Origin of the sequence: Kocuria sp. KSNUG, from assembly GCF_049532735.1 — a bacterium.
In the GTDB taxonomy this organism is placed as follows: Bacteria; Actinomycetota; Actinomycetes; order Actinomycetales; family Micrococcaceae; genus Kocuria; species Kocuria rhizophila.
Genome location: NZ_CP150981.1, coordinates 1,497,610 through 1,612,952, shown reverse-complemented (window position 1 = coordinate 1,612,952; position 115,343 = coordinate 1,497,610). Strand labels below are relative to the sequence as shown.

The 115,343-nt window shown below is 70.6% G+C and carries 94 protein-coding genes, 2 tRNA genes, 3 rRNA genes and 1 other RNA gene (2 of these 100 only partly in view); 24 read left to right on the top strand and 76 right to left on the bottom strand.

Translation table 11 applies throughout. The annotated features are described in order from the left end of the window. The 5 genes in view from AABM36_RS06985 to AABM36_RS06965 are tightly spaced (at most 21 nt apart) and all read right to left on the bottom strand, a layout consistent with a single transcriptional unit that may run on beyond the window. Positions 1-408, bottom strand: the 5' portion of a protein-coding gene (locus tag AABM36_RS06985) for a DNA-binding response regulator (RefSeq protein WP_423445462.1). The gene continues 246 nt to the left of window position 1, outside the view; the window shows 408 of its 654 coding nt (coding positions 1-408); its start codon is at positions 406-408; its stop codon lies off the left edge, out of view. Between the two features lie 21 nt (positions 409-429). Beyond that, complete coding sequence (locus AABM36_RS06980) at positions 430-1,275, bottom strand: glycosyltransferase family 2 protein (RefSeq protein ID WP_423445461.1); 846 nt, start codon at positions 1,273-1,275, stop codon at positions 430-432. Next, positions 1,272-2,324 (bottom strand): glycosyltransferase, encoded by a 1,053-nt coding sequence (locus AABM36_RS06975; RefSeq protein WP_423445459.1) that lies wholly within the window; start codon positions 2,322-2,324, stop codon positions 1,272-1,274. Before AABM36_RS06975 ends, AABM36_RS06980 begins: the two co-directional genes overlap by 4 nt. Then, positions 2,321-3,382 carry a glycosyltransferase gene (locus tag AABM36_RS06970; RefSeq protein WP_423445457.1) on the bottom strand — a complete coding sequence of 354 codons (1,062 nt, stop codon included), beginning with the start codon at positions 3,380-3,382 and terminating at the stop codon, positions 2,321-2,323. The genes AABM36_RS06975 and AABM36_RS06970 overlap by 4 nt, the downstream gene beginning before the upstream one ends. Next, positions 3,379-4,458, bottom strand: a complete 1,080-nt coding sequence (locus AABM36_RS06965; RefSeq protein ID WP_124109610.1) for a glycosyltransferase — start codon at positions 4,456-4,458, stop codon at positions 3,379-3,381. The genes AABM36_RS06970 and AABM36_RS06965 overlap by 4 nt, the downstream gene beginning before the upstream one ends. Before the next feature lie 264 nt (positions 4,459-4,722). Between AABM36_RS06965 and def the strand changes: the two genes are divergently transcribed. Continuing rightward, entirely contained in the window at positions 4,723-5,292 is a 570-nt protein-coding gene (gene def, locus AABM36_RS06960; RefSeq protein WP_019310715.1) for a peptide deformylase, read from the top strand. 54 nt (positions 5,293-5,346) lie between these two features. Here def and AABM36_RS06955 read toward each other — a convergent pair whose 3' ends face one another. The 4 genes from AABM36_RS06955 to AABM36_RS06940 all read right to left on the bottom strand — a co-directional run bounded on the left by AABM36_RS06955 (position 5,347) and on the right by AABM36_RS06940 (position 8,404). Continuing rightward, positions 5,347-6,120 (bottom strand): YaaA family protein, encoded by a 774-nt coding sequence (locus AABM36_RS06955; protein WP_423445454.1) that lies wholly within the window; start codon positions 6,118-6,120, stop codon positions 5,347-5,349. Positions 6,121-6,134: 14 nt separating this feature from the next. Next, an RNA gene (gene rnpB, locus AABM36_RS06950) (RNase P RNA component class A) lies at positions 6,135-6,513 on the bottom strand. Between the two features lie 118 nt (positions 6,514-6,631). Beyond that, the gene (locus AABM36_RS06945; RefSeq protein ID WP_124109606.1) at positions 6,632-7,357 is read right to left on the bottom strand and encodes a zinc ribbon domain-containing protein; all 726 of its coding nucleotides are present in this window, start codon (positions 7,355-7,357) and stop codon (positions 6,632-6,634) included. Between the two features lie 162 nt (positions 7,358-7,519). Then, complete coding sequence (locus AABM36_RS06940) at positions 7,520-8,404, bottom strand: Nif3-like dinuclear metal center hexameric protein (RefSeq protein WP_019310718.1); 885 nt, start codon at positions 8,402-8,404, stop codon at positions 7,520-7,522. A gap of 71 nt (positions 8,405-8,475) precedes the next feature. Between AABM36_RS06940 and msrA the strand changes: the two genes are divergently transcribed. The 3 genes from msrA (at position 8,476) to epsC (ending at position 10,762) form a co-directional block, all read left to right on the top strand. Then, on the top strand, positions 8,476-9,015 hold the full coding sequence (msrA, locus tag AABM36_RS06935; RefSeq protein WP_035885325.1) for a peptide-methionine (S)-S-oxide reductase MsrA: 540 nt from the start codon (positions 8,476-8,478) through the stop codon (positions 9,013-9,015). 115 nt (positions 9,016-9,130) lie between these two features. After that, a complete protein-coding gene (gene cysK / locus AABM36_RS06930) occupies positions 9,131-10,066 on the top strand; it encodes a cysteine synthase A (protein WP_019310719.1) in 936 nt (311 codons plus the stop codon). A 111-nt stretch (positions 10,067-10,177) separates the two neighbouring features. Beyond that, complete coding sequence (epsC, locus tag AABM36_RS06925) at positions 10,178-10,762, top strand: serine O-acetyltransferase EpsC (RefSeq protein WP_019310720.1); 585 nt, start codon at positions 10,178-10,180, stop codon at positions 10,760-10,762. Between the two features lie 109 nt (positions 10,763-10,871). Here the strand turns inward: epsC and gndA are convergent, their stop codons facing one another. Then, a complete protein-coding gene (gndA, locus tag AABM36_RS06920) occupies positions 10,872-12,329 on the bottom strand; it encodes an NADP-dependent phosphogluconate dehydrogenase (protein WP_019310721.1) in 1,458 nt (485 codons plus the stop codon). A 381-nt stretch (positions 12,330-12,710) separates the two neighbouring features. Between gndA and AABM36_RS06915 the strand changes: the two genes are divergently transcribed. Then, positions 12,711-12,786 (top strand) — tRNA-Val (locus tag AABM36_RS06915). Positions 12,787-13,210: 424 nt separating this feature from the next. Further along, positions 13,211-13,675 (top strand): hypothetical protein, encoded by a 465-nt coding sequence (locus AABM36_RS06910; protein ID WP_423445450.1) that lies wholly within the window; start codon positions 13,211-13,213, stop codon positions 13,673-13,675. A gap of 69 nt (positions 13,676-13,744) precedes the next feature. Here AABM36_RS06910 and AABM36_RS06905 read toward each other — a convergent pair whose 3' ends face one another. From AABM36_RS06905 to dinB, 26 genes are all read right to left on the bottom strand, one after another. Then, positions 13,745-14,386 carry a GNAT family N-acetyltransferase gene (locus tag AABM36_RS06905; protein ID WP_423445448.1) on the bottom strand — a complete coding sequence of 214 codons (642 nt, stop codon included), beginning with the start codon at positions 14,384-14,386 and terminating at the stop codon, positions 13,745-13,747. A gap of 112 nt (positions 14,387-14,498) precedes the next feature. After that, the gene (nrdR, locus tag AABM36_RS06900; RefSeq protein ID WP_423445446.1) at positions 14,499-15,164 is read right to left on the bottom strand and encodes a transcriptional regulator NrdR; all 666 of its coding nucleotides are present in this window, start codon (positions 15,162-15,164) and stop codon (positions 14,499-14,501) included. 3 nt (positions 15,165-15,167) lie between these two features. Beyond that, entirely contained in the window at positions 15,168-16,697 is a 1,530-nt protein-coding gene (gene hisD, locus AABM36_RS06895) for a histidinol dehydrogenase (RefSeq protein ID WP_423445444.1), read from the bottom strand. A 111-nt stretch (positions 16,698-16,808) separates the two neighbouring features. Continuing rightward, positions 16,809-20,303, bottom strand: a complete 3,495-nt coding sequence (gene dnaE / locus AABM36_RS06890; protein WP_423447922.1) for a DNA polymerase III subunit alpha — start codon at positions 20,301-20,303, stop codon at positions 16,809-16,811. Positions 20,304-20,419: 116 nt separating this feature from the next. Next, entirely contained in the window at positions 20,420-21,397 is a 978-nt protein-coding gene (locus AABM36_RS06885; protein ID WP_423445442.1) for an RluA family pseudouridine synthase, read from the bottom strand. After that, complete coding sequence (lspA, locus tag AABM36_RS06880; RefSeq protein WP_423445440.1) at positions 21,387-21,908, bottom strand: signal peptidase II; 522 nt, start codon at positions 21,906-21,908, stop codon at positions 21,387-21,389. Before lspA ends, AABM36_RS06885 begins: the two co-directional genes overlap by 11 nt. Positions 21,909-21,926: 18 nt before the next feature. Further along, on the bottom strand, positions 21,927-22,691 hold the full coding sequence (locus AABM36_RS06875; RefSeq protein ID WP_423445438.1) for a DivIVA domain-containing protein: 765 nt from the start codon (positions 22,689-22,691) through the stop codon (positions 21,927-21,929). A gap of 115 nt (positions 22,692-22,806) precedes the next feature. Beyond that, positions 22,807-23,103 carry a YggT family protein gene (locus AABM36_RS06870; RefSeq protein WP_423445436.1) on the bottom strand — a complete coding sequence of 99 codons (297 nt, stop codon included), beginning with the start codon at positions 23,101-23,103 and terminating at the stop codon, positions 22,807-22,809. 2 nt (positions 23,104-23,105) lie between these two features. Beyond that, a complete protein-coding gene (locus AABM36_RS06865) occupies positions 23,106-23,627 on the bottom strand; it encodes a cell division protein SepF (protein ID WP_423445435.1) in 522 nt (173 codons plus the stop codon). A gap of 65 nt (positions 23,628-23,692) precedes the next feature. Beyond that, positions 23,693-24,547, bottom strand: coding sequence for a YggS family pyridoxal phosphate enzyme (locus tag AABM36_RS06860; protein WP_423445433.1), 855 nt, complete (start codon positions 24,545-24,547; stop codon positions 23,693-23,695). Beyond that, positions 24,544-25,278: a polyphenol oxidase family protein gene (locus AABM36_RS06855; RefSeq protein WP_423445432.1), complete on the bottom strand. Its 735-nt coding sequence runs from the start codon at positions 25,276-25,278 to the stop codon at positions 24,544-24,546. The genes AABM36_RS06860 and AABM36_RS06855 overlap by 4 nt, the downstream gene beginning before the upstream one ends. Before the next feature lie 172 nt (positions 25,279-25,450). Then, positions 25,451-26,695, bottom strand: coding sequence for a cell division protein FtsZ (gene ftsZ / locus AABM36_RS06850; protein WP_423445430.1), 1,245 nt, complete (start codon positions 26,693-26,695; stop codon positions 25,451-25,453). Between the two features lie 243 nt (positions 26,696-26,938). Continuing rightward, positions 26,939-28,078: a cell division protein FtsQ/DivIB gene (locus AABM36_RS06845; RefSeq protein WP_423445428.1), complete on the bottom strand. Its 1,140-nt coding sequence runs from the start codon at positions 28,076-28,078 to the stop codon at positions 26,939-26,941. Then, on the bottom strand, positions 28,075-29,484 hold the full coding sequence (gene murC / locus AABM36_RS06840; RefSeq protein ID WP_423445426.1) for a UDP-N-acetylmuramate--L-alanine ligase: 1,410 nt from the start codon (positions 29,482-29,484) through the stop codon (positions 28,075-28,077). The genes AABM36_RS06845 and murC overlap by 4 nt, the downstream gene beginning before the upstream one ends. Positions 29,485-29,520: 36 nt before the next feature. Continuing rightward, on the bottom strand, positions 29,521-30,654 hold the full coding sequence (murG, locus tag AABM36_RS06835; protein WP_423445425.1) for an undecaprenyldiphospho-muramoylpentapeptide beta-N-acetylglucosaminyltransferase: 1,134 nt from the start codon (positions 30,652-30,654) through the stop codon (positions 29,521-29,523). After that, on the bottom strand, positions 30,651-31,991 hold the full coding sequence (gene ftsW, locus AABM36_RS06830; RefSeq protein WP_423445423.1) for a putative lipid II flippase FtsW: 1,341 nt from the start codon (positions 31,989-31,991) through the stop codon (positions 30,651-30,653). Before ftsW ends, murG begins: the two co-directional genes overlap by 4 nt. Continuing rightward, positions 31,991-33,574: a UDP-N-acetylmuramoyl-L-alanine--D-glutamate ligase gene (murD, locus tag AABM36_RS06825; RefSeq protein ID WP_423445421.1), complete on the bottom strand. Its 1,584-nt coding sequence runs from the start codon at positions 33,572-33,574 to the stop codon at positions 31,991-31,993. The genes ftsW and murD overlap by 1 nt, the downstream gene beginning before the upstream one ends. 79 nt (positions 33,575-33,653) lie before the next feature. Next, entirely contained in the window at positions 33,654-34,787 is a 1,134-nt protein-coding gene (gene mraY / locus AABM36_RS06820) for a phospho-N-acetylmuramoyl-pentapeptide-transferase (protein ID WP_423445420.1), read from the bottom strand. A 5-nt stretch (positions 34,788-34,792) separates the two neighbouring features. Beyond that, the gene (locus AABM36_RS06815) at positions 34,793-36,271 is read right to left on the bottom strand and encodes a UDP-N-acetylmuramoyl-tripeptide--D-alanyl-D-alanine ligase (protein ID WP_423445418.1); all 1,479 of its coding nucleotides are present in this window, start codon (positions 36,269-36,271) and stop codon (positions 34,793-34,795) included. Further along, entirely contained in the window at positions 36,268-37,908 is a 1,641-nt protein-coding gene (locus AABM36_RS06810; RefSeq protein WP_423445416.1) for a UDP-N-acetylmuramoyl-L-alanyl-D-glutamate--2,6-diaminopimelate ligase, read from the bottom strand. The genes AABM36_RS06815 and AABM36_RS06810 overlap by 4 nt, the downstream gene beginning before the upstream one ends. A gap of 97 nt (positions 37,909-38,005) precedes the next feature. Continuing rightward, a complete protein-coding gene (locus tag AABM36_RS06805; protein WP_423445414.1) occupies positions 38,006-39,859 on the bottom strand; it encodes a peptidoglycan D,D-transpeptidase FtsI family protein in 1,854 nt (617 codons plus the stop codon). Between the two features lie 83 nt (positions 39,860-39,942). Beyond that, the gene (locus AABM36_RS06800) at positions 39,943-40,554 is read right to left on the bottom strand and encodes a hypothetical protein (RefSeq protein ID WP_423445412.1); all 612 of its coding nucleotides are present in this window, start codon (positions 40,552-40,554) and stop codon (positions 39,943-39,945) included. Further along, on the bottom strand, positions 40,551-41,534 hold the full coding sequence (gene rsmH, locus AABM36_RS06795) for a 16S rRNA (cytosine(1402)-N(4))-methyltransferase RsmH (protein ID WP_423445410.1): 984 nt from the start codon (positions 41,532-41,534) through the stop codon (positions 40,551-40,553). The genes AABM36_RS06800 and rsmH overlap by 4 nt, the downstream gene beginning before the upstream one ends. A gap of 344 nt (positions 41,535-41,878) precedes the next feature. After that, on the bottom strand, positions 41,879-42,310 hold the full coding sequence (gene mraZ / locus AABM36_RS06790) for a division/cell wall cluster transcriptional repressor MraZ (protein WP_423445408.1): 432 nt from the start codon (positions 42,308-42,310) through the stop codon (positions 41,879-41,881). Between the two features lie 273 nt (positions 42,311-42,583). Continuing rightward, positions 42,584-42,976 (bottom strand): DUF3040 domain-containing protein, encoded by a 393-nt coding sequence (locus AABM36_RS06785; protein ID WP_423445406.1) that lies wholly within the window; start codon positions 42,974-42,976, stop codon positions 42,584-42,586. Positions 42,977-43,026: 50 nt separating this feature from the next. Next, positions 43,027-44,265 carry a DNA polymerase IV gene (dinB, locus tag AABM36_RS06780; protein ID WP_423445404.1) on the bottom strand — a complete coding sequence of 413 codons (1,239 nt, stop codon included), beginning with the start codon at positions 44,263-44,265 and terminating at the stop codon, positions 43,027-43,029. A 217-nt stretch (positions 44,266-44,482) separates the two neighbouring features. Here dinB and AABM36_RS06775 point away from each other — a divergent pair, with 217 nt between their 5' ends. Beyond that, entirely contained in the window at positions 44,483-45,595 is a 1,113-nt protein-coding gene (locus AABM36_RS06775; RefSeq protein ID WP_423445402.1) for a polyprenyl synthetase family protein, read from the top strand. Positions 45,596-45,689: 94 nt separating this feature from the next. Here the strand turns inward: AABM36_RS06775 and AABM36_RS06770 are convergent, their stop codons facing one another. After that, entirely contained in the window at positions 45,690-46,082 is a 393-nt protein-coding gene (locus AABM36_RS06770; RefSeq protein WP_423445401.1) for an Rv2175c family DNA-binding protein, read from the bottom strand. A gap of 136 nt (positions 46,083-46,218) precedes the next feature. Here AABM36_RS06770 and AABM36_RS06765 point away from each other — a divergent pair, with 136 nt between their 5' ends. Together AABM36_RS06765 and AABM36_RS06760 are read left to right on the top strand one after the other, a co-directional pair. Beyond that, positions 46,219-47,355 (top strand): LysM peptidoglycan-binding domain-containing protein, encoded by a 1,137-nt coding sequence (locus AABM36_RS06765; protein WP_423445399.1) that lies wholly within the window; start codon positions 46,219-46,221, stop codon positions 47,353-47,355. Positions 47,356-47,359: 4 nt separating this feature from the next. Further along, a complete protein-coding gene (locus tag AABM36_RS06760; protein ID WP_423445397.1) occupies positions 47,360-49,279 on the top strand; it encodes a protein kinase domain-containing protein in 1,920 nt (639 codons plus the stop codon). Positions 49,280-49,367: 88 nt separating this feature from the next. Here the strand turns inward: AABM36_RS06760 and AABM36_RS06755 are convergent, their stop codons facing one another. Next, positions 49,368-50,762 (bottom strand): class II 3-deoxy-7-phosphoheptulonate synthase, encoded by a 1,395-nt coding sequence (locus tag AABM36_RS06755; protein ID WP_423445395.1) that lies wholly within the window; start codon positions 50,760-50,762, stop codon positions 49,368-49,370. A 9-nt stretch (positions 50,763-50,771) separates the two neighbouring features. Next, positions 50,772-51,638, bottom strand: coding sequence for a lysophospholipid acyltransferase family protein (locus tag AABM36_RS06750; RefSeq protein ID WP_423445392.1), 867 nt, complete (start codon positions 51,636-51,638; stop codon positions 50,772-50,774). 131 nt (positions 51,639-51,769) lie between these two features. On the opposite strand from AABM36_RS06750, the gene AABM36_RS06745 reads away from it, so the two are divergent. From AABM36_RS06745 to AABM36_RS06735, 3 genes are all read left to right on the top strand, one after another. Then, a complete protein-coding gene (locus AABM36_RS06745; protein WP_423445390.1) occupies positions 51,770-52,558 on the top strand; it encodes an alpha/beta hydrolase in 789 nt (262 codons plus the stop codon). Next, positions 52,555-52,968: a hypothetical protein gene (locus tag AABM36_RS06740; protein ID WP_423445388.1), complete on the top strand. Its 414-nt coding sequence runs from the start codon at positions 52,555-52,557 to the stop codon at positions 52,966-52,968. Before AABM36_RS06745 ends, AABM36_RS06740 begins: the two co-directional genes overlap by 4 nt. 128 nt (positions 52,969-53,096) lie before the next feature. Next, entirely contained in the window at positions 53,097-54,905 is a 1,809-nt protein-coding gene (locus tag AABM36_RS06735) for an AMP-dependent synthetase/ligase (protein WP_423445387.1), read from the top strand. A 60-nt stretch (positions 54,906-54,965) separates the two neighbouring features. On the opposite strand, the gene AABM36_RS06730 is transcribed toward AABM36_RS06735, so the two are convergent. Then, positions 54,966-56,390 carry a mycothione reductase gene (locus AABM36_RS06730; protein ID WP_423445385.1) on the bottom strand — a complete coding sequence of 475 codons (1,425 nt, stop codon included), beginning with the start codon at positions 56,388-56,390 and terminating at the stop codon, positions 54,966-54,968. Positions 56,391-56,480: 90 nt separating this feature from the next. Next, positions 56,481-59,930 (bottom strand): pyruvate carboxylase, encoded by a 3,450-nt coding sequence (locus tag AABM36_RS06725; protein WP_423445383.1) that lies wholly within the window; start codon positions 59,928-59,930, stop codon positions 56,481-56,483. Positions 59,931-60,134: 204 nt separating this feature from the next. Here AABM36_RS06725 and AABM36_RS06720 point away from each other — a divergent pair, with 204 nt between their 5' ends. Further along, positions 60,135-60,971: a ParA family protein gene (locus tag AABM36_RS06720; RefSeq protein ID WP_423445381.1), complete on the top strand. Its 837-nt coding sequence runs from the start codon at positions 60,135-60,137 to the stop codon at positions 60,969-60,971. Between the two features lie 16 nt (positions 60,972-60,987). Here the strand turns inward: AABM36_RS06720 and AABM36_RS06715 are convergent, their stop codons facing one another. The 5 genes from AABM36_RS06715 to gcvH form a co-directional block, all read right to left on the bottom strand. Further along, complete coding sequence (locus tag AABM36_RS06715; RefSeq protein WP_423447920.1) at positions 60,988-61,533, bottom strand: MerR family transcriptional regulator; 546 nt, start codon at positions 61,531-61,533, stop codon at positions 60,988-60,990. A 216-nt stretch (positions 61,534-61,749) separates the two neighbouring features. Further along, complete coding sequence (locus tag AABM36_RS06710) at positions 61,750-62,262, bottom strand: bifunctional nuclease family protein (protein WP_423445380.1); 513 nt, start codon at positions 62,260-62,262, stop codon at positions 61,750-61,752. After that, on the bottom strand, positions 62,259-63,017 hold the full coding sequence (locus tag AABM36_RS06705; protein WP_423445378.1) for a MerR family transcriptional regulator: 759 nt from the start codon (positions 63,015-63,017) through the stop codon (positions 62,259-62,261). Before AABM36_RS06705 ends, AABM36_RS06710 begins: the two co-directional genes overlap by 4 nt. Positions 63,018-63,025: 8 nt before the next feature. Then, positions 63,026-63,469: an FHA domain-containing protein gene (locus tag AABM36_RS06700; RefSeq protein WP_423445376.1), complete on the bottom strand. Its 444-nt coding sequence runs from the start codon at positions 63,467-63,469 to the stop codon at positions 63,026-63,028. A gap of 32 nt (positions 63,470-63,501) precedes the next feature. Continuing rightward, the gene (gcvH, locus tag AABM36_RS06695; protein WP_423445373.1) at positions 63,502-63,888 is read right to left on the bottom strand and encodes a glycine cleavage system protein GcvH; all 387 of its coding nucleotides are present in this window, start codon (positions 63,886-63,888) and stop codon (positions 63,502-63,504) included. 146 nt (positions 63,889-64,034) lie between these two features. On the opposite strand from gcvH, the gene AABM36_RS06690 reads away from it, so the two are divergent. Both AABM36_RS06690 and AABM36_RS06685 read left to right on the top strand, forming a co-directional pair. After that, entirely contained in the window at positions 64,035-65,474 is a 1,440-nt protein-coding gene (locus AABM36_RS06690) for a TrkH family potassium uptake protein (RefSeq protein WP_423445371.1), read from the top strand. Between the two features lie 92 nt (positions 65,475-65,566). Beyond that, entirely contained in the window at positions 65,567-66,256 is a 690-nt protein-coding gene (locus AABM36_RS06685; protein ID WP_406921452.1) for a potassium channel family protein, read from the top strand. Between the two features lie 117 nt (positions 66,257-66,373). On the opposite strand, the gene AABM36_RS06680 is transcribed toward AABM36_RS06685, so the two are convergent. From AABM36_RS06680 to AABM36_RS06670, 3 genes are all read right to left on the bottom strand, one after another. Then, positions 66,374-67,372, bottom strand: a complete 999-nt coding sequence (locus AABM36_RS06680) for a CobW family GTP-binding protein (protein WP_423445368.1) — start codon at positions 67,370-67,372, stop codon at positions 66,374-66,376. Between the two features lie 127 nt (positions 67,373-67,499). Further along, positions 67,500-68,648 (bottom strand): MalY/PatB family protein, encoded by a 1,149-nt coding sequence (locus AABM36_RS06675; RefSeq protein WP_423445366.1) that lies wholly within the window; start codon positions 68,646-68,648, stop codon positions 67,500-67,502. Between the two features lie 30 nt (positions 68,649-68,678). Further along, the gene (locus tag AABM36_RS06670) at positions 68,679-69,152 is read right to left on the bottom strand and encodes a hypothetical protein (protein WP_423445364.1); all 474 of its coding nucleotides are present in this window, start codon (positions 69,150-69,152) and stop codon (positions 68,679-68,681) included. A gap of 232 nt (positions 69,153-69,384) precedes the next feature. Here AABM36_RS06670 and AABM36_RS06665 point away from each other — a divergent pair, with 232 nt between their 5' ends. Together AABM36_RS06665 and AABM36_RS06660 are read left to right on the top strand one after the other, a co-directional pair. Next, positions 69,385-70,152: a hypothetical protein gene (locus AABM36_RS06665; RefSeq protein WP_423445362.1), complete on the top strand. Its 768-nt coding sequence runs from the start codon at positions 69,385-69,387 to the stop codon at positions 70,150-70,152. Then, a complete protein-coding gene (locus AABM36_RS06660; protein WP_423445360.1) occupies positions 70,153-71,175 on the top strand; it encodes a hypothetical protein in 1,023 nt (340 codons plus the stop codon). Positions 71,176-71,457: 282 nt separating this feature from the next. Here the strand turns inward: AABM36_RS06660 and AABM36_RS06655 are convergent. The 9 genes from AABM36_RS06655 to AABM36_RS06615 form a co-directional block, all read right to left on the bottom strand. Beyond that, positions 71,458-71,534, bottom strand: a tRNA-Pro gene (locus AABM36_RS06655). Positions 71,535-71,683: 149 nt separating this feature from the next. Then, the gene (der, locus tag AABM36_RS06650) at positions 71,684-73,228 is read right to left on the bottom strand and encodes a ribosome biogenesis GTPase Der (RefSeq protein ID WP_423445358.1); all 1,545 of its coding nucleotides are present in this window, start codon (positions 73,226-73,228) and stop codon (positions 71,684-71,686) included. After that, positions 73,225-73,977: a (d)CMP kinase gene (cmk, locus tag AABM36_RS06645; protein ID WP_423445357.1), complete on the bottom strand. Its 753-nt coding sequence runs from the start codon at positions 73,975-73,977 to the stop codon at positions 73,225-73,227. Before cmk ends, der begins: the two co-directional genes overlap by 4 nt. Further along, a complete protein-coding gene (locus AABM36_RS06640; protein ID WP_423445355.1) occupies positions 73,977-75,095 on the bottom strand; it encodes a prephenate dehydrogenase in 1,119 nt (372 codons plus the stop codon). Before AABM36_RS06640 ends, cmk begins: the two co-directional genes overlap by 1 nt. Continuing rightward, positions 75,092-76,198 carry a pseudouridine synthase gene (locus AABM36_RS06635; RefSeq protein WP_423445353.1) on the bottom strand — a complete coding sequence of 369 codons (1,107 nt, stop codon included), beginning with the start codon at positions 76,196-76,198 and terminating at the stop codon, positions 75,092-75,094. Before AABM36_RS06635 ends, AABM36_RS06640 begins: the two co-directional genes overlap by 4 nt. Before the next feature lie 7 nt (positions 76,199-76,205). Continuing rightward, a complete protein-coding gene (gene scpB, locus AABM36_RS06630; RefSeq protein WP_423445351.1) occupies positions 76,206-76,883 on the bottom strand; it encodes an SMC-Scp complex subunit ScpB in 678 nt (225 codons plus the stop codon). Positions 76,884-77,075: 192 nt separating this feature from the next. Next, positions 77,076-77,960 carry a segregation and condensation protein A gene (locus AABM36_RS06625; RefSeq protein WP_423445349.1) on the bottom strand — a complete coding sequence of 295 codons (885 nt, stop codon included), beginning with the start codon at positions 77,958-77,960 and terminating at the stop codon, positions 77,076-77,078. 25 nt (positions 77,961-77,985) lie between these two features. After that, positions 77,986-78,879, bottom strand: a complete 894-nt coding sequence (locus AABM36_RS06620) for a ParA family protein (protein ID WP_423445347.1) — start codon at positions 78,877-78,879, stop codon at positions 77,986-77,988. A 170-nt stretch (positions 78,880-79,049) separates the two neighbouring features. Continuing rightward, complete coding sequence (locus tag AABM36_RS06615) at positions 79,050-80,504, bottom strand: cation:dicarboxylate symporter family transporter (protein ID WP_423445345.1); 1,455 nt, start codon at positions 80,502-80,504, stop codon at positions 79,050-79,052. Between the two features lie 156 nt (positions 80,505-80,660). Between AABM36_RS06615 and AABM36_RS06610 the strand changes: the two genes are divergently transcribed. Together AABM36_RS06610 and AABM36_RS06605 are read left to right on the top strand one after the other, a co-directional pair. After that, the gene (locus tag AABM36_RS06610) at positions 80,661-82,427 is read left to right on the top strand and encodes a sensor histidine kinase (RefSeq protein ID WP_423445344.1); all 1,767 of its coding nucleotides are present in this window, start codon (positions 80,661-80,663) and stop codon (positions 82,425-82,427) included. Beyond that, positions 82,424-83,122, top strand: a complete 699-nt coding sequence (locus tag AABM36_RS06605) for a response regulator (protein ID WP_423445342.1) — start codon at positions 82,424-82,426, stop codon at positions 83,120-83,122. Before AABM36_RS06610 ends, AABM36_RS06605 begins: the two co-directional genes overlap by 4 nt. Before the next feature lie 89 nt (positions 83,123-83,211). Here AABM36_RS06605 and AABM36_RS06600 read toward each other — a convergent pair whose 3' ends face one another. Further along, a complete protein-coding gene (locus AABM36_RS06600) occupies positions 83,212-85,131 on the bottom strand; it encodes a propionyl-CoA synthetase (protein ID WP_423445340.1) in 1,920 nt (639 codons plus the stop codon). 180 nt (positions 85,132-85,311) lie between these two features. On the opposite strand from AABM36_RS06600, the gene AABM36_RS06595 reads away from it, so the two are divergent. The 4 genes from AABM36_RS06595 to AABM36_RS06580 all read left to right on the top strand — a co-directional run bounded on the left by AABM36_RS06595 (position 85,312) and on the right by AABM36_RS06580 (position 89,701). Then, positions 85,312-85,968, top strand: a complete 657-nt coding sequence (locus tag AABM36_RS06595) for a GntR family transcriptional regulator (RefSeq protein WP_423445338.1) — start codon at positions 85,312-85,314, stop codon at positions 85,966-85,968. Positions 85,969-86,032: 64 nt separating this feature from the next. Continuing rightward, positions 86,033-87,565, top strand: a complete 1,533-nt coding sequence (locus AABM36_RS06590) for an MmgE/PrpD family protein (protein ID WP_423445337.1) — start codon at positions 86,033-86,035, stop codon at positions 87,563-87,565. 2 nt (positions 87,566-87,567) lie between these two features. After that, the gene (prpB, locus tag AABM36_RS06585) at positions 87,568-88,479 is read left to right on the top strand and encodes a methylisocitrate lyase (protein ID WP_423445335.1); all 912 of its coding nucleotides are present in this window, start codon (positions 87,568-87,570) and stop codon (positions 88,477-88,479) included. Between the two features lie 82 nt (positions 88,480-88,561). Next, a complete protein-coding gene (locus AABM36_RS06580) occupies positions 88,562-89,701 on the top strand; it encodes a bifunctional 2-methylcitrate synthase/citrate synthase (protein ID WP_423445334.1) in 1,140 nt (379 codons plus the stop codon). A gap of 262 nt (positions 89,702-89,963) precedes the next feature. On the opposite strand, the gene AABM36_RS06575 is transcribed toward AABM36_RS06580, so the two are convergent. The 9 genes from AABM36_RS06575 to AABM36_RS06535 all read right to left on the bottom strand — a co-directional run bounded on the left by AABM36_RS06575 (position 89,964) and on the right by AABM36_RS06535 (position 102,175). Then, positions 89,964-90,947 carry a D-alanyl-D-alanine carboxypeptidase family protein gene (locus tag AABM36_RS06575; protein WP_423445332.1) on the bottom strand — a complete coding sequence of 328 codons (984 nt, stop codon included), beginning with the start codon at positions 90,945-90,947 and terminating at the stop codon, positions 89,964-89,966. Positions 90,948-91,037: 90 nt separating this feature from the next. After that, positions 91,038-92,033, bottom strand: coding sequence for a site-specific tyrosine recombinase XerD (locus tag AABM36_RS06570; protein ID WP_423445330.1), 996 nt, complete (start codon positions 92,031-92,033; stop codon positions 91,038-91,040). Positions 92,034-92,203: 170 nt separating this feature from the next. Next, the gene (locus tag AABM36_RS06565; protein WP_423445328.1) at positions 92,204-92,860 is read right to left on the bottom strand and encodes an NUDIX domain-containing protein; all 657 of its coding nucleotides are present in this window, start codon (positions 92,858-92,860) and stop codon (positions 92,204-92,206) included. Positions 92,861-92,966: 106 nt separating this feature from the next. Beyond that, positions 92,967-94,682: a CTP synthase gene (locus AABM36_RS06560; protein WP_423445327.1), complete on the bottom strand. Its 1,716-nt coding sequence runs from the start codon at positions 94,680-94,682 to the stop codon at positions 92,967-92,969. A gap of 32 nt (positions 94,683-94,714) precedes the next feature. After that, positions 94,715-96,427, bottom strand: a complete 1,713-nt coding sequence (gene recN, locus AABM36_RS06555; RefSeq protein ID WP_423445325.1) for a DNA repair protein RecN — start codon at positions 96,425-96,427, stop codon at positions 94,715-94,717. Further along, positions 96,424-97,506: an NAD kinase gene (locus AABM36_RS06550; RefSeq protein WP_423445323.1), complete on the bottom strand. Its 1,083-nt coding sequence runs from the start codon at positions 97,504-97,506 to the stop codon at positions 96,424-96,426. The genes recN and AABM36_RS06550 overlap by 4 nt, the downstream gene beginning before the upstream one ends. A gap of 56 nt (positions 97,507-97,562) precedes the next feature. Further along, positions 97,563-98,330 (bottom strand): TlyA family RNA methyltransferase, encoded by a 768-nt coding sequence (locus AABM36_RS06545; RefSeq protein ID WP_423445321.1) that lies wholly within the window; start codon positions 98,328-98,330, stop codon positions 97,563-97,565. Positions 98,331-98,994: 664 nt separating this feature from the next. After that, a complete protein-coding gene (locus AABM36_RS06540) occupies positions 98,995-100,032 on the bottom strand; it encodes an HAD-IIA family hydrolase (RefSeq protein ID WP_423445320.1) in 1,038 nt (345 codons plus the stop codon). Beyond that, positions 100,022-102,175: a hypothetical protein gene (locus AABM36_RS06535; RefSeq protein ID WP_423445318.1), complete on the bottom strand. Its 2,154-nt coding sequence runs from the start codon at positions 102,173-102,175 to the stop codon at positions 100,022-100,024. The genes AABM36_RS06540 and AABM36_RS06535 overlap by 11 nt, the downstream gene beginning before the upstream one ends. 194 nt (positions 102,176-102,369) lie before the next feature. Between AABM36_RS06535 and AABM36_RS06530 the strand changes: the two genes are divergently transcribed. Continuing rightward, a complete protein-coding gene (locus AABM36_RS06530; protein ID WP_423445317.1) occupies positions 102,370-103,581 on the top strand; it encodes a dicarboxylate/amino acid:cation symporter in 1,212 nt (403 codons plus the stop codon). Positions 103,582-104,211: 630 nt separating this feature from the next. On the opposite strand, the gene rrf is transcribed toward AABM36_RS06530, so the two are convergent. From rrf to argH, 8 genes are all read right to left on the bottom strand, one after another. After that, positions 104,212-104,328, bottom strand: a 5S ribosomal RNA gene (gene rrf, locus AABM36_RS06525). Between the two features lie 203 nt (positions 104,329-104,531). Continuing rightward, positions 104,532-107,652, bottom strand: a 23S ribosomal RNA gene (locus AABM36_RS06520). Between the two features lie 375 nt (positions 107,653-108,027). Then, positions 108,028-109,558, bottom strand: a 16S ribosomal RNA gene (locus AABM36_RS06515). Together the 16S, 23S and 5S rRNA genes form the textbook arrangement of a ribosomal RNA operon. A gap of 650 nt (positions 109,559-110,208) precedes the next feature. Beyond that, on the bottom strand, positions 110,209-111,519 hold the full coding sequence (gene tyrS, locus AABM36_RS06510; RefSeq protein WP_423445315.1) for a tyrosine--tRNA ligase: 1,311 nt from the start codon (positions 111,517-111,519) through the stop codon (positions 110,209-110,211). Positions 111,520-111,532: 13 nt separating this feature from the next. Then, a complete protein-coding gene (locus AABM36_RS06505) occupies positions 111,533-113,836 on the bottom strand; it encodes a HelD family protein (RefSeq protein ID WP_423445313.1) in 2,304 nt (767 codons plus the stop codon). Positions 113,837-113,906: 70 nt separating this feature from the next. Further along, positions 113,907-114,434 (bottom strand): adenine phosphoribosyltransferase, encoded by a 528-nt coding sequence (locus AABM36_RS06500; protein WP_019310942.1) that lies wholly within the window; start codon positions 114,432-114,434, stop codon positions 113,907-113,909. 42 nt (positions 114,435-114,476) lie between these two features. Continuing rightward, on the bottom strand, positions 114,477-115,187 hold the full coding sequence (locus AABM36_RS06495) for a DNA-3-methyladenine glycosylase (protein ID WP_019310941.1): 711 nt from the start codon (positions 115,185-115,187) through the stop codon (positions 114,477-114,479). Continuing rightward, positions 115,184-115,343, bottom strand: the final stretch of a protein-coding gene (gene argH / locus AABM36_RS06490) for an argininosuccinate lyase (protein ID WP_019310940.1). Its footprint extends 1,286 nt past the window's final position; the window shows 160 of its 1,446 coding nt (coding positions 1,287-1,446); the start codon falls outside the window, past its right edge; it ends in the stop codon at positions 115,184-115,186. The genes AABM36_RS06495 and argH overlap by 4 nt, the downstream gene beginning before the upstream one ends.

Sequence of the window (115,343 nt, the reverse complement as noted above, 5' to 3'; positions counted from 1 at the left end):
CAGGGCGATGTCCTCCCGAACGGGTTCCGGGGACACCACGCGCTGACCCTCGTGCACCCGCACCAGGGCCTCGGCCAGGTCCGCGGCGCTGAGCTCCTTGGAGAGGAATCCGTCGATACCCATGTCCATGGCCTCGGACACCCGGTCGGCACTCACGTTCCACGTGTACATGACCACCTTGCGGAAGCGCGGTTCCGCGATCAAACGGGGCACCTCTGCGGTGCCGCGTTCCGTGGCGGCGAACGCGTCGTAGAGCACGAGGTCCGCACCGCCGTCGGGCAGTCCCTCCGAATTGCGTTCCACGACCCTCAGGCGGGGGTGGTCCTGCAGCATGCGCCCGAGTCCTTCGACGATCACGGGGTAGTCGTTGATGAGGGCGAGCGAGATCTCCGAGCGTGCGTCTGTCACCCGACGAGCATAATAGTAAGCTCACGCATCATCGGTCGAACAATGTTCGACCGCAGACCATTCATTCCCCTCACGGCGCAGGTGTCCCAGCCGCTCCAGCTCGTGAAGCCACCCTTCCATGGGGTCGAAGCCCCACGTCCCGCGGAAGATGTTCGCGTTGCGCGCGATCGCCCGCGCGTGCTGCACCGGAGGCGACTGCGATGGGTGGTGCTGGTGGTAGGCCGCCGCGCCACCCAGCCACCACAGTCCTCCGCCGACCGCGGCGATCCGCTGGCCGAAGTCCGTGTCCTCGCCGCCGTAGCCCACGTAGCGCTCGTCGAATCCCCCGGCGGCGTTCCACGTGGCCACGGTACAGGCCATGGACAGCGACCACAGCATACGGGGGTCGGCGGCCACGAGCTCCCCGGGCGGGGGCAGCACGCGTGCGGCGTGGTCGCGCCCGAGCCGGGCCGCGACCTCGGGCGTGTGCTCCGCGTCGGTCATCCCCTCCGGCAGGTACTGCACCCGCCCGCTCACCACCGCGTGCTTCCCGCGCAGCTCGCGCAGCGCGCGCGAGTAGTCGCGCACGAGGTCCCGGTGCGGCAGACAGTCCACGTCCAGCAGCACCACGGAGTCCGCGCCGAGCTGCGCGGCCCGCTGCACACCGGCGTTGCGGGCCGCGGCCAGGGGCAGCTCGTCGCACGGCTCCAGCTCCACGACGTCGCTCGGAAGGTCCGCGCGCAGCCGCACCACCCCGCCGATCTGCGGGTCCCCCATGCTCACCACCACGTGCACCAGCGGGGCCTCGCTCTGCACCGCGAGCCACTCCCTCTGCCGCCGCAGGTGGGTGTGCCGCCCACTGGCGATCGTCACCACGGCCGTGCTCATGGCCTCTCCCCTCGCAGCAGGGCCTCCAGGGCCGCCGCGACCCGGTGGGCGCCGTCGCCGTGGCGCCACACGTCCCACCGCTGCCCACCCAGGGTGAGGGCGCGTTCCAGGAGCACGGGCCAGTCGGCGGGTGACGGCCAGTGCTCGAGGCCCACGCAGATCCCGGCGCGCTCCAGGGCTGCGGCCGTGGCCAGCTGCTCGTCGTGCGGTCTCGGCTGGGCCACCACCACGGCGGGGACACGCGCGGCGGAGAGCTCGGCCACGGCATTGTTGCCACCGTGCGTCACCACCACGGCGGCCTCGTGGAGCTCACGCCACAGGTCAGGGGAGGGCGCGTCCGGGGTGCGGACGGTCCAGCGCCAGCCGGGCGTCGCGGCCCGGGCCGCGGCGATCTCCGCGTCCCCCACCACGGTCCCGCCACGGCCCCACACAACCAGCACGCTCCCACGGTGCACGACGCCGCTCGGCGGCTCGGCGGCGTCGGCTCCTGTGGCCGGCGTGGCGGGTTGCAGCGGGTGCCTCCCCACCCCGGCGGCATCCCGCACGGGAGCGTCGAAGCGGGAGATGGCTCCGGTGAACGTGGTCTTGCGGTTCCACTCCTCGGGCCAGTACGGCTCGGCAGTCTCGGCGGACCACGGCGCGACGAGGGCCGTGGCGGCGTCGTAGGCCGCACGGTGCGTGCGGTCGGTGCGGTCGCCGCGCATGGCCATGACGACCGTGGGAACGCCCATGAGCCGGGCCAGCAGGGTGACCTCGGCGGAGGTGTCCGTGACCATGAGGTCCACGTCGGCGCGGAGACGATCGGCCAGCAGCCCCATCCGCTCGCGGTGCCCGGGGTGGCCCAGGGGCGCCCAGTGCAGCACCCCGTTGGCCGTGGGGTCCTCCGGCTGGTCGGTGGTGTCCGGCGGCAGCTGGACCCACTCCCCCGGCCAGTCCGGCGGGCACTCGAGCGTGCTGAAGCCCAGCACGGGAACGCTCAGCTCACGCGCGATCTGGGTGGCCCGGTTGCGGTGCCCCAGGCCGTGGTGGTGCACGTAGTAGCCGATCACGCGCGCACCAGCTCCCGGTAGAGCTGCGCATAGGCGTCCACCGTGGCGTCCAGGGAACAGTTCTCGAGCGCGTAGCGCCGCACGCGCGCCCGGTCCATGCCCACCACGAGCGGCAGCATCGCGGCCGCTGCGGCCACCGTCTCCGCCTCGCTCGCACCGGGCTGGGACGTGAGACCGCCGGGGAAACGCACGATCTCGCTGAGACCACCGCGGGCCACGGCGAGGACGGGGGTGCCGCAGGCCATGGCCTCGGCGGCCACCAGCCCGTAGGGCTCCTCCCACGCCGGGGTCACGAGGCTCGCCGCACTGCGGCCCGCGAGCTCGCGGAGCTGGTCCGTGTCCAGGTGACCGACGTAGGTCACGTTCTCGTCCAGTAGGGGCTTCAACCGCGTCTCGAAGTACTGCCGGTCCGCCACGGGCCCCGCGATGCGCAGCCGCCACCCCGCCTTGATCGCGATCAGGGCGGCCACGTGGGGGGCCTTCTCGGGCACGATCCGTCCGGACCACACGAGCGCGTCCCCGCCCGGACCCGGGCGCCACTCGTGAGGGTCCACGCCGTTGCGGATCACGCGCGCGGGCGTGACCGTGCTCCACAGCTGCGCCACGGAATCGCTGACGGCCACCGTGTGGGCGGCCGGTGTGAGGCGCAGCGCGGGTTCGAGCCACGGCGTGGCGGGGGTGTGCAGCGTGGTCAGCAAGGGCTGCGGGATGGCTGCGGACATCACGATGGGCAGGAAGTGCAGGGAGTTGTTGTGCACCACGTCGATGTCCGGCCGGGACGCGAACGCCCGCATGACCTGCAGGTAGGAGAACGTCTCCCGCACCTGGGCCTCCGGGGGCATGGAGACGTCGTTGCGGGCCTCGTCACTGAGCACGAGCGGTTCCACGTCCAGCTCCTCGATGCCCAGCTGGGGGTCGGAACCGGGTGCGGCGAAGACCACCACGTCGATGCCCCTCGCGCGCAGCCCGCGGGCCAGGTGCCACGTGAAGGACTCCAGACCGCCGGAGAACGGCGGGATGATGGGGAAGCGGTCGTGCGCCAGGAGGGCGACCTTCATGCGGGATCCCCTCCCGTCCGGCCGAGCGCGGCCGACGCGCGCCGGTAGACCTCCGTGTGGGAGGCGGCAATCCGGCGTCGTTGCTCCGCGCGCTCCTCGGCGGACGCCTGCCACGGCGGGCTGCCGGGAAGGGAGGCGAGGGCGGCGTCGATCTGACCCTCGTCCGGTCGACCGCTGTGGTCCCAGTCGAAGCCGAGCACCCCGGGGTGCTGCTCGTGGTAGAAACCCGTGTGCGGCGCGAGCACCCTGGTGCCGAGGTCGTGGCACAGCTCCAGCCATCCGGAGTGGGAGCCGAAGCGGTAGGCGAGGACCGAGAGGTCCAGACCACGAAGGTGCTCCCACAGCTGCTCGTCCGTGTAGACCCCGTGGACGTCCACCCGGGTGTGCGGGGTGGAGCGGGCCGTGTCCAGCAGCTGCGCCACCCGGGGGTCGTGGTGGCGCTCACCGGGTGTGACCACGTCCGTGTGCGCGTCGAGCACCAGCCGGATCTGACCCCGGGCCGCGCGCTCCAGCAGCAGCCGGGCCACAGGAAGAGGGTTCATGTTCGCGCGCATGCTCTTGAAGCTCAGCCCCACGGTGGGGGCCGGTCCCACGGGCCCACGGGGCTGCCACCGGTCCAGCGGCAGGACGTGCGGGTGCGGGATGACCGTGGCCTCACGCCCCCAACGCTGCTCGACGGTCCGTGCGGCGCCGGGGGTCAGCGTGATCAGACCGTCCGCGGCGGGGACCAGGACGTCCAGGGCGGCGTCCTGGGCGGCGGGATCCACCTGGTGCGGGTTGCGGAGGTCGTGGACCGTGTAGACGAACGGCTTGCCGAGCCCGTGGAGGGTGTCAACGATGCGTTGCAGAGTCCCGGGCGGGGTCTGGTCGAAGCCGAAGTGCAGGTGGTAGAGGTCGAAGTCCTCGCAGTGGGCACGGATCCAGGACTCGTCGAGCATGACCAGCGGCCACCACGCGGCTCCCGGCACGGCTCGTGCGGGAGCGGGATCCGGCAGGCGGGTGACACCGTGGTCCCCGGCGGGATCGCTGAGGTGCTGCACGTACGCGTGGCCGTGGGGTAGTGACGCGACCCTCACTCGGTGGCACCTCCTGCGGTTCATGGGCCCGGGCCCACGGATGGGCACCGGCGGGACGCCGGGTCGGGAGCGGACGGGACCGGAACGGGCAGAACGCCCGGTGCAGGTTCCCGTGCTGCACTCCGGCGAGGATACACATCTTACTGACGGTTCCGACACGATATATTGTGCTTCGGCTGGGCGCCGCCGCATGCGGCTCCGCCGAGCACCGGGCCCCGGCCCGGGCGCCGCACCGTAGACCCGTGAATCCCGAGGTACCCCCGCATGAGCATCCGTCCGATTGTGATCTCCGGCAACCCCGTGCTGCACCGGCCCGCCGCCCGGGTCACGGAGTTCGACGACGCCCTGCGCACCCTGGTCGCGGACATGCACGAGACGATGGACGCGTCCCACGGCGTGGGTCTTGCCGCCCCGCAGATCGGGGTGGGGCTGCGGATCTTCACCTACCTCTTCGAGAACGAGGACGGGGTGGCCCCGCGCGGGACCCTGGTCAACCCGGTGCTCACCACGGGGAAGATCTCCGAGGTGGCCCCGGACCCGGACGAGGAGGCCGAGGGCTGCCTGTCGGTGCCCGGCCAGGCGTGGCCGCTCAAGCGCGCGGAGTGGGTGCGCATCGCGGGCCAGGACGAGAACGGGGATCCCGTGGCGTTCGAGGCCAACGGCTGGTTCGCCCGGGTGATGCAGCACGAGTACGACCACCTGGACGGCAAGCTGTATGTGGACCGGCTCAACCCCAAGTGGTCGCGCAGGGCCCGCAAGGCCGTGGCCCGTGAGAAGTGGGGCTCGGACTCCACGTGGCTGCCCGGCGTGGACGAGGATCCCTTCGGCCACTGACGCCGCGCGCACCGCCGCCCCGCCGACCGTCCCGCACCGGCACGGCACGGGCGGTCAGGGTGCCAGCACCACCGTCAGCACCCCCGCCGAGCGACTCGTCGGATCCTTCAGCTCCACGTGCCAGCGCTCGGCCAGCGCGTCACGGACCTCGTGCACCGTGTCCAGCGCACCCCCGGCGCGGCGAACCTCGCACAGGGCCCGCGCCACGAGCCCCCGCGTGTGCTTGGCCTGGTGCGAGACGACCGAGCGGGTGCCGTCCGCCTTCTCCTGCTCCACGCGCACCGTGACGGTGCGGGGCGCGGGTGCCTTCCATGCCGCGGCGTAGGCGGCAGAGCGGCAGTCCACAACTACCTGGTCCGAGGCGAGCTCGTCCAGCACCGGTGCGAGGCGCGGTTTCCACCAGCTGCTGAGTTTTCCCGTGCCCGGCAGCGCGGTTCCCATGGACAGCCGGTAGGCCGGAATCCGGTCCGTGGGGCGCACCGCACCCCACAGCGCGGAGATCACCAGCAGTGAGGAGTCCGCCACCTCGCGGGCCCTGGGCGACAGGGTCGCGGCGTCCAGTGCGTCGTAGAGCACCCCGGTGTAGACCTCCAGGGCCGGCGCGGCGGGTGCGGTGCGCAGCTGCCGGTTGCGGGCGACGTCGGCGGCCAGCGACGGGCCGACGCCCAGCACCTGCAGCGCGTCCTCTCCCCCGCTGACCTCGGCGAGGCGCCGCACCAGCCACTCGCGGTGCGGTGTCAGCGCGGGCAGGTGGAGGGCGGCCAGGTCCAGGGGGGCGCCCTCGGCGGGCGCGGTCTTCGACTCGGAGGGCGGCAGCAGAATCAGCACCCCACGAGTGTAGGTGGACAGGTGGGCCTGTGAGCCGGGTTCTGTGCCGCGGCCAGTTGCCCGCACCGCGGTGACGACCATCCATCTAGGCCGTGCGTTGCCGCACGGCTCGAGCAGCCTACCCGGACGCTCGGGCGAGCAGCCCTCGAACGCGCCCTGCATGGCCTTGCTCCGGACGGGGTTTACCGAGCCGCACCGGTCACCCGGCGCGCTGGTGGTCTCTTACACCACCTTTTCACCCTGACCCGCTCGTGGCGGGCGGTCTGTTTTCTGTGGCACTGTCCTGCGGGTTTCCCCGAGTGGGTGTTACCCACCGTCCTGCTCTGCGGAGCCCGGACTTTCCTCGAGGCGCCGTCGCGAACGACGACGCCGCGCGGTCGCCCGGCCCACCTGTCCGCCCCGATCCTACCGCGCGAGAAGGCCGCCCCGCCGTTCCCCGACCGGCGGACGCGGCCGGAGCATGCGATCCGCTCACGCCGCCCCGGGGCCCGGGCGTGGGCCGACCCACGCGTCAGAGCACGAGCATGGCCGAGCACTCGGGGCACTGCGGAATCATGGACTCCGGCGTGGCCTCCAGCGCGGCGGCGTCCGCGGGGCTCAAGCGGGTGCCGCATGCACCGCACGTCCCGTGCTCCCAGCGGGCGACGGCGATCCGGCCGCCCCCGCGCGCGGTCCGCAGCGCGTCGTAACGGGCGAGCAGGCCCGCGTCCGTGGCCGCGGCCAGCCGGGAACGCTGCTCCCCCAGCGCGGCGTGCTGCTCCTTCAGGGCGGCGAGCTCCGCGTCCCGCTCCGCCACCGCCGCGCGGGCCTCGGAATCCGCCGCGCGCAGCAGGGGCAGCTTGCGCTCGCGGTCCGCCGCGACCTCCTCCGCGTGGTCCATCGCGGCGAGCTGCGCCTCCTCCGCGGCTGCGCGCTGGGCCGTGAGCGTGTCGATCTGGTGCTGGATGCCCATGAGGTCCTTGGAGGTGCCTCCCGCGTTGAGGCGCTGCGTGTCCCGGTCGATCTTGGCCTGGATCGCGGACACCGCGGCCTCGGCGCTCTCCACCGCGTCCTGGGCCCGGCGCTGGGTGGCGTCCAGCTCCTGGGCCGCCGCGATGGCCTGCGACCGGCGCCGCATGAGCCCGGCCACGGTCTCCGAGCTCTGCAGGGCCTTGGCCCGGTTCAGCGTGGTCAGGATCTGGGAGTCCACCGACTGGAGGTCGAGCAGAGCGGGCAGTGCGGAGCGGGACGAGGTCATGAGCTTCTCCTGGGGTCCGGGTGCGGCTGCCGGGACGGTCGTGCCGCGGGGCGGGTGGTGGGCGGGGCGGGGGCTCCGGGCGGTGCCACCGCGCGGTTCACGGGTGGCTGGTGCGCGGCGGGAGCCCGGATGCCTCCGGTGGGCCACCCCGCCCGTGGCGTCTCACTGCGGCGGGGTGGCCACCGTGAGATCCCACGGGTCGGTGCGCAGCGTGCTCACGTGGATCTCCACCGCGAAGCCGCGGGCAGTCAGCGCGCGCTGCAGGTCCTCGGCGGCCCACGGGAGCCACAGGGCCTCGCTCGCGGAGTGCGCGGCGTCCACCAGCGCGGGGGTGCCGTGCTCCCCCGGCCCGAGGGCGCGCTCCCTGGCCTCCGACGCCGGGTGGTGGCGCAGGTCCGCGGTCACGTAGACGTCCGCGCCGTGGCTGCGCACGACGTCGAAGAGGGAGTCCCCCGAGCCGCCGCACACCGCCACCGTGCTCACGCGCCGGTCCGGGTCACCCGCCACCCGGAGTCCCTGCACCGTGGGCGGGATGCGCCGCGCCAGCCGTTCGGCGAGCTCCCGCAGGGTCACCGGCTCGTCCAGGGTTCCCACACGGCCCAGCCCCGTGCGGGGGTCGGAGAAGTGCGGAACGAGCGGAGCGGCGTCGTCGGGCCCGACACCGCACGCCGCGATCAGGGCGTCCGAGACGCCGCGGCGGGCCGAGTCCGCGCTGGTGTGGCAGCACAGCAGGGCGCAGCGGTTCTCCACGAGGTCGTGGACCACGCGACCCTTGAAGCCGTCCGCGGCCACGGACGTGACGCCGCGCAGCAGCAGGGGGTGGTGGGTGAGCAGCAGGTCGGCTCCTGCATCCACGGCCTCCCGGACCACGCCGGCCACGGGATCGACGGCCAGGTGGATGCGCCGAACCGGGGCCTCGGGGCGCCCGAGCACCAGACCGGACGCGTCCCAGTCCTCCTGGAGCCGGAAGGGCCACAGTGCGTCCGCCGCGGCGACGACGTCCTGGACCGTGGGGTGCGGATCGGATGACGGCTGATCGGTGCTCATGGCCCCATCCTAGGAGCGCGGCCTCCGCCACGGGCGGGGAATCTTCTGGCGCGCCACGCGTTGTACTGGGCATGACTTCATCGACGCCGCAGACGTTCGTGCTGGCCGGTGGCTGCTTCTGGTGCCTGGACGCCGTGTACCGCAGGGTGCGCGGAGTGCAGAGCGTGCGCAGCGTGTACACGGGCGGGCACACCCCGCACCCGGACTACGAATCGGTGTGCTCCGGAACCACCGGCCACGCCGAGGCCGTGGAGGTCGTGTTCGACCCGGACGTGGTGCCCGCGGACGTGATCCTGGACCTGTTCTTCACGGGTCACGACCCCACCACCCTGAACCGCCAGGGCTACGACGTGGGCACGCAGTACCGCTCAGCCGTGTTCCCGGCGGACGAGGAGCAGCGCCGCCTCTTCGAGGCCGCCATCGTGCGCGCCCAGGAGCTGTTCGACGACCCCGTGGTCACCACGGTGGAGCCACTGGGCCCGCTGCACGAGGCCGAGGACTTCCACCAGGACTTCTACGGCAACCAGCCGTTCAACGGCTACTGCCAGGTGATCATCAACCCCAAGCTCGCGAAGGTTCGCCAACATTACGCCGCGTGGCTCACGGACTGAGAGACCGCTGGAACCCGGGGCTACGCTGACACGGATTCCGGGCACTCGCCCGGCACCGCCGTGCCGCGAGTGCGATACCGCAGAACTGCGACACCACAGGACAAGGAGACAAGTGATGGGCAAGATCTACAACGACGTCACGGAGATCGTGGGGGGCACCCCCCTGGTGCGCCTCAACCAGCTGGACAAGGACCTCCCCGGCAACGTGGCGGTCAAGCTCGAGTTCTACAACCCCGCCAACTCCGTGAAGGACCGGATCGGCAAGGCCATCGTGGACGCCGCCGAGGCGTCCGGGCAGCTCAAGCCCGGCGGGACCATCGTGGAGGGCACCTCCGGCAACACGGGCATCGCCCTGGCCATGGTGGGTGCCGCCCGCGGCTACAAGGTCATCCTCACCATGCCCGAGACCATGTCCACCGAGCGTCGGGTCATGCTGCGCGCCTACGGCGCGGAGATCGTGCTCACCCCGGGCGCGGACGGCATGCGCGGCGCCGTGGACAAGGCCCAGGAGATCGTGGACACCACCGAGAACGCCGTCCTGGCCAGCCAGTTCGCGAATCCCGCCAACCCGCAGATCCACTACGAGACCACCGGACCCGAGATCTGGAACGACACCGACGGCGCCGTGGACGTCTTCGTCGCCGGCATCGGCACGGGCGGCACCATCTCCGGTGCCGGCAAGTACCTCAAGGAGCAGAAGCCGGAGGTCCGGCTCGTCGCCGTGGAGCCCTCCGACTCCCCGCTGCTCACCGAGGGCAAGGCCGGCCCCCACAAGATCCAGGGGCTGGGCGCCAACTTCGTGCCGGACGTGCTGGACCGCGAGATCTACGACGACGTCTACGACGTCACCGTGGAGGACTCGGTCCATTACGCCCGGGAGCTCGGCAGCAAGGAGGGCATCCTGGGCGGGATCTCCACCGGCGCGATCATCTGGGCCGCGCTGCAGGAGGCCGCCAAGGAGGAGAACCGGGACAAGCTGATCGTGGCCGTGGTGTGCGACTACGGCGAGCGCTACGTCTCCACCATCCTGTACGAGGACATCCGGGGCTGAGCCCCGGTCAGACCGCCCGGGGCGCGGGACACCCGTCCCGAGCATCCGTTGCACATCGGCGGGCACCGGTTCACCGGTGCCCGCCCCGTTCCACACCAGGGGGTAGCACGCGTGGGTTTCTGGCGCAGACTGCACGAGGACCTCGAGACCGCCCGCACGCACGATCCGGCGGCCCGCTCCAGCGTGGAGATCGTCCTGAACTACTCGGGGCTCCACGCCATCTGGGCGCACCGGCTGTCCCACCGGCTGTGGCAGAACCCCGACCGTCGGCTGCTGGCGCGCACCGTGTCCCAGCTGGCGCGCTTCGCCACGGGCGTGGAGATCCACCCCGGCGCCACGATCGGTCGGCGTTTCTTCATCGACCACGGCATGGGCGTGGTGATCGGCGAGACCGCGGAGATCGGTGACGACGTGATGCTCTACCACGGTGTGACCCTGGGCGGGCGGTCCTTGGCGCCCGTGAAACGCCACCCCACGGTGGAGGACCGGGTCACAATCGGTGCGGGTGCCAAGGTGCTGGGGCCCATCACGGTGGGGCACGACTCTGCCGTGGGCGCCAACGCCGTGGTGGTCAAGGACGTCCCCGCGGACTCGATCGTCACCGGCATCCCCGGCAAGGTCCGCCCCCGCACGCCCGAGAAGAAGGCCCCGCTCGTGGACCCCGCCGCGTACGTGGACCCCGCCATGTGGATCTGACGCGGCGGCACTGCACCTGGCTCCAGGAATGCGCAACGGGCCGGGTTCCCCGCGGGGAACCCGGCCCGTTCTCATGCGCTGCGTCCCACGACGACGCCGCGCGACCGCCTCAGGAAACGACCTCGGAGCGGTCCCCGCTCCACAGCACGTGGAAGCTGGAGTCCGGGTCGTCAACGCGCTTGTACGTGTGCGCCCCGAAGTAGTCGCGCAGCCCCTGGGTCAGTGCCGCGTTCAGGCGCGGGCGGCGCAGCGCGTCGTAGTACGCGAGCGCGGATGAGAACACCGGTGCGGGAATGCCGCGCTCGACGGCGCGTGCCACCACGCGGCGCCAGGCCGGCAGAGCGTCCTCGATGGACTTCACGAACTCCGGCGCGAACAGCAGGTTCAGCGGGGCCTTGTCCCCCTCGTAGGCGGCCATGATCACGTTCAGCAGCTCGGCGCGGATGATGCAGCCGTTGCGCCACAGGCTCGCGATCGAGGCGAGGTCCAGGTTCCAGCCGTACTCGCGTCCGGCCATGGTGAGCATGTCCAGGCCCTGGGCGTAGGAGACCAGCTTGGACGCGTAGAGCGCCTTGCGGACGTCGTCCACGAACTCCGGGTCCTTCACCACGTCCTCGGTGGTGTCACCGATGCCCGCGGGCAGCACCTCCTGGGCCTCCTTGCGCATGGCGGGTTCGGAGGAGGACAGCGCGCGGGCGAACACGGACTCGGCGATCGCGGTGACCGGGGAGCCGAGCTCCAGGGCCTCCTGCACGGTCCAGCGCCCGGTGCCCTTCTGGCCCGCGGCATCCGCGACGATGTCGATGAACGGCTTGCCGGTCTTCGGGTCCACCTGGCGCAGCACCTGCGACGTGATCTCGATCAGGTAGGAGGACAGTTCGGTGGTGTTCCACTCGTCGAACACGTCTGCCTGCTCGGCGGGCTCGAGCCCGGCCACCGAGCGCAGCAGCTCGTGGGCCTCGCCGATCACCTGCATGTCCGCGTACTCGATGCCGTTGTGCACCATCTTGACGAAGTGCCCGGCGCCGTCCGTGCTGATCCACGCGCAGCAGGGAGCACCGTCGTCCGCCTTGGCGGAGATGTCCTCGAGCATGGGCCCCAGTGTGCTGTACGACTCCTCGGAGCCACCCGGCATGATGGAGGGGCCGTTGAGCGCGCCCTCCTCGCCACCGGAGACGCCGACGCCCACGAAGTGCAGCCCGTTCTGCGCGCACTCGCGCTCACGGCGGCGGGTGTCCTGGAAGTAGGAGTTGCCGCCGTCGATGATGATGTCGCCCTCGTCCAGCAGCGGGGTGAGCTGCTCGATCACGGAGTCCACGGGCGCACCCGCCTTGACCATGACCAGTACGCGGCGCGGGCGCTCGAGGGAGTCCACGAGCTCCTGCATGGTCTCCGTGCGGATGAAGTCGCCCTCGGAGCCGTGCTCCTGGATCAGCGCATCCGTCTTGGCGGACGAGCGGTTGTGCAGCGCCACGGTGTAGCCGTGGTGCGCGAAGTTGCGGGCAAGGTTGGCGCCCATCACGGCAAGGCCGGTGACACCGATATCAGCTTTCTTTTCTGCAGCCATGGTTCCTAGCCTACGCACCCGGACCGACAGCGCGCAGACCCGTGCATGGCGCGGGTGGGTGGGCACGCAATGCGAAAAACCCCGGAGCCGTATGGCTCCGGGGTTCCCCTCGCGGTGGAGACCGACGGAATCGAACCGCCGTATCTGTCACGCCCGAAGGCGATCAAGCGCACCAGCGTCCCCTGGTGAACAGCTGCGGCCTCCCGCCTACTGCCCCATCATCTTAACGCCAGGTGACGCGCTCGTGTCAAACCGGACAGCTCCGTATGAGCGGCACGTGTGCAAGCTCACCCCACCCGTCCTGGGCGGGGACCCGACCGAACGGTAGGCTGACTCCCAATCGGGTGCTGGCAGCTGCTCCAGTCGTGCCCACCCGATCCCGGGCCTTTAGCTCAGCTGGTAGAGCGCTACGTTTACACCGTAGATGTCGTCGGTTCGATCCCGGCAGGGCCCACCAGCGCACGCCCCGCCCGTCCTCGCACGGGCGGGGCGTCTGCATCTCCGGGTCCCCGACCCGTGGTGCACGGGACTCCGCAGCCGTGGCTCTGTCCACAGACGGGCCCGCACCCCTTCCAGGTGGTTTCCCCGCGTGTCTAGCGTGGGCGCGTGAACACACTCACGGGGATCATGGGCGGGCAGAGCGGCCCGGGATGGACACGGTGCTGCGCGGGCGGGAGCGGCGAGCCGGCGCGGGGAAGAAGGGCCGCCGCGAGCACGCCCCGGGCGACCGTGCCACCGGCCGGGTGCCCGTGCGGCGTCGCCTCTCGTCCCTGTGCGGGAGCGGTCTCGTGAGCGGCCCGTCGCGCGCCCGGGTGGCCCCCTACCGACCGGGGCGCCCCTCGAGGAGGCGTGCCAGCCCAGCGTCCGTACTGGAGCGGCTCGTGGCGTGGCTCGTGTGGCCCGTGGTCCTGGGGCTCCCGCCACTGCTCTTCAACCTGCGGGTGGGCTTCGGGCTCGAGGGACTCCACGCGGTCATCCACCTCGTCGTCGGCCTGCCCATCGCGTGGATCGCGGGCGCGGTGCTGGCCATTCTCGTGACGGCGCGCGCCTGCCTGGTGATGCCCTACGCCGCTGGGGCGTGGAGCACGGGCTTCCTGCTGTTCCACTGGCTGATGCAGATCCTCCTCGGACTGGCACTGGGGGATGTTGTAGACCCCCGCGGAACCACGGTTCCCAGTCCCCTGGAACGGTGGGGTCTCACGCAGCGCACGGCGGACGAGATCTCCATGACCGCTTTCCACGGTGCCTGGATCGGCGCGCTGGCCGCGCTGATCGCGGCGGTGGTCGAGTTGGGGACGGTCCCTCGGCGGCGTCCGCAACCGCCTCCCGCCCCGCCTGCCGGCTGACCCCGCCACCCGTGCCGGTGGGCGCGACCCGGTGCGGGGCCTCGGTCGATCCGGGGCCGCCACGTGGAGTCAGTCGGCGGGTGGACGCCACATCCCAATCGCAGGCACCGTTCCACGGCAGGCAACGGGACCGCGGGAACGGAAGCCGAAGCGTTCGTAGTACGGAACCAGGTCGGTGGTGGAGGCCTCCAGGTAGGCCCCGGCGTGCTGCCGGTCGATGTCCGCCAGACGGTCCTCGAGCAGGCGGGATCCCACCCCTGTGCCCTGGGCGCCCGGCGCCGTGGCCAGCGCCTTGAGGTACCAGTGGGGGGACGTCGGCTGCGCGCGCTGCGTGAGCAGCTCGGTGGCGAGTGCGTCCGGGAAACGGGTGCGGAAGATCCGGGCGTAGCTCACCACGCCAGGCAGCATCCGGGGGAAGGAGACCTTCGTGCCCGGGGCGGTCCACAGGGCGGCACCGAGCGGACGCTCCTCCCCCGGCCGCACGGCCAGGTAGACGTGGCCGCCCGCTGCGAACGCCTCCCGTATGATGCGCCGCCACAGCAGGGTGAGGGCCTCGAGCACATCGCCGTGGGGCAGCAGACCGACCACGTGCGGATCAGTCGCGAACGCCTCGGCGAGCACCGCGGCTGTCCGGTCGGTGTCCGCGCGGGACGCGGGGACGATCTCGAGCTGCGGTACGGGCTGGACAGGGCGGTTACTGTTCTGCGTCACACCCCCAGGCTAACAGTTGATGCGTCACCGGGAGAGTCCGCCGCGATGCCGCACCCGGTCTGACCTGCGGTGGAACCGGAACGCGGCCGCGACGGCTGCGGGGGCTGCGTGCCTACAGCAGCCGCGGCTGGGTGACCGTGTCCGCGGACTTCTTCGCCCGACGACGCCGCGGGGCCGGCTTCTCGTCCTGGTCCTCGTCCGTGGTCCCGGCGCTCCGTGCGGACTCCGGCTCCTCGCCCGGCGCATCCCGGCGCGCGGCGCGGCGTCGTGCGGCGTGTGCCGCGGCGGAGCGCGTTGCTGGCGGGACGAGCGTCTGCTGGCCCGCGAGCTCGGCCTGCTGGTCCCGTAGCACGTCGATCGCGCGCTCGAAGTCCTCCAGATCCTCGAACGCCTGGTACACGGACGCGAACCGGAGGTAGGCCACCACGTCCAGGCGGCGCAGCGGCGGCAGGATCGACAGGCCCACGTCGTGCGCCTCCACCTCCGCGCTGCCGGAGGCGCGGATGGACTCCTCGACCTCCTGCGCGAGCATCGCGAGATCGTCCTCGCTCACGGGTCGCCCCTGACACGCCTTGCGCACGCCGTTGACGATCTTCTGGCGGTCGAACGGCTCGGTGACTCCGGAGCGCTTGATCACGGAGATCGAGGTGGTCTCCAGCGTGGAGAAGCGCCGGCCGCACTCGGTGCAGCGGCGGCGGCGCCGGATGGAGGTGCCGTCGTCCGAGGTGCGGGAGTCCACGACCTTGGAGTCGTTGTGACGGCAGAACGGACAGTGCACGGCTCAGCCCTTCCCGTGGGTCTCGGCGGATCCGGTGCCGGGCGCACCCGGGACGCGGCCGGCGTCGCCGGCACGGGACGCGGCGTCGTCGTCCGCCCCGGAGCCGGGGCCCGGGGTGGCGCTGGTGGCGGCCGCGGACTCTTCCGCGCCGCGGGCGTCCTCGGCGACGTGGTCCTCCGAGCGGAGGGTCACGGCGCGGCCGTGCGCGGGCAGGTCCTCGCTGCCGGACAGTGCCACGATGTCCTCCTTCAGCTCCGCGAGCGCCTCGCGGGTGTATTCGACCACCTGCACGGCCTTCATGAAGGAGGCGGCCTGCAGCCCGGACGCGAACACGGCGGTGCCGCCCGTGGGCAGCACGTGGTTGGAGCCGGCGGCGTAGTCCCCCAGCGGCACGGGGCTGTACGGGCCCACGAAGATCGCCCCGGCGTTGCGGATCCGTGCGGCCACCTCGCGGGCGTCCCGGGTGTGGATCTCCAGGTGCTCCGCGGCGTAGGCATCCGCCACGGCGATCGACTGCTCGAGCCCGTCCGTGAGGACCACCCCGGACTGCGGACCGCCCAGTGCCGCGGTGATCCGCTCGCGGTGCCGTGCCTCCGGGACCTGCGCGGAGAGCTCCCGCTCCACGGCCCGGGCCAGGCCCTGGGAGTCGGTGATGAGCACCGAGCCGGCCGCGGGGTCGTGCTCCGCCTGGGAGATCAGGTCCGCGGCCACGAACCGGGGATCCGCGGAGTCGTCCGCGAGCACGGCGATCTCGGTGGTGCCCGCCTCCGCGTCCACGCCCACCAGGGAGCGCAGCTGGCGCTTGGCCGTGGCCACGAAGATGTTGCCGGGGCCGGTGAGGGTGTGCACGGGTTCGAGGACGTCCTGTCCGTCCGTGATGCCCAGGGCCATGGCCGCGAGGGACTGGGCGCCGCCCGCGGCCCAGACCTCGTCCACGCCGAGCAGCCCGGCCGCCCCCAGGATCACGGGGTGCGGCAGCCCGCCGAACTCCTTCTGCGGCGGCGAGCACAGCACCACGGACTCCACGCCCGCGGCCTGCGCCGGCACCACGTTCATCACCACGGAGGAGGGGTACACGGCCAGTCCCCCGGGAATGTAGAGGCCCGCGCGGCGCACCGCGGTCCAACGGTGGCGCAGCACGGCCCCGGGTGCCACCTCCACCTCCACGTCCCGCGGCCGCTGGGCCTCGGCGAACGCCCGGGTCCGTGCAATGGCGGTCTCCAGGGCGCGCCTCACAGCAGGCTCCAGCTCCGCCACAGCCCGCTCGATCTGCTCCGGGGCCACGCGGATGCGACCCTGCTCCACACCGTCGAAGCGGTGGGCCAGCTCGCGCAGTGCGTCAGCCCCGCGCACGCGGACGTCCTCGACGATCCCCCGGACGGTGTCCTCGGCCGCGGAGACGGACGACGCCGCCTGGCGCGGAACCACACAGCGCAGCTCGCCCCAGCTCAGGTGCTTCCCGCGCAGGTCGACGACCCTCAGGTGGGTGCCAGCGGGGCCGGAGGACGGGGTGGTGTGGGGTTGCGCATTCACCGTGCCAGTCTACAATTGCGCGTCAAAACCGCCCGGGACGCCCCCCGCACGGCCCTGCCACGGCGGGGACGCGGGTGGGTGCCACCCCGAGCGCGGAGGGTACCGGGGTGCTCAGGCCTCCAGACAGGCGGGGCCCAGCAGCACCTTGAGATCCCCGAACAGTGCGGGTGACGGGTTGACCCGGTACTCCGGGCCCAGCCGCATCACCTGGATGCTGCGCCGGGTGTCCAGGTGGATCCGCACCTCGGAGTCCCCCTTGTGGCTGCGCAGCACCTCCCCGATCTGGCGGATGGTGGCCTCCGTGGCGCGGTGCTCGGGCAGGGCCACGCACACCGGCCCCGAGGAGCCGTCCACGCTTAGCTCGGGCACCGTGAGCTCCTGGGCGGAGATGGTGATCGAGCCGTCGTCGCGGCGCTGCATGCGTCCCTTGATCACGCAGATCAGGTCCTCCGCGAGCACGCCCGCGATCGGCGCGTACGCCTTGCCGAAGAACATCACCTCGATCGAGCCCGAGCGGTCCTCGAGCTCCACCCGGGCGTAGGCGTTGCCGGAGGACTTCGCGATCCTGCGGGACAGGGAGGTGATCATGCCGCCGATGGTGACCACGGCGCCGTCGGGCCGGGTGTTCTCCTCGGTGAGCAGCGGGGCGATGGCCGTGTCCGTGTACTGGCCCAGGGCGTCGTCGAGACCGCGCAGCGGGTGGTCCGAGACGTAGAGGCCCAGCATCTCGCGCTCGAAGGCGAGCAGGTCCTTGCGCTCCCACTCGGGGACGTCCGGGACCTCCACGGAGAACGTCTCCTGGTCCTCGTCCTCGGATCCGCCCATCGAGAAGATGTCGAACGTGAACTCGCCGTTGTCCTCTTTCTTCTTCTGCGCCACGACGTCCTCGACCGCCTGCTCGTGGCACATCACCAGACCCCGGCGAGTGTGCCCGAGCTGGTCGAACGCACCGGCCTTGACCATGGACTCGATGGTCCGCTTGTTGCACACCACCGCCGGGACCTTGGCCAGGAAGTCGTTGAAGGACGTGAACTTCCCCTGCTCGTTGCGGGCGTCCACCATGGCCTGGACCACGTTGGCGCCCACGTTGCGCACCGCGCCCATGCCGAAGCGGATGTCCGTGCCCACGGGGGTGAAGTTCAGCTCGGACTCGTTCACGTCCGGTGGCAGCACCGTGATGCCCATGTGACGGCACTCGGTGAGGTACATGGCCAGCTTGTCCTTGTCGTCGCCCACCGAGGTGAGCAGCGCCGCCATGTACTCGGCCGGGTAGTGCGCCTTGAGGTACGCGGTCCAGTAGGACACCAGACCGTACGCGGCGGAGTGCGCCTTGTTGAACGCGTAGTCCGAGAACGGCAGCAGGATGTCCCACAGCGCCTTGATCGCGGCCTCGGAGTAGCCGCGGTCCACCATGCCCTGGTGGAAGCCCTGGTACTGCTTGTCCAGCTCCGCCTTCTTCTTCTTGCCCATGGCACGGCGCAGGATGTCCGCCTGGCCGAGCGAGTAGCCCGCGACCTTCTGGGCGATCGCCATCACCTGCTCCTGGTAGACGATCAGGCCGTAAGTGGTGCCCAGGATGTCCTCGAGCGGCTCGGCGAGCTCGGGGTGGATGGGGGTGATCTCCTGTGCACCGTTCTTGCGCAGCGCGTAGTTCGTGTGGGAGTTCGCACCCATGGGGCCCGGACGGTAGAGGGCGATGGTCGCGGAGATGTCCTCGAAGTTGTCGGGGCGCATGAGCTTGAGCAGCTGGCGCATGGGCCCGCCGTCCAGCTGGAACACGCCCAGGGTGTCCCCGCGGGCCAGCAGCTCGTAGGAGCCGGGGTCGTCGATGGGCAGGTGCTCCAGGTCCAGCACGAAGCCGTCCCGGTTCAGCGTGATGTTCTCCAGGGCGTCGGAGATGATCGTGAGGTTGCGCAGCCCCAGGAAGTCCATCTTGATCAGCCCCAGGCCCTCGCACGTGGGGTAGTCGAACTGGGTGATCACCTGGCCGTCCTGCTCGCGGCGCATGAGCGGGATGATGTCGATCAGCGGGTCCGAGGACATGATCACGCCCGCGGCGTGCACACCCCACTGGCGCTTGAGCCCTTCCAGACCCTGGGCGGTCTCGAAGACCTTCATGGACTCGGGGTCGTCCTCGAGCACCTCGCGCAGCTCGCCGGCCTCGTCGTAGCGCTTGGCGTCCTTGTCGTAGACGTCCTGCAGGGAGATGCCCTTGCCCATGACGTCCGGCGGCATGGCCTTGGTGAGCCGCTCCCCCATGGAGAACGGGTAGCCCAGCACGCGCGAGGAGTCCTTGAGCGCCTGCTTGGCCTTGATGGTGCCGTAGGTGACGATCATGGCCACGCGCTCGTCGCCGTACTTCTCCGTGACGTAGTGGATCACCTCGGAGCGGCGGCGGTCGTCGAAGTCCACGTCGAAGTCGGGCATGGACACACGGTCCGGGTTCAGGAAGCGCTCGAAGATCAGCCCGTGCGCCAGCGGGTTCAGCTCGGTGATGCGCATGGCGTACGCCACCATGGAGCCGGCACCGGAACCACGGCCGGGACCCACGCGGATGCCGTTGTCCTTGGACCAGTTGATGAAGTCCGCGACCACCAGGAAGTAGCCGGGGAAGCCCATCTGGATGATGATCTTCTTCTCGTACTCCGCCTGCTCGCGGACGTCGTCCGGGATCCCGCCCGGGAAGCGGTAGTGCAGCCCCTTCTCCACCTCCTTGATGAACCACGAGGTCTCGTCCTCGCCCTCGGGCGTGGGGAAACGCGGCATGTAGTTGGCGGAGGTGTCGAACTCCACCTCGCAGCGCTCGGCGATCTCCAGGGTGTTGTCGCACGCCTCCGGGAAGTCCCGGAACAGCTCGCGCATCTGCTCGGGGGACTTGAGGTAGAACTCGTCCGCGTCGAACTTGAAGCGCTTGGGGTCCTGCAGCGTGGAGCCGGACTGCACGCACAGCAGCGCCGCGTGGGACTTGGCGTCCTCCGCGTGCGTGTAGTGCAGGTCGTTGGTGGCCACGAGCGGCAGGCTGAGGTCCTTGGCCAGGCGCAGCAGGTCCTGGGTCACGCGCTTCTCGATGCCCAGCCCGTGGTCCATGAGCTCGCAGTAGAAGTTCTCCGCGCCGAAGATGTCCCGGAACTCGGCGGCGGCCTTCACGGCCTCGTCGTACTGGCCCAGCCGCAGCCGGGTCTGCACCTCGCCGGACGGGCAACCCGTGGTGGCGATGAGCCCCTTGCCGTACTGGTTGAGCAGCTCCCGGTCCATGCGGGGCTTGTACAGCTGGCCCTCCAGGGACGCCTTGGTGGACGCGCGGAAGAGGTTCTGCATGCCCTCGCTGGACTGCGCCAGCAGGGTCATGTGGGTGTAGGCGCCGGCACCGGAGACGTCGTCGCGCCCGCCGTCCGCGAACTTCACGCGGGTGCGGTCCTGGCGGGCCGTGCCCGGCGTGAGGTAGGCCTCCACGCCGATGATCGGCCTGATGCCGGCCGCGCGGGCCTTGTTCCAGAAGTCGAACGCGCCGAACACGAACCCGTGGTCCGTGGTGGCCAGGGAGTCCATGCCCAGCCGGTGGCACTCCTCGAAGAGGTCGTTCAGGCGCGCGGCACCGTCCAGCATGGAGTACTCGGTGTGCACGTGGAGATGAGTGAAGCCTTTTTTGCCGGTCGCCGAAGTCACCCGACCATTCTAGGCCGCGGCCCGGACGTCCCCGCCCGCCCGCGGGCGGAGATCCGTCACAGCTGCGGACCGCCGTCGCGCAGCGTCTCCACCGCGTAGGCGAGGTCCGTGGGGTACGGGCTCTCGTACTCCACGTACTGGCCCGTGGCGGGGCTCGTGAAGCCCAGGCGCTTGGCGTGCAGCCACTGCCGGGTCAGGCCCAGCCCCGCGGAGAGCGCGGGGTCCGCGCCGTAGGTGAGGTCCCCGCAGCACGGGTGCTGCAGTGCGCTGAAGTGAACGCGGATCTGGTGGGTGCGCCCGGTCTCCAGGTGCACCTCCACCAGGGACGCGCGCCCGAACGCCTCGAGCACCTCGTAGTGCGTGACCGAGTTGCGCCCGTCCTCCAGGACGGCGAAGCGCCACTCGTGGCCCGGGTGGCGTCCGATGGGGGCGTCGATGGTCCCCCTCAGCGGATCCGGGATGCCCTGCACCACGGCGTGGTACACCTTGGTGACCGTGCGCTCCTTGAAGGCCCGCTTGAGTCGGGAGTAGGCGCTCTCCTCACGGGCCACGACCATGAGCCCTGAGGTCCCCACGTCCAGCCGGTGCACGATGCCCTGGCGCTCAGGCGCGCCCGAGGTGGCCACGGAGATCCCCGCGCCGGCCAGCGCACCGACCACCGTGGGTCCCTTCCAGCCGGGAGACGGGTGGGCCGCCACACCGGCGGGCTTGTCGATCACCACGTAGGAGGCCTCGGCGTGCACCACCCGCAGGTCCGGGACGTGCTGCGGGGCGATCCGGCGGGGGTCCTCGGGCACGGGGACCTGCACCGTGTACGTCTCGGACGTGGCCACGCGGTGGGACTTGGCCACCGGCCTGCCACGGAACCCCACCCGGTCCTCGCTGCACAGCTGGGCCGCCGCGGAACGGGACAGCCCCGTCCAGGTGGCCACGGCTGCGTCGAGCCGGAGGCCGTCCTGCTCCTGCGAGACCGTGAACCGGGCGTCGTCGAACTCGGGATCGGAACCCGTGGGCCGCGTCCGCTCAGCCACCACGCGGTGTCTCCATGTCGCGGTCCTTGAGGATCAGCACCATGATGATCCCGATCCCCACGGTCACGCCGCAGTCCGCGATGTTGAAGATCGCGAAGTGCGGCACCGCGATGAAGTCCACCACGTGGCCCACGCCGAAGCCGGGCTCACGGAACAGCCGGTCCGTGAGGTTGCCCAGGGTGCCGCCGAGCACGAGCCCCAGACCCACGGCCCACCACGGATCGCGGACGCGGCGCAGGATCCAGAGGATGCCCACGGACACCACGGCCATCACCACGGTGAAGATCCACGTGAACTCCGAGCCCAGGGAGAAGGCGCCACCGCTGTTGCGGATGTGCTCCCACCACAGCAGCCCCGGGATCACGGGGTACTGCACCCCGGGCACCAGGCTGCTGACCACCCACAGCTTCACGAGCTGGTCGACGGCCCAGACCGCGGCGGCCACGGCCAGAGCCACGACGGCGCAGCGGCGGCCGGTCCGCTGGGGAACCTGGGCCGCCGCTGCACCGGGCATGTGATCCGTCACAGGCGCTTACTTGGTGGTGCGCTTGGTGCCGGACGCGGGGGCACCCGTGGGCGCGAGCGAGCCGGTGTTGTCGAGATCCCGCAGCTGGGTGTTCAGGAAGCTCTTGAGGTTGCCGCGGTAGTCGGACTCGAAGGTGCGCAGCTCGGCCACGGCCGCCTCCAGGTCCACCTTCTCCGTCTCGAGGGCGGAGAGGGTCTCCTCCTTGGTGCGCTTGCCCTCGGCCACGAGGTGGTCCGCCTGGGTGCGGCCCTCGGTGATCAGGCGCTCACGCTCGGACTGGCCCTGGGAGACGTAGTCGTCGTGCAGCTTCTGCGCCATGGCGAGCACGGCGGCCGCGGACTGCGCGGAGTCGGTGGAGGCCGTCCCCTCGGCCACCGGGCGGGCCGGGGTGGCCGACGGCGCGGCGTCGGTGCTGCTCGTGACGGTCCCGGTGCTCTCCGGCTCGACGGGGGCCGCGGTCTCGACCGGAGCCGCTGCCACGGGCTCGGACACGGTCTCCTCGCGGGAGTCACGGCCCGTGGCCGCGGCAACCGTGGTGGCCTGGCCGGCGCCGGTCTCCTGCTCGGGCACGGAGGTCTCGGAGGGCGCGTCCTCGGGGCGGCCACCGAGGGTCTCCACCTGCTTGCGCAGGGTGTCGTTCTCCTGGTGCAGGCGGCGCAGCTCCACGACGACCTCGTCGAGGAAGTCGTCCACCTCGTCCTGGTCGTAGCCCTCGCGGAACTTGGTGGGCTGGAACCGCTTGTTGATGACGTCTTCAGCTGTCAGAGCCATGGGTCTGTCTCCTCGTGTCGAACTGGAACCACCCGTGTCCGGGCGCCTCTCGGCGCCCCAGGGGCGGAGGGATTTCCGGCCCAGGATACAACCGCGCACCCGGGGCCGACGACTATCACGTGCGCAGCAGCAGTCCCGCCACGATCGACTGCAGGATGCTGAGCACGAAGACCAGGATCAAGAACCCGAGATCCAGGGCCACCCCGCCGAGCCGCAGGGGCGGAACCAGCCTGCGCAGCGCGTTCATGGGCGGGTCGGTGAGCGAGTAGATCGTGGACGCCGCCACCAGGGCCAGGCCCTTGGGCCGCCAGCCGCGCGCGAACATCTGGACCCAGTCGAGCACGAGACGCCCGAGCAGGGCGATGTACAGGACGTGGATCACCAGGTAGATGATCGACAGCGCGAGGTCCACGGTCAGCCCTCGACCTGTTCGAGGGAGGCGGCGGGCTCGTCGATGTCATCGCTGTGGCCCTGGTCCCGGACCTCCACGAAGGAGGGAGTCAGCAGGAACACCTTGGCGGTGACACGCTCGATGGAGCCGTGCAGCGCGAAGACGAGTCCCGCGGCGAAGTCCACCAGGCGCTTGGCCTCGGCCTCACCCATGTCGGAGACGTTCATGATCACGGGGGTCCCGTCCCGGAACGCCTCCCCGATGGACTTGGCATCGTTGTAGGACCGGGGATGCACGGTGGTGATGGTGCGCAATTCGTTCTCGTCCTCTCGGGAACTGGGAGCCCGCTTGATGGGGGTCACCGGGGCCCTGTACTCGGGGGAACGGCGTGCCACGGAGGTGCTGCCGTTCTCGCTCACGGCCACGGTGGAGCCACCGGTGCTCTGGGGGGTTTCCCGGGGGCGGGGGGTGTCATCGGAGATGTACTCGTCGTCGGTCTCGGCCAGCCCGAGATACACCATGGTGCGACGCAGCGCTCCGGCCATATTGTCTCCTCGAATTCTTCAGCGGGGGGCGACGTGCATCGGCCCGCAAGTCGTCCGTCAATACGCTACCGCACCGCGGGCCGGGGCCCGAGAACATCCGATCCGATGCGGACGTGCGTGGCACCGGCGAGCACCGCCGCCTCGAGGTCCCCGCTCATGCCTGCGGAGACGGCCCGGGCCTGCGGGTGCTCCCGCTGCAGCAGCTGGGAGATCTCCCACAGTCTCCCGAAGGCCTCGGCGGGATCCCCGTCCCGGGGTGCCACGGCCATCACGCCGCCGAGCACGAGCCCCTCGGTCCCCGCCACGGCGTCGGCGAGTCCGGGCAGGGCGTCCGGGTGGGCTCCCCCGCGGGCGCCGTCCCGGGAGGCCTCGGGGTCGAGGTCCACCTGGAGCAGGCATGTGAGGTCGTGCTCCGCACTCGGACCGGGTGCGACCCCGTCCGCGAGCACGGCGTCCCTGTGGTGGCGCACCGCCTTGCCCAGGGCCGTGACCAGCGACGGCCGGTCCACCGAGTGGACCCAGGACGCGTAGCGGACCACGTGCTTGGCCTTGTTCGACTGCAGCTGCCCCACGAAGTGCCACACCGGCGGCGTCACGGGCGGCCGGCGGGAGCTCAGCACCTCGGCCACCCTGGCGGCCTTCGGCCCGGCCTCCTGGTCCTTGTTCTCCCCCACCGCCCGCACCCCCAGCTCGCGCAGCCTCAGGACGTCCTCGGCGGGGAAGAACTTGGTGACCACCACCAGCGACGGCAGCTCACCGCCGTGGTCGTGCTGCTCGTCACGCTCCTGCGCGGCGGCCAGGATCCGCCGGCGCACCGACGCCACACGCTGCGCGAGCTCCGCGGTGCGGTGCGCGTCGTCGTTCCCGGTGCCGCCGGGCGGAGCGGACGCCGCCTCCCCGGTCCTGGGTTCGTGGCTCATGCGGGCTCCTTCCTGGTGCGCGGCCAGACGAGGCCGGCAAGACGTCCGGGCGTCGCGTCGCGGCGGTACGAGTACAGCTGGTCGTGCTCGAGGGTGCACCATCCCCGCCGGTCCGCGCACGCGGGATCCACACGGACGCCGCGCGCCTCGAGCAGGGACCGGGCCGCCCCGGGCAGGTCCAGCCCGGGGGTGCCCCGCGCGGTGGTCGTGGTGATACCGGGCAGGATTCGTTCGGCCGAGCGCGCCATCTCCTCCGGCACCTCGTAGCAGTAGCCGCACACGGCCGGGCCGATCCACGCGGTGAGCTGCTCGGCACCGTGCGCCCGCACGGCCTCGACCGTGGCCTGCAGGACACCGTCCAGCAGACCCTTCCGTCCCGCGTGCGCCACCGCGAGCACGGGGACGTCGCCGGGCTCCGCGCGGGAGCGGGCACCCACGAGGACCACTGGAAGGCAGTCCGCGGTGAGGATCCCCAGGGGGGTGCCGTCCGCGCTCACGGACGCGTCCGCCTCGGGTGCGTGGTCGGGGGCGGCAGTGCCCGTCACGTCCGCGACCACGGTGCCGTGCACCTGTCGCACGTAGCGCACGGGCTCGCACCCCAGCAAAGTTTCCAGGGCACGACGCCGCTGGGCCACCTGCACGACGTCGTCACCCGTGTGGGCCGCGAGATTGCCCTCGCCCACGTCGGTGAACGCCACGCCCACCCCGTGCTGCTCTGACTGGTACCACACGGCGTCCTCCTCGGGATCGCTCTGCAACGGTCTGCGGGGACGTGAACGGGGTGACCACCGGATGGGTGGTCACCCCGTTCACCGGGACGGACGGCTCGCGCCCGCTGCGGCACGAGCCGCCAGCTGCACGGACCGGTCCCCGGTCATGCGCGGGTGCCGAGCACCCGCGGCATCACTTCAGGAAGTCCGGGAAGTCCAGGGAGTCCTTGCGGCTCGAGGAGTTCGAGGACGAGGGGGCGTCGGCCTCCGCGGGCAGGTCCACGTCGAACCCGGCGTCGTCCGGGATGTCGTCGTCCTGGCCCTGGCGAGATCCGAAGCCCGCGGCCGGGGCACCGTAGGACGAGCCACCCCGCTGGGGCGAACGACCGAGCCCGGAGGGCCGGGAGGCATCGCCGCCGAAGGTGGCCCGGGTGCTCTCCGCCTGGCGCTGGGCCGGCGAGGAGTTGTTGGCGTTGGTCTCCTGGGAGACGGAGTCGAAGCCGGCCGCGATCACGGTGACGCGCGCCTGGTCGCCCAGGGCGTCGTCGATCACGGCGCCGAAGATGATGTTCGCCTCGGGGTGGGCGACCTCCTGGACCAGACGGGCGGCCTCGTTGATCTCGAACAGACCGAGGTCCGAGCCGCCCTGGATGGACAGCAGCACACCGTGCGCGCCGTCGATCGAGGCCTCGAGCAGCGGGGACGCGATGGCCAGCTCGGCGGCCTTCACGGCGCGGTCCTCGCCCTGGGCGGAGCCGATGCCCATGAGCGCGGAACCGGCGCCCTGCATCACGGACTTGACGTCCGCGAAGTCCAGGTTGATCAGGCCCGGGGTGGTGATCAGGTCGGTGATGCCGGAGACACCCGACAGCAGCACCTGGTCCGCGGACTTGAAGGCGTCCAGCATGGACACGTTGCGGTCCGAGATGGAGAGCAGACGGTCGTTGGGGATCACGATGAGCGTGTCCACCTCGTCCCGCAGGGTCTCGATGCCGTTCTCCGCCTGGTTGGAGCGGCGGCGACCCTCGAAGGTGAACGGGCGGGTGACCACACCGATGGTCAGGGCGCCCAGGGAGCGCGCGATGCGCGCCACGACGGGAGCGCCGCCGGTGCCGGTGCCGCCACCCTCGCCCGCGGTCACGAAGACCATGTCGGCGCCCTTGAGCACCTCCTGGATCTCCTCCTCGTGGTCCTCGGCGGCCTGGCGGCCCACGTCCGGGTTGGCGCCGGCGCCGAGACCGCGGGTCAGTTCGCGCCCGACGTCGAGCTTGACGTCCGCGTCCGACATCAGCAGGGCCTGGGCGTCCGTGTTGATGGCAATGAACTCGACGCCGCGCAGGCCTTCCTCGATCATGCGGTTGACGGCGTTCACGCCGCCGCCGCCGATGCCGACCACCTTGATGACGGCCAAGTAGTTCTGGGGGGTTGAGGAGTCCATGTGCACCTAACTCGCGTGGGCTTGCGGGGATGGGAGAGCTGTCGGGAAAAGTCTCAAGTCTTGTGTGAAACTTGGGGAAAGTGACCGTTCCCGGGGGAACGCCATTCCATTGCGGACCAGGATAACAACTCCGAGGGCCCTGTCCCTATCATGTTCCCACGTGTCACGGGGATGTGCCACATTTGCCCTGGTCACCCCCAGGTTTAAAGTCTCACTGCCAACTCTGGGCAATACCGGCGAGACTCACTTCACCACGGGGTGCAACGGTGCGGAGACGTCCACCACGGCCGAGTCCGAGACCTCCTCGGAGTTCACGAGGGTGGCCACCACCTGGGCCTTCACGTCGCTGTCACTCGCATCCCCCCACACCACCGTGGGACCGTCCTTCATGGTCAGCTCCACCGTGGATCCGGACGGGGCCGAAGCGCTCTCCAACCGGGCGAGGACGTCCGCGGGGAGCGTGGCCAGCACGTCTGAGATCGCTTGGAACTGCGGCGTGCTCAGCACCTTGGTGCCCCCGTCCACGAGGGGGACGTCGGGACGGCGCTCGGCCGGTACGGAGCTCAGCGGCTTGCCCTCGGAGTCCACGAGCACCACCGAGGAGCCGTCCTCGACCGCCGCAACCCCCACGCGCTCGTGCAGCTGCACGGAGATGGTGTGCGGGGGTTGGAACGCCACGTCCACGGACTTGACCTGGGGGACGTCGCCCACGGAGTCCTTGACGTCCTGCTTGGAGATCCGTGTCATGGGCACGCCCTGGAACCCGGACAGCGCCTCCTCGACCTTCTGCGGATCGGTGAGCGTCGCTCCCTGCACGTCGATCGTGCGGGTGGCGAACAGGGGCGAGAAGAAGACCACGAGGACCAGCGCCACCAGCACGAGCAGGGAGACGAGCAACGTGAGCAGCCGTCGGCGCCGACGCCGCTGGTGCGCGCTGCGGGGCAGGCGGACCACCGTGGTGCCATCCGGGTCCGCCTCGGTTCCGGGGGCGTCCCCGATCTGACCGGTGCCCTCCTCCCGGGCTGTCCGCCTCCTGGCGCGCCACGAGGAGAAGCGGCCGCCGGCCTCGGGCACGGCCTCGAGCTGACCGGTGTCCACGCGGGTCACCTTGGACTCGTCGTTGACCCGGACGAGGGGAAACTCGTCCTGCTCGTTCGTCCCGGCCCCCGCGGACTTGCCGCGGGCGGCGTCGGACCCGGTGTTCCCCGCGGCGCCGCTCCCGGCGCGCGCCGCGGACTCGGGGCGCGGGTGGCTGCCGGCCGCAGTGGAACCGGAGCCCGGAGCGCGCACGGCGTCCTGCGGGGAGGCGGTCACGTCCCCGTCGTCGGATGCCGGGGCGCGGCCGTCGAGGGAGGGCTGGTGCGGCGGGACGGAGCGCGTCATCGGCGGTGTTCCAGGGCCTCGAGCACCCGCGGACCGAGAGCCGTCACGTCACCGGCGCCGATGGTCATGACCACGTCACCGGGTTGCGCGCTCGCCACCACCGCGGCGATCGCCTCGTCCGCGCCCGGGGTGGAGACCACCCGGTCGGTGCTCGTGTGCCCCACGATCGTGGCGCCCGTGATCCCGGGCTCCGGCTGCTCGCGGGCGCCGAACACGTCGGTCACGCACGCGAGGTCCGCGTGCTCCAGGGCACGGCAGAACGGCTCCGCGAACTCGCGGGTCCTCGAGTACAGGTGGGGCTGGAAGATCGCCAGCACGCGGTGGTCCTGGGCCACGTCCCGAGCCGCGGCGAGGGCCGCAAGAACCTCCGTGGGGTGGTGGGCGTAGTCGTCGAACACGCGCACGGATCCGACCTCTCCCCGCAGGTCGAAGCGCCGGGCGGAGCCGTGGAACTCCGCGAGCCCCGCGAGCAGCCGGTCCGGGTCCGCACCCGCGGCGAGCCCCGCGGCAAAGGCTGCCGCGGCGTCGGCCACGTTGTGCGCGCCGGGCACGGCGAGCGCGAGCTCCTCGCTGCGGCGCTGACCAGCCACGGTGAACGTGAGCCGGCACGTGGAGCCGGTGCCGCGCGGGACGGGCTCGGAGAACACGACGTCCGCCGTGGCCGCGGCACCGTAGGTCACCACGGTGTGCCCCGCCGCACGACGCCGCTCGGCGAGGTTCGCGGCCCCGGGGTCGTCCGCGCACGCCACCAGGACGCCGCCCTCGCGGATCGTGGCGGAGAACTCGTCGAAGGCGCGGAAGAACTCCTCCTGGCTGCCGTAGTGGTCCAGGTGGTCCGCCTCCACGTTGGTCACCACCGCGATCCGCGGGTGGTAGGCCAGGAACGAACCGTCCGACTCGTCCGCCTCCGCGACGAACCACTCCCCCGTGCCGAAGCCGGCGTTCGCCCCGAGATCGGCCACGTGGGCGCCGATGGCCCACGAGGGGTCGAGCCCCGCCGCTCGCAGGGCCACCGCGGCCATGGAGCTCGTGGTGGTCTTGCCGTGGGTGCCCGCCACGGCGACCACGTGGCGCCCGTGCATGGCCGCCGCGAGCGCCTGGGACCGGTGCAGCACCCGCAGCCCGGACTCACGGGCTGCGGCCAGTTCGGAGTTCTCAGCCTTGATGGCGGTGGAGACCACGACGGTGTCCGCTGCCGCCACGTTCTGCGCGTCCTGCCCCACGAACACGTGTGCGCCGAGCGACTCGAGATCCCGCAGCCCCGGGGAGTCCTTGGCGTCGGAACCGCTCACGGCCACGTCCCGGGCCAGCAGCAGCCGCGCCACGGCGGACATTCCCGCGCCGCCCATGCCGATGAAGTGCACACGGCCCAGGTCGCGGGGATCGAGCGGTTGCTGGCTGTTCACGGTGTTCTCCTGTGGGCGGTGGGAAGCGGGGGGGGATCAGCGCCGGGCGCTGTCGAGGGTCAGGCGGGCCATCACCTGGGCGGCGTCGCGCACGCCATGGGCCGCGGAGGCACGCGCCATGCGGTCCAGCCGGGCGGCGTCGGTCACGAGCGGGGCCACGGTGTCGCGGTAGAACTGCGGCGTGAACTGGGCGTCCGCCACGAGCTCGGCGCCGCCGGCGGCCACGAGGGACCGGGCGTTGAGCTCCTGCTCGCCGTTGCCGATGGGCAGCGGGACGAAGACGGCGGGCAGTCCCACCGCGGCGACCTCGCACACCGTGGCCGCGCCGGCGCGCGCCACGAGCAGGTCCGCGGCGGCGTACACCGTCTCCATGCCGTCCACGAACTCGGTCTGCACGTAGTTCCTGGCGCGCAGCAGCTCACCGTCCGGCGTGCGGACCTCCTTGGTCCGACCGGTCACGTGCAGCAGCTGGTAGCCGTGCTCACCGACCTCGCGCGCCACGGCCGCCACGGTGCGGTTCATGGACTGGGCCCCCGAGGAGCCCCCCGTGACCACCACGGTGGGCAGGTCCGGCTGCAGTCCGAGGGCCACGCGCGCCCGGGTCTTCTCGGCGGCCCGGTCCAGGGTGGCGATCTCCTCGCGCATGGGCATGCCCACCACGCGTGCGCCACGCAGGGGCGTGTCCGGGAACGCCGTGGCCACCACGGAGGCGAACCGGGCTCCCACCCGGTTGGCGAGACCGGGCTTGGCGTTGGCCTCGTGGATCACCACGGGGATCCTGCGGCGGGCGGCCGCGAGGTACACGGGTGTGCAGACGTAGCCGCCCACCCCCACGACCACGGTGGCCTGCTGGGCGTCCAGGATGCGACCGGCCTGCGCCACGGCGGTGGACATGCGCCGGGGAAGACGCACCAGATCCACCGAGGGCCTGCGTGGCAGGGGAACGCGTTCGATGAGCTCCAGCGGCACACCCGCCTCCGGGACCAGGCGGGTCTCCATGCCCGCGGCCGTGCCCACGGCGCACACCGTGGCGTCCACCCTGGCCTCCTGGATGGCCCGTGCGATGGCCAGCAGCGGGCTGATGTGTCCCGCGGTACCACCGCCGGCCAGCACCACGCGGGCCGAGCCCGCGCGCTGCTCCTCCGTGCCGGGTCCTCGTGTGGGGGTCATGCTCGGTCCCTTCCTGCTCGGGTGGTCAATCGCTCGCGCCACGTGGGCCGCCCCTCGCGGACCTCGGGATCGAGACCGCGCTCGCGGGCCTCCTGGTCGTCCAGGATCTGCGCCTCGGCGGAGCCGCCGGTGGAACGAACCCGCACGGTGCGCGGCACCCGCGCGAAGGACATGACCACTCCCACCGCGGCCATGGTCATGAGCAGCGCGGATCCACCGTAGCTGATGAACGGGAGCGGAATCCCGATCACCGGCAGCAGCCCCGTGACCATTCCCATGTTCACGAACGCCTGTCCCACGATCCACGTGGTGATGCACGCGGTGGTGATGCGCACGAACGTGCTGCGGGTGCGGGTCAGGATCCGGGCCATGGCCACCACCATGATGATGAACAGCACCAGGATGATCATGGTGCCCACGAGCCCGAGCTCCTCACCGATGATCGAGAAGATGTAGTCGTTGTGGGCCTCCGGCACGTAGTTGTACTTCAACCGGGACTGGCCCAGACCCACTCCCCACCAGCCGCCGGTGGCCAGGGCGTTGAGCCCCTGCTCGGCCTGCCAGCACGCGTCCGTGGCCCCGCAGTCCCCGAAGAGCCATCCGGTGATGCGATCCAGACGGTGCGGTGCGACGACCACCAGCAGCAGCCCGGCGCCCGCCGCGAGCACGCCACCGGCGGCGAAGATCTTCAGCGGGGCCCCCGCGAACCACAGGGCCGCGGCGTAGATGAGGCAGAACACGATGGCTGTTCCGGCGTCCCCGCCCAGCAGGACCATTCCCGTGGGGACGGCGAACGCCAGGAAGGACGGCCACATCGCCTTCTTCCAGTCCCCCTCGACCGCCCTGCCCTGGGTGGCGAAGACCGCCGCGAGGGCCAGGCTCATGCTCAGCTTCGCGATCTCCGAGGGCTGGATCGACTGCCCGCCCAGAACGAGCCAGTTGCGGTTGCCGTTGACCTCGCGCCCCAGTGGTGTGAACACCAGCGCAGAGATCAGCACGCTGACGAGCCACGCGGGCCACGCCAGTTTGCGGTACCAGTGCGTGGGCACGAGGGACAGCCCGAACATGGCGATCAGCCCCAGCACCCCGAACATCGCCTGCTTGGCGAAGAGGGAGTACGCCGAGCGGGAGTCCGAGATGGACTCCACCGCGGACGCGGAGAGCACCATCATCACGCCGATGCCGGTCAGCAGGACCACGCAACCGGCCAGCGCGTAGTAGGAGTGGTAGAGCGGTCCGTCCGTGAGCTGGTGCCACAGCCGCCGCAGCCTGGTGCTCAGTGCCGTGCCCTCGGCCGTCTCCGTGGCCGCCGGGCGTTCGGTGGTCGGTGCGCTCATCACAGCCCCAGTTCCTCGTGCACGCCGCGGATGAAGGCCTGACCGCGCTGCGCGTAGTCCGCGAACTGGTCCATGGACGCCGCGGCGGGTGCCATCAGCACGGTGTCCCCGGGGGCGGCGATCCCGTGGGCCAGCCGAACCGCGCGCCGCATGACGCCCGGCCCGTCCGCGGGGTCGAGGGGTGCCTGGTCCGCGGCGTCGGCGGCAGCTGCATCCGCGACCGCCGCGTCCGTGCCGAGGCTGCTCGGGGCGGCGTGGTGCACGGGGACCTCCGGGGCGAGCCGCACCAGCGAGTCCAGCAGTCCGGCGTGGTCGGTGCCGATGACCACCACGGCCTTGAGGCGCCGTGCGTTGCTCTCCACGAGGTCGTCGTAGGACACGCCCTTGGAGAGCCCCCCGGCGATCCACACCACGGGGTCGAACGCGGAGAGGGAGGCCTGCGCAGCGTGGGGGTTGGTGGCCTTGGAGTCGTTGATCCAGCGCACGCCCTCGGACTCGAGGACCAGCTGGATGCGGTGCTCCCCCGGGTGGTGGGCCCGCAGCCCGTCACGCACCGACTCCGGCTCCACCCCGGCGGCCCGGGCCAGCGCGGCCGCGGCCAGCGCGTTGGCCACTCCGTGGCGCGTGGGGAGAGGGCCGGTGTCGGAGACCGATCCCAGCTCGGCGGCGGTCTTCACACGATCGGCCACGAACGCCCGGTCCACCAGGAGGTCCTCCACGACCCCCACCATGGACAGCCCGGGGTGCTGCGTGGTGAAGCCCACGGCGCGGCAGCCCTCCACCACGTCCGCGGCCTCCACGAGTTCCTCCGCACCGGGCTGCTCGGCGTTGTACACGCAGGCCACCTGCGTGTTCTCGTACACGCGGGACTTGTCCGCGCGGTAGTTCTCGAAGCTGCCGTGCCAGTCCACGTGGTCCTCGGCCACGTTGAGCACGGCCGAGGCCAGCGGGGAGACCGAGTGCATCCAGTGCAGCTGGAAACTCGAGAGCTCCACGGCCAGGACGTCGTACTCCACGGGGTCGCGCAGGGCGTCCAGGATGGGCGTGCCCACGTTGCCCACGGCGATCGCCTTGAGCCCCGCGGCCTGCAGGATCGCGGCCGTCATCCCCACCGTGGTGGTCTTGCCGTTGGTCCCGGTGAGGCACAGCCACTGCGGGGTCCTGCGCCCCTCCCGGCGGTTCACGCGCCACGCGAGCTCCACGTCACCCCAGATCTGGATGCGCTCCTCGCGCGCCGCCGTGAGCAGCGGGCTGGTGGGCCGGATCCCCGGGGAGGTGACCAGGAGCTCGGGACGCTCCCCCGCCACGTCCGGCACGCGGGTCATGGCGTCCGGTCCCAGCACGACGTCGCTCGCCCCCACGATCTTCAGGGTGTCCGCGCTCTGCCGGTTGCGCTCGGTGTCCCCCGCGTCCACCACGGTGACCAGCGCGCCCAGCTCGATCAGCGTGTCAGCCGCGGCGAATCCGGAGACGCCGATCCCGGCGACCACCACGCGCAGTCCCGCCCAGGGTGCGTCCCAGCTGGTCAGCCCGGCGAGCCGGGGGTTCTCCAGGATCGGGTTGTCGTTGCTCGCGTGCATCATGACCGTGTGTGCCTCATCCTCGTGCGGAACGTGTGTGGTGGCGGTGGCTCGTGGGCCGCCCGGGTGCCGGGCGGCGTCGTCAGTGCAGGGCCTCGGTTCCCGGGAACGCGCCGCCGTTGAACAGCAGCCAGTCACCGTAGAACATGCCCAGGGCCGCCGCCACGAAGAGTCCGGCGATCACCCAGAAGCGCACCACGATGGTGACCTCCTGCCAGCCCTTGAGCTCGAAGTGGTGCTGCAGCGGCGCCATCTTGAAGATCCGCTTGCCGTGGGAGAGCTTGAAGTAGCCCACCTGCAGGATCACGGACATCGTGATGATCACGAACAGACCCGCGATCAGCACGAGCAGCAGCTCGGTGCGGGAGAGCACCGCGAACGCGGCCAGTGCGCCGCCGAGGCCCAGGGAGCCGGTGTCCCCCATGAAGATCTTGGCGGGCGAGGTGTTCCACCACAGGAAGCCGATCAGCGACCCCACGAGAGCGGCCGCCACGATGGAGAGGTCCATGGGGTCCCGCACCTCGTAGCACGCGGCCTGCGCCACGTTCTCGCACAGGTGCCCGGCCTGCCACAGCGTGATCAGCATGTAGCCGCTGAACACCAGGATGGAGGCACCCGTTGCGAGCCCGTCCAGACCGTCCGTGAGGTTCACCGCGTTGGTGGTTCCGGTGGCGATCAGGTTCACCCAGACCACGAACAGCAGCAGCCCGATGACGGGCCCCGCGAACGCGAGGTCGATCCCCGTGTCCCGGGTCCAGGAGATCGCCGTGGAGGCCGGGGTGTTGCCACCCTCGTCCGGGAAGAACAGCACGAGCACCGCGAATGCGCTGCCGATCGCGCCCTGCAGCACCATCTTCCCGGCAGCGGTGAGGCCGAGGTTCTGCTTCTGGGAGATCTTCTTGTAGTCGTCCAGGAACCCCACGAGTCCCATGCCGAGCATGAGGGCGAGCGCGAGGACCCCGGAGATCGTGATGCCGCCGTTGGCGGGCCACAGGATGACGCTGATCAGGTGGGTCACCAGGTACGCGGCCACGACCGACAGCAGGATGGCCACGCCGCCCATGGTGGGTGTGCCACGCTTGGTCTGGTGCGAGGTGGGACCGTCGTCGCGGATGTACTGGCCGTAGCCGTGCCGGGCCAGGACCTTGATGAGCAGGGGCGTCCCGAAGATCGAGAAGACGAGACCGAGTCCCGCCGCCATGAGCAGTTGAATCATCGGGCTCAGCCCTCCTGGTGGTTCGAGTCGGCGCCGCGCCGGGCGATGCGGTCGCCCAGGTGGTGGAGTCCGGCGGCGTTGGAGGACTTCAGCAGCACGATGTCCCCGGGGCGCAGCACGGCCTCGAGGTGCTCCTGCGCGGCCTCGGCGTCCGGGACCCACGCCGCCTCCTCGCCCCAGGACCCCTCGAGCGTTGCCGCGGTGAACACGGGCCGGGCGAGGTCCCCCACGGCGACCACGTGCGAGATGTTGAGACGCACGAGCAGCTGCCCGAGGTCCGCGTGGGCGGCGATCGACTCGTCCCCGAGCTCGTGCATCCCGCCGATCACCGCGATCGTGCGCCGCGGCGGGTGCTCGGCGTCGCCCCGGCCCAGCTGGGCGAGGGTCTGCAGCGCGGCCTTCATGGACTGCGGGTTGGCGTTGTAGGCGTCGTTGACCACGGTCACGCCGTCCGGCCGTTCGGTGCGCTCCATGCGCCACCGCGAGCGCGGCCCCCGGCCCTCCAGCCCGGCGGCGATGCGCGCGGGCTCCACCCCGGCCGCGCACGCCACCGAGGCGGCGGCGAGCAGGTTGGTCACGTGGTGCACCCCGATCAGCTGCGAGCGCACCGGGAAGGCCGAGCCGTCCGGGAAGTGCAGCGTGAAGGACGGACACCCGTCCGCGCCCGTGGTGACGTCCCCGGCCCACACGCGCGGGTCCGGGTGGGCGGGGTCGCGCGGCTCGGGCCCCTCTCCGAAGGACAGGGTGCGCGCCGCGGTGCGCTCGCGCATGGCCCTCACGCGGGCGTCGTCGTCGTTGAGCACGGCGGTGCCCCCGGGCGCGAGGGCCTCGACCATCTCACCCTTGGCGCGCGCGATGTTCTCTACGCCGCCGAACTCCCCCGCGTGCGCGGAGCCGACGCACAGCACCGCTCCCACGTCCGGGCGCACCATGTCGCACAGGTAGCGGATGTTGCCGATGTGGGTGGCGCCCATCTCGATCACGAGGTACTCGGTGTCCTCCGTGGCGGTGAACACCGTGAGCGGGACGCCCACCTCACCGTTGTAGGAGTTGCGGGGGGCCACGGTGGGGCCCTCCGCGCCGAAGATCCCGTGCAACAGGTCCTTGGTGGTGGTCTTGCCCACCGACCCCGTCACGGCCACGACCGTGACCGGGTGCTCGGCCCGCAGCCGCTGCACCACGCAGCTCGCGAGCGCACCCATGGCCAGAACCACGTCCTCGACCACCACGCACGGGTACGGGCTGCCGGACTCGTCCAGGACCTCGCGCTCGGTGAGGTGCAGCACGGCTCCGGCGGCCGCGGCCTGCGGCACGAAGCGGTGACCGTCCGTGGTCTCCCCCGGCTTCGCCACGAACAGCGTGCCGGGCGCGACCTCGCGCGAGTCCGTGGTCACGGCGGTGACGACCACGGAGTCGGGGTCCGGGACGCCGGCGAGCCGGCCACTCACGGCCTCCGCGATCCGGGCGGCGGAGATGGCGATCATTTCTGCTCCTCTGAGTGCGTCTGCAGGGCGGCCAGGGCCTCCCGCAGCTCCACGCGGTCGTCCAGGGGGACGTCCACGCCGTCGACGTCCTGCACGGTCTCGTGGCCCCTGCCGGCCACGATGACCGAGTCCTCGGGCCGGGCCATGCGCACCGCGGTGCGGATGGCGGTGGCGCGCGGTTCGATGACCAGCACCTCGGAGGCCCGGGCACCCGCCGCCACGGCCTCACGGGCACCGGCGGCCACCTGCTCGCGGATCGGGCCGGGATCCTCCGCGTGGGGATCGTCGTCCGTGACGATCACCACGTCCGCCTCCTCGGCGGCCACGCGACCCATGACGGGACGCTTGGTGGTGTCCCGCTCCCCCGTGGCGCCGAACACGACGATCACGCGGCCGTCCTCGGGGTCCACCGAGCGCAGCGCACGCACCAGGGCGTCCGGGTTGTGGGCGAAGTCCACGAGCGAGGTGGGCCGGGTCCCCACGAGCTCCATGCGACCGGGCACGCTCGCGGTGAGCGGGTCGTGCTCGTCCAGGGCGCGCTGCAGGGTGTTGAGCGCCACGCCCGAGTCCAGCACCATGAGCACAGCGAGCGCCGCATTGGCCACGTTGAAGTCACCCGGCAGCCCGGTGTGCACACGCAGCTCACGGCCGTCCCGGTGCCGCAGCACGAACGACGTCCCGATGCCCCGGCTGGTCAGCGAGCTGAGCGTCCAGTCCGCCGTGTCCGGCTCGGGGCCCGCGTGGTCGCTTCCCCGAAGGGCCACGGTGCTCACGTTCTGCGCCCCGAGGTTCTCCCGTGCCCGCCGCGCCATGGCGGCGCCCCACGGGTCGTCCTCGGAGAGCACGACGACGGCGCGCCGCGTCCGCTGCGCCGTGAACAGCTGGGCCTTGGCCTCGAAGTACTCCGCCATGGAGCCGTGCAGGTCCAGGTGGTCCTGGGTGAGGTTGGTGAACCCCGCGACGTCGTAGCGCACCCCGTCCACGCGGTGGAACTCGAGCGCGTGCGAGGAGACCTCCATGGCGGTGGCCGTGATCCCCCGTTCCCGCATGAGCGCCAGCAGGCTGTGGACGTGGGGGGCCTCCGGGGTGGTGAGCTGCGACGGGATGGGGGTGTCCCCGGCGAGGATCTCGATGGTCCCGATCAGCCCCGTGGTGTGTCCCAGGGCGCGCAGGATGGAGGTGGTGAAGTAGGTGGTGGTCGTCTTGCCGTTGGTCCCGGTCACGGCGAAGAGCTCCTGGGCCGCGCCGTCCTCCGGCTGGGAGCCGTAGACGGCCGCGGCCACGGAGCCCACCCACTGCCGGGGCTCGGGGCTCACGAGCACGGGCAGCTCCACGCCGGCCCGCGCGAGCTCCGCCGCCCCGTCCGGATCCGTGAGCACGGCCACCGCGCCGGCCGCGGCGGCGTCGGACGCGAAGCGGGCACCGTGGACGCGGGCACCGGGCAGGGCCGCGTAGAGGTCACCGGGCTGCACCTCCCGGGAGTTCAGCACCACGCCCGTGACGGAACCCGGACGGCCCGTGGCCACCGGCACCAGCCGGGCGCCCGTGAGCCGGGCGATGTCCTCGACCGTGTGCGGGACGGGGTGGGACGGACGCACGCTCTGCGCGTCCGATCCCTCGCGGGCAGATGCCACCATGAATATCCTCTTCGAACCTGTCTGCGGACGTGCCCCGTCCACCCGGGCCGGTGTCTCACCGGTGATTGCTCGTGCGTTGTCTCTCTGAGTCCGCAGTTTATCCCTGGGACTCGTCCCTGCCCGGCTGGGGCCAGGTCTGCTCGAGCGCGTTGGTGGGTGTCACGTCCTTCTTGATGTTCTCCGGCACCTGCATGTCCAGCTCCGGCGCCTTGGTGGTGGAGGGTGCCACGTTGTAGTGGTGCAGCACCTGGGACATGATCTGGGAGAACGTGGAGGTCACGCCCACGGTGTGGACGTCGCCCTGCGGCCGCTGCATGGTCACGCCCACGAGGTACTGGGGGTCCTCCATGGGCGCCACCCCCACGAAGGACGTGGTGAAGCCGTCGTAGCCGCCCTTCTCGCTCGGCGCCTCCGCGGTGCCCGTCTTGCCGCCCACGCGGTAGCCCGGCACGGCGGCGTCCTTCGCGCCGCCCTGGGTGACCACGTTCTCCATCACGTCCAGGGTCTGCTGGGCGGCGGTCTCGGAGATCACCTGCTTCGGGGCGGGGCTCTCCGGCGTGGTGACCGTGCCGTCCGGGGCCGTGGTGGACTCCACGATCCGCGGCTCGATCTGCTTCCCCCCGTTGGCCACCGCCTGGAAGATCGTCGCCGTGCGCAGGGGCGTCTGCGACACGCCCTGTCCGAACAGCACGGTGTACTCCTGACGGGCGTCCCACTGTGCGGCCGGGGTCAGGATGCCCGTGGACTCACCGGGCAGCTCGATGCCGGTGGCCGAGCCCACGCCGAACTCCTCGAGGTTGTCGTGGCGGGTCTCCTTGTCCATCTTGGAGCCCATGATCACGGTGCCCGTGTTCATGGAGTCCGCGATGATGCCCGCGGCAGTGCGATTCTGCGTCCCGTGGTCGAACGCGTCCGTGATCTTCTCGGAGCCGATCTGCAGGTACGGCGGCACGGTGATCTCGGTCTCCGGCGCCACGATGCCCCGGTCCAGGGCTCCGGCGAGCGTGGCGATCTTCTCCGTGGACCCGGGCTCGACAGCCTGCGTCACCGCGCGCGAGGAGAGATCCTCCGCGTCCGCCTTGCCCGGCACGTTCGGATCCACCGAGGACGAGTCCGCGAGCGCGAGCACCTTGCCGGTCTTCACGTCCATGACCACGGCGGTGCCCCACTCGGCCTTGAGCTCCTTGGTGCGCTCGCGCACGGCCTGCTCCGCGAAGAACTGGACGTCGCTGTCCAGGGACAGCTGGACGTCCGAGCCGTCCTGCGCGGCCTTCTGCTCCTGCGGCGCCACCGGGATGCGCACCCCGTCGCCGGAGATCTCGAACTGGCGCTCGCCGTCCGTGCCCCGCAGCAGCTCGTCCTGGGTCTGCTCGATGCCACCGAGGGCCTGACCCTCGCTGCCCAGGAAGCCCACCACGGAACCGCCCAGGGAGCCGTTCGGGTAGCTGCGCTGGAAGGTGGGCTGACCGTAGATGTAGGGCAGATTCAGTTCGCGCAGCGCGTTGTACTGCTCGGGGGTGACGCCCCGTGCCACGTAGTTGAAGGTCTTGTCGCCGTCCAGCGCGTTCTTGACGTCCGTGTCCTTCATCCCCAGCGCGTCGGCGATCTTGTAGACCGCCTGGGTGGGCGTCACGGTCTCCACGGTGCCGTCCTTGTTCGGAACCGCAACGTCCGTGACCGCCGTCTGATCCACCGTGATGTCGTAGCGTTGCAGCGTGCGTGCCAGCACGGTGCCGCTCGTGTCCGTGATCTCGCCCCGCACCGCGGGAATGGGCTCCACCATGGTCCGCTGCTGCGCCGCCGCCTCGGCACGGCCCGAGGGGTCCAGGCCCTGCACCCAGAAGAGCCGACCGGCCACGAGCAGCAGCAGCGCCAGCAGGAGGGCAATCCCCACCTGGGTGCGCGTGTAGGGCCTGAGCAGGCGGTTCCTGCGCGCGGGTGCTGGTGACACGGTCTTCCTCGATTCCTGGACGCCTGCGTGGTGCGGCTACCTCCGACGGGTGCTGGTTCCGGTCCGCGGGGCGGACCGCCGGGTTATTGACCGGGCGCGCGCTGCGACGGCGCGGGGATGGAACCGCCGTTGAGATCCCGCGCCTCCTCCGCCTTGCGGTCGGCCTCACGCTGGGCGGTCTTCTTCTCCGCCTCCTCCTTGGCGCGCTTCTCCGCACGCTCCTCTGCGGCCGCGCGGTTCTTCTCGGCGGCGTCGGAGCCCTTCATCTCCGCGGGCGGGACGAGGACGTCCTGGGAGTCCTTCTTCTCCGCCGGCGCGGACGGCGGTGTGACGTCGCCGGTGTCCACGTTGATGCTGCCCACGTCCTGGGCCGGCACCATGCCGAGGTCGTTGGCACGGGCCGCGAGGTTCTGCGGCGCGGCGTTGGCCTCGATGTCCTGCGTGAGCGCCTCGTTCTCCTGCGAGAGCGCCCGCTCCTGCCCGGTGAGCTCGGTCAGCTGGTACTGCCCCTGCGTGATCTGGACGTTCAGCAGCAGGATGCCCACGAGTGCGGCGGCCAGTGCGAGCGCGCACATCACCACCGTGGAGACACGACTGCGGCGGGGCGCGCGCCGCGGCACCACGGACAGCGGTTGCCGCTCCGCGTCACCCGGGGACTGCGGGGCCGACGCCGCGCGGTCCGGTCCTCGGCTCATCGCGTCCCCCCTGGTGTCGTCGTCTCCCGCAGCCGCTGCGCCGCCCGGAGCCGGGCGGAAGTGGCGCGCGGGTTGCTCGTGGTCTCGTCCTCGTGGGCCCGCTCGGCCCCACGGGTGACGACCTTCAGCACCGGCTGGTGCTCCGCAAGCTCCACCGGGAAGCCCCGAGGTGCCGTGGATCGCGCACCGCGAGCGAACTCCTGCTTGACGATTCTGTCCTCCAGGGAGTGGTAGCTCATGGCGACGACACGCCCTCCCACCCTGACAGTTTCCACGGCCGCGGGGATCGCGCGCTCCAGGACGTCCAGCTCCTCATTGACCTCGATCCGCAGCGCCTGGAACGTCTGCTTGGCCGGGTGCCCCTTCTTGTGCTGCGCCGCGGCGGGAACCGCCGAGCGCACCACCTCCACGAGCTGGGCGGTGGTGTCCAGCGGTGCCTGAGTGCGCGCGGCGACGATGGCGCGCGCGATCCGCGGCGCGAAGCGGTCCTCCCCCCACCGGTAGATGATGTCCCGCAGCTGCGCCTCGGAGTACTCGTTGACCACCGTGTGGGCCGTGAGCTCGGCCCGGGAGTCCATGCGCATGTCGAGCGGGGCGTCGAAGGAGTAGGCGAAGCCGCGGTCGCGCTCGTCCAGCTGGAGGGAGGAGACACCCAGGTCGAAGAGGATCCCGTCCACCCGCTCCACACCCGCCAGCGCGGCGGCGTCGGCGATGTGGTCGTACGTGGTGTGGATGCTCCTGAAGCGGTCCCCGAACCGCTCGAGCCGCCGCCCGGCGAGCCGCAGCGCCTGCGGGTCCCGGTCGATGCCCACCACCCTGACGCCCGGAAAACGGTCGAGGATCGCCTCGGTGTGTCCCCCCATCCCCAGAGTCGCGTCGACGACCACCGGGTTCGGGGACTCCAGTGCCGGGGCGAGGAGGTCGAGGCAGCGGTGCAGCATCACGGGAACGTGCCGCTGCTCGGCGGGCGCCTCTTCCATGCCGGGCTCCTGGTCTGTTGCTGGTGGTGCTGGGGGGGGTGGGTCGGGGACCCTGTGCCATGGTACGGGCCGTGACCGCCCGCCGACGCGGCCGGGGAACCGGCCGGTGAGGTCGCACCGCCCGGCGACGGCGCGGATCGCGTGGCGGGCCCGGCAGTACTGGCCGCACGGATCCGTCCCCGGGCGCAGCGGTCCTTCGAGCCGGCCACCCGGTCACCAGATCCCCATCCGCCGCTCGCCCCTCGAATCCGGCCTGGCTCGGGGGAAGTCGAGTCAGGACGGTGACGTGGGCGGCTGGAGATCTCATGACCGGGAACGCACCGGCGAGGCACCGGGCCGGGACCTCAGAAGAGCCCGGGGATGACCTCGTCCTGCGTCTCGGAGAATGCCGCTTCCTTCTCCGAGAGGTACTGCTGCCAGGCGGTCGCATCCCAGATCTCGGCGCGGCTGCCCGCCCCGATCACCGCCAGTTCCCGGTCCAGGCCCGCATAGGAGCGCAGGGACGCAGGAATGGTGATGCGACCTTGCTTGTCCGGCACCTCGTCCGAGGCACCGGAGAGAAAAACGCGGATGTAGTCCCTGGCCTGCTTGGACGACAGCGGCGCCGCCCGCATCTGTTCGTGGACCCTGGCGAACTCCTGCGCACTGAACACGTACAGGCATCGCTCCTGTCCGCGCGTCAGCACGAGTCCGTCCGCCAGTTCAGCCCGGAACTTGGCCGGAAGGATGAGCCGTGCCTTGTCGTCGAGACGCGGTTCGTATGTTCCGAGAAACATCGCCACCGCCTTCGACTCAGGGCCAGCCCGACCCCCGCTTCTCTACCGCCCTCCACTTTACTCCACTCCACTCCCCGGTCAATGCGAAACCCTCCACAATGCCACGCGTGGCACCACACCCAGGGGCGCCCGGCCAGCGCGGATGGGAGCCCAACCATGCCCTGTCCTGGGACGGGAGCGGGCGTGCCGCGGGAGGGAACACAAAAGAACTCCCCGGCGACACGCCGGGGAGTTCGGGAAAGATCGGGGCCGCGAGGGCCTGTGGCGGGCCGCTCAGAGCCCGCCCTGGTTGCGTTTGTCCCACTTCTCCTCGAGACCCTGGAGGAAAGTGGAGGACTTCTTCGGGGCGGGGCCGGAGCCTCCGGGGGTGCCGGCGGTGGACGACGCCTCGCCCGCGGGAGCCTTGCTGCGCAGAGTGGCCACGTACGTGCCGCCGGCCATGATCACGAACCCGAGCACCCCCACCACGATCAGCTGCGTGGACACCCCGGCGAGGAGAACACCGAGTCCCACCACCGCGAGGACGACTCCCAGCACGACGTTGCGCATGGAGCCCCTCCCCCGCACCGTCTCGGTGTGCATGCTGGATGCGAAGCGGGGGTCGTCTTCGTGCAGCTGCTTCTCGAGCTGGGCGAGAAGCTGCTGTTCGTGCTCGGAGAGAGGCACGATTCCTCCTGTGGGGTTGAGAGAGCGAGGCGGTGGCCGTGGGCCGTCCCTCACGTACCGTCCAGAATATCCCGTGGCGGAGCGTTTGGCACCGTGGGTTCCATCAGTTTCGCTGGACGCACGGTCCCCGGCCCGAAGCGGTGGTGCACCCGGTCCATGGCCTCCTCGGCGGCTCCCCACTCCCCCTCGCGGCCGTCCAGGCTGAGCTGGAGGGCGTGGCCGGAGCCCACGAGCTTCTCGGACCTGACACCCACCAGCCGCACCGCTTGCGGGCGCGACCCCAGGGCGTCGAGCAGACCGGCGGCCTCCGTGTAGAGGTCGTGGGCGGAGGCCACGGGGTGGCCCAGGGTGCGCGAGCGGGTGATCGTGGTGAAGTCCGCGTACCGCAGCTTGAGCCCCACCCGTCCCGTGAGCAGCCCGCGGCCTCGCAACCGGGCCGCCGTGTCGTGGCTCAGCCCGAGCAGGACGCGCTTGAGCAGGGCGGTGTCCGCCACGTCCGTCTGGAACGTGCGTTCGGCCCCCAGGCTCTTGTCCTCCCGCACGGGTGTCACGGGGCGCGGGTCGTGGCCGAGGGCCAGCTGCTGCAGGTGTGAGCCCGCGGCCACCCCCACGAGGGCGTGCAGCCGCGGCAGCGGGGTGTCCGCGATGTCCCCCACCGTGGCGAGTCCCGCCGCGTGCAGGGTCTCGGACGTGCGTCGACCCACGCCCCACAGCCGCTGCACCGGCAGGTGGGCGAGGAACGCCCGGGTGTGCTCCGGGGCCACCACGAGCAGTCCGTCCGGCTTGCAGTGCGCCGAGGCGATCTTGGCCACCGTCTTGTTCTCGCCGATCCCCACGGACGCGGTGAGCCCGGTCCGCTCGTGGATGGTGCGCCGCAGCCGCCGGGCGATCTCCACGGGCGGTCCGCAGCGGCGGATGGCGCCCGAGACGTCCACGAACGCCTCGTCCACGCTCAGCTGTTCCACCCGGTCCGTCACCGAGCGGAAGATGTCCATCACGATCGCCGAGTAGTGGGCGTAGGCCTCCCGGTGGGGTTCCAGCAGCACTGCCGAGGGGCACCTGGCCCGCGCCTGGGAGACCGGCATGGCGGAGTGCACCCCGTACTCACGGGCCTCGTAGGAGGCCGAGAGCACCACGGAGCGCGGCCCGGATCCCGCGACGATCACGGGGCGGCCGCGGTGCTGCGGTGCGCTGAGCAGCTCGACCCCCACGTAGAACATGTCCATGTCCACGTGCAGGATGGCGCAGCGCCGGTACTCGTCCAGCTGCTGCGAGCTCGGACCGCCCATCGTGTGCGCCTCCCGTCTCCGCTCCACCCGGGACGAACCCGGAGACGTCCCACCGTGTCGGGGCCGGGACCGAAACCATCCTAGGACCCGGCTCCGACACGCTGAACCGAGGCCGTGACGTGCCGCTAGGCTGGGCGGGCCGGTCCGCGGACCCCGCGGGCGAGCCCGTCCCGCGTGGCCCGGCACACGCCACCCCTCCCAGCAAAGGTGCCCCGGAATGACCTCCACGGACGATCCCGCCGCCTCTGCCGCCGCGCAGGACGCCCAGTTCTCCGCCCGGCTCGACACCGCCATCCGCGAGTTCTTCACCTCCGAGCGGGAACGAGTCACCGCCATCTCTCCCGACGCCACGCGACTGGTGGCGGCCATCGCGGACCTCACGGACGGCGGCAAGCGGCTGCGTGCACGACTGTGCCACTGGGGCTGGTGCGCCGCGGGCGGTGAGGCGGGCAGCGACGTCGTGGTGGCCGCGGCGGCATCTCTCGAACTGTTCCAGACAGCGGCACTGATCCACGACGACGTCCTGGACCGCTCGGACACCCGCCGGGGCGGCCCGAGCGTCCACAGGGTCTTCGAGGCCGTCCACCGCGAAGCGGGCTGGGCCGCGGACCCCGAGCACTTCGGTGTGGGTGCCGCCGTGCTCACCGGGGACATGAGCCTGTCCTTCGCCGAGCAGCTCTTCGCCGAGGCCGCCGCGGGGGTGCCCCGCCCCGCGGGTGCCACGGCGCGGCACATCTTCTCGAGCATGCGCACCGAGGTCATGGCCGGGCAGTACCTGGACATCCACGCGGAGGTCGCCCCACCGTCGCACGACGCCGCGGTGCAGCTCGAGCGCGCCATGACGGTGCTTCGCTACAAGTCCGCCAAGTACTCGGTGGAGCACCCCGTGGCCATCGGGGCCGCCCTGGCCGGTGGGGACGAGCAGTTCCTGAGCGCGTGCGCAGCATTCAGTCTTCCCCTGGGAGAGGCGTTCCAGCTGCGCGACGACGTCCTGGGGGTGTTCGGCGACCCGGAGACCACGGGCAAGCCCGCCGGGGACGACATCAGGGAAGGCAAGCGCACCGCCCTGATCGCGCTCTGCACCGCCGGGTGCTCCCCGGAGCAGCGACAGTGGCTCGAATCGGTGCTGGGCTGCGAACGGCTCACCGAGGAGGACGTGGCGCGGGTGCGCGACCTCATGCGCTCCAGCGGCGCCCACGATCGGTCCGAGGAGCTCATCGCGGACCTCGTGGCGTCCTCGGACGAGGCGTTGGCGGTGCTCCCCACCGGTGAGGTGCCCCGCGCGGGACTGCGGGCGCTGGCGGACGCGGCCGTGCGCCGCACACGCTGAGTCACCCCGGATGAGGGGCCGTGAGCCCCACGCCGCGGGCGGGATCCGGGCACGCCACAGGCTGGCGCCCTCCCCGGGTCTCAGTCGGCCCGGTTCACCAGCCGAGTGCCTGCGCCCGGCGCCGCACCTCGGTCTTCTGACCACGCCGGAGGGCGTCGATCGGACGACCGGGAAGGGACTCGTCCTCGGTGAACAGCCAGCGGATGGCCTGCGCGTCCGTGAAGGCCGCGTCACGCAGCACCGCCACCGTGCCCTTGAGGGAGTCCACGGGGTGCGAGCCGTCCATGAACGCCGCGGGCACCACGCGCACCCGGTCCTCGGGGCGGCGCACCTCCAGGAGGGAGCCGTCGTCCATGAGCCGGTGCACCCTGGTGATCTGGATGTCCATGGCCTCGGCGATGTCCGGCAGGTGTGTCCACTCGCCCACGAGCGCGTCGAGTTCGGAGAATTCCTGGGGCGTGAGATCGGTTGCGTAGTTCACGCCCACTACTCTGCCACGCCGCCACAGGCCTGCAGAACCCGGGTGGGCGGCACGGGGTCGGGTAATCTGGCAGCACAGCGTGCGGCGCCCCCGGTGCCCCCGATCGTCCCTTTCCCCCCACGTCGAGGCAGGTATCGCGAACATGCCGGTTGAGCCGCCCCACGACCGCCACACCCCCCGCGGCCAGTGGTCCCGTCGCGCCGCTCACGGGTCCGTGGCCGCCCTGACGGCCCTCACAGCGCTGGGAACCGTGGGCGCGGCCCAGGCCGCACCCACCACCCCGCAGACCGTTCAGGTGGCCCAGCAGCACGCGGGACAGGTGACCGTGGTCCCCGGGGACTCCGTGTGGTCCCTGGCCACCCGCCACGGCGTGAGCGTCTCGGAGCTGATGACCGCCAACGACATCCCGGCGCACGGCATGATCCGCCCGGGCCAGCGGCTGCGCATCCCCGAGACCCCGAACCCCGCGGACGGAGGGCCAGCCCCCGCCCAGGGGAAGGACGCCCCGAAGGCGTCCCCCGCGGGCGGCAGCTCCACGCCCGCGCCCGCGGGCATGCACCACAGCGTGGCAGCCGGGGACACTCTCTGGAACCTCGCCCAGCGCTACGAGGTGAGCGTGGCCGAGCTCATGCGGGACAACTCGCTCTCCCCGAACGAGGTGCTGCGGCCCGGGCGCACCCTCACGATTCCCGGGGCTCCCCGAGACGCGGCGCCCGCGCGCGGGACGGGGGCGGCGTCGTCGTCCCCCACCCCCGAACGCACCGGGACCACGGCCCCGGCGAAGGGGCCGGCAGTGGGCGCCTCCTTCGCGGGCCGCCAGTACCCCCGGGAGGTCGTGGACTCGGCCAACGCGCACCACGAGCAGCTGCGCTCGCGCGACGTTCCGCCGCCTGAGCAGATCCGGCAGATGGTGGAGGCCACCGCCCGGGACATGGGCGTGGACCCGGCCCTCGCCCTGGCCCACGCGTCCCAGGAGTCCGGCTTCCGCCACGACGTCGTGTCCCCGGCGGACGCCGTGGGCACCATGCAGGTGGTGCCGGCCGCGGGACGGTGGGCCTCCGCAATGGTGGGCCGCGACCTGGACCTGCTGGACCCGCAGGACAACATCACCGCCGGCGTGGCCATCATCCGGGAGCTGCAGGACAGGGCTCCGGACAGGGCAACCGGGATCGGCGCCTACTACCAGGGTCTGCACGGCGTGAGCACGTACGGTATGTATTCCGACACCAAGGCATACGTCAAGGCCGTGAGCGCACAGGAACGGAAATTTGCCCAGTAGCAGCATGAACGACCACCGTGTGGGGGCCCTGCTCGAGAACCGCTACCGCGTTCTCCGGCGGATCGCCCACGGGGGAACGGCCGCCGTCTACGAGGGCCTGGACGAACGCCTCGAACGGCCCGTGGCCCTGAAGATCATGCACCCGCACTTCGCGGACGACCCCCGCTTCGTCACCCGGGCCGAACGCGAGGCGAAGGCCGCAGCCCGGCTCCACGACCCCCACGTGGTGGCGGTGCTGGACCAGGGGCGCACGGACGACGGCGTGCTGTATTTGGTGCTCGAGTTCGTGGACGGCCCCACCCTGCGCGAGGTCGTCGCACACGAGGCGCCGATGGGCCCGCACCGCGCCCTCGAGCTGCTCGTGCCCGTGCTCCGGGGCCTCGCCAGGGCCCACCGCACCGGCCTGGTGCACCGCGACGTCAAGCCCGAGAACGTCCTGCTGACCGCGGACGGACAGGTCAAGGTCGCGGACTTCGGCCTCACGCGCGCCGTGGACGACCACACCGCCAGCACCACCGTGCTGGGCACCGTGGGCTACGCCGCGCCCGAGCTGGTGGGTGACGGGCCCGTGGACCAGCGCAGCGACGTGTACGCCGTGGGCATCATGGCCTACGAGATGCTCACGGGTTCCCGCCCGTACACGGGCACGGCGCTGCAGGTCGCCACCGCGCACGTGAGCCGGGACGTGCCCGCCCCGAGCGGGATCGCCGCGGACGTGCCCCCCGCCCTGGACGAGTTCGTGCTGCGGGCCACCTCCCGCGACGCCTCCCGGCGTCCCGCCGACGCCGCCGAGCTGCTGGACCTCGCCCTCGCCGTCCGACGCTCCCTGCCCGCTCCCGCGGATCCGCCGTCGCTGCGGGAGGCCGCCACCGAGGTCCTCGCCCGAGGCGCCCATCCGCACTCCGGGCATCCGGAGGAGGCACCCACGGAGGCCCTGGGATCCGAGGACGCCGGTCGCGCCACCCCCTTCGGGGAGGCGGCCACCGAGGCCATGGGCCTCGGGCTCCAGGAGGTCCCCACCGAAGCCATCGGCTCCGCCACGCACGACGTCCCCACGGAGGCTCTCGGCACGTCGTCGCGCGAGGCACCCACCGAGGTCGTGGGTGCGAGCGCCGGGGAGCACCCCGCAGGTCACGGCTCCCCGATCCTGCCCGCCTACGAGGAGGACGCCACGGGCACCGTGGCGCTCACCCAGGTGGGTTCCACGGCGCACCGGGCACCGCACCAGCCGCGCGTACGCCTGAACCCCCCGGCCCAGCCGTTGCACGTGGCCCTCGCGGTCGTGGTGTTCGCGCTGCTGCTCACGGTGGCGGCGTTCCTGGGGTGGTGGCTGGGGTCCGCGCCCGGAACGGCCTCCGCAACGGTGCCCCCGGTGGCGGGGCAGGACACCGCGACGGCCGAACGCACCCTCAACGCCGCGGGGATCTCCAACGTGGGGGTGAGCAGCACCCCGAGCCGCGAGACGCCGGAGGGCACGGTGATCTCCACCGATCCGGCCGCCTCCGCCACGGTTCGCGGCATCGAACAGGTCAATCTCCTGGTCTCCTCCGGTCCCGCCCAGGTGGACGCTCCGGCGCTGACCGGGATGTCGGCCGACGACGCCGAGGCGGCCGTGAGCGCCGCGGGTCTCGTGCTCGGCGAGGTCACCCGGGAGTACTCGACGCAGCCGGCGGGCACCGTGCTGTCCCAGTCCCCCGAGGCGGGCAGCCGCGTGGACGAGGGAACGCAGGTGTCCCTCACCGTGGCCACGGACTCACCGCAGGGACCGGTTCCGAACGTGGTGGGCAAGGACGCCGACACGGCGCGGGCCACCCTCGAGGAGCAGGGCTACACCGTACAGGTCGACTCCCCCGTGGGCTCCCACCTCAACCGGGTGGTGCGCCAGCGCGAGGACGGAGACACCGTGGTGCTCACCGTCCTCTGAGCCCCCGCACGATTCCCGACCGGCCACCGGTACAGGACGCTCACGTGCCCGCGCCGGACAGCCGCGGCCCGGCGCGGGAGCACGACCGTCAGTGCTGCGCGGAGAGGTACTCCGCCACCAGGAACGCGATCTCGAGCGACTGCTTGTGGTTGAGCCGCGGATCGCACAGCGTCTCGTAGCGCTCGGCGAAGGAGGACTCGGCCACGGGGTCCGAGCCGCCGAGGCACTCGGCCACGTCGTCACCGGTCATCTCCACGTGGATGCCGCCGGGGAACGTGCCGAGCTCGCGGTGCACCTCGAAGAAGCCGCGCACCTCGTCCACCACGTCCTCGAAGTTGCGGGTCTTGTACCCGGAGGACAGGGACACGGTGTTGCCGTGCATGGGATCGGTGACCCACACGGGCTTCGCGCCGGAGTCCTCGACCGCCGTGATGACCGGCGGCAGCTTCTCCCGGATGTTTTTCGCGCCCATGCGGGTGATGAACGTGAGGCGACCGGGCTCGCGGTCGGGATCGAGCGCGTCGATCAGGCGCAGGGCGTCGTCGCCGGAGGTGCCGGGGCCGAGCTTGACGCCGATCGGGTTGCGCAGCCTCGAGAGCAGGTCCACGTGGGCGCCGTCGAGGTCGCGCGTCCGCTCACCGATCCACAGGAAGTGCCCCGACGTGCCGTACGGCAGGTGCGTGCGGGAGTCGATGCGCGTGAGCGCCCGCTCGTAGTCCAGCAGCAGGGCCTCGTGGCCCGCGAAGAACTCGGTGGTCTTGAGGGCGTCGAAGTCGGAGCCGCACGCGGCCATGAACTTGACGGCGTGGTCGATCTCGCGCGCCATCGACTCGTAGCGGGCGTACGCGGGGTTCGCCGCGAAACCCATGTTCCACGCGTGCACGCGGCGCAGGTCCGCGAAACCGCCCTGGGTGAAGGCGCGGATCAGGTTCAGGGTGGAGACCGAGGTGTGGTAGCCGCGCAGCATCCGGCGGGGATCGTGGACGCGGGACTCCTCGGTGAAGTCGAAGCCGTTGACCATCTCACCGCGGAACGACGGCAGGGTGACACCGTCTCGGGTCTCCTCGTTGGAGGAACGCGGCTTGGAGAACTGCCCGGCCATCCGGCCCATCTTCACCACGGGCATGGACGCACCGTAGGTGAGCACCACCGCCATCTGCAGCAGCGTGCGGACCCGGCCGGAGATCTTGTCCGCTGTGGCTCCCGCGAACGTCTCGGCGCAGTCGCCGCCCTGGAGGAAGAAGGCCTCGCCGTTGGCCACCTGGGCGAGACGTTCCCGGAGGGTGTCCACCTCCCCGGCGAAGACCAGGGGCGGGACCGCGCCCAGCTCCTGGATAGTGGCCGCGAAGTCCGGGTGCTCCGCCCACTGGGGATGCTGCCCGATGGTCCTTCCCCGCCACTCGTCCAGTCCGGGGTAGTCCGCCGCGCTCGGCGAGGGGGTCATCACGGATCGGAGCTGTTCAGGCAGGGTCTCGGAACTCATTCCCCCAGTCTAGGCCGTGGGACCAGGGGTCCCGTCACCCGCCCCGGTGTCCGTCCCGCCATGCGGACGGCGGTGCAGGGTGTCGTTGAGGTGCCCGGCCTGCTGGGACACCGCGTCCGTGACGGAACGGCCCTTGTCCCTGGTGGCCTGGGCCACCTCCTTGGCCTGGGCGAGCAGGGCGGAGGTCTTCCCGTCCGCCAGCCGGCGCTTGTGCTCGGTGGCGTAGACGTCCGCGACCTCCTGGCCGGACAGCCGCTGGATGGCGGCCATGATCTCGTCCGTCACACGCCGCAGCGTGGCGTGGTCACCCTGCTGCCCACTCAGGTGGGAGTAGTCCATGGGCTCACCGAAGATCGTGGTGATCCGGGCGCGGCGGGGGTCCGGGAAACGGGACCCCAGCGGCTGCATCTTGTCCGTGCCGATCATGGCCACGGGGATCACGGGGGCTCCGGACTCCAGGGCGAGGCGGGCCACCCCCACCTTGCCGCGGTACAGCCGCCCGTCCGGGGAGCGGGTGCCCTCCGGGTAGATGCCCAGCAGCTTGCCCTCGGCCAGGGCCTGGCCCCCCGCGCTCAGGGACTTCGCGCTGGCCTGACCGCCGCGGCGGCCCATGGGGATCTGGTTGATCGCCCTGAAGAACGCCGCCGTGAGGCGCCCCTTCAGACCGGGCGTGTTGAAGTACTCGGACTTGGCCAGGAAGAAGACCTGCCGCGGCACGGCCACGGGCATGAAGATGGTGTCCGGCACGGACAGGTGGTTGCTCGCCAGGATCGCGGGACCGCTGGACGGGACGTGCTCCAGGCCGATCACGGTGGGTCGGCAGACCCTGTTGACCACGGGTGCCACCACGTAGTTCCTGAGGAACATGTACACCATGAGCGTGTGCCCTTTCATCGGCGCGGGACCCGGGCCTGTTCGGCCCGGTCGGGGGACGCCCGGTGCAGTGGCCCCGGGCGGTCCCGGGCGATTCTCTCATGCGGGGTGACGGCGGCTGGCACAATGGCGCCATGTCATCGGATCTGCAACGACACGACTCCCTGCACCTGCCCGGCGCCTCCTCCGTGGGGGTCCTGGTGCTCCACGGCTTCAGTTCCACGACCGCTTCCGTGGCGAACTGGGCCCGGGCGATCCACACGGCCACCGACTCCGCCGGCGCGGCCCCCGGGGTGAGCGTGCCCCTGCTGCCGGGTCACGGAACCCACTGGCAGGACCTCGCGGCGCAGCCGTGGCAGGCGTGGCGCGACGCCGTGGACGCGCACTACTGGCAGCTGCGGCGACGGCACGGGCACGTGGTCGTGTGCGGGCTGTCCATGGGCGGGGCACTCGCCCTGCACACCGCGGCCCGCCGGGAGGTCTCCGGCGTGCTGCTCGTGAACCCCGCACTGTCCCTGGTGAACAGGGCGGCGCGGTTCAGCAGGGTGCTCGCCACCGCCGTGCCGTCCTACGCGGGGATCGGCAGCGACATCCGCAAGGAGTCCGTCCTGGAGTCGGCGTACGACCGCACGCCGCTGGCCGCGGTGGCGCAGCTCAACGTGCTGATGCACCGCACGGTGCAGATGCTGCCGGCGGTCACCGCCCCGGCGATCGTGTTCCGCTCCGACGTGGACCACGTGGTCTCGGGTGCCTCCGCGGACCTCGTGGCGCAGCGCACGCGCGGTCCGGTGCGGGTGGTCCCCCTGCCGGACAGCTACCACGTGGCCACCCTGGACCACGACGCGCCGCTCGTGGAGCAGACCTCGCGGGACGCCGTGCAGCGCGTCTGCCGCGGTCTGCCGCTGCTGCCGGAGACGGCGTGAGCTCCCGGGACGGATCGGAGGATCCCTTCGAGAGCATCATCCGGTCCAACACGTGGGACGACGTCCCGGGTGACGACGAGGACATGGAACCCTGGGCGGAGGACCTCGAGTGGGTTCCTCGGGAGCAGCCCCCGGAGGACGTCCCGGAGGAGCTGAACGAGGTGGACGCGGACGCCGTCTACGATCCAGATCCCGGCCCGGTGACGGGCGGGGTCTCCCCCGCCATGCTGCGCGCACTGAGCGTGCTGGTCGCGGTGCTCGTGATCATGCTGGGGCTCACCGTTCTGCCCGGTAGGCTGCCCGGGGCGGTCTGGGTGGCGGGTCTCGCCGGGGCCATGGCGGGGCTGTTCCTCGTGTTCCGCGCGCTGCCGGAGGACTCCCCCGAGGACGACGACGGTGCGGTCCTCTGACACCGGTGTCCCACCGCGGGCATGGCGACACGGTTCGACCCCGCTTGTGTGGACACGTCCACCAACGGCGCGGTGTGAAGGTGAACACACCGTAAACTGAGACTCAATCTCGCCAGGAAGGTACCCCCATGAGACGCGTCAGCGCCCCGGCCATCGTCGATCCCCTGCCCTACCCCGGCATCGCCCACATCCTCGAGGAGCGTGCCCGCACGCAGCCGGATCTGGTGCTCTACACGATCCTCGCCCCCGGGCGGGAGCGGGACGTCACCGCTCGCGAGTTCCGCGCCGAAGTCGTGGCCCTCGCCCGCGGGATGGCCGCCCAGGGGATCCGCTCCGGGGACCGCGTGGGTCTGCTGAGCCGCACCCGCTACGAGTGGACCCTCGTGGACTTCGCCCTGTGGTGGCTCGGAGCGGTCCCGGTGCCGGTCTACGACACGTCGTCCCCCGACCAGATCGCCTGGATCCTCTCGGACTCCCGTGCCACGGCCGTGTTCGTCGAGACGGACGAGCTCGCCGGGCGCGTGCGGGAAGCCCACCGCATCACCCCCTTCCCGGCCGAGCAGCGCATCCGGGTGTTCGACACGGACGACGCCGAGATCTCCCTGGACGCGGTGGTGCGGGCGGGCTCCGGGCGCGAGGACCTGCAGACCCCGTACGACGGCGTGAGCCTGGACGACGCCGCCACGCTCATCTACACCTCCGGGACCACCGGACCGCCCAAGGGCTGCGAGCTGACCCACCGCAATTTCGTGGCGTGCTCCCAGAACACGATTCCCGTGGCCGGGGAGCTCATGCACGAGGGCGCGCGCACCCTGCTGTTCCTGCCGCTGGCCCACGTGTTCGCCCGGTTCGTGGAGGTCACCTCCCTGGACGCCGGCATCGCCCTGGCGCACACCCCCGACGTCTCCCAGCTCATGGACGACCTCGCCCGGTTCAAGCCCACTTTCATCCTGGCGGTGCCACGGGTCTTCGAGAAGATCCTGGTGGGGGCTCGCTTCAAGGCCCAGGCGGGCTCACCCGTGAAGAAGCTGATCTTCGAGCGCGCGGTGGCCACGGCTGCCGCATGGTCCAAGGCCTCCCAGCAGGGCCGCGTCTCGCCGTGGCTCGCGGCGCGCCACCGCCTGTACGACAAGCTGGTGTACTCCACGCTGCGCCAGGCCATGGGCGGGGAGGTCCGCTACGCCGTCTCGGGTGGCGCGGCGCTGGGCGAGCACCTGGCGCACTTCTTCAACGGCATCGGCGTGTACGTGGTGGAGGGCTACGGGCTCACCGAGACCACCGCGCCCATCTCCGCGAACGTGCCGAGCATCAACCGGCTGGGCACCGTGGGCCACCCCATGCCCGGCAACGAGGTGGCCATCGCGGAGGACGGCGAGATCCTGGTGCGCGGCGTCAACGTGTTCGAGCGCTACAACGGGTTGCCCGAGAAGACCGCCGAGGCCTTCCACGACGGCTGGTTCGCCACCGGTGACCTGGGGCACCTGGACGACGAGGGCCTGCTGACGGTCACCGGCCGCAAGAAGGAGATCATCGTCACGGCGAGCGGCAAGAACGTGATTCCCACGATGCTGGAGGACCCCATCCGGGCGTCCGCCACGGTGGGGCAGATCATGGTGGTCGGTGAGAACCGCCCGTTCGTGGCGGCCCTGATCACGCTCGATCCGGAAACCCTCGCCAACGTCCTGCCCACCCTCGGTCTGGACCCCGGTCTGAGCGTCGCGCAGGCGGCCCGTGAGAAAGCCGTCATCGACCACGTGCAGCGGATCGTGGACCACGCGAACACCAAGGTCTCGCGCGCGGAGGGCATCAAGGCCTTCCGGATCCTGGACCGCGACCTCACCGTGGAGGACGGCTACCTCACGCCGTCCCTCAAGCTCAAGCGGTCGGTGGTGGCCGAGGACTTCGCGGACGTCATCGACGACATCTACGCCACGTAGCCCCCACGACCACGACGCCGCCCGCCCCCTCGCGACCCGGGGTGCGGGCGGCGTCGTCGTTCAGTCCGCGCGCTGGCCCGGGACGTCCAGCCCGAGCAGCGCGTTCTCCACGACCTCGGCGAGCGCGGGGTGGATCCAGTACTGTCCGCGCGCCATCTCGTGGACGCGCAGTCCGAAGGACATGCCCTGCACGAGCGGCTGGATCAGGTTGGACGCCTCCCGGCCGATCAGGTGCGCCCCGAGCAGCTCCCCGGTGCCGGAGTCCGCGATGAGCTTGCAGAGACCCACGTGGTCCTCCATGGCCCACCCGTAGGCCACGTCCCCGACGTCCTGCACCTTGACGGTGATCTCGTGGCCCGTGCGCTCGGCCCAGGCGCGCGCGGCGCGCTCGGTCATGCCCACGGACGCGATCTGCGGCTCGGTGAAGACCGCGGCCGGCACGTAGCGGTGGTCGGTGCTGCGCTGGTCCTGCGGGTGCACCACGTTGTGGGAGACCACGCGGGCCTCGGCGTTCGCCACGTGCTTGAGCTGGTGCGGGGAGCAGACGTCGCCGAGTGCCCACAGGCCCTCGACCGGCTCCCCGCCCGAGAGCACCCGCTGGTGCTCGTCCACGGCGAGCAGCCCGCGCTCGGTGACGTCCAGTCCCGCGGCCCCGGGGTTCAGGGTGTCCGCGTTGGGGATGCGCCCGGTGGCGAGCAGCACCACGTCCGCGGTGCGCTCCCACTGCTTCCCGGATCCGTCGCTCGCGTCCGCCGAGACCGTGAGCCGGCCGTCCCCGGAGGTCCGGATGCCGGTCAGGCTCCACCCCAGCTGCAGGTCCCAGTGCGCGGCGGCCTCGCGGGTGAAGCGCTCGGCGATCGTGTCGTCGTGGGCGCGCAGCAGGCGCTGCGAGCGGTTGAGCTGCGTGACGGACGGACCGAGGCCCTGGAACACGTGGCAGAACTCGGCGGCGATGTAGCCGCCGCCCACCACCACCACGTCCCGCGGCAGGTCCGGGATGCGCATCACCGTGTCCGAGGTGTGCACCCCCGGCAGATCCGTGCCGGGCACGTCCGGGACATGGACGCGGGAGCCGTTGGCCAGCACGATCCTGGGTGCGGTGAGCCGCTCCCCCGAGTCCGTCTCCAGGACGCGGGGCTCCACGAAGTGCACGTACTCCTGGATGACCGTGACGTTCTCCAGCGAGCGCCGGTAGTCCAGACCGCCCTCGGAGATCGCGTCGATCCGGCCGAAGATCCGGTCCCGCATCCCCGGCCAGTCCACGCCGTCGACCCTGGCGTCCAGCCCGAGTCTGCCCGCATCGCGTGCCTGGTCCGCCACGGTGGCGGGGTACACGTACATCTTGGTGGGGATGCACCCCACGTTGAGGCACGTGCCCCCGAAGCGGCCGGGTTCCACGATGGCCACGTGCAGGTCCCGGTACTCGTCCGTGAGCAGCGAGTTGCCCGAGCCGGAGCCGACGATGATCAGGTCGAAAGATCGCATGGGCCCCATGCTAGGACGCCACCCTGCACACGGGGTGCGGGGTGGCGTCCGTTCAGCCCACGGCGTGGCCGCCGCGGGGATCCCTGCGGATCACTGGGGGTCGATCACCAGGACGAGGTCCCCGCCGCTCACGTGTGCGGTGTCCGAGAGCGCCACGCGGGAGACCGTTCCGCCCACGGGAGCCGTGATGGAAGCCTCCATCTTCATGGCCTCGATCGTGGCCACCGAGTCCCCGGCGGAGACGGTGTCGCCCTCCGAGACGGTGACCGTGACCGCGCCGGCGAACGGCGCCGCCACGTGGCCCGGCTGGGACGTGTCCGCCTTCTCGGTCTCCACGGCCTGGGACTTCACGGACTCGTCGCGGATCTCCAGCAGGCGCAGCTGGCCGTTGAGGGTCACCATGACGGTGCGCATGCCCTTCTCGTCCGGCTCGGAGATGGCCTGCAGGGTCACCAGCAGGCGCACACCCTTGCCCAGCGAGATCACGTGCTCGTGGTCCTGGTCCAGGCCGTAGAGGAAGTCGCGCGTGTGCAGCACGGAGACGTCGCCGTACTTGGTGCGGGAGGACTCGAAGTCCTTCGTGGGGCCCGGGAACAGCAGGCGGTTGAGCGTGGCACGGCGCACCGCACCGGGCTGCTCCAGCGCCTCGCGGTCCTGCGCCGAGAGCTCCTCGTCCGCGAGGTTCACGGTGCGTCCCTCGAGGGCCTTGGTGCGGAACGGCTCGGGCCAGCCCGCGGGCGGGGTCCCCAGCTCGCCGGCCAGGAAGTTGATCACCGAGGCCGGTATGTCGAACTTGCGGGGGTCCGCCTCGAACTCCGCGGGGTCCACGTCCATGCCCACGAGCTGCAGGGCGAGATCCCCCACCACCTTGGAGGACGGGGTGACCTTGACCAGGTGCCCGAGCATCTTGTCCGCCGCGTAGTACATGTCCTCGATGGCCTCGAACTTCTCGCCCAGGCCCAGGGCGATCGCCTGCTGCCGCAGGTTGGAGAGCTGACCTCCCGGGATCTCGTGGCGGTACACGCGGCCCGTGGGACTGGTGAGTCCGGACTCGAAGGGCTTGTAGATCGAGCGCACGACCTCCCAGTAGGGCTCCATGTCGCTCACGACGTCCAGGCCCAGGTTGGTGTCGCGCTCGGTGTTCTCCAGCGCCGCCACGAGTGCGGAGCCGGAGACCTGGGACGTGGTCCCGGCCATCGACGCCGCCGCGGCGTCCACCGCGTCCACGCCCGCCTCGGACGCGGCGAGCAGGGTGGCCAGCTGACCGCCCGCGGTGTCGTGGGTGTGCAGGTGCAGCGGGAGGTCGAAGCGCTCGCGCAACGCCGTGACGAGCCGGCGCGCCGCCTCGGGCCGCAGCAGACCCGCCATGTCCTTGATCGCGAGCACGTGGGCCCCGGCGTCCACGCACTGCTGCGCGAGGTCCAGGTAGTAGTCCAGCGTGTAGACGGTCTCGTCCGGGTCCAGCATGTTGCCCGTGTAGCACAGGGCCACCTCGGCCACCGCGGTCCCGGTGGCGCGCACGGCCTCGATGGCCGGGCGCATCTGCTCCACGTCGTTCAGGGCGTCGAAGATGCGGAAGATGTCCACGCCCGTCTCCGCGGCCTCCGCGACGAATGCGTTGGTCACCTCCACGGGGTACGGCGTGTAGCCCACGGTGTTGCGTCCGCGCAGCAGCATCTGGATGGGGATGTTGGGCATGGCCTCGCGCAGCAGCCGCAGCCTTTCCCAGGGGTCCTCCCCCAGGAAGCGCAGCGCGACGTCGTACGTGGCGCCACCCCAGGCCTCGATCGAGAGCAGACCCGGCAACAGGTGCGCGTAGGCCGGGGCCGCCGCGAGCAGGTCGCGGGTGCGCACCCTCGTGGCCAGCAACGACTGGTGGGCGTCCCGGAAGGTCGTGGAGGTCACGGCCAGCGGCTCGTACTCCCGCAGGGCCCGGGCGAAGCCCTCGGGGCCCTTCTCCTGCAGCACCTGGCGCCAGCCCGAGGGGACCTCGTGCTTGGAGGGGCCGTCGAAGGGGCTGCGGTAGGGCTCGTCCCTCTTGTCCCCGGGGTAGTGCGGCAGCTTGTCGCGCGGGTCGATGCCGTCCACGCGCTCCCCGTTGGGCTTGTTGACCGTGATCTCGGCCAAGTAGTTCAGGGCGCGCGTGCCACGGTCCGCCGAGCCCTTGCCCTTGAGCAGGTCGGGGTGGTTCTCGATGAAGTCCGTGGCCACGTCCCCGGCCAGGAAGTCCGGGTTGTGCAGGACCGACTGCAGGAACTGGATGTTGGTGGCGATCCCACGGATGCGGAACTCCGCCAGCGCTCGCCGGGCCCGCAGCACCGCGGTCTCGTAGTCGCGGCCGCGGCACGTGAGCTTGACCAGCATCGAGTCGAAGTGCGGAGAGATCTCGGCACCCGCGTACAGCGTGCCGCCGTCCAGGCGCACGCCGGCGCCGCCGGCGGAGCGGTAGGCCGAGACCTTGCCCACGTCCGGGCGGAAGTCGTTGGCGGGGTCCTCGGTGGTGATGCGGCACTGCAGCGCCGCGCCGCGCACCCGCAGGCCGTCCTGGCTGATGCCCAGGTCCTCGAGCGTCTCCCCCGCGGCGATCCGCAGCTGGGACTGCACGAGGTCCACGTCCGTGATCTCCTCGGTCACGGTGTGCTCCACCTGGATGCGCGGGTTCATCTCGATGAACACGTGCTGGCCCGCGCGCTCACCGGCAGTGTCCACGAGGAACTCCACGGTACCCGCGTTCACGTAGCCGAGCTCCTTGGCGAACTTCACGGCGTCGCGGTGCAGGGCGTCCCGGATCTCGGGGTCCAGCTGCGGGGCCGGGGCGATCTCGATGACCTTCTGGTGGCGCCGCTGCAGGGAGCAGTCGCGCTCGAACAGGTGAACGATGTTGCCCTCGTTGTCCGCGAGGATCTGCACCTCGATGTGACGGGGGCGCAGGACGGCCTGCTCGATGAACACCGTGGGGTCACCGAAGGCGGTGTCCGCCTCGCGCATCGCGGCATCCAGGGCACCGGGCAGCTGCTCCGGGGTCTCCACACGGCGCATGCCACGCCCGCCGCCGCCGGCCACGGCCTTGACGAACACGGGATAGCCGATCTTCTCGGCGGCGGCGATCAGGGCGTCCTTGTCCGACGAGGGGTCCGAGGAGTCCAGGGTGGGGATCCCGGCGCGCCGCGCTGCGCGCAACGCCTCCACCTTGTTCCCGGCGAGTTCCAGGATCTCGGCGCGCGGACCCACGAACGTGATGCCCTCCGCCGCGGCGGCGCGGGCGAGCTCGGGGTTCTCGGACAGGAAGCCGTAGCCCGGGTAGATCGCGTCCGCCCCGGACTCCTTGGCCACGCGGACGATCTCCGCCACGTCCAGGTATGCCCGGACGGGGTGGCCCTCCTCACCGATGTTGTAGGCCTCGTCCGCCTTCTGCCGGTGGATGGAGTTGCGGTCCTCGTGGGGGAACACCGCCACGGTCCCTGCGCCGAGCTCGTAGGCCGCGCGGAAGGCGCGGATGGCGATCTCGCCGCGGTTGGCCACCAAGATCTTGGAAAACATGACGTCCGTTTCCGTGCGCGGTCCGCGGGGACGCGCGCACTGGGTGAGGAGTTGATACCGGCTCTCAGCTTACGTGAGCCAGACCTCACGGGACCTTGATCCGGCGATCGTGTCACGGCACGTCTTCCCTGCCCCCCGAAGTACACCCATTAGCATGTAACGGGGCGGCGGATAGCCCCCCTTTGGGTTACAGAAGGGTCATCCGTGCAGATCGTCAGCATCAGCAGCCTCAAGGGTGGCGTGGGCAAGTCCTCCGTGGTCCTGGGGCTGGCCTCCGCCGCGTTGGACGCCAGGATCCCCACGCTGGTGGTGGATCTCGATCCCCACGGTGACGCCTCCACGGCACTGGGCGTGCACGCGCGCGCCGGCCACGAGGTGGGCACGGTGCTCCGTCGGCCCCGCAAGGGCGGTCTCGCCTCGGTGGCCGAGGCCTCGTCCTGGACGGCGCACCCCATCACGCCGGACACCTCCGCGTCCGGCCCCCGAGACTGGGCGCCGGATGCCGCACGCACCACGCGCGTGCCCGTTCTCGACGTCGCCCCGGGCTCCGCGGCCTCGTCGCACCTGGACCATGCGTCGTACCGACCGAAGGACCTCAAGCGGCTGGAGACCGCCCTGCGCGGGCTGGACCGCTACGAACTGGTGCTCGTCGACTGTCCTCCCACCCTCAGCGCGCTCACCCGCATGGCGTGGGCCGCCTCCCACAAGGTCCTCTCGGTGGCCGAGCCGTCGCTGTTCTCCGTGGCCGGCACCAAACGCACCATGACCGCCCTGGCACAGTTCGAGGCCTCCCGCATCTGGGCCGTGCCCGAGGCAGGGGTCGTGGTCAACAGGGTGCAGAGCGCGTCCCAGGAGCAGCAGCACCGGCTGCGGGAACTCCGGGAGCTGTTCGGTCCGCTCGTGGTGGACCCCGTGCTGCCCGATCTCCCTGTGGTGCAGCAGGCTCAGGGCGCCGCGTGGCCCGTGCACCGCTGGCCGGGAGCGGAAGCGGCGGAGATTGCCGGACGGTTCACCGCCGTGCTGGAGGGGCTCACGCGCTGAGGCGAGGCGTCCTCGATCAGCCGGCGTTCTTCTTGTGCCGCCGCGCCCGACGGGCCGAGAGCTCGTCCTCGGGGAACGGCCCCGCGGCCTCTGCGGCACCCTCCAGGGAGGCGTGCTCGGCCGGCATGGAGGCCAGGGTGGCTTCGACCTCGCGCCACACCCGGCCCACGGCGATGCCGAACACACCCTGCCCACCCTGGACGAGGTCGATGACCTCGTGGGGGGAGGTGCACTCGTAGACACTTGCGCCGTCGGACATCAGCGTCAGCCGCGTGAGGTCGTCAATACCCCTGAGGCGCAACGCACCCACGGCGGAGCGGATCTGCTGCAGGGAGACACCTGTGTCGAGCAGCCGCTTGACCACTTTGAGGACGAGGATGTCCCGGAAGCTGTAGAGACGCTGCGAGCCGGATCCCTTGGCCCCGCGCACCGTGGGCTCCACCAGGCTGGTGCGCGCCCAGTAGTCGAGCTGCCGGTAGCTGATGCCGGCGGCCTTGCACGCGGTGGGTCCGCGGAACCCCACGGTCTCGTCGAGTGCGGTGAGGTCGTCGGTGAACAGCATCTCCTGCGTTCCCCCGGCCAGGGAGGATGCGCGCAGCTGCGCCGCGTCCAGCGGCAACTCAGGATTGCTCAAGCGTCCTCCTCGTGCGTGGGGCGGGCAGGGGACGGCCCACCATGCTCCCCTGACGGTAAACCCCCGGGTGGAACGGGTCAAAGACATTCGGCGCGGTTCTGGTCGTGTCGTCGTGGGAGGCGGACCCCCTGCCCGACGGGGAGGTCAGGACTGGAAGTCGTCCGGGTCCACGTGGTCCAGGAAGTCGCGGAACTCCCGCACCTGGGCCTCCGCACCACCCGCAGCGTCCGCCGACTGCTCCCTCAGCTCGCCGTCCGGGCTGAGCACCAGCCCCGCCTCGTCCAGCACGGCGGAGGAGCACAGGATGGGGCACCCCGTGCGGGCCGCGAGGGCGAGGGCGTCCGAGGCCCTGGCATCCACCACGGTGGCGTCGTCGAAGGAGATGGCGGCGTGGAACACCGTGTCCTCCACGGTGTGGACCACGACCCCCGTGATGCTGCGACCCAGCTCCCCCACCACCGCCAGCAGCAGGTCGTGGGTCAGCGGGCGAGGGGGCTCGATTCCCTGCAGGGCGAAGACGATCGACGTGGCCTCGTTGGTGCCCAGCCAGATGGGCAGGCGACGGGGCCCGTCCAGTTCGCGCAGCACCACCACGGGCTGCCCCGTGGGGACGTCCATGCGCACCCCCGCGATCTCCATGCGGACGTCCGCGCTCACGTGTCGCTCCCGGAGGCGTCCGGGGTGTGGAAGGAACGCACCGTGTCGTCCACCTGGGTGGTGACCACGGCGGACATCACCGAGAGGCACAGAGCAGCGATCTCACGGGCGCGCAGCACGGCCCTGCGCCGGGTCTCCGGATCGCGCCGCGTGCGCAGGGGCGCCACGCTGCCGTCCACCAGAGCCACCACGCGCTCGGAGGCGCCCCGGAGCACACGCAGGTGCCGGGGCTCGATGCCGTAGCCGCGGAGCTTCCCAGCGGCCACCGCCACTGCCAGGGCGTGCTCGTCGTAGGCACCGGCCCGCTCCACGATCAGCCCGTGGGTCAGCAGCTCGCGCAGCAGCGGAACCTCCGTCCCGGACCTCGCGGCGAGCTCGCGCAACGAGTACCGCGCCGAGCCCGCGCGAGGGGGGTCGGCGGCGTCGGCGGCCCCTGGCTCCGCGGCGTCGACCGGCACCCGAGGACGCTGCCGCTCGGCGCCGGCGGCGGGATCCTCCCCGCGGTCCAGGCGTTCCCTGATGACCCGCAGCGGAAGGTACCGCTCCTGCTGCAGGATGAGCACCGTGGTGAGACGCTCGATGTCCTGCTCCGAGTACTTGCGGTATCCCGACGCGGTGCGGTGCGGATGCACCAGTCCCTGGTCCTCCAGGAAACGCACCTTCGAGGCTGTCAGGTCCGGAAAGCGCGGCTGCAGCTGGCGCAGCAGTGCACCGATGCCGACACGGGCGGTCTGCGGGAGTCCGGTCTCAGGCATGGACGGTGTCAGGACCCGTTCTGCACGGAGTGGTAGAACGTGAAACGGAACTTGCCGATCTGCACCTCGTCGCCGTTTTCGAGCACCTTGGTGTTCACACGGTCGCTGTTGACGTACGTGCCGTTGAGCGAGGCGTGGTCCACGATCTCGAAGGTGTTGTTGCGGCGGATGAACTCCGCGTGCCGCCTGGAGACGGTGACGTCGTCCAGGAACACGGAGCACGCGGGGTGGCGTCCGGCCACGACCTCGTCCCGGTCCAGCAGGAAGCGCGCACCCGTCAGACCACCGTTGGTCTCGAGCAGCAGAGCGGACCCCGGGGGAAGCGAGGCCACGGCGTTCTGCTCACCCTCGGTGAGCTTGTGGTGCGCGGCGGTGGAGAGCACGTCCGCGACGATCTGGATGGACGTGGTCTCCGGGCCCGCCTGCGCGCCCGAGTTCTCTTGATTAGGCATGGGTTCCCCTCAGCTCACGTGGAAGTACGAGTTTAGTCCAGCAGCTGCTGGTAGGCCTGCGCGTCCAGCAGATCGGCCGTGGCGTCCTGGGACTGCACCCGCACCGTGAAGAGCCAGCCGGCCTCGTAGGGTGCGTCGTTGAGAAGCCCCGGGGTGTCCGAGAGCTCGTCGTTGACGGAGACGATCTCGCCGCTGACGGGAGCGAAGAGGTCGCTCACAGACTTGGTGGACTCGATCTCCCCCACCACGTCCCCTGCCGTGACGGAGTCCCCGACCTCCGGCAGCTGGACGAAGACGACTTCGCCCAGCTCACTCTGGGCGTGGTCGGTGATGCCCACCTTGAAGGTGCTGTCGTCGTTGAGGTCCTGGACCCACTCGTGCTCTGCCGTGTACGCGAGTTCCGCGGGAATGTTGGTCATGCCGGTCAGTTTAGGGCACATACCCGGCAGTAGCGCACATCACACGCGTGCGTGTGCAGTGCAACCGTGCCACCGGCGTCCAACACGCTCCGCGCGGACCGCCACGAATGGGTGTACGGGCCCCCGCATCGGGGTATTTTGGCCCGGTGCCCATCACCGAGGCTTTCCGCCAGGCGGCGATCCGCGTCCACACCCACGGTTCCCGGATCCGCCGGACCGTTCCCACGATGAAGTCCCGCCGGGACCCCCTGCACGTCCACGAGCTGACCCCGGGGCGTTCCGCGCGGCTGATCCTCTCCGCGTTCCTGCTGGCGCTGCTCACGGGCACGGGCCTCCTCATGCTGCCGCTGGCCACGGTGGCCCCGGGCAGCACGGACGTGATCACGGCGGCCTTCACCGCCACCTCGGCGCTGTGCGTGACCGGGCTGATCACCGTGGACACCGCCACCTACTGGACCCCGTTCGGCCAGGTGGTGATCATCTCCCTGATCCAGGTGGGCGGGCTCGGCGTGATGACCTTCACCACGATGCTCGGCATCCTGCTGTCCCGCCGTCTTGGTCTCTCCGCCCGGCTGCTGACCAGCACGGAGACCAAGTCCGGTGGCGGAGCGCGGCTCGTGGTCGCACGGATCGTGGGCACCACCCTGGTCATCGAGGGCACCGCGGCCACCATTCTGTTCCTCCGGTTCCTGCTGCACTACGACTACTCCGTGGGTACCGCGCTGTGGCACGGGGTGTTCCACGCCGTGTCCGCGTTCAACAACGCCGGTTTCGCGCTCTACACCCTCAACGTCATGGACTTCTCGGGCGACGCCGTGGTGCTTCTCACCCTGTCGGCGTGCGTGATCCTGGGCGGCCTGGGATTCCCCGTCCTTGCCGAGCTCCGGCGGCACATCAGGATGCCGCACCGATGGAGCATGAACACCCGCCTCGTGCTCTTCGCCACCCCGCTGCTGCTGTTCTGCGGCACCGTGTTCATCCTGGTCCTCGAGTGGAGCAACCCGGCCACCCTGGGGTCGCAGTCCCCCACCGTCAAGGTGCTCAACGCGTTCTTCCAGTCCACGATCTCCCGCACCGCGGGTTTCAACAGCATCGACATCTCCCAGATGCACCCCGTGTCGTGGCTCGGCATGGACATCCTCATGTTCATCGGCGGTGGTCCCGCGGGCACCGCCGGTGGGCTCAAGGTCACCACGTTCGGCGTGCTGTTCTTCATCGCGCTCACGGAGATCCGGGGCGGCGCCGCCGTCCCGGTGCTCGGCAAGCAGCTCTCCCGGTCGGTGCAGCGCGAGGCCATCACGGTGGTGGTGCTCGCCGCCGGGGCCGTCATCAGCGGGGCCATGCTGATCATGCTCACGGACCAGTCCCTGGGTCTGGACCGGGTGCTGTTCGAGGTGGTCTCCGCGTTCTCCACGGTGGGTCTGAGCACCGGGATCACGCCCGTGCTGGAGCCCTTCGCCCAGTGCGTGCTGATCGCGCTGATGGTCATGGGCAGACTCGGACCGGTCACGGTGGCCGCCGCGATCGCCTACGGTCGACGCCCGCCCTCGTTCGGTCTGCCCAAGGAGCGGCCCCTCATCGGGTGACCCACCAGCTCCGGCTGCCCCGGCACGACGCCGCGCAGCACTCCCCCGGCATCCCGCCCGCCGCGGGACGCCCCACTCCGGAAGGAAGTCCCATGTTCGGTTCCCAACTCTCCGACATCTCCCGTCGAGGCATGTCCGACGCCGTGGCCGTGATCGGGCTGGGGCGTTTCGGTGGTGCCCTCGCCCTCGAACTGATGCGCAACGAGACGGACGTGCTGGGCATCGACCACGACCAGGCCACGGTGCAGCGGTTCAACGGCAAACTGACCTCGGTGGTGCGGGCGGACGCCACGGACGAGGACGTGCTGCGCGACCTGTCCGTGAACGAGTTCGAGCGCGTGGTGGTGGGAATCGGCTCCAACATCGAGGCGAGCATCCTCACCGCGTCCCGGCTCGTGAAGTTCGGGTGCCCCGGCATCTGGGCCAAGGCCCTCACGGAGCCGCACGCCGAGATCCTCACGCAGCTGGGCGTGCAGAACGTGGTCAACCCCGAGAGCGACATGGGCACCCGCGCCGCGCACCTGGTGCAGCACCGGATCCTGGACTTCGTGCCAATCGACGACGGCCACGCACTGGTCCGCTGCACCCCGCCCGAACCCATCCAGCAGCGTCCCATGGATCTGCTGAACGTGAGGCAGCGGTTGGGGGTCTCGGTCGTGGCCGTGTGCCGCCCGGGCGGGCAGTGGGAGCCCATCGAGGCCGGGACCATGCTCTACGACGACGACCAGATCCTGGTGACGGGGCCCACCCGCAAGGTGGAGCACTTCTCCAACCTCACCTGACCGGCCACTCCCCCGATGCCCGGATCCCCCGCCCCCGAGGCGGCGAGGAACCTGCCGCCCCCGGGCCCGGGCGTTGCAGCGGGCCTCCCAGGACCGGGCGTGGCGGGGCCGAGGGTCTCACAGGAACCGGGTGAGGCGGCGCAGCTCGCGTGCGGTGGCCGGAGCTCGGGACCGACTGACAAGACCCGCGAGATCCAGGGGCCCGGCGGCGTCGTCCTCCGGGCCGATGGCCACGACCACCGAGTGTGGTGCCGCGCCCGCCGGGCGCGGTGCCCGCTGCACCGTGACGAACCCGGCCACGGAGTGGGCCACGTAGCGGCGGGGTCCGCGGGCCGTGGCCACGTCCACCACGGCCTTGACGCGGTAGACCTCGTCCGGGGGATCCTCGAGCAGGTCCGCGAGCGCCGCCGGGTCCACCTCGGTGGGCACGTCCAGGCTCGCGGCACGGTGGTGGACGTGGTGCGTGTGCCCACCCGTGGTGCCGAGCTCCCACAGCGGAAGCTGGCCGCCCTCGGGCACGGCACGCTCCGCGGCGTCGAAGAACAGGCGGGGGTCCACGGCACCCCACGGGGCGTCGAGCACCATGGCGTGGGGATTGGCCTGCGCGATCCGCTCGCGCACACGCGCGGTCTCGTGGGGCTGCGCCACGTCGGTCTTGGTGAGCAGCACGAGCGCCGCGGCCTTGACGTGCTGCGGGAGGTCCCAGCCGCGCTGCTCGGCGTGGGGCACGTGGGCCGCGTCCACCACCTCCACGAGACCACCGAAGCGGACGGAGTCCACGGTGGTGCCCAGCACGAGCTGGAGCAGCGCGGGCGGTTCCGCGATCCCCGAGCCCTCGATGACGATGGCGTCGAGGTCCAGTGCCGGGCGGGACAGGGTGCGCAGGGCGTCGTCCAGCTGCGCGGGGTCCTGCAGGCAGCACAGGCAGCCGCCCGCGATCGACAGCGGCTCGGCCACGTGGCCCGCCACGAGCCCGGCGTCCACGTTCACGTCCCCGAAGTCGTTGATCACCACTCCCACACGGCCCCCGCCCGTGGCCAGGACGTGGTTGAGCACCGTGGTCTTTCCGGCGCCCAGGTAGCCGGTGAGGATCAGCACGGGGACGGTGCGGGTCACGGGGCTCCTTCCAAGCGGTCCGAGGACGCGGCGCCGCGGGCACCGCAGGCCACCCCCACGACGGACCCACGGTGTTCTGTTCACGGGGCCGGCAGTGTGCCCCGGCCGAGCCGCAGCACGCAAGCCGTCATCCGCGCGCGGCCGAGCTGAGCCGGTCCACCGCCTCCACGACCGTGTCCGGGGAGCACGCCAGGTTCATGCGCGCAAATCCCGCGCCACCCGCGCCGAACGTGGGGCCGGAGGACAGCGCCACCTTGGCGTGCTCCGCGGCGTACTCGGCAGGATCCTCGCCCCAGCCCAGCTCTCGCATGTCGAGCCAGGCCAGGTACGTGGCGCTGCCGCGGCGGAACCGCACCCGCGGCAGCTTCTCCGCGAGCTGGCGCTCCAGCAGCTCGATGTTGCCCTCGATCACCTCGATCGTGGCGTCCAGCCAGTCCGTGCAGTGCCGGAAGCCCTCCTGCGTGGCCAGCAGACCCATGATCCCGGTCCGGTAGGACACGGCATCGGGCACCGTGGCCAGCCACTGCGCCATGGGCTCGGAGTCCACCACGAACATGGCCGCCTTGAGCCCCGCGAGGTTGAAGGCCTTGCTTCCGGAGGCCGCCGCGACACCGTGCCTGCGGGCGGCGTCGGACACGGACAGGTACGGCGTGAACGTGGTGTCGTGGTGCGTGAGCGGTGCGTGGATCTCGTCGCTCACCACGTGGGCGTCGTGCCGTTCCACGATCTCGGCGAGCTCCGCCAGCTCCTCGCGGGCGTGGACCAGGCCCAGCGGGTTGTGGGGGTTGCACAGCAGGACAGCGCGGGCGCCCGCGGCCAGCGCGGCGTCGATGCCGGGCAGGTCCAGGCGGTACGCGGCGCCGTCGTCCTGCAGCGGGACCTCCACCGGGCGGCCTCCGGCTTCCGCGACCAGGTGGTAGAACGGCGCGTACACCGGCGGGGTGAGGACCACGCCCTCGCCGGGGCGGATCAGCCGGCGCAGCGCCTCGACGATCACCACGGTGACGTCCGTGGTGTACATGATGCGTTCAGGGTCCGGGCGCCAGCCCCAGCGTGCGGCCGCGAAGTCCGCGTACGCCTGCGCCGCACCACGGTCCGCGGTGGCGGCGTAGCCCGTGTCGTTGTTCTCAATCGCGGCCTTCAGCGCGGCCTTGACCGGGGGCGGGGTGGGGAAGTCCATCTCCGCGATGAACATGGGCAGGACGTCCTCCGGGTAGCTGCGCCACTTGGTGCTCGTACGTCGGCGCAGGGAGGGCATCTGGTCGGCGGTGGTCATGGGGTCCCTTCACATGGTGCGGCGGGGACGTCACGAACTGGTCAGCTTGTGGGCCTGCCCCAGCCGCAACAGGTCCAGCGTCTTCTCCTGCTCCTCGGCGCGCTCGCCCAGCCGCCGCAGCAGATCGCGGTCCAGCCTGTCGTCCGGAGCCTCCAGGAGTAATCGCCACCCTAGCCGCTTCGCGTGGACGGCGGCCACGAGTGCCTCCAGCTCCTCGATGTCGGACAGCGGCGAGCGCCTGCCGACCCGCTCGTTCGGCTTGAGCCGCGCGGCCTTCTCCGCGACCCGCGCCGGAAGGTCCTTCAGCGCTGCCGGCCGGACGCCCACCGAGGCCATGACCTGTTCCAGGGCGGCCTGGTCCTGGGCGATCTCCTCCGCCATCCGGCCCACCGCCTCGCGCACTTCGGGGTCCCCGTGGAACTCGGCCACGCGGTGGAACGCGGCCACCCCCGCGGCCGATCCCGCGTGGTGGTCCTGCAGGTAGGTGGTGATGACGGCGCCCATGGCGTTTCCCTTCCTCGGTGTGATCCCAGCCAAGCACGCGGCACCGCCGCCTGACCACCCCCGGGCGGGTGCGGCTCCCGCGGACGACGCCGCCCCGACTGGCGGGAGGCGACCCCTCTGCGTCGTCCGTCGGCCGTGCACGGGCCGCCTGCCAGGGGTCTGCGTCATACTGGGGCGATGCCGAGTGGGAGACACCGCTGCGGCACCGAGGCTCCACGATCTGGGGGGGATCATGACACCGGACACGTTCATCGACTTCACCGCACCCAATGGGATGAGGTCCTGGTACCACGTGTGGCCCACGGGCACAGCGGGAATCCTGTACTACTTCGACGGCGACTACTGGGACCTGGACGACACCTCGATCAACTGGCCCGAGGAAGGGGACCTGGCCCGGCTCGCCGTGGCGGCGCAGGCCCGGAACCTCATGTTCGTGGCCGTGAACACCCCGGACACGGACGGCCGCGGGGACGGGTACACGTGGTGGGAGGACTGCAAGGGCAACGGCAAGTTCTTCCGTGCACTGCACGAGCACCTCGTGGCACGGCACCCGGAGGTGGACTCCTCGACCATCTGGCTCCTGGGCTACAGCGGGGGCGCGGAGTTCATCACCTACGAGCTGCTCGACCGCGGCATCGAGGGCATGGCCCGCGGCGGGGCCGTCATCATCGGCGGCGGCGGGGCCGACGCGCCGGTGTCCACCAAGAAGAAGGCCCGTCCCTGCATCGGCTCCACCGTCATGCACTGGTGGGTGGGAGACCGGGACGTGGACGGCGCCACCAATCCTCCGCAGTGGAGCGCGCTGGGAGCCGCGGAGGAGGGCGTGGCGGCGTACCGCGCGGCGGGTTTCGACACCCACCTCCACGTGCTGCCCGGGGTGGACCACGCGGGGTACGACTCCGTGGCGTGCCTCTCCCACGCGCTGGCGCCGGTGTCCCGCACGGCCGGCCTCAGAGCACGGCTCAGCGACGGCTGGGTGCGGCTGACACGGGAGACCTGAGTGCGTACCCGGGGTGGTCGTTCTGCGGGGCTCGCCGAGGGCGCGTCCCTGACGCGGTGCGCCGGCGCCGCCACCGCTGTCGCCCTGCTCTTCGCGCTCAGCGGCTGCGGCCAGCCCGGCGTGGACGGAGGGTCCGCCGCGACGACCCGTCCGCACCAGGAGCGCGGCGCCGGGTCGGACCGCGCGACCCCCGGAGGGAACGGGGACGGCCAGGAGCTCAGCAGCGGCGCAGCCCACGACCATCCCGCGGACGAGACCGGTTCCCACGGAGAACTCGAGGACGAGCTGCGCAGCACACTGGACGAGCTGCAGGACAGCACGGGGATCCGTGGCGGGATCGTGGTGCGGGACGAGTCCACGGGCCAGGAGATCGCCGTGGACGACCACTTCCCCGTGCGCGCAGCGTCCACGGCCAAGGTGGTCGTGGTCATGGCGAGGTTCCATGTGGCCTCCACGGGTGGCCCGGCCGTCACCGCCGCCGACCGGGAGTTGATGCACCGGGCGCTGGCCGAGAGCGACAACGAGGCCACGGACGTTCTCTACACCTCCCTGGGGGCCACTCCCGAGCAGCGGGCCGCCACGCTCGCGGAGGTCTACGGCCTGCTGGGCGTGGCGCCCGGCAACCCGGGCGCCGGGTGGGGCGAGACCCTGGTGACGGCGCGGGACGGAGTCGCCCTGATCGCGGCGCTGCGGGAACCGCCCGCCTGGCTCGGTCCGGACAACGCACAGAGCATGCGCGCGGACATGTCCGTGACGGCCCAGGCCCTCCACCCCTCCCAGGCGTTCGGCGTGGGCGCTGTGGCCCCCACCGACGCCACCGAGGGCGCGGAGGTCTACCTCAAGAACGGCTGGCTCGCCGAACTGGACGGGCAGTGGTCGGTCAGCAGCATCGGGGCCGTCACAACGACCGCGTGCGATCTCACGGTCTCCATCGCGACCTTCGGGGCCCCGAGCTACCAGGAGGGCATGGCGGCGGCAACGGCGATTGCCGAGCCACTAGTTGCGGAGTGCGAGGCGTCCTGACCCCCGCTGCGGCGGGTGGCGACGCGGGGACCATGGGGGCCACGTGGATCTTGCGAGCAGCGGGAGGCAAGCCCGCTGCTGAGCAGCTGGGTCATCCGGGGCCGGAGGTCCCTCGCCGGTACTGCACCGAGCGGGCCGATCTGGTGGGCTTGCTCGCGGTGGCGCAGGGGCTCATCCCGCCTGCGTCGGGTTGAAAGTGGTCAGTAAGTGGACACTTGGACCCCTGGATACGAAGAAGGACCGGCCCCGACGAGGCGTCTTGCCTTGTCAGAGCCGGTCCGTTGGTCGGGATGACAGGATTTGAACCTGCGACCCCTTGACCCCCAGTCAAGTGCGCTACCAAGCTGCGCCACATCCCGCGACCATGCTCAACACTGGCGAACCAGCGCCGAACACTTGGGATACATTACCCCACCCGGTCCCGATTTTCACATCGACCGCGGGCCGGGAGGACGGGCGCGGCGAGCCGTTCGTGACGGGCCCGCCGCGGCGTCGTCGTCCACGGTGATCAGCGCTTGCGCTGGCGCTTCTCCCGCACGCGCATGGTGACCTCCAGCGGAGTGCCCTCGAAGCCGAAGGTCTCGCGGATGCGGCGCTGGATGAACCGGCGGTAGCCGGGATCCAGGAAGCCCGTGGTGAACAGCACGAACTTGGGCGGCCGGGAGGCCACCTGTGTGCCGAACAGGATGCGGGGCTGCTTGCCGCCGCGCACGGGGTGCGGGTGGGCGGCCACGATCTCCCCCAGGAACGCGTTGAGGCGCCCGGTGGGGATGCGGCGGTCCCACGAGTCCAGGGCCGTGTGCAGCGCGGGGACCAGCTTGTCCTTGTGCCACCCGGTCTTCGCGGACATGTTCACCCGCGGCGCCCAGGCCACGTGTGCGAGGTCCCGCTCGATCTCCCGCTCGAGGTAGAAGCGGCGCTCCTCGTCCAGGGTGTCCCACTTGTTGAACGCGAGCACCAGGGCGCGCCCGGAGTCCACGGCCATCTGCAGGATGCGGACGTCCTGCTCGGAGAGCACCTCGTCCACGGCGAGCAGCACCACGGCCACCTCGGCGCGCTCCAGCGCGGTCTGCGTGCGCAGGGACGCGTAGAAGTCCGCGCCCTGCTGCAGGTGCACGCGGCGGCGGATGCCCGCGGTGTCGATGAAGCGCCAGGGCTCGCCCCCGAGCATCACGATCTCGTCCACGGGATCGCGCGTGGTGCCCGCGGTGGAGTCCACGACCACGCGGTCCGAGCCGGCCAGCTTGTTGAGCAACGAGGACTTGCCCACGTTGGGCCGCCCGATCAGTGCCACGCGCCGCGGCCCACCCTCGAGCTCGGCCTCGGCCACCTCGGAGAACTCCGGCAGCGCCTTGACCAGGGCGTCCAGCGCGTCGCCGGAGCCCTTGCCGTGCAGCGCGGACACCGGGAACGGCTCCCCCATGCCCAGGGACCACAGCGCGGTGGCCTCGATCTCCAGATGCGGGGAGTCCGCCTTGTTGGCCACCACGATGATGGGCTTCTTCACGCGACGCAGCATGCTCACCACGGCCTCGTCGGTCGCGGTCACCCCCACGGTCACGTCCAGCACGAGCAGCACGGCGTCCGCGTTCTCCACGGCCAGCTCGGCCTGGTCCGCCACGCGCTTGTTGATGCCCTTGGCGTCCTGCTCCCAGCCGCCGGTGTCCACCAGGGTGAAGTTCTTGCCGTTCCACTCCGCCTTGTAGGAGACACGGTCACGGGTCACGCCCGGGGTGTCCTCCACCACGGCCTCGCGGCGGCCGATCACGCGGTTGACCAGCGTGGACTTGCCCACGTTGGGCCGGCCCACCACGGCCACCACGGGATCGGGGCGGCGGGCGTCCCGGTCCTCCTCGCCGTCGATCCAGTCCGCCAGCAGCGCGGCGTCCTCGTCGTCCAGCTCGTAGTCCGCCAGACCCTCGCGCAGCGCCTGCGCGCGGGCCTCGGCCTCGGTGTCATCGATCGCGGCCAGGCGCTGCGAGATGTCCTCGTTGCCCCCGCCCAGCACGGACTGCTCGTAGGAGTCCGCCGTGGGCTCGTCGGGTGCGCTCATGGTTGCCTCGCTTCCTCGGGGGCGTCAGCGCCCGTCTCGTCAGGGGCCGTGGGGCCCCCCTCGTGTGTCGTGTCCGTGGCGCGGATGACCAGGTCGATCACGCCCTGCACGGTCTGTTCCATGGTCAGTTCGGAGGAGTCCAGCAGGTACACGCCGTCCTGCGCGTTCATGAAGTCCACCACGGTGGCGTCCTTCGCGTCACGGCCCACCACCTGCGCCTCCAGGTTCGACGACGCCGCCGCGCCCAGCTGCCTGCCGCGCCGCGCCATGCGCGCCGCCTCCGAGGCGGTGAGCAGGATCCGCACGTCCGCGTCCGGGGCCACCACCGTGGTGATGTCCCGGCCCTCGGCCACGATCCGGAACCCGCTGTCCCGGATGATGTCCTGCTGCATCCGTACCAGCACCTCCCGTGCGGGGACGATCGTGGAGACCCGGGAGACGTTGTCCGTGACCAGGTCCCCGCGGATCGCGGAGCGGACGTCCTCGCCGTTGACCAGGATGCGCTCCTCGTCCGGGTCCGTGCCCATCTCCAGGGGAACGGTCTCGGTGGCGGCCACCACGGCCTCGTGGTCGTCAAAGCTCACCCCCGAGTCCAGGCACCACCACGTCACTGCGCGGTACATCGCGCCGGTGTCCAGGTAGGCGAGCCCGAACCGACGCGCCACCTCCTTGGACACCGAGGACTTCCCGGACCCCGAGGGCCCGTCGACCGCGATGACCAGCCGTGCGTTCTCATCCCGTGCGTTCATCACTGCACCACCTTCCAGCCGCGTGTCTGCAGCTCTTCCACGAGGTCCGTGTGCCGGCTCGGCTCCACCGAGACGGTCACGAGACCCACGGGCTGCCCGGGCGAGTGCTCCAGGCGCATGTCCTCCAGGTTGACCCCGATCTCCCCGATCTCCGTGAGGAGGCGGGCGATCTGACCGGGCGTGTCGTCCACGGCCACCGTGAACGTGGCGAAGGCCTTGGGGGCCCCGCCGTGCTTGCCCGGGATCCGGGCCTGGCCGGCGTTGCCCTCGGCCATCAGCCGGGCGATGTCCAACCGTGCACCGTCAGCGTCGGGAGCCTCCAGCGTGGCGATCAGCCGCTCCACGTCCTCCCGGACCTGGTGGAGGGAGCGCACCACGGGCCGCGCATTGGCGGAGAGGATCTGCACCCACAGCCCCGGGTCCGAGCCCGCGATCCGCGTGGTGTCCCGCAGCCCCTGCCCCGCCAGGGACAGCTGGTGCAGCGGGGTCTCCTGCAGCCGCGAGGCCAGCAGCGAGGACATCACCTGCGGCAGGTGGGAGATCAGCGCCACGGTCTCGTCGTGCTCCGCGGGCTCCATCACGGTCAGGGTCGCCCCCAGGTCCACCGCGAGGTTCTTGGCCGCGGTCACCGCGGCGGCTCCCGTGGCGGGACCGGGGCAGACCACCCACGGCATGGACGTGAACAGCTCACCGCGCGCCGCCACCGGCCCGGACTTCTCCCGCCCGGCCATGGGATGGGTGCCCACGTAGCGGGTGAGGTCTGCGCCCGCCGCCGCCACGGAGTCGAGAATGGGGGCCTTGACGGAGGCGATGTCCAGCACCACGGCGTGCGGGTGCTCGGCCAGCGCCTCGACGACCAGCTCGGCCACCACGTCCGGCGGCGCGGCGACCACCACGAGCGCGGGCTCGGGGAGATCCTCCCCCGCACTGCGGAGCGCACGGACGGAGCAGCCCGCGCCGATGTCCTGGGCCACGGCCTCCGTGGTGGGCGAGGAGTCCCGGATCAGGACCTCCACCCCCAGGTGGCGCAGCCCCAGCCCGATGCTCGCACCGAGCAGACCGGAGCCCACCACCAGCACGGGGCCGGTGCTCGAGGGAGCGGTGGGGACCACGCTCACATCCCCAAGGACGCGAGGAGGTTGCCCACCTCGGTGTGCGAGAGCTTGCGCACCGTGCCCTGCTTCTGGTCGCCGATCGCGATGGGGCCCACGTGGGTGCGCGCGAGCTTCTCCACGGGGTGGTCCACGGCGTCGAACATCCGGCGCACGATCCGGTTGCGTCCGGAGTGCAGCACCACCTCGATGAGCACGTGGCCCGGGGTGGAGTCCACCAGGCGGAAGTCGTCCACCTTGGCGATGCCGTCCTCCAGGCGGATGCCCTCCTTCATCTGGTTGCCGATGCCCTTCTCCACGGGACCGTGCACCTGGACCATGTAGGTCTTGGGCACCTCGTAGGAGGGGTGGGTGAGCCGGTTGGTCAGCTCGCCGTCATTGGTGAGCAGCAGCAGACCCTCGGTCTCCACGTCCAGGCGACCCACGTGGAACACACGCTGGTGCTTGCGGGGATCCAGGTAGTCGCTCACGCAACGGCGCCCATCCGGGTCCTCCATGGTGGAGACCACGCCCGCGGGCTTGTTGAACGCGTAGTACACGAGCTTCTCGTCCGTCTGGATGCGCATGCCGTCCACGTGCACCGCCTGCACGGCGGGATCCACGCGCACGCCGAGCTCCGTGACGATCTCCCCGTCCACGCTCACGCGGCCGTCCTGGATCATCTCCTCGCACACGCGGCGGCTGGCCACGCCGGCCTGCGCCATGAGCTTCTGCAGCCGCACGCCGTTCTCGTCGTGGACCTCCAGCCGGTCCACGGGCGGGTTCTTGGGACGACGCCGCCGGTGCGGGCCGTGCTCCTTGATCGCCGAGGCGCGGCGCTCGTACTTGTCCACGCCCGCGAAGGCACGGGGCTTCTGCGGACCCTTCTGGGCCGCACCGGCCTTGGGCTTGCCCGGCCCCTTGCCCGCGGGACCCTTGCCGCGCGCGGCTCCCGGGCCCTTGGCTCCGGCTCCCTTGGGGTAGCCGCGGCCCCCGGCGGCGTCGCCGGAGCCCTTCTTGCCCGGTCCGGAGCGGAAACCGCCCTTGGGTCCGGCCTTGGAGCCCTTGCCGCGCCCCTGGGGGCCGCGGGCGCCGCCGCCGCGGGATGCGTTGCCGTGTGATGAAGCCATGCGTCGTTCAGTCCTCTATCTCGTCGAGTTGGTCGGTTCCGGGCAGCAACGGTGCGATGTCCGGCAGCTCGTCTAGCGAGCCGAGACCGAGCTTCTCCAGGAAAAGGGGGGTGGTGGTGTACAGGACGGAGCCGGACGACTCCTCCCGCTCGTGGGCCGAGAGCAGGCCGCGCTGCACCAGGGTGCGCACCACGCCGTCCACGTTCACACCACGGATCGCGGAGACCCGCGAGCGGGACACGGGCTGCAGGTAGGCCACCACCGCCAGCGTCTCCAGGGCCGCCTGGGAGAGCCGCGAGCTGCTGCCCTCCACCACGAAGTCCGTCACCAGCTGGGCGTGCTCGCTGCGTGCGTAGATCCGCCAGCCCCCGGCCACGTCACGCAGTTCGAAACCGCGCACTCGAGGCGTGGGCGCGCTGGACGGTGCGGGAGCGCCGTCGTGGTGCTCCACGTGGTCCTGGGATTCGGAGGCCGACCGTCCATCATATCCGGCCACGGCACCCGGCCGGGCGGATGCAGAGGTGTTTCCGGTCACTCCGTCGTACTCGGCCTTGAGGTGCTCCAGCGCGCTGCGCACCCGGTGCTCGGGCTCACCCGTGACCCGGGAGAACTCGGCCAGGCCCACCGGGGCCGCCGCGACCATGAGCACCGCCTCCAGCGCGGAGAGCAGCTGGTCGCGTGTCATGCCGCCGGTGGACGCTTCGGCGTCCCTGGACACCGCTGTCTCTGACGCCGGTGCGTCGGCGCGTTCCGGGGCGGCCGGGGTGATGGGTGGCCCTGCGCGGTACGCGTCCGCCGCGGGGGCCGTGGGGGGTGTCTGCTCCGCCACGCGGTCATCCTCTCCTTCGGTACGGTTCACACCGATCCTGTGCGGGACTCATTCTCCCAGGTTTTCGCCGTCCGCGCTCGGGGTGCTCTCCTGCTCGGCGCCCGTGTACTCGCTGCTGAGCGATGCCGCGGACCACTGCTCCGGTCCGTCCCAGCGCACGAGCAGCGCTCCCAGGACGTCCTCCTGGTGCAGCCGGACCACGCGGTCCCGGTACATCTCCAGCAGCGCGAGGAACCGCACCACCACCACCAGGGTGGACTCCGCGTCCGCGACCAGCGACTGGAACGTGTGGTCCTCTCCGTCCCGCAGGATGCCCGCGAGCACCTCGGCCTCGTCCGCCACCCGCACCTGGGCGCCGTGCAGGTGGGCCACGTCCACCTCGTCTGGCACGTGGCGCTCCGGGTCCAGCGCGGTCACGGCGAGATGCGCGAGCTGGTCCGGAGTCAGCGTCCACGTGAGCGGGGGCAGCGCCGTGGTGATGGCCGGGTCCAGGTCCACCTGGCGGGCAATCCGCACCGACTCCGCGGCGAAGCGGACGTTGAGCTGCCCCGCCACTTCCTTGAACGCCTTGTACTGCAGCAGCCGGGCGAACAGCAGGTCCCGGGCCTCAAGCAGCTCCACGTCGTACTCGTCCTCGACCTCGCCGCGCGGCAGCAGCCGGGCGGCCTTGAGGTCCAGCAGGGTGGCTGCGACCACCAGGAACTCGCTGGCCTCGTCCAGGGCCTTGGGCGAGGCGTCCTCCTGCAGGGCCCGCACGTACTGGATGAACTCGTCCGTGACCACGGAGAGCGAGACCTGGGTGATGTCCAGCTCGTGCTTGGCGATCAGGGACAGCAGGACGTCGAACGGGCCCTGGAAATTCTCCAGCGCCACGGTGAAGCCGCCCTGGGACTCCCCGGGTGCCTCGGAAGGGATGGCGACGACGCCGCTCACGCGCCCGGGCGGCGTCGGGCCTGGATCACGGCGCGCCGCCGCGCGAGATGAGCTCGCGGGCGAGCTGGCGGTAGGACTCCGCGCCGGGGTGGTTGGTGGCGAACGCCAGGATGGGCTCCGCGGCCACGGTGGCGTCCGGGAACTTCACGGTGCGCTTGATGACGGTGTCGAACACCTTGTCCCCGAACGCGTCCACGATCCGCGCGATGACCTCGCGGGAGTGCAGGGTGCGGGAGTCGAACATGGTGGCCAGCACGCCGTCGATCTGCAGCTTGGGGTTGATCCGGTCCTGCACCTTGGAGATGGAGTCGACCAGCAGGGCGACCGCGCGCAGGGCGAAGAACTCGCAGATCAGCGGGATGATCACACCGTGTGAGGCGGTCAGCGCGTTGACGGTGAGCAGCCCCAGGGAGGGCTGGCAGTCGATGAGGATGACGTCGTAGTGGTCCTCGACCTTGCGCAGCGCGGAGGCGAGCACCTGCTCGCGTGCGACCTCGTTGACCAGCTGCACCTCGGCCGCCGAGAGGTCGATGTTGGCGGGCAGCAGGTCCACGTTCTCCACGTGGGTCTGCTGCACCACGTCCCACACGTCAACTGAGCGGTCCATCATCACGTTGTAGACCGTGAGGTCCAGCTCGTGGGGGTTGGAGCCGAATCCTGCGGACAGCGCGCCCTGCGGGTCGAAGTCCACGAGCAGGACCTTGCGGCCCAGTTCCGCGAGCGCAGCACCCAGGTTGATGGTCGAGGTGGTCTTGCCCACCCCGCCCTTCTGGTTGACCATCGCGATGATGCGCGCGGGGCCGTGCGTGGACAGCTCGGGCGGATCCGGGAAGGTCCGCAGCGGCCGACCGGTGGGGCCTACGGCGTCCGACGCCACAGCCTGGCTCTGCTGGGGCCTCTCATCACTGGCGTTGCTCACGGGCGACGGCCTTCCTTCCTGCGCGTGGAGTACGGGTCTCGACGTCCTACCCTACCGCCCACGTGGGACGCGACCGCCACGTGGCTCCACGGCGAGGGGCCGGACGCACGAACGGCACCCGCCGTGGGGCGGGTGCCGTTCGAAGGTCGTGAGGTGCCGCGGCGCCGGGGCTACTGTCCGTCGTGCACGGACGGTCCCGCCTGGTCGCGCGGCGGCGTCGCGGGAGAGGACGTGGCCGGGTCGGGCACGGGTGCCCCCGCGGCCTGCTCCGCCGGGGTCGGGGCCAGGTGGGGGTCCACCGCGAGCATGGCCTCGTCGAACGGCTCTGCTCCGGACAGGACGCGCTTCATCCGCGCACCGTCCACTTCCTTGACCCACGTGCCGAGCACGATGGTGGCCACCGCGTTGCCGGAGAAGTTGGTGAGAGCACGGGCCTCGGACATGAAGCGGTCGATGCCCACGATCAGGTCCACGCCGTCGAGCAGGTCCGGGCGGTGGGACTGCAGCCCGGCGGCGAGAGTGGCGATGCCCGCGCCGGTGACGCCCGCCGCGCCCTTGGAGGCGATGATCATGAACACCAGCAGGCCGATCTGCTCACCGAGCGCGAGGGGCGTGCCCATGGCGTCGGCCACGAAGAGGGAGGCCATGGTCAGGTAGATGGCGGTGCCGTCCAGGTTGAACGAGTAGCCGGTGGGCACCACGATCCCGACGACCGGCTGGGACACGCCCAGGTGCTCCATCTTGGCGATCAGCCTCGGCAGGGCCGCCTCGGACGAGGACGTGGAGAAGATCAGCAGGTACTCGCGGGCCAGGTACTTCATGAGCTTGAAGATGTTCACGCCGGAGACGAGCTTCAGCAGCAGCCCCAGGACCACCACCACGAACAGGATGCAAGTGATGTAGAAGGCCACCATGAGACCGAGCAGCGAGAACACCGCCTGCAGCCCGGTGGCGCCCACGACGGCCGCGATCGCCCCGAACGCACCGATCGGCGCGAGCCACATGATCATGGAGAGCAGCTTGAACACGACCGCCTGCAGGTAGCCCACGGCCTTGAGCACGGGCTGCCCGGCCGCGCCCATGGACTGCAGCGCGAAGCCCACGAGCAGCGCCACCAGCAGCGTCTGCAGGATCTGCCCGGAGGTCAGCGAGGAGAACAGCGTGGTGGGGATGATGCCCAGGATGAAGCCCGTGGTGCCCTCTCCGTGGGACTCCTGAGAGCCTCCGCCGAGGGTCGACTGGTCGAAGTGGGCGTTGGCCAGGTCCAGACCCGCACCGGGCTGCACGATGTTGCCGACCACCAGGCCGATCGCGAGCGCGAACGTGGACATCACGATGAAGTACAGCAGGGCCAGACCGCCCACCTTGCCCACCGTGGCGGCCTTGGCCACCGAGCCCACGCCCAACACGATGGTGCAGAAGATCACGGGCGGGATGACCATCTTGATGAGCGCCACGAAACCCGTGCCGAGCGGCTTCAGCGCCACACCGACGGACGGGAACAGCAGTCCCACCACCACACCGAGCACGACCGCGACGATGACGGCGATGTAGAGGTAGTGGGTGGTGTCGCGCTTCTTCTTCACCGGCGGGTTCGCCTCACGCGCGGCGGGTGGGTGGGACATGATGGCTCCTGGGTGTTCGGTGGTGGAATGGTGACCACCCTCACCCTCGAGCGGGTCCCGTGTCGCGTTGTGGTCATATCGTTCATGACCGGCGTCACACCGGAGCCTCCCCGCCCACCAGCGGCCCACCTCAACGTCCAGCACGGAGTGCGCACCATGTCCCTGGCCCAACGCTTCCTGGCCCTGCAGCTCGCCCTCGTGGTGGTCATCACCCTGGTGGTGGCGGGCGTGATGGTCGGGCAGACCCGAGCCAGGGTCACGGACCGTGCGGAGTCCGTGACCCGGGTGGCCACCACCACCCTCGTGGACGACCCGTTCGTGCGCTCCTCGCTGCTCTCCGCGGACCCGCACGCGCAGTTGCAGCCCGTGGCGTCGGCCGTGGAGCGGGACACGGACGTGGACTTCGTGACCGTCATGACTCCCGACGGCACGAGGATCACCCACTACGACCCGAGCCGCGTGGGCCAGCAGTACCTCGGGGACCGTTCGCACGCTCTGGCCGGCGAGACCTACACCGCCACCGAGGTGGGCCGGCTGGGGCCCTCCGTGCGCACGATCGCCCCGGTGCGGGACGCCGACGGCACGGTGATCGGCCTGGTGTCCTCCGGTGTCCTGCTGGACCGGATCGCGACCGAGAGCCGCCGGGAGCTGCCCGGCCTGCTGCTCATCTCGGGCTCGCTCCTGGCCATGTCCTCGCTGATCAGCCTCCTCATGGCCCGCTACCTGCACCGTGTCACGGGCGGCCGCTCCCCCGAGTCCCTGGTGCGCCAGCTCGCCCTCAACCGCGCCGTGCTCTCCGAGGCCCGCGAGGGTCTCGTCCTGCTGGACCGGGACGACCACCCCGTGCTGGCCAACGCCCGCGCGGCCCATCTCCTGGGGGTCGCACTTCCCGAGGACCAGGGCCAGTCGGACGCGGACCCCGCCGCGGCGGACGACGACGCGCCCACCCGTGAGGTCTCCCGCCGGGCGGACGGGACGGCGGCGCCCCACCGGGCACGACGCCGCTCCCCGCGTCTGCCTCGCCGCGTTCCGCCGCCTGGGCCTCACGGTGCAGGACGCCGCCCGCCCCTGGCTCTTCCCGGTCCGGTGGCGGGGCTGCTCTCGCACGAGACCACGTTCACGGACCGTCGCTGCACCGTGGCGGGTCGCACCCTGGTGGCCACGTGCACCCGCGCGTCCGGGGACGAGACGCTGCGGGTGCTCATGGTCCAGGACCAGACGGAGCTGAGCCGGATGGCCGGTGAGCTCGACCTGGTGCGCACGATGGCCGCGGGGCTGAGGGCTCAGACGCACGAGCACGCCAACCGGCTGCACACCGTGGTGTCGCTGCTGGAGCTCGAGCGCCATCCCCAGGCCCTGGAGTTCGCGTCTGCCAGCGCGCGGCGGTCCGTCCAGGTGGGAGACACCGTGACCCGCGACGTCCGGGACCCGTTCCTGGCGGCCCTGCTCATGGGCAAGGCGGCCACCGCCCGCGAGCGCGGCGTGGATTTCGCCGTGCTGACCCACGGGGAGATCCCGGCGCTGGCCGTGGAACCCACCGACCTGGTGAGCGTGGTCGGCAACCTCGTGGACAACGCTGTGGAGGCGGCCGCGGGAGTGCACCATCCGGGTGCCGAGGACGGCGTCGGCGGCGAACCGCCCTCCGTGGAGGTCGAGCTCACCACGTCGGGCGACGGGAGGTGCGTGCACGTCACGGTCTCGGACAACGGGCCAGGCGTGCCGGAGGACTCGCGTGAGCTCATCTTCGAGCGCGGCGTCACCAGCAAGCACGAGCCGGGCGTGAGCCACGGAGTGGGCCTGCACGTGGTGCGGGGAATCGTCTCGTCCTGGGGCACCTCCATCAGGGTGGAGCGTGATGCGGGCGCGGTCTTCACCGTGGACGTCCCCGTCCTGCGTGCCGGGGCCCCAGAGGTGACCCGGTGATCCGGGTGCTCGTGGTCGAGGACGAGCCCCTCACCGGTGCCGCCCACGCGGAGTACGTGGGCCGGTGCGACGGCTTCGAGGTCGTGGGGGTCGCGCGCACCGGCCGGTCCGCTGTGCGCGCCGTGCGGGAGCGGGCGGCGTCGAGCGAGCCCGTGGACCTCGTGCTGCTGGACGTGAACCTCCCGGACATGTCCGGGCTGGAGGCCGCCCGGGCGCTGAGGGCACAGCGGTGCGGTGTGGACCTGCTGGTGGTCACTGCCCACCGGGACGTGGCCACCGTGCGCGAGGCCTCGTCGGTGGGCGCCGTGGGCTTCCTGGTCAAGCCCTTCTCGTTCCAGGACCTGTTTGGCAAGCTGGAGGCCTACGCCGCGTTCCACCGCGCACTGGCCAGCCCGACCCCCGAGGACACGACCGTGGACCAGACGCAGCTGGACCGTCTGTTCGCCACCCTGAGCGCGGGCATGCGCACCGCCCCGCCCAAGGGGCTGGCCGCGGACACACTGGAGAAGGTGGCTGCTGCGCTGCGGGCCACCCCCGAGTTCCGTTCCGCGGGAGAGATCGCCCGCGACCTCGGGCTCTCACGGGTCACGGCACGGCGGTACCTCGAGCACCTGTGCGAGACCGGGATGCTCGAGCGGCGGGCGCGCCACGGCGCACCGGGCCGGCCCGAGCTCGAGTACGGGTGGCGTGGCTGAGAGAGAATCCTCCGCGTCGTTCACGGCGGAGCCCCGCCCCCGGTGGCGTGCTCCGGGGCGGGGCTCAGCGGCCGTCGTGGGACGGGACGCTAGTTCTTGGGCGCCAGCACCGACTGCAGCGCCTCCAGCACGGAGTGGTCCTCGATCGTGGAGGGCACCGTGTACTGCTCGCCGTCGGCCATCTGACGCATGGTCTTGCGCAGAATCTTTCCGGAGCGTGTCTTGGGCAGGGCCTCGACCACGGCCACGTCCTTGAAGTCCGCCACGGGACCGATCTGCGAGCGCACCATGGTCACGAGGTCCTCCGCGAGCTGCTCCTGGGTGATCTCCGCACCGGTCTTGAGCACCACGTACCCGGAGGGCCGCTGACCCTTGAGGGGGTCGTTCACACCGATCACGGCGCACTCTGCGACGTCCGGGTGGGTGGCCACGATCTGCTCCATCTGTCCCGTGGAGAGCCGGTGGCCCGAGACGTTGATGACGTCGTCGGTGCGTCCCATCACGAACACGTACCCGTTCTCGTCGATGTACCCGGAGTCCCCCGTGGCGTAGTACCCGGGGAAGGCCGAGAGGTAGGAGGAGACGAAGCGCTCGTCGTTGCCCCACAGCGTGCTGAGGGTGCCCGGGGGCAGCGGCAGCCGCAGGGCGATGTTGCCCTCCTCGCCGGGACCCAGGGGCTCCCCGATGGGGTCGAGGATCTCCACGTGGAACCCGGGCACGGGAACCGTGGGGGATCCCGCGACGATGGGCAGCTTCTCGATGCCGAACGGGTTGGAGCAGATGGCCCACCCGGTCTCGGTCTGCCACCAGTGGTCCACCACGGGTACGCCCAGCACGGTGGAGGCCCACGTGTAGGTCTCCGGGTCCAGCCGCTCCCCCGCCACGAACAGCGCATGCAGGGAGGAGATGTCGTGCTTCCTGACGAACTCCCCCTCGGGGTCCGCCTTGCGGATCGCGCGCAGCGCGGTGGGGGCGGTGAACAGCACCTTGACCCCGTGCTCCTCCACCCGCTGCCAGAACGCCCCGGCGTCCGGGGTGCCCACGGGCTTGCCCTCGTAGACCACCGTGGTGGCCCCCGCGAGCAGCGGAGCGTACACGATGTACGAGTGGCCCACGACCCACCCCACGTCCGAGGCGGTCCACATCACGTCACCGGCGGAGACGTCGTAGATGTTGGCCATGGACCAGCTCAGCGCCACGGCGTGCCCGCCGTTGTCCCGGACCACGCCCTTGGGCTTTCCCGTGGTGCCGGACGTGTAGAGGATGTAGAGCGGATCGGTGGCCTTCACGGCCACCGGCTCGGCGGGGCTCACCCCGTCCTGTGCCTCCCCCCACGACAGCCATGCCGGCCCCTCCGAGGACTGTGCGCGCTCGCGGGCCTCGGCCACGCTCGTCTCGAACCCCTCGCGCTCGTGGACGAGCACGGCCGACGGCGCGTGGTCGCTGATCTGCAGCGCCTCCTCGATCGCGGGCAGGTACTCGATCCGGCGCTTGGGCTCCACGCCTCCGGACGCCGTGACGATGGCCACCGGCCGGGAGTCGTCGATGCGGCTCGCGAGTTCACGGGGCGCGAAGCCCCCGAAGACCACCGAGTGCACAGCCCCCAGTCGGGCGCACGCCAGCATGGCAACGACCGATTCCGCGATCATGGGCATGTAGAGCAGCACCCGGTCACCTTTGGACACCCCCTGGGCCGCGAGCGCCCCGGCGAACAGCGCCACGCGTTCCTGCAGCTGGGCGTACGTGATGTGCTCCTGCACCCCGAGGACCGCGGAGTCGTAGATCAGTGCCGTGCGCTCCCCGTGGCCCGCGGCCACGTGGCGGTCCACCGCGTTGACGCACGTGTTCAGCTCCCCGTCCGGGAACCAGCGGTAGAGCGGGGCGGCGGAGTCGTCCAGGGCCCGGGTGGGCGGGGTGATCCACTCCACGGCGTCGGCGGCTTCCAGCCAGAACCGCTCGGGATCATCCACGCTGGCGCGGTAGACGGATTCGTAGGTGGGCTGCGACATGGCGTCCTCCGGACGTGGTGCTGGGGCGGGCATCGGCGTACCTTCATGCTAGTGCCCTGCATCACACCCGGCAAGGGTTGTGTATACACAGCACCTGCGATAAGCCTGCGGTTCCGCGATTTGATTGGACCGCACGCCCCGGGTGTATACAATGGGGTCACCACCACGTCAGGAGGAACCATGCGAGCTGGAGAGCGCGCGTACCGCGAACTGCGCGCGGACATCGTGTCCTGGCGCCTGACCCCCGGGCAGCTGCTCGGGGAGGTGGACCTCTCCGAGCGGCTCGGGATCTCCCGCACCCCGGTGCGCGAGGCCCTGTCCCGGCTCACGGCGGACGGGCTGACCGAGCCGCACAACGGCCGCGGCGTCGTCGTCAGCGCGATCTCCTCCGAGGACGTCCGTGCGCTGTACGAGCTGCGGGACACCCTGGACTGCCGGGCGGCCGAGCTCGCCGCCGAGCGCGGCGACCGCGAGACCTTCCGGGAGCTCGCCGAGCAGCTCTCGCACATTGCGGAGACGCTCACCGGGGACCCGGACCACGTCGCGTACTACGAACTCGTGGACCGCATGGACGCGGAGATCGACGCCGCCGCGCAGAACCCCTACCTGCAGCAGGCGCTCGCCAACGTGCGGCTGCACCTCGCGCGGGTCCGCCGGCTGTCCACGTCCAACCCACGCCGCCTGGCCGTGGCCGCCGCCGAGCACGAGGCCATTGCCCGCGCGATCGCGGAGGGCGACGCCGCCCTGGCCGTGGCCACCACCCGCGTCCACCTCAAGAACGCGCTCGGCAACGCCCTGCGCACCCCCGAGCTCGCCGCCGTCCCGGTGGCCTCCTGACCCGCCGCCCCGCGGCACCCCGACCACCTCCAAGCCCACGCACCACGCACCGAAAGGAACGCCCGTGACCGTCACACACACCGTGCGCACGTACTCCTCCAAGGAAGAGCTGCCCCGCGAAGAGCAGCTGGCCCACAAGCTCGCCTCCGTGGCCACCGACCCCGTGGCCGTGGAGCCCGAGGTGGTGGACATGGTGATCAACCGGATCATCGACAACGCCTCCGTGGCCATCGCGTCCCTGAACCGCGGCCCGATCGTCTCCGCGCGCTCGCAGGCGCTGTGCCACAAGGTGGTGCCGAACGCCGGGTTCTCCGGCCAGGGCTCGCTGCTCTACGGCGCCCCGGAGGACGACGCCGCCGTGTCCCCCGAGTGGGCCGCGTGGGCCAACGGCGTGGCAGTGCGCGAGCTGGACTACCACGACACCTTCCTCTCCGCGGAGTACTCCCACCCCGGTGACAACATCCCGCCGATCCTCGCCGTGGCCCAGCACGTGGGCAGCACCGGCGAGGACCTGATCCGCGGCATCGCCACGGGCTACGAGGTCCAGGTGGACCTCGTGAAGGGCATCTGCCTGCACGAGCACAAGATCGACCACATCGCGCACATCGGCCCGTCCGCCTCCGCGGGCATCGGAACCCTGCTGGGCCTGGACACCGAGACGATCTTCCAGGCCATCGGCCAGGCGCTGCACACCACCACGCAGACCCGCCAGTCCCGCAAGGGCGAGATCTCCACGTGGAAGGCCCACGCCCCCGCGTTCGCCGGGAAGATGGCCGTGGAAGCCGTGGACCGTGCGATGCGCGGACAGACCTCCCCCACCCCCATCTACGAGGGTGAGGACGGCGTGATCGCGTGGCTGCTCTCCGGCCCCACGGCGAGCTACGAGGTGCCCCTGCCCGCGCCGGGCGAGGCCAAGCGCGCCATCCTGGACACGTACACCAAGGAGCACTCCGCGGAGTACCAGGCGCAGGCGTGGATCGACCTGGCCCGCAAGCTGCACCGCGAGCACCCCGAGGTCACCGACCCCGCCAACGTGGAGTCCGTGCTCATCAAGACCTCCCACCACACGCACTACGTGATCGGCTCCGGGGCCAACGACCCCCAGAAGTACGATCCCACCGCCTCGCGCGAGACCCTGGACCACTCCATCCCCTTCATCTTCACGGTCGCACTGCAGGACGGCGCGTGGCACCACGTGGACTCCTACGCCCCCGAGCGTGCCGGGCGCCCCGACACCGTGGAGCTGTGGCACAAGGTCACCACGCAGGAGGATCCCGAGTGGACCCGCCGCTACCACTCCCTGGACATCTCCGAGAAGGCGTTCGGCGGCTCCGTGGAGATCACGCTCAAGGACGGCTCCGTGGTGACGGACCAGATCGCCGTGGCGGACGCCCACCCGCTCGGTGCCCGGCCGTTCGCCCGCGAGCAGTACATCACCAAGTTCCGCACCCTGGCCGAGGGCCTCGTGGCCCCCGAGGAGATCGAGCGCTTCCTGGACACCGTGCAGCGCCTGCCCGAGCTCAAGGCCGGGGAGCTGGGGCAGCTCAACATCGCCGCCGCGGTGGAGCTGGAGAAGTCGCCGAAGGGAATCTTCTGATCATGCTGTACACCACCGTGACCCCCGCCCAGAAGCGCGAGCACTTCCGCGAGCTGCTGGCCGCACCGGAGATCGCCCAGTTCCCGGGCGCGTTCACCCCGCTGTCCACCAAGCTCATCCAGGAGCAGGGCTTCGAGGGCGTCTACATCTCCGGCGGCGTGCTGGCCAACGAGCTCGGACTGCCGGACATCGGACTGACCACGCTCACCGAGGTGGCCACCCGCGCCGGGCAGATCGCCCGCAGCACGGACCTGCCGTGCCTCGTGGACGCCGACACCGGCTTCGGCGAGCCCATGAACGTGGCGCGCACCGTGCAGGAGCTCGAGGACGCCGGGCTGGCCGGCTGCCACATCGAGGACCAGTTCAACCCCAAGCGCTGCGGCCACCTGGACGGCAAGTCCGTGGTGGACACCGCCACTGCCACCCAGCGCATCCGCGCCGCCGTGGCCGCGCGCCGGGACCCGAACTTCGTGGTCATGGCTCGCACGGACATCCGCGGCGTGGATGGTTTCGACGCCGCCGTGGAGCGCGCCCAGGCGCTCGCCGAGGCCGGTGCGGACGTGATCTTCCCCGAGGCCATGGCGGACCTCTCGGAGTTCGAGCGCATGGCGCAGGCCCTGGACGTCCCGATCCTCGCGAACATGACCGAGTTCGGGAAGTCGGAGCTGTTCACCAAGCAGCAGCTGCAGGACGCCGGGGTGTCCATGATCATCTACCCGGTGTCCCTGGAGCGCCAGGCCATGGGTGCCATCGAACGTCTGCTCACCACCATCCGGGAGGACGGCACCCAGCAGGCGCAGGTGGAGAACATGCTCACGCGCAAGCGGCTCTACGAGCTGGTGGACTACACCGGGTACAACCAGTTCGACACCGGGGTCTTCAACTTCGAGGTGCCGGGCACCCCGAACTCCTGACTCCCAGTTCCCACCCCGCCTACTCTGGTGGGGTGGGAACCATCACACGTTTCCAGTCCACAGCTGTCGAAGGAGATCAACCGTGGCCGATACCGAAATCCGCAAGGGACTCGCCGGTGTGGTGGCGGACGCCACCGCCGTGTCCAAGGTCAATGCCGAGACCAACTCCCTGCTCTACAGGGGCTACCCCGTGCAGGAGCTCGCCGAGAAGTGCTCCGCCGAGGAGGTGGCCCTGCTGCTGTGGAACGGCGAGCTGCCGTCCGTGGAGGAGCTCGAGGCCTTCCGCACCCTCGAACGCGAGAACCGTGCCCTGACCCCCGAGCTCAAGCGCGTGATCGACGAGCTGCCCACCACGTGCCACCCCATGGACGTGTGCCGCACCGCCGCGTCCGTGATCGGCGCCCAGCACCCCCTGGCGGAGGACAACTCCCCGGAGGCCGAGCTGCGCAAGGCCCAGGAGCTCTTCGCGGTCATGCCCGCCGTGGTCTGCTACGACCAGCGCCGTCGTCACGGCCAGGAGGTCGTGGAGCCCCGCGAGGACCTGGACTACGCGCAGAACTTCCTGTGGATGGCCTTCGGCGAGGAAGCCGCCCCCGAGGTGGTGGACGCGTTCCGCGTGTCGATCATCCTGTACGCGGAGCACTCCTTCAACGCGTCCACCTTCACGGCGCGCGTGATCACCTCCACGCTCTCTGACCTCCACTCTGCCGTCACGGGTGCGATCGGCGCGCTCAAGGGACCGCTGCACGGCGGCGCCAACGAGGCCGTGATGCACACCTTCGAGGAGCTCGGGATCCGCAAGGAGGAGACCGCGGAGGAGGCCGAGAAGCGCGCCAAGGAGTGGATGGACCAGGCGCTGGCCGAGAAGAAGAAGGTCATGGGCTTCGGGCACCGCGTCTACAAGCACGGCGACTCCCGCGTGCCCACCATGCAGGAGGCCCTCTTCCGCATGCTGGATCACTACGACCGCCAGGAGATCCTGGGGCTCTACAACGGTCTGGCCAAGTCCATGGACGAAGCCAAGTCCATCAAGCCCAACCTGGACTACCCCGCCGGACCCACGTACTGGCTCATGGGCTTCGACATCCCCACGTTCACGCCCATCTTCGTGTGCGCGCGGATCGCGGGCTGGACGGCCCACATCATGGAGCAGCGCGCGAACAACTCCCTGATCCGCCCGCTCTCGGACTACAACGGCCCGGACGAGCGCCACCTCAGCTGACTCCGTCACGGGACCGGAACGCCCGTGGTGGCCGCCCGGTCCGGTGGACGTCAGGTCGAGAGTTCCACCACGGAAACGACCCGTGGCCCTCGGATGGGGGTCACGGGTCGTGTCTTGTGCGGGGACCTCCTCCCGGGACTCCAGCCCTTCAATCGTCCGCTGCACCGCGGTCGTGCACTGCGGTCGTGAGCGGCGCCCAGGCTCAGCGCGGCCCCGGCGCGCAGCGCGGGGCGGGCTGGCCCCGGGGCCACCGCCCGAGGGGTCAGTAGCCGGGAGCGTCGGGCAGGCCCAGGTAGGACTCCAGATCGGGTTCCCCACTGTCCTTCACGCTCGTGGCGGTGTCCTCGCCCACGTAGCGCAGGTGCCACGGCTCGTAGGCGTAGCCGGTGGTTTGCGTGCGCCCCTCCGGGTACCGCACCACGAACCCGTACTCGTGCGCGTGATCGGCCACCCAGCGGCCCTGAGGGGTGTCCTCGAAGCACGCGAGCAGGGCGCACGAACCGTCCGGCGCGCCCACGTCGATGGCCAGACCGGTCTGGTGCTCCGAGTGCCCGGGGCGCGCGGAGATCGAGTCGGCGGTCTCCCGTCCGTACATCGCGGTGTACTGCTCGTACAGTCCCGCCTGCGTGGCGTAGTCCCGGTACCCGCTCACGGCCGTGAGCTCCACTCCCTGCTCCGCCGCGGCGCGTGACATCCGCTCGTAGGCGGCCGCGGCGTCGTTGCGCAGCTGCACACCCCCGCCCACGTCCCGCAGCGGAGCGGGCGCGTAGTCCTGCGGGGACAGCGCCCGCTGCTTGTTGACGACGACGCCCTTGCTGGCTGCCTCGTCCGCGTCCCGGTGCACGGTGGTGCCGTCCGCGTCCGTCCACGTGATGCTGCCCCGCTGGTAGTGCACCTCGCACTCCCCGTCGGAACAGGTCTCGCGGCTCACCGGGTAGCCGAGCGGCCCGTGCTCGGAGCCCTCGGCCCGCCACCGGGTGTAGATCGCCCCGCGCTGCGCCCGCGCGCCCGTGTCGGGCGACCAGTAGATGGCGCCCTTCTCGTACTCGCGGTAGCACCCGTCGTCCCGGAGCTCGCACGACTCCTCGGACGTGGGCTCACCGAGCCAGTCCTGGGCCTGCGGCAGTGCGTTGTACTCCGCCTCGATGCCCGTCACGGCGGACGCGGGAGACATCCCGGCCGAGAGCAGGGTCGCGGCGAGCGGAACAGCGAGCAGGGTGGAAGGCAGGCGCGTGAACGGTTTCATCCCTCCCAGGGTAGACCGGGACGGTGACGACCGGGTGAACGGCCGGGTGTGCGGGAGCAATCTGCGGCCCGCCCACTGGGCGGGTCCGGCTCAGCGGGCCCGCGGGTGGGACGTGGCGTACACCTCGCGCAGGGACTCCACGGACACCCTCGTGTAGATCTGCGTGGTGGCCAGGGACGCGTGGCCCAGCAGCTCCTGCACCACGCGCAGGTCCGCGCCGCCCTCGAGCAGGTGGGTGGCGAAGGAGTGCCGCAGCGTGTGGGGCGTGATCCTGTCCTCCTGGTGGATGGTGAGCGCGGCGTCCTTGACCATCGTCCAGGCGGTCTGCCGTGAGATCCGTGAGCCCCGCGCGTTGAGGAACACTGCGGGAGTTCCCCTGCCGCGGCGCGCGAGCTCGGGACGTGCGCGCACCAGGTAGCGCTCCAGCGCGGTCACGGCGAACGAGCCCACGGGCACCAGCCGGTGCTTGTCACCCTTGCCCACGAGCCGGATCAGCGCGAGATCCTCGTCGTGCAGTCCCGCGAGGTCGTCCACGTCCAGGGCCACGGCCTCGGAGATGCGCGCGCCGGTCGCGTAGAGCAGCTCGAGGAACGCCCGGGCCCGCAGTCCCGCGGGCGTCTCGGGATCGGGTGCCGCCAGCAGGTTCTCCACCTCGGTCACCCCGATCGCCTTCGGCAGCCGCTGCGGCGGGGGCGGTGGGCTGACCCGCGAGGCCACGTCCGCGTCCACGGTCGACTCGGTGGCCCAGAACGCGTGGGCCCCGCGCACCGCGGCGAGCACGCGTGCGCTGCTGCGCGCCGACAGGGGCGGGTGCTCGTCGTCCCCCTCCCGCAGCACACGGATGAACGCCCGCACGTGGTCGGTGGTGATGTCGCGCGGCACGCGCACGTCCGGCGCGGTCCGCGTGAGGTGGGCCAGGTAGCGTCTCAGGTCACGCCGGTAGGCGGCCACCGTGTTCTGTGCCAGTCCGCGCTCCACCACCAGATGGTCCTGGTAGCGTCCCACGGCCCGCACGAGTTCCACCGCGGGCTCCCGCTCCGAGGACGACGCCGCCGGCTCCCGTCGCGCGGGCTCCTGCGCCACCACGGGTAGTGGCTCCGTGTCGGGACCGGTCTCCGGCGGCGCGGCCTCCCCGTTCCGGGCAACCGGCGGGGCCCCATCCGGCGTCACTCTCAGCTGCGGCCCCGTCTTCGGAGCCTCCTCCGCCGCGGTGAGACCCCGGCCCGTGTGTCCCGCGGTGAGCTCCTGGTGGTCGTTCACCCGGCGTGCTGCGGGCGTGCCGGCCACGGTGCGTCCGGAGCCCGCAGAGTGCTCCAGTCGCGGGCGCGGGCCACGTGCGCGGCCAGGATGCCCAGTGCGGCGGCCGGGGACGTGAGGCGGCCGTCGAGCACTGCGGCCACGGCGGCGTCGAGATCCGCGAAGCCGGCGACGATCTCCGCCTCCTCACCCTCCCGCGTGAACTGCTGGGCCGCCGGAACCTCGCTGAGCCCCCGCGCCAGGAAGATCCGGTTGGCCTCGGCCGAGGAGCCCGGAGAGTTGTCGAAGTCCACGAGCGTGTCCCACTGCTCCGCGCGCAGGTCCGCCTCCTCCCCCAGCTCCCGCTGGGCCGCGTCCAGGGCGGGCTCGCCCGAGACGTCCAGGAGCCCGGCGGGGATCTCCCACATGCGCAGCCGGACCGGGTGGCGGTACTGGTTGATCAGCAGCACCCGGTCCTGCTCGTCGAGGGCCACGATCGAGACCGCCCCGGGGTGGGTGATGAACTCCCGGGTGAGCGCGTCCTCCTGGCCCGCCATGCGGAACCTCTCCCGGCACACATCCCAGATCGCGCCCTCGAAGACGGTCTCCGAGGACTCGGCCGTGTGGGGGTCGGGGGTGTCGCGCAGTTGTTCGGACGAGATGTCGGTGAAGTCCATGGTGTCTCCGTTCCGTGCTGGGTCAGGGTCGTGGGGCCCGGGGGACGCACGGGGCCCCGACGACGGGTCGTACGTCGTCGGGGCCCAGCGTCACCTCACCGGTGGATCAGGCGTGCGCCTGTACGCCGCGCCGCTCCAGCGCGGCCCGGACCAGGCCGTCGAAGAGCGGGTGGGGGCGCGTGGGACGCGATGCGAGCTCCGGGTGCGCCTGGGTGGCCACGTAGTACGGGTGCTCCTCGCGGGGCAGCTCCACGAACTCCACGAGGGTGCCCTCGGGGGACGTGCCCGAGATCCGCAGCCCGGCCTCGGACAGCGCCTCGCGGTAGGCGTTGTTGACCTCGTAGCGGTGGCGGTGGCGCTCGGAGACCTCGGTGGTGCCGTAGGTCTCGGCCACCACGGAGCCCTCGGCGAGCGCGGCGGGGTACAGGCCCAGGCGCATGGTGCCGCCCAGATCTCCCGCGCCCTCGACGAACTGCTTCTGCTCCTCCATGGTCGCGATCACGGGGGTGTCGGTCTCGGGGTCGAACTCGGTGGAGGACGCGTTGGGCAGCCCCACCTCGTTGCGCGCGTACTCGATGACCATGCACTGCAGGCCCAGGCACAGCCCCAGGGTGGGGACCTTGTGCTGACGGGCCCACGTCAGCGCACCCAGCTTTCCCTCCAGGCCGCGGATCCCGAAGCCACCGGGCACGCAGATGGCGTCCACGTCGCCGAGTTCACGCTGTGCGCCCTCGGGGGTGTCGCACAGGTCAGAGGCCACCCACTTGAGGTTGACCTTGGCGTCGTTGGCGAACCCGCCGGCGCGCAGGGCCTCGGAGACCGAGAGGTACGCGTCCGGGAGGTCGATGTACTTGCCCACGAGGGCGACCGTGACCTGGTGCTCGGGCTCGCGCACCGCGGTGAGCAGGCGCGACCACTGGCGCAGGTCCGCGTCCTGGTAGTCCAGACCCAGGTAGTCGAGGATGTAGGTGTCCAGGCCCTGGGTGTGCAGCGTGTTGGGGATGTCGTAGATGCTCGGCGCGTCCGCGCAAGAGATCACGGCGTCCAGGTCCACGTCGCACGCGCTGCCGATCTTGCGCAGCATGGCGTCCGGGACGTCCCGGTCGCAGCGCAGCACGAGGGCGTCGGGCTGGATGCCGAGACCGCGCAGGGTGGCCACGGAGTGCTGGGTGGGCTTGGTCTTGAGCTCGCCGGAGGGGCCGATGAACGGGATCAGGGACACGTGCAGGTAGAACACGTTGCGCCGACCCACGTCCTGGCGCACCTGTCGGGCGGCCTCGATGAACGGCTGGGACTCGATGTCGCCCACCGTGCCGCCGATTTCGGTGATGATGATGTCCGGGGCGTTCTCGTCCTCGGCGCGGCGGCGCATGCGGCGCTTGAGCTCGTCCGTGATGTGGGGGATCACCTGCACCGTGTCCCCCAGGTACTCGCCGCGGCGCTCCTTGGCGATCACCGTGGAGTACACCTGGCCGGTGGTCACGTTGGCGGAGGCGTCCAGGTTCTCGTCCAGGAAGCGCTCGTAGTGCCCGATGTCCAGGTCCGTCTCCGCGCCGTCGTCGGTCACGAAGACCTCGCCGTGCTGGAACGGGTTCATGGTGCCCGGATCCACGTTCAGATAGGGATCCAGCTTCTGCATGGTCACGGAGAGCCCGCGTGCTCGCAGGAGCATGCCGAGTGAGGATGCGGTGAGCCCCTTGCCGAGGGACGAGGCCACACCACCCGTGACGAAGATCTGCCGGGTCACCTTGCCGTTGTTCTTTTCTGTGCCTGCCTCGCGGGCGGCGTCCTGAGCATCAACCACGGGATTCGAGCCTACCATTCGTGTCGTGTGCGGGGTACGGGGGTCAGCGGTCATGCGGTGGCGTCCCGCAGGAGTTCACGGGCGTGCTCACGGGCGGCGTCGGAGTCCTCGTGTCCGGCGAGCATCCGCGCCAGCTCCACCACGCGTTCGTCCTCGGTGAGGACCTTCACGTCCGAGACGCTCGAGTCCGAGGACTTGGTCACGAGGATGTGCTGGTCCGCGAAGGCCGCCACCTGGGGCAGGTGGGTGACCACCAGGACCTGCACGTTGCGTGCGAGCATCTTCAGCCGGCGCCCGATCTCCACGGCCGCTTTGCCGCCCACTCCGGAGTCCACCTCGTCGAAGACGAACGTGGGCACCGGATCCACCTCGGAGAGCACCACCTCCAGGGCCAGCATGATGCGGGAGAGCTCACCACCCGAGGCGCCCTTGCCGAGCGGACGCGGGGTGGCCTGGGCGTGCGGGGCGAGCATGAAATCGACCGTGTCCCGCCCGTCGTCCGTGAAGCGCTCCGACGGTTCCACCGCCACCACGAGAGTTGCGTTGGGCATGGCCAGCGCCGTGAGCTCCGCGCTCACGGCGGCCGCCAGCTTCTCGGCGGCCTTGCGCCGCAGCGACAGGAGAGTGGCCGCGTGCTCTTCGAGGGACGCGTGCAGCTTCTCCCCCTCGGCCCGCAGCTGCTCCTCCCGCTGGGGGTCCACCACGAGCTCGTCCAGCTGGGCGCGCGCCTCGTCCGCCCAGCTGAGCACCTCGTCGATCGTGGCGCCGTACTTCTTGGTCAGCGCACGCAGGGCGCTGCGGCGGGCCTCGACCTCCGCCAGGCGCGCCGGGCCGTCCTCGTCCAGACCGCTCGCGTAGCCGGAGAGGTCCGCGGCCACGTCCGCGGCCACCACGGTCAGCTCGTGCACGCGGGCCGCGAGCGCCGCGAGGTCCGGGTCCGCGTCGGACTCGAGGTCGAGGGCCTGCTGGGCGTGGGACAGCAGCGCGACGGCGTTGGCCTCCGGGGCGTCGTCGGCGTCGGACCCGCTCAGGGCCGCGTGCGCGGTGGTGGCCGCGGTGCGCAGGGCCTCCAGATTGGTCAGCTTCTCGCTCTCGGCGTCCAGCTGCGTGTCCTCGCCCGGCACGGGCTCCACGGCGTCGATCTCGGCGAGGGCAGTGGTGAGACTCTGCGCCTGCAGGGCGCGTTCGCGGGAGTTCTCCTTGGCGGCCCGCAGGGTGGCGACGACGCTGCGGTAGCGCGCGAGCTCCTCCCGGTACACGGCGAGCTCGGCCGCGACCGGCTGACCCGCGTAGTCGTCCAGAGCTGTGCGCTGCGCCGCGGCGGACTTCAGCCGCAGCTGGTCCGACTGGCCGTGCACGGCCACGAGGGACTCCCCCACCGCCGCGAGCGTTCCCACGGGTGCCGAGCGTCCTCCCACGTGGGCGCGGCTGCGACCCTCCGCGGAAACGGTGCGCGAGATCAGGATGAGCGCCTCGTCGCCGCCCCCGACCTCCTCGCGGTCCACCGTGCCGCCGGACTCCTCCACGAGGCCGACCGCCGCGTGGTCCGCCGGTACGCGCACGGTGGCCTCCGCGAGCGCCTTCGCGCTTCCCGAACGCACCGCGCCGGCGTCCGCGCGGTTGCCCAGGAGCATGCCGAGAGCCGTGACCACCATGGTTTTTCCGGCCCCGGTTTCGCCCGAGAGGATCGAGAGACCCGGGCCCAGGGGCAGGACGGCGTCGGGGATGACGCCGAGGTCGTGGATGTGGATTTCCTCGATCATGATCCGCTGGTTCCGTTCGGGTCATCGGCGTCCGGGGTGCAGGTCCCGCCGCGCCCCACGGGTCCGTGGTGCGGGATCTCCCGCCCCACGCTCAGCTTGGGCTGGGAGAGGTCCTGCGCCACCACCGTGGTGGGCTGGACCATGGGCAGGGCGGTGGTCATGGACTCCACCTGCTCGCCGGGCCGGGGACCACGCCACCCGGCGATGGGCAGCTCGAACTTCTTCACGAGGCGTTCCGAGAAGGGCGTGGCGTGCATGCGCGCGAGGTTCACGGACTTCTCGGAGCGCCGCACCTCGATCCGGGAGCCGGGCGGAAGGTCCACGGTGCGCCGGCCGTCGCACCACAGCACGCCGCGGGCGTCCGTTCGGGTGAGGACCTCCACGGCCAGCATGGAGCGCGGGGAGATCACCAGCGGACGGGAGAACAGCGCGTGGGCGGAGAGCGGCACCATGAGCAGGGCCTCGACCTCCGGCCACACCACGGGCCCACCCGCGGAGAACGCGTAGGCGGTGGAGCCGGTGGGGGTGGCCATGACCACTCCGTCGCAGCCGAACGTGGACAGGGGCCGGCGGTCCACCTCGGTGACCACCTCGATCATCTTCTCGCGGTCGCCCTTCTCCACGGAGGCCTCGTTCAGCGCCCACGTGTGCAGGACTTTGCGCCGGTGCTCCCACACGGTGACGTCCAGTGCCATGCGGCGTTCCACCGTGTAGCGCCCGTCCACGATGGCCTCGACGGTCTCGTTCAGGCCCGAGCGCTCGGACTCCGCGAGGAAGCCCACGTGCCCCAGGTTCACGCCCAGCAGCGGGGTGTCCACACCTCTCACGAGTTCCGCCGCGCGCAGGATCGAGCCGTCGCCGCCGAGGACCATGACGATCTCGATGTCCTTCAGGGCGACGTCCTCCTCGAGGATCTCCACCGGGGACATGTCCAGCCCGTCTGCGCACAGGGCCTCGAGGTCCGGACGTGAGAGCACGGGGACCAGCCCCGCGGAGTGCAGCTGCGCGCACGACTGGCGCGCGGCGTCCTTCGCCTCGGGACGGCCCGTGTGGGTCATCACCAGGATCTTCCGGCTCACGTGCTGCAGATCATCCTCCTGCGTTCGGCTCCCACCGTGCGTTGACTGGCTCCACACTACGCGAGCACTCCGACGCCGCCGGCGGTCCGCGGGCGGCGGCACCGCACGAAGAACTCCACGTTGCCGTCCTGCCCGGGCAGCGGGCTCGGGGCCGTGGCCAGGACGTCCAGCCCGACGTCGCCCGCACGGTCGGTGACGCGCCGCACCGCGTCCGCGCGGGCCTGTTCGGACGTGACCACCCCCGTGCGGGACAGGTTGTGGACTCCCACCTCGAACTGCGGTTTGACCATGAGCAGCAGGTCCCCTCCGGGCTCCGTGGCGCCGGCCAGGGCCTCGACCACGAGGGTGAGGGAGATGAACGAGAGGTCGCACACCGTGAGCTGCGCGGGCCCACCGATCTGCTCCGGCTCCAGGTAGCGCACGTTGAGTCCTTCGTGGACGACCACGCGGGGATCTGCGCGCAGTTCGGGGACCAGCTGGTCGTGTCCCACGTCCACGGCGACCACTTCCCGGGCGCCCCGGCGCAGCAGGACGTCGGTGAAGCCGCCCGTGGAGGCACCGGCGTCCAGACACCGCCTGCCCGCGGGGTCCACGTCCGGGAAGCACTCCAGCGCACCCGCCAGCTTGTGGCCGGCGCGGCTCACGTACTCGTCCTCGGCCGACGGCGCGACCTCCACCACGTCCTGCTCCCCCACCGGCGTGGCCGGCTTGGTGACAGGGACGCCGTTGACGGCCACGCGGCCGTCCTTGATCCACGTCGCGGCCGCGGTGCGCGAGCGGGCGAGCCCACGCTCCGTCAGCACCCGGTCGAGTCGGGGGGTCACCGCGGCTCGCGTCCGGCTGGGTGGTTCTGGCCGTGTGCCCTGCCGGGAACCCCGGCCACCGAGGACGGTGACGCCGGGGACGGGAACGCCGAGGACGGGGACCTCGGGGACTGCAACGCCTGGGACTGCAACGCCGAGGCCGGTGCCCCTGGGGACTGTGACCCCGGGCGCGGGGGCCCCGAAGGAACCAGCCCTGCGGGCAGAGACGCCGGATCCTGCGCCAGAATCCGCTCCAGCTCCGTGTGCAGCTCTGCGAACGCCGCCGCCCGCTGGGCCACGGGCATCCGGGAGATCTGGGCCTCACGTGCCAGAACGGCGTCGACCGGTCCGAACCCCGTCCGGGGAACGGCGCCGCCCGGGACGTCGTCCCGACCGGACCCGGACCCCACGGGTGACTCCGGCCCCACTGACGAATCATGCGACGCAGACGGCTCCTGCGGCCCGGACGAATCGTGGGCCGTGGAAGTGTCGTTGGCGATTGAGGTGCCGTGAGCGATGGAGGTGCCGTGCGGCGTCGTCGACCCCGTGGTCGGGCCGCTGGGCAAGCGTGAGTCGAGGGTGGGCGTCGACTCGGGCCCGGAGACCTGCCCGTCCGGCGTGGCCGCATCCTCACGAGCGGACGAGCTGCCGGAGGCCGGCGCGGCCTCGGGTGCCGGTTCATGGTTCACGAGGGGTCCTTCCACTGCAGCCGCGGCTCCGTGGGCTGCTCGGCATCCGGGTGCGCGTTCCACCACGCGGCGCAGGCCGCGCGCCAGCCGTCCAGGTGGTCCTTCTCTGCCGTCACCGACACGAGGTCACTCTCCACCTCCGTGACCGCCTCCCCGCACGTGGCCCTCACCCCGGAGCCGTGGTGCTCCACGGTGACCCGCGGGTACGGCTCGAAGAGCTCGCGGAGCGACCCCAGGAGGAACGTGGGACGCTGCGCCGAGCACGCCGCGAGCACGGTGGCCGCGGAGTCCACTCCGGTGAGCACCTCGATGCTCTCCATGCCCGCGTTGTGCGCCCCCAGGATGTCGGTGTCCAGCCGGTCCCCGACCACCGCCGGGCATTCGGAGCCCACCCGGTCGGCGGCCTCCTGAAAGATCGGTGCCTCGGGCTTTCCCGCCACGAGCGGATCCCTGCCCGATGCCGCGGCCACGGCCGCCACCAGGGTCCCGTTGCCCGGCGCGATGCCGCGCTCCTTGGGAATCGTGCGGTCGGTATTGGTGGCGCACCACAGCACGGACTCGTCCGCGAGCGTGAACGCGGCCTCGGCGAGCTGCTCCCAGCCCAGGTGGGGATCGAAGCCCTGCACCACGGCCACGGGGTCTTCCGCCTGGGAGTCCACCGGCACCAGCCCGACGTCGCGGATCTCGTCGGCCAGCGCGCTCGAGCCCGTGACCAGCACCCGGGCGGAGGGCCGCAGCCGCTCCGCGAGCAGAGTGGCCGCGGCCTGCGCCGAGCTGACCACGTGCTCCACCCTGGTGGGGGCCCCGAGAGCGGAGATGTGCTCCGCCACGGCGCTCGGTGGCCGGGAGGCATTGTTCGTGACGTACACGACGGCCCGGCCGGAGCGCCGCACCTCGTCGAGGGCCTCCGGCGCGCCGTCGATCGCGTGCGGCCCCGCGTAGACCACACCGTCCAGGTCGCACAGCAGGGCGTCGAACCGCTCGATCAGCGGCGCACTCTCGTCCACCGCGGGTCGAGCCCGCTCAGTCTGCACGGTGCTCCGGGGTGTCCTCGCCCTCGTGCTCAGCAGACTCCGCCTTCTGAGCGGTGACCCCGGGTGCTGCGGAGTCGACCTGATCGTCAGACGCAGCTGTCTCTGCAGAACCACCCGGTGCCGCTGTTTCAGCGGAACCGGAGGGCGCAGCCGTCTCAGGCGCACCGGCAGCAGCAGCCGTCCCACCCGAACCGGAGCGCTCGGCGGACTCGACGGCTTCTGCGGACTCAACGGTTTCCACGGACGCAGAAGTCTCAGCTGCTTCCGCGGGCTCCATCGGCTCCGGAGCTTCCGCCGTGTGGTCCGAGGACTTTCCCGCACCGGAAGCGCGATCGTCCGAGGCGCCGTCCTCGGAACGGTCTGCGGCCCCCGGCTCCGGCGCGCTGTGCCGCCGTTGGGCCTCGCGCACCGTCCGCTGCGCCTCCTCCTCGTCGAGGTCGTCACCGAGGTCGACGATCTCGGGCTCGGAGAACTGGCCCATGCCCAGGGCGGCCTCCGCGACGATGGCCTGGCGCTCCCAGCCCATCGACTCCTTGTCCCGGCCCACGGCCCGCAGTGCCTCCGCGTAGGCGCGGAAGAGCTTGGGGCTGTAGACGAAGCCCCGGTTCTTGTCGAGCTGCGGGATCTCGAGGGCCGCCAGGGCGGCGTCGTGGTCGCCCTCGTCGGAGTGGATGCCCGAGACGACCATGGCGAGCTCCGCCTTGCCCTCGGCATCCAGCTGCGCCGCGGCGTCGGAGGTCGCCTCCTCCATGGCCTTGTCCGCGCGGCCCAGGGCCCGCTGGCAGTCGACCATGAGGGGCAGGTGCTCCTGGGAGCCCGAGATGCGGCGGTGGGTCCGCAGCTCCTTCAGCGCGAGCGCATAGTCTCCCGCCGCGTAGGCCGCGACACCCGCGGCCTCACGCACGACGCCGATGCGCCCCGCCTTGCGGACGGCTGCGTTCGCGTGCTCCAGCGCGAACTCGGGATCGTCGTCGAGGTACCGCGCGGCCATCACGAGGTGCTGGGACACGCGTTCCGCGTTGCTGGGTTCGAGCGCCTTGAGCTCGTGGTGCATCGTGCGGTCGAGCTCCCGGCCGGTGACGTCCGCATCGATCTCCGGGGCCACGAACCGCGGGCGGGTGTCGTCGTGACCGCGCCGGTCCGTGCGGTCGTGCGTGCCGAACTCGCCACGGCGCTCGCCGCCACGACCGTGGCGGTCCTGCCCGCCCCGGTCGTGCCGCGCCTCGAAACGGTCCCCGCGGCCGCCGCTTCCTCCGCGGTCATCCCGGTGTCCCCGCCCCGGGCCCCCGGCGGGGCCACGGTGGTCGTCGCGGGACCGGTAGCCGCCGCGGTCGTCCGCGCGACCGCGACCGTCGCCGCGCGCATCTGACCGGGAAACGCCACCACCGCGGGGGGCGTCCCGGTGCCGGGCGTCCCTGTCACCCCGGCGGTCCGCGGAGTCGGCACGGTAACCGTCCCTGCCGCGTCCCGGCCCACCCGCACCGCCTCGGCGCTCCGCGCCGCCGCGCTCGTCGAAGCGGCGCCGGTCGTTGCCGGAGCCGTAGGACCGGCCGTCCCGACGATCGCGGTCCTGGCGGTCACGCCCGCCGGAGCCCCGATCGTTCCCTCCGCGGTAGCCCTCCGGTCCCCCGCCCTCACGACGCCGCTCGTCCCGGTCGCCGCCGAAGCCACGGTTCCCCCCGTGGTCACGGTTCCCGCGGTTGTCCCGGTTCTCGCGGTTGTCCCGGTTCTGGTCGTCGTCCCGGGACCGCGAACCGCGATCATCACGGCGACCCTCGAACCGGCGATCTCCACGGTCGTCACGGCCCCGGTAACCACCGCGTGCGCCGTCACGCTCGCCGCGGCGGTAGTCGCCGCGGTCGTCACGGCGGCGATCGTCACGGCCGCCAGGGGTCCGATCATTGCCCCGCTCCGATCGCTCCCCTGCGTAGCGGTCGTCGCGGCCCCGGTAGCCGTCCCGGTCGGAGCTGGCCCGGTAGCCATCGCGCCCCTCCTGGCGGCCGCCGTCGCGGGATGCGGAGCCCCCACGCCATCCACCGCGTGGTCCGCCGCGGTCCTCGCGGCCGCGCCATCCGCCGCGCTCGCCCTCGTCGCGCCGACGATCCGAGTGATCGCGGGAACCGTGCTGATCAGATGCGCTCAAGGGGTGTCTCCTACTGCGGCCTCAGGCCTTGGTGTTCAGGTCATCGCCGGGCGATGTCCACTGGTCTGCTGAGCATTCTACAAACGGTCACCGACCGCCTCACAATGCCCCGGCCCCGGCTTCCGCCCTTCACCGCAGCGCCACGCGAGAACGCTAGTGCAGGGCCGGTGGCCAGGTTCCGTTGATAATGAAGCATGCGCTTGAGATCCCTCTCCAAGAACCTGCTCGTCCGTGTTGTCGCAGCCATCGTCCTCGGCAGTGCACTCGGAGCGGTCATGCCCGAGTGGCTCGCCCGCGTGTTCATGACGTTCAACGGCATCTTCAGCCAGTTCCTGGGCTTCCTGATCCCGTTGATCATCGTGGGTCTCGTCACCCCGGCCATCGCCGAACTGGGGCGGGGCGCCGGCAAGTGGCTCGCGGTCACCGCGGCGGTCGCCTACGGCTCCACCGTCTTCGCGGGGCTGTTGGCGTTCTTCGTGGCCCAGAGCAGCTATCCCTGGCTGCTCGGAGGGACCCAGTCGATCGACGGGCTCGAGAATCCGGAGGATCACGCGCTCAGCGGCTACTTCGAGATCGCCATGCCCCCGGTGTTCGACGTCATGACGGCACTCGTCCTGGCCTTCTGCCTGGGCGTGGGAATCACGTTCGTGCGGGGAACCACCCTGCACTCCGGTTTCGCGGAACTGCGCACCATTGTGATGCGCGTGGTGGAGAAGGTCATCATCCCACTCCTGCCGCTCTACATCTTCGGCATGTTCCTCAGCCTGACCATGAACGGCCAGATCGCGCTGGTGATCTCCACGTTCCTGCGGGTGGTCGTACTCGCGTTCATCATGACCATCGTGATCCTGCTCATCCAGTACGGCATCGCCGGCGTGGTGGCCAGGCGGAACCCGTTCGTCATGCTCAAGAACATGCTGCCGGCGTACGCAACCGCCCTGGGCACGGCGTCGTCGGCCGCAACCATTCCGGTGACCCTGGCGTGCGCCCGCCGCAACGGCGTGGACGAGCGCGTGGCCGGCTTCACGATCCCCCTGTGCGCCACGATCCACCTGTCCGGATCCACCATGAAGATCGTGCTGTTCTCCACTGCGATCATGACGATCTCCGGCATGCCCATCGACACGTGGCAGTACATCGGGTTCATCTTCCTGCTGGGCGTGACCATGGTCGCCGCACCCGGCGTACCCGGCGGCGCCATCATGGCAGCCGTGGCGATCCTGCAGTCGCAGCTCGGCTTCGACGAGACCGCCGTGGGGCTGATGATCGCCACCTACGTGGCCATCGACTCCTTCGGGACCGCGTGCAACGTCACCGGCGACGGCGCCATCGCCGCGGTCATGGACAAGATGCTGCGAGGGAAGGACGGGCGGCTGCGCAACTCCCCCAGCGCGGCGGTCCGCTGACCAGCAACCGCCACGCCTTCCAGGGGCGCGCCGTGTCACACGGCGCGCCCCTGTCACGTGTGCGGCCCGAGATCGACTGGCGGTCAGAGGATGCCTGAAGCATCCACACACAGAAACAGCACAGACCCGCAAACAGCCGCCGAAGCCAGCCGGTCGCACCTGGCACGGCTCAACCATGGCCAACGCCTAGGGCCAGGCACGGGACGATGATCGTCAGCTCAGGGGACCGCGACGAGAAGACCATCCGCAGCGCCAAGAAACAGCGATGAGAAGACCAACGGCGCCTCGTCGGCACAAAGACGAACGATCATCATCACCTCGTCGGGATGAGGCCTGGAAGAACTCGCCGCGGCGAACTCGGAACGTGACGCGCACAGGCAGCGTGGATGGCCGGGGTCAGCGGACGGGCGGTGCACGGAGCGGTAAGCACGAGGCCCGGAGTAGGGAGCACGAGGCCCGGAGTGGACTGGGAGCCTGCCCGTTGGGCCTGGGGAGCCCAGCATGCGCCGGGCCTGTGCCCGGGGGCTTGTGGCCCCGGGCCGTGGACTGCTTGTTAAATGCGGGGAGGCCCCACCTGGTCCACTCGTGACGAGTGGCCCTGGTGGGGCCTCAACCCTTCTCCGACGTTAATTCCGGCGGTGACTTACTCTCCCACACCCTACCGAGTGCAGTACCATCAGCGCTGTGGGTCTTAGCTACCGGGTTCGGGATGGGACCGGGCGTTTCCCCCACGCTATAACCACCGGAAACCTGCACCCCCACCCCTGGTGGGGGAAACCTGGTTTCCCGTGTGAAACACGGGAACAATATTCTGTTACCAACCACACACCCTCGTCACCCTCCAAGAACACCGCCCAGCCGGAAAGGCTTGGACCGTGCCCCATGGGTGGGGGTTGTTGGTGGTCAACCACATAGTGAACGCGAACACCACACTTGATGACATTTTGTGTGTGTATAAGTCTTCGGTGTATTAGTGCCAGTCAGCTCCACGCCTTACAACGCTTCCACACCTGGCCTATCAACCCAGTCGTCTACTGGGCACCTCACACCCCTCAAAGGAGGCTAGGAAATCTCATCTCGGAGCAAGCTTCCCGCTTAGATGCTTTCAGCGGTTATCAATCCCGAACGTAGCTAATCAGCGATGCTCCTGGCGGAACAACTGACATACCAGAGGTTCGTCCGTCCCGGTCCTCTCGTACTAAGGACAGGCCTCCACAAATTTCCAACGCACGCAGCGGATAGGGACCGAACTGTCTCACGACGTTCTGAACCCAGCTCGCGTACCGCTTTAATGGGCGAACAGCCCAACCCTTGGGACCAACTCCAGCCCCAGGATGCGACGAGCCGACATCGAGGTGCCAAACCATGCCGTCGATATGGACTCTTGGGCAAGATCAGCCTGTTATCCCCGAGGTACCTTTTATCCGTTGAGCGACGGCCATTCCACAATGTACCGCCGGATCACTAGTCCCGACTTTCGTCCCTGCTCGAGCTGTCACTCTCACAGTCAAGCTCCCTTGTGCACTTACACTCAACACCTGATTGCCGACCAGGCTGAGGGAACCTTTGGGCGCCTCCGTTACTCTTTAGGAGGCAACCGCCCCAGTTAAACTACCCATCAGGCACTGTCCCTGACCCGGATCACGGGCCGAAGTTAGATGTCCAGAGTGACCAGAGTGGTATTTCAACAACGACTCCACCACCACTAGCGTGATAGCTTCACAGTCTCCCACCTATCCTACACAAGCCACACCGAACACCAATACCAAACTATAGTAAAGGTCTCGGGGTCTTTCCGTCCTGCTGCGCGAAACGAGCATCTTTACTCGTACTGCAATTTCGCCGAGTTCATGGTTGAGACAGTAGGGAAGTCGTTACTCCATTCGTGCAGGTCGGAACTTACCCGACAAGGAATTTCGCTACCTTAGGATGGTTATAGTTACCACCGCCGTTTACTGGGGCTTAAATTCTCCGCTTCGACCCAAGGGTCTAACAGGTCCTCTTAACCTTCCAGCACCGGGCAGGAGTCAGTCCGTATACATCGTCTTACGACTTCGCACGGACCTGTGTTTTTGATAAACAGTCGCTTCCCCCTAGCCTCTGCGACCCCACCCAGCTCACACAGCACGTGTGCTCACCAGACAGGGCCCCCCTTCTCCCGAAGTTACGGGGGCATTTTGCCGAGTTCCTTAACCATGATTCTCTCGAACGCCTTAGTATTCTCTACCTGATCACCTGTGTCGGTTTGGGGTACGGGCGACTAGAACCTCACGTCGATGCTTTTCTTGGCAGCATAGGATCACCGAATTCCCTCACCTAAGAGAGTCCCATCACATCTCAGGCACACAACCCGCGGATTTACCAACGGGTCACCCTACATGCTTAGACCAGGACAACCATCGCCTGGCTCGGCTACCTTCCTGCGTCACACCTGTTAACACGTTTACCTCCCCGGATCAGGTCCCACGCTCCCCACACACCCCGCGTACCACAAGGGCACACGGTCATGGTGGTTCGGGTGGTTAGTATCCCCGGTTCAGTAGGGTCGGTTCTTCGTCGGTACGGGAATATCAACCCGTTGTCCATCGACTACGCCTGTCGGCCTCGCCTTAGGTCCCGACTCACCCAGGGCAGATTAGCTTGACCCTGGAACCCTTGATCATCCGGCGGACGGGTTTCTCACCCGTCTATCGCTACTCATGCCTGCATTCTCACTCGTTGAGGTTCCACCACTGGGTCACCCCGCAGCTTCACTACCCCAACGACGCTCCCCTACCCACAACACCACCTCAACCACAAACGGCTCAGCTCTACGGTGTCATGCCACAACTTCGGCGGTGTACTTGAGCCCCGCTACATTATCGGCGCGGAATCACTTGACCAGTGAGCTATTACGCACTCTTTCAAGGGTGGCTGCTTCTAAGCCAACCTCCTGGTTGTCTAAGCAACTCCACATCCTTTCCCACTTAGCACACGCTTAGGGGCCTTAGTTGATGGTCTGGGCTGTTTCCCTTTCGACTATGAAGCTTATCCCCCACAGTCTCACTGCCACGCTCAACTTACTGGCATTCGGAGTTTGGTTGACGTCAGTAACCTTGTAGGGCCCATCAGCCATCCAGTAGCTCTACCTCCAGCAAGCAACACGCAACGCTGCACCTAAATGCATTTCGGGGAGAACCAGCTATCACGGAGTTTGATTGGCCTTTCACCCCTACCCACAGCTCATCCCCTCCATTTTCAACTGAAGTGGGTTCGGTCCTCCACGCGCTCTTACACGCGCTTCAACCTGGCCATGGGTAGATCACTCCGCTTCGGGTCTAGATCACGCCACTCACAACGCCCTATTCAGACTCGCTTTCGCTACGACTACCCCACACGGGTTAATCTCGCGACGTAACACTAACTCGCAGGCTCATTCTTCAAAAGGCACGCTGTCACCCCTCAAGGCTCCAACGGCTTGTAAGCACACGGTTTCAGGTACTATTTCACTCCCCTCCCGGGGTACTTTTCACCATTCCCTCACGGTACTGATCCGCTATCGGTCATCAGGAAGTATTCAGGCTTACCAGGTGGTCCTGGCAGATTCACACGAGATTTCACGGGCCCCGTGCTACTCGGGAGAACGTCACACCACGACAATGACAGTTTCGTCTACGGGACTCACACCCCCTACGGTCTGGCACTCACCACCAGTTCGACTACCACCACGCCACAGCGCCCAGGGTGGCGACCCCAGGAACAACGCATCCCACAACCCCGATCATGCAACCCTCGCCAGGTATCACACACAACCGGTTTAGCCACCATCCGCTTTCGCTCGCCACTACTCACGGAATCACTGTTGTTTTCTCTTCCTATGGGTACTGAGATGTTTCACTTCCCCACGTTCCTCCTCGCACCCTATGAATTCAGGTACGAGTGACTACGCACAACACGCAGCCGGGTTACCCCATTCGGAGACCCTCGGATCACAGCTCGTTTATCAGCTCCCCGAGGCTTATCGCAGATTTCCACGTCCTTCATCAGCTCCTGATGCCAAGGCATCCACCGTGTGCTCGTAACAACTTATACGCCACACAACACAAATAAATCATCAAAGAACACACCACACACCCCCAACGGAGGCGCGCGGCGTCAAAGATGCTCGCGTCCACTATGTAGTTGACAAACAACAACCCACCAACACCACACCCACCCCAGAACACTCCAGGACTTCGTGATGCTGCGGGAAACCAACCAACACCAGCGTGTTGATCGACAACCCAACAATGTGCCACCACACCACCACCCCAACACCACCACCAGAACTCGTGTCCGGTCGTGTTCCCGTGTCAGGGAGCAGCGTGTCCGCTTGCTGATATTCCACCCATGAGCATCAACCACACCCCGTCGAAGATGACGAGGAACGTGGGTGCCAGCCACACGGCCAGCCACTGTGCTCCTTAGAAAGGAGGTGATCCAGCCGCACCTTCCGGTACGGCTACCTTGTTACGACTTAGTCCCAATCGCCAGTCCCACCTTCGACGGCTCCCCCCACAAGGGTTAGGCCACCGGCTTCGGGTGTTACCAACTTTCGTGACTTGACGGGCGGTGTGTACAAGGCCCGGGAACGTATTCACCGCAGCGTTGCTGATCTGCGATTACTAGCGACTCCGACTTCACGTGGTCGAGTTGCAGACCACGATCCGAACTGAGACCAGCTTTTTGGGATTAGCTCCACCTCGCGGCATCGCAACCCATTGTACTGGCCATTGTAGCATGCGTGAAGCCCAAGACATAAGGGGCATGATGATTTGACGTCATCCCCACCTTCCTCCGAGTTGACCCCGGCAGTCTCCTATGAGTCCCCACCATCACGTGCTGGCAACATAGAACGAGGGTTGCGCTCGTTGCGGGACTTAACCCAACATCTCACGACACGAGCTGACGACAACCATGCACCACCTGTACACCAGCCCCACAAGGGGGAAAGACCATCTCTGGCCCGGTCCGGTGTATGTCAAGCCTTGGTAAGGTTCTTCGCGTTGCATCGAATTAATCCGCATGCTCCGCCGCTTGTGCGGGCCCCCGTCAATTCCTTTGAGTTTTAGCCTTGCGGCCGTACTCCCCAGGCGGGGCACTTAATGCGTTAGCTACGGCGCGGAAAACGTGGAATGTTCCCCACACCTAGTGCCCAACGTTTACGGCATGGACTACCAGGGTATCTAATCCTGTTCGCTCCCCATGCTTTCGCTCCTCAGCGTCAGTAACAGCCCAGAGACCTGCCTTCGCCATCGGTGTTCCTCCTGATATCTGCGCATTTCACCGCTACACCAGGAATTCCAGTCTCCCCTACTGCACTCAAGTCTGCCCGTACCCACTGCACACCCGGGGTTAAGCCCCGGGCTTTCACAGCAGACGCGACAAACCGCCTACGAGCTCTTTACGCCCAATAATTCCGGACAACGCTTGCGCCCTACGTATTACCGCGGCTGCTGGCACGTAGTTAGCCGGCGCTTCTTCTGCACGTACCGTCACTTTCGCTTCTTCCGTGCTGAAAGAGGTTTACAACCCGAAGGCCGTCATCCCTCACGCGGCGTCGCTGCATCAGGCTTCCGCCCATTGTGCAATATTCCCCACTGCTGCCTCCCGTAGGAGTCTGGGCCGTGTCTCAGTCCCAGTGTGGCCGGTCACCCTCTCAGGCCGGCTACCCGTCGTCGCCTTGGTGAGCCATTACCCCACCAACAAGCTGATAGGCCGTGAGCCCATCCAAAACCAGTAAAACCCTTTCCACACACCACCATGCGGTGACATGTCGTATCCAGTATTAGACCCAGTTTCCCAGGCTTATCCCAGAGTCAAGGGCAGGTTACTCACGTATTACTCACCCGTTCGCCACTCATCCACCCAGTGCAAGCACCAAGCTTCAGCGTTCGACTTGCATGTGTTAAGCACGCCGCCAGCGTTCGTCCTGAGCCAGGATCAAACTCTCCGTCAAAAAAATTCAACAGAAACCACCCACCACGCCGAAACGCGGTACGGTGGGATCCCAGCTGACACCCAACACCCTCAGGAAACGGGAAAACACCTGCAAAGATGCTGGGCCTCAACCAAAAAATAAAACTTTTGGTATCAACAAACTAGACACACTATTGAGTTGACAAACAACACACCACAACGCAGCTCCCCATCACGAGGACCACCACGGTCGGTTGCGATCACGCCTTGCGGCGGATCGAGATTTAGGTCGTCGCCCCGTGGAACCGTTCCGGTCCCTCGCTGGAGCAACTTGAAGAGCTTATCCCTGCGTGGATCGGCGTGTCAACTTGACTTCTCAAGTCTCTGCGCTTCCCCTGAGGGTTGCTGGGTAACCGTAGCATGAACAAGGTCCGAACACTCGGGCTGATCTTTGCCGGCCACCCCCGTTGCTCCAGGTCCTTTCGGGCCCCTCGCCGCGGCGACTCGGAATACATTACACACGAGCCAGGACCGGCGCAAAGTGCCGGTCCTGGCTCGTACGAAGGAGGTGCTGCAGGGCGCGTGCCCCTCTCGGGTCACGCCGGCCAGGGAGGGGACGTCGTTCCTCGCAGCGCAGACGCGAGCGGGCCAGTGCCGACTCCCTCGGCCCGGCGCCGGGGCCGGAGGGACCTAGTCCGTGAACGTGACGGCCGCGAGGTTCTTCTTGCCGCGCCGCAGCAGCACGAAACGGCCGTGCAGGAGATCGTCCGAGGTGACGACGGCGTCCTCCCCCGTGATCTTGTGGTTGTTGAGGGACACGCCACCCTCCTTGAGGGTGCGTCGCGCCGCGGACTTGGACTCGGACAGCCCGGTGCCCACCAGCAGGTCTACAACCGGCTGCTCCTCACGCCCGGTCACGGTCATGCCGGGAAGCGCTTGCGCCACCGCCGCGAGCGTGGGTTCATCAAGGTCCTCGAACGCGCCCTTGCCGAAGACGGCGGCGGATGCCTCGACGGCCTGCCGGGTGGCCTCGGCACCGTGCACCAGCGTGTTGACGTCCTCTGCGAGGACGCGCTGGGCCTCACGACGGTACGGCTCCTCGCGGGTGAGCCGTTCGAGCTCCGCGATCTCCTCCCGCGTGCGGAAGGTGAAGACCTTCAGGCGGTCCGCCACGTCCGCGTCCGCGGTGTTGAGCCAGAACTGGTAGAAGGCGTAGGGCGATGTCAGCTCCGGGTTCAGCCAGATGGCATTGCCCTCCGACTTGCCGAACTTGGTGCCGTCCGAGTTGGTGATCAGCGGGGTGCCGATGGCGTGCACCGCGGCACCTTCGGTCTTGCGCACGAGGTCCGTGCCGGAGGTGAGGTTGCCCCACTGGTCCGAGCCGCCGGTCTGCAGGGTGCAGCCGTACTGCCGGTAGAGGTTCAGGAAGTCCAGTCCCTGCAGGATCTGGTAGCTGAACTCGGTGTAGGAGATCCCCTCCTCCGAGTTCAGACGCTTGGCCACGATGTCCTTCTTGATCATGGTGCCCACGCGGAAGTTCTTACCGATGTCGCGCAGGAAGTCGATGGCCGACAGCTGCGACGTCCAGTCCAGGTTGTTGACCATGCGGGCGGGGTTCTCCCCCTCGAAGGACAGGAAGCGCTGGACCTGCTCACGCAGCATCTCCACCCACTGCGCCACGGTCTCGCGCGAGTTGAGGATGCGCTCGGAGGTCTGCCGGGGGTCGCCGATCAGGCCGGTGGAGCCACCCACCAGGCCGATGGGGTGGTGTCCCGCGAGCTGCAGCCGGCGCAGCAGCAGCAGCTGCACCAGGTGGCCCAGGTGCAGGGAGGACGCCGTGGGATCGAAGCCGCAGTAGTAGGTGATGGGCTCACCGTCCAGCGCCGCCTGCAGGGCCTCCGGGTCCGTGGAGACCTGGACCAGGCCCCGCCAGTTCAGTTCCTCCCAGAGGGAGGAGAACGAGGGATCGTTGTGCTGCGTGCTGAGATCGGTGGTTGACACGCCGACCAATTTATCAGGCGACGGGCCGGGGCTCGCCGCCCTGCTCCGTGACGCCGGTGGGCATGCCGTGCGCGCCCACGAGGTGCAGCCGCTGGGTGGGCCGGGTCATGGCCACGTACAGGTTGCCCGCTCCGCCCGCGGGGTCCCCCGCGATGTCGTTCGGCTCCACCACCACGACAGAGTCGAACTCCAGGCCCTTGGCGTCCCACGGGGTGAGGACCATGATGCGCCGGTCCAGGCTGCGCATGCCCGCGGCGACCAGCCCGGGGAACTCCCGGTCCAGGGTCCGGCCGACCGCGCCGATGAGGTGGCCCGGGCACACGACCCCCACGAGGCCTCCGGCGAGGGCGTCGAGTTCGGTTCCCACGCACCGCACCACCGCGTGCGTCACCTCGTCCTCGGTGCCCGTGCACAGGACATCGGGGGCCTCGCCGTCGCGCACGGCCCGGGGGTCGGACACGGTGAGGCCTGCCGCGCGCGCCACCCGCGCGGCGGCGTCGGCGATCGGCTGGGGCGTGCGGTAGTTGACCGTGAGCTCCTCGAGGTCGAAGCGCTCCCCCACGAACGGTTCGAGCGCCTCGGACCACGTGCGCGCGGCGGCGGCGTTTCCCGCCTGCGCGATGTCCCCCACCACGGTGAACGACTTCAGGGGGCACCGACGCATCAGCACCCGCCACTGCATGGGCGACAGCTCCTGCGCCTCGTCCACGACCACGTGCCCGTAGGCCCACGTGCGGTCCGACGACGCCGCCTCGGCCGCGGTCATGCGGTGCGGCGCCTCGGCGTTGAACGCCGTGAGCTGCTCGACCGTCACGACACCCTGGGCACCGATGTCCTCGAAGCCCTCGGCCATGGCCTCCAGGGCCTTCTGCGCGGACTCCTGGGACTTGCGCTCCTCGAGTGACCGGTCACCGCGCACGGTGATGCCCGCGGACTCGAAGTCCCCGAGCAGCTCGGCGGCCTCGTCGAGCAGGGCGACGTCCGCGACCGTGAGCGGCGCGTCCGCGGGACGGAGCAGGCGCGCGACCTCCGCGTCACTCAGCTCCGGGGCGGCGGAACGCAAGTAGTGCTCCTTGCTGAACAGCTGGCCCACGAGCTGCTGGGGCGTCAGGGGCAGCCACAGCAGGTTGAGCGCGATCCTGACCTCGCGGGACTGCCGCAGGTCCTCCTTGAGGTACGAGCGGTCCATGGTGGAGCCGGCCTTCTCGTTCAGCTCGTCCCCGAGCTTCTGCGCGAGCTCCTTGATGACCACCTTCACGAACGTCTCGCGGGCCTGGTTATGGGGCTTGCCGGTCGCGCGGGCGCGCTCACGGGCGCGGCGCACGAGGGACCGGGAGAGCTTCACGCGGTGGCCGTCCACGGTGAGCCACTGGGCACGGGGCGGGACCTTCTGGCGGTCGGCGACCGCGCGGGCCACCACGTCCACCATGTGCAGCCCCGACTTCCAGCGGGTGACCCAGGGGTCCGGCTCGACCGTGCCGTGGACGCCCGGGTAGAGGTCCGCGAGCGAGGACATCACCACACCCGTCTCGCCCAGAGCGGGCAGGACGCGTTCGATGTACCAGAGGAAGGAGGACGAAGGTCCCACGATCAGCACACCGGACTTGGCCAGTCGTTCCCGGTGCTCGTAGAGAAGGAACGCCGCGCGGTGCAGGGCCACGGCCGTCTTGCCCGTGCCGGGCCCGCCCTGAACCACCCTCACACCGGACAGCGGCGCGCGGATGATCCGGTCCTGCTCGGCCTGGATGGTGGCCACGATGTCCGTCATGCGGCCCGTGCGCTCGGAGTTCAGCGCGGCGATCAGCGCGCCCTCCCCGTGCACCACGTCCTCGTCCGCGACCCGCTCCGCGTCGAAGACGTCGTCCTCGAGCGCGGTGACGTCCCGCCCGTCCATGATGAGGTGGCGGCGGCGCACGAGGTCCATGGGGTTCGCGGCCGTGGCCTGGTAGAAGGCGCCCGCCTCACGGGCGCGCCAGTCCAGCACGAGCCGGCGGTGGTCCTCGGTGGCCAGCCCGAGCCGGCCCACGTAGTGCCGTTCGTCCTCCGTGGTGTCCAGGCGGCCGAACACGAGCCGCTCGTCCACGGCGTTGAGCTGGGTGAGCCGGTCCTCGTAGTGGGTGGCGAACGCATCGCGCTCCGAACGGGCCTGGTGGCCTCCGCCGTACTGGGTGGTCCGCACCCGGCGCAGCTCGCGCTCGCTCTGTGCCCGCAGCTCGTCGAGCCGCGCGTAGGCCGTGGCGACGTGCTCGCGCTCCAACTCGAGTTGCCGGGACACTCCCACGGTTGCGGATTCCTCCACGCAGTTCACCTCACGCACACAGCCGGAAACGCCGGTTCCTCGACCGGCGATCGACCATCCTACCGTTCGGCCGACGCCGCCGGGGCGCTCACACGCGCAGCAGCGCGCGCACCCGGTGCCCACCCAGCTGGGCGCGACCGCGCAGCGCGGTGAGCTCCATGATCACGCCGAACCCCGCGACGTTGTAGCCGCCCCGGGTCAGCAGGGACGCCGCGGCGCCGAGTGTTCCGCCGGTGGCCAGGACGTCGTCGAGCACGAGCACGCGCGCACCCCGTGGGGCGTCGTCGGTGTGGATCTCCAGCGTCCCGGTGCCGTACTCGAGGTTGTACGACTGGGAGATGGTCTCCCGGGGCAGCTTGCCCTCCTTGCGCACGGGAATGATCCCGGCCCCGGAGGCGTAGGCCACGGCGGCGGCGATCATGAAGCCGCGCGCCTCCACGCCGGCCACGCAGTCGTACTGGCCGTCGAAGGCGTCCACGAGGGCGTCCACCGTGCGGTGGAACCCGGGCCCGTCCGCGAACAGCGGTGTGAGGTCACGGAACAGCACCCCCGGCTCGGGGTGGTCGGGGATCTTGGCGCACAACCGGTCGATCATCTGTTCCACGGATTCAGTCACCCGGTCATCGTATCCGCCGCGACCGGTTGCGCCCCCTCGGAGTCAACGTGTGCGGCGCCGTTTCACCGTGGCTCGTCGGTACGGGGACACCGTGGGCTCCCCGGACAGGGCGAAGCGCCACGGGAAGGCATCGGTGCCGCCCTCCCCGGACACTCCCGTGCGCGGGGTCTCCATGAACTCCTCCGGTGCAGGCTCCGCGAGCGCCAGACCCGTCCAGGTGGTTCCCTCCCGCTCGGCCACGGCCTCGCGGGCACGGGCCACGGGATCGAGGGAGGTCCCGAGATCCACGATCGCGGCGGCGTCGTCCGCGAGGGTCAGGCCGAGGGCCTGCGCGGTGTTGCCGGGCCCGCGGGCCAGTGTGGCGAACGGGGGTTCCGAGCTGCGCGTGGCCAGCCGACGCCGCGTGGCGGGCTCGGTCCCCAGGACCACCTCACCGGAGCGGATCAGGATGCCCCCGCCCATGCCCTCGGGTCGGCACACGACATTCACGGCGTGGTGCAGCCCGTAGGTGAAGTAGACGTACAGGTGCCCCGGCGGCCCGAACATGGCGGCGTTGCGCGCGGTGCGACCCCGGAACGTGTGCGCCCCCGGGTCCGGGAGGTCCGAGTCCTGCGGACCGCCGTAGGCCTCCACCTCCGTGAGGCGCAACGCGACCGTGCCGGTGTCCCGCGCGCAGACGAGCACGGCCCCGAGGAGCCGGGGAGCGACGTCGGGCGCGGGCCGGGACAGCAGCTCGTGCAGCGCGAGGCTCACGAGATCACAGGCTCGCGCGTCTCGAAGGCGGCGAGCTCCGCGAGCTGCCGCTTCAGCTCCGTGAGCTGCCGGGCCACGGCCTCGGGTGCGGTCCCGCCCTGCGAGCTGCGGGAGGCGAGCGAACCGGCCACCGTGAGGACCTCGCGCACGCCCGGT

Coding starts and splice junctions, on each gene's coding strand:
- AABM36_RS06980 (WP_423445461.1), bottom strand. CDS start 1,275: ATGAGCACGGCCGTGGTGACGATCGCCAGTGGGCGGCACACCCACCTG.
- AABM36_RS06970 (WP_423445457.1), bottom strand. CDS start 3,382: ATGAAGGTCGCCCTCCTGGCGCACGACCGCTTCCCCATCATCCCGCCG.
- def (WP_019310715.1), top strand. CDS start 4,723: ATGAGCATCCGTCCGATTGTGATCTCCGGCAACCCCGTGCTGCACCGG.
- AABM36_RS06945 (WP_124109606.1), bottom strand. CDS start 7,357: ATGACCTCGTCCCGCTCCGCACTGCCCGCTCTGCTCGACCTCCAGTCG.
- AABM36_RS06940 (WP_019310718.1), bottom strand. CDS start 8,404: ATGAGCACCGATCAGCCGTCATCCGATCCGCACCCCACGGTCCAGGAC.
- msrA (WP_035885325.1), top strand. CDS start 8,476: ATGACTTCATCGACGCCGCAGACGTTCGTGCTGGCCGGTGGCTGCTTC.
- cysK (WP_019310719.1), top strand. CDS start 9,131: ATGGGCAAGATCTACAACGACGTCACGGAGATCGTGGGGGGCACCCCC.
- gndA (WP_019310721.1), bottom strand. CDS start 12,329: ATGGCTGCAGAAAAGAAAGCTGATATCGGTGTCACCGGCCTTGCCGTG.
- dnaE (WP_423447922.1), bottom strand. CDS start 20,303: ATGCTGGACGGTGCCGCGCGCCTGAACGACCTCTTCGAGGAGTGCCAC.
- lspA (WP_423445440.1), bottom strand. CDS start 21,908: ATGCCCGGTGCAGCGGCGGCCCAGGTTCCCCAGCGGACCGGCCGCCGC.
- AABM36_RS06875 (WP_423445438.1), bottom strand. CDS start 22,691: ATGGCTCTGACAGCTGAAGACGTCATCAACAAGCGGTTCCAGCCCACC.
- AABM36_RS06865 (WP_423445435.1), bottom strand. CDS start 23,627: ATGGCCGGAGCGCTGCGTCGCACCATGGTGTATCTCGGGCTGGCCGAG.
- AABM36_RS06860 (WP_423445433.1), bottom strand. CDS start 24,547: ATGAGCCACGAACCCAGGACCGGGGAGGCGGCGTCCGCTCCGCCCGGC.
- ftsZ (WP_423445430.1), bottom strand. CDS start 26,695: ATGGACTCCTCAACCCCCCAGAACTACTTGGCCGTCATCAAGGTGGTC.
- AABM36_RS06845 (WP_423445428.1), bottom strand. CDS start 28,078: ATGACGCGCTCCGTCCCGCCGCACCAGCCCTCCCTCGACGGCCGCGCC.
- murG (WP_423445425.1), bottom strand. CDS start 30,654: ATGACCCCCACACGAGGACCCGGCACGGAGGAGCAGCGCGCGGGCTCG.
- ftsW (WP_423445423.1), bottom strand. CDS start 31,991: ATGAGCGCACCGACCACCGAACGCCCGGCGGCCACGGAGACGGCCGAG.
- murD (WP_423445421.1), bottom strand. CDS start 33,574: ATGATGCACGCGAGCAACGACAACCCGATCCTGGAGAACCCCCGGCTC.
- mraY (WP_423445420.1), bottom strand. CDS start 34,787: ATGATTCAACTGCTCATGGCGGCGGGACTCGGTCTCGTCTTCTCGATC.
- AABM36_RS06815 (WP_423445418.1), bottom strand. CDS start 36,271: ATGATCGCCATCTCCGCCGCCCGGATCGCGGAGGCCGTGAGTGGCCGG.
- AABM36_RS06810 (WP_423445416.1), bottom strand. CDS start 37,908: ATGGTGGCATCTGCCCGCGAGGGATCGGACGCGCAGAGCGTGCGTCCG.
- AABM36_RS06800 (WP_423445412.1), bottom strand. CDS start 40,554: ATGAGCCGAGGACCGGACCGCGCGGCGTCGGCCCCGCAGTCCCCGGGT.
- rsmH (WP_423445410.1), bottom strand. CDS start 41,534: ATGGAAGAGGCGCCCGCCGAGCAGCGGCACGTTCCCGTGATGCTGCAC.
- mraZ (WP_423445408.1), bottom strand. CDS start 42,310: ATGTTTCTCGGAACATACGAACCGCGTCTCGACGACAAGGCACGGCTC.
- dinB (WP_423445404.1), bottom strand. CDS start 44,265: ATGGGCGGTCCGAGCTCGCAGCAGCTGGACGAGTACCGGCGCTGCGCC.
- AABM36_RS06775 (WP_423445402.1), top strand. CDS start 44,483: ATGACCTCCACGGACGATCCCGCCGCCTCTGCCGCCGCGCAGGACGCC.
- AABM36_RS06765 (WP_423445399.1), top strand. CDS start 46,219: ATGCCGGTTGAGCCGCCCCACGACCGCCACACCCCCCGCGGCCAGTGG.
- AABM36_RS06760 (WP_423445397.1), top strand. CDS start 47,360: ATGAACGACCACCGTGTGGGGGCCCTGCTCGAGAACCGCTACCGCGTT.
- AABM36_RS06755 (WP_423445395.1), bottom strand. CDS start 50,762: ATGAGTTCCGAGACCCTGCCTGAACAGCTCCGATCCGTGATGACCCCC.
- AABM36_RS06750 (WP_423445392.1), bottom strand. CDS start 51,638: ATGGTGTACATGTTCCTCAGGAACTACGTGGTGGCACCCGTGGTCAAC.
- AABM36_RS06745 (WP_423445390.1), top strand. CDS start 51,770: ATGTCATCGGATCTGCAACGACACGACTCCCTGCACCTGCCCGGCGCC.
- AABM36_RS06735 (WP_423445387.1), top strand. CDS start 53,097: ATGAGACGCGTCAGCGCCCCGGCCATCGTCGATCCCCTGCCCTACCCC.
- AABM36_RS06730 (WP_423445385.1), bottom strand. CDS start 56,390: ATGCGATCTTTCGACCTGATCATCGTCGGCTCCGGCTCGGGCAACTCG.
- AABM36_RS06725 (WP_423445383.1), bottom strand. CDS start 59,930: ATGTTTTCCAAGATCTTGGTGGCCAACCGCGGCGAGATCGCCATCCGC.
- AABM36_RS06715 (WP_423447920.1), bottom strand. CDS start 61,533: ATGCTGTTCACCGACGACCTCACCGCACTCGACGAGACCGTGGGGTTC.
- AABM36_RS06705 (WP_423445378.1), bottom strand. CDS start 63,017: ATGCCTGAGACCGGACTCCCGCAGACCGCCCGTGTCGGCATCGGTGCA.
- AABM36_RS06700 (WP_423445376.1), bottom strand. CDS start 63,469: ATGCCTAATCAAGAGAACTCGGGCGCGCAGGCGGGCCCGGAGACCACG.
- gcvH (WP_423445373.1), bottom strand. CDS start 63,888: ATGACCAACATTCCCGCGGAACTCGCGTACACGGCAGAGCACGAGTGG.
- AABM36_RS06685 (WP_406921452.1), top strand. CDS start 65,567: ATGTTCGGTTCCCAACTCTCCGACATCTCCCGTCGAGGCATGTCCGAC.
- AABM36_RS06675 (WP_423445366.1), bottom strand. CDS start 68,648: ATGACCACCGCCGACCAGATGCCCTCCCTGCGCCGACGTACGAGCACC.
- AABM36_RS06670 (WP_423445364.1), bottom strand. CDS start 69,152: ATGGGCGCCGTCATCACCACCTACCTGCAGGACCACCACGCGGGATCG.
- AABM36_RS06665 (WP_423445362.1), top strand. CDS start 69,385: ATGACACCGGACACGTTCATCGACTTCACCGCACCCAATGGGATGAGG.
- der (WP_423445358.1), bottom strand. CDS start 73,228: ATGAGCGCACCCGACGAGCCCACGGCGGACTCCTACGAGCAGTCCGTG.
- cmk (WP_423445357.1), bottom strand. CDS start 73,977: ATGAACGCACGGGATGAGAACGCACGGCTGGTCATCGCGGTCGACGGG.
- AABM36_RS06635 (WP_423445353.1), bottom strand. CDS start 76,198: ATGGCTTCATCACACGGCAACGCATCCCGCGGCGGCGGCGCCCGCGGC.
- scpB (WP_423445351.1), bottom strand. CDS start 76,883: ATGACACGCGACCAGCTGCTCTCCGCGCTGGAGGCGGTGCTCATGGTC.
- AABM36_RS06615 (WP_423445345.1), bottom strand. CDS start 80,504: ATGTCCCACCCACCCGCCGCGCGTGAGGCGAACCCGCCGGTGAAGAAG.
- AABM36_RS06610 (WP_423445344.1), top strand. CDS start 80,661: ATGTCCCTGGCCCAACGCTTCCTGGCCCTGCAGCTCGCCCTCGTGGTG.
- AABM36_RS06600 (WP_423445340.1), bottom strand. CDS start 85,131: ATGTCGCAGCCCACCTACGAATCCGTCTACCGCGCCAGCGTGGATGAT.
- AABM36_RS06595 (WP_423445338.1), top strand. CDS start 85,312: ATGCGAGCTGGAGAGCGCGCGTACCGCGAACTGCGCGCGGACATCGTG.
- prpB (WP_423445335.1), top strand. CDS start 87,568: ATGCTGTACACCACCGTGACCCCCGCCCAGAAGCGCGAGCACTTCCGC.
- AABM36_RS06575 (WP_423445332.1), bottom strand. CDS start 90,947: ATGAAACCGTTCACGCGCCTGCCTTCCACCCTGCTCGCTGTTCCGCTC.
- AABM36_RS06565 (WP_423445328.1), bottom strand. CDS start 92,860: ATGGACTTCACCGACATCTCGTCCGAACAACTGCGCGACACCCCCGAC.
- AABM36_RS06560 (WP_423445327.1), bottom strand. CDS start 94,682: ATGGTAGGCTCGAATCCCGTGGTTGATGCTCAGGACGCCGCCCGCGAG.
- recN (WP_423445325.1), bottom strand. CDS start 96,427: ATGATCGAGGAAATCCACATCCACGACCTCGGCGTCATCCCCGACGCC.
- AABM36_RS06530 (WP_423445317.1), top strand. CDS start 102,370: ATGCGCTTGAGATCCCTCTCCAAGAACCTGCTCGTCCGTGTTGTCGCA.